General features: G+C 69.2%; 90 protein-coding genes, 5 tRNA genes, 1 other RNA gene and 7 pseudogenes. 60 read left to right on the top strand and 43 right to left on the bottom strand.

The genetic code is table 11. The features are described 5' to 3' along the window. Positions 1 to 660: 660 nt before the first annotated feature. On the top strand, positions 661 to 1,791 hold the full coding sequence (locus NON19_RS13395; RefSeq protein ID WP_255927691.1) for a helix-turn-helix domain-containing protein: 1,131 nt from the start codon (positions 661 to 663) through the stop codon (positions 1,789 to 1,791). On the opposite strand, the gene NON19_RS13400 is transcribed toward NON19_RS13395, so the two are convergent. Then, positions 1,775 to 2,563: an NUDIX domain-containing protein gene (locus NON19_RS13400; RefSeq protein WP_255927693.1), complete on the bottom strand. Its 789-nt coding sequence runs from the start codon at positions 2,561 to 2,563 to the stop codon at positions 1,775 to 1,777. The genes NON19_RS13395 and NON19_RS13400 overlap by 17 nt on opposite strands. 488 nt (positions 2,564 to 3,051) lie before the next feature. On the opposite strand from NON19_RS13400, the gene NON19_RS13405 reads away from it, so the two are divergent. The 3 genes from NON19_RS13405 (at position 3,052) to NON19_RS13415 (ending at position 5,321) form a co-directional block, all read left to right on the top strand. After that, positions 3,052 to 3,678: a hypothetical protein gene (locus NON19_RS13405; RefSeq protein WP_255927695.1), complete on the top strand. Its 627-nt coding sequence runs from the start codon at positions 3,052 to 3,054 to the stop codon at positions 3,676 to 3,678. Then, positions 3,675 to 4,718 (top strand): helix-turn-helix domain-containing protein, encoded by a 1,044-nt coding sequence (locus tag NON19_RS33410; protein WP_255927697.1) that lies wholly within the window; start codon positions 3,675 to 3,677, stop codon positions 4,716 to 4,718. Before NON19_RS13405 ends, NON19_RS33410 begins: the two co-directional genes overlap by 4 nt. Positions 4,719 to 4,880: 162 nt before the next feature. Beyond that, complete coding sequence (locus tag NON19_RS13415; RefSeq protein ID WP_255927699.1) at positions 4,881 to 5,321, top strand: hypothetical protein; 441 nt, start codon at positions 4,881 to 4,883, stop codon at positions 5,319 to 5,321. Positions 5,322 to 6,685: 1,364 nt separating this feature from the next. On the opposite strand, the gene NON19_RS13420 is transcribed toward NON19_RS13415, so the two are convergent. After that, positions 6,686 to 7,384, bottom strand: coding sequence for an HAD family hydrolase (locus NON19_RS13420; protein WP_255927701.1), 699 nt, complete (start codon positions 7,382 to 7,384; stop codon positions 6,686 to 6,688). Beyond that, complete coding sequence (locus NON19_RS13425; protein ID WP_255927703.1) at positions 7,374 to 8,240, bottom strand: GntR family transcriptional regulator; 867 nt, start codon at positions 8,238 to 8,240, stop codon at positions 7,374 to 7,376. The genes NON19_RS13420 and NON19_RS13425 overlap by 11 nt, the downstream gene beginning before the upstream one ends. A 133-nt stretch (positions 8,241 to 8,373) precedes the next feature. Between NON19_RS13425 and NON19_RS13430 the strand changes: the two genes are divergently transcribed. From NON19_RS13430 to NON19_RS13505, 15 genes are all read left to right on the top strand, one after another. Beyond that, positions 8,374 to 8,730 carry an SCO3933 family regulatory protein gene (locus NON19_RS13430; protein WP_255927705.1) on the top strand — a complete coding sequence of 119 codons (357 nt, stop codon included), beginning with the start codon at positions 8,374 to 8,376 and terminating at the stop codon, positions 8,728 to 8,730. Between the two features lie 4 nt (positions 8,731 to 8,734). Next, on the top strand, positions 8,735 to 10,090 hold the full coding sequence (locus tag NON19_RS13435) for an FtsK/SpoIIIE domain-containing protein (protein WP_255927707.1): 1,356 nt from the start codon (positions 8,735 to 8,737) through the stop codon (positions 10,088 to 10,090). A gap of 88 nt (positions 10,091 to 10,178) precedes the next feature. Further along, positions 10,179 to 10,388 (top strand): hypothetical protein, encoded by a 210-nt coding sequence (locus tag NON19_RS13440; protein WP_255927708.1) that lies wholly within the window; start codon positions 10,179 to 10,181, stop codon positions 10,386 to 10,388. Beyond that, on the top strand, positions 10,385 to 10,588 hold the full coding sequence (locus tag NON19_RS13445) for a hypothetical protein (RefSeq protein ID WP_255927710.1): 204 nt from the start codon (positions 10,385 to 10,387) through the stop codon (positions 10,586 to 10,588). The genes NON19_RS13440 and NON19_RS13445 overlap by 4 nt, the downstream gene beginning before the upstream one ends. A gap of 198 nt (positions 10,589 to 10,786) precedes the next feature. Beyond that, positions 10,787 to 10,951, top strand: coding sequence for a hypothetical protein (locus tag NON19_RS13455; RefSeq protein WP_255927713.1), 165 nt, complete (start codon positions 10,787 to 10,789; stop codon positions 10,949 to 10,951). A gap of 81 nt (positions 10,952 to 11,032) precedes the next feature. Continuing rightward, positions 11,033 to 11,689, top strand: coding sequence for a DUF2637 domain-containing protein (locus NON19_RS13460; protein ID WP_255927715.1), 657 nt, complete (start codon positions 11,033 to 11,035; stop codon positions 11,687 to 11,689). 24 nt (positions 11,690 to 11,713) lie between these two features. Further along, positions 11,714 to 11,902, top strand: a complete 189-nt coding sequence (locus NON19_RS13465) for a mobile element transfer protein (RefSeq protein ID WP_255927716.1) — start codon at positions 11,714 to 11,716, stop codon at positions 11,900 to 11,902. A 15-nt stretch (positions 11,903 to 11,917) separates the two neighbouring features. Next, positions 11,918 to 12,106, top strand: a complete 189-nt coding sequence (locus NON19_RS13470) for a hypothetical protein (RefSeq protein WP_255927718.1) — start codon at positions 11,918 to 11,920, stop codon at positions 12,104 to 12,106. Positions 12,107 to 12,128: 22 nt separating this feature from the next. Continuing rightward, positions 12,129 to 12,416 (top strand): hypothetical protein, encoded by a 288-nt coding sequence (locus NON19_RS13475; RefSeq protein ID WP_255927720.1) that lies wholly within the window; start codon positions 12,129 to 12,131, stop codon positions 12,414 to 12,416. Between the two features lie 95 nt (positions 12,417 to 12,511). Next, complete coding sequence (locus NON19_RS13480; protein ID WP_255927722.1) at positions 12,512 to 12,700, top strand: hypothetical protein; 189 nt, start codon at positions 12,512 to 12,514, stop codon at positions 12,698 to 12,700. 5 nt (positions 12,701 to 12,705) lie between these two features. Next, the gene (locus NON19_RS13485) at positions 12,706 to 12,876 is read left to right on the top strand and encodes a hypothetical protein (protein ID WP_255927724.1); all 171 of its coding nucleotides are present in this window, start codon (positions 12,706 to 12,708) and stop codon (positions 12,874 to 12,876) included. Then, positions 12,873 to 13,949: a DNA cytosine methyltransferase gene (locus tag NON19_RS13490; protein WP_255927726.1), complete on the top strand. Its 1,077-nt coding sequence runs from the start codon at positions 12,873 to 12,875 to the stop codon at positions 13,947 to 13,949. The genes NON19_RS13485 and NON19_RS13490 overlap by 4 nt, the downstream gene beginning before the upstream one ends. Then, positions 13,946 to 15,340, top strand: coding sequence for a replication initiator protein RepSA (gene repSA, locus NON19_RS13495; RefSeq protein WP_255927728.1), 1,395 nt, complete (start codon positions 13,946 to 13,948; stop codon positions 15,338 to 15,340). The genes NON19_RS13490 and repSA overlap by 4 nt, the downstream gene beginning before the upstream one ends. A gap of 2 nt (positions 15,341 to 15,342) precedes the next feature. After that, on the top strand, positions 15,343 to 15,552 hold the full coding sequence (locus NON19_RS13500) for an excisionase family DNA-binding protein (RefSeq protein WP_255927730.1): 210 nt from the start codon (positions 15,343 to 15,345) through the stop codon (positions 15,550 to 15,552). Beyond that, positions 15,552 to 16,730 (top strand): tyrosine-type recombinase/integrase, encoded by a 1,179-nt coding sequence (locus NON19_RS13505; protein ID WP_255927732.1) that lies wholly within the window; start codon positions 15,552 to 15,554, stop codon positions 16,728 to 16,730. Before NON19_RS13500 ends, NON19_RS13505 begins: the two co-directional genes overlap by 1 nt. 448 nt (positions 16,731 to 17,178) lie before the next feature. Here the strand turns inward: NON19_RS13505 and NON19_RS13510 are convergent, their stop codons facing one another. After that, complete coding sequence (locus NON19_RS13510) at positions 17,179 to 17,694, bottom strand: SgcJ/EcaC family oxidoreductase (RefSeq protein ID WP_255927734.1); 516 nt, start codon at positions 17,692 to 17,694, stop codon at positions 17,179 to 17,181. A gap of 381 nt (positions 17,695 to 18,075) precedes the next feature. Here NON19_RS13510 and NON19_RS13515 point away from each other — a divergent pair, with 381 nt between their 5' ends. From NON19_RS13515 to NON19_RS13545, 7 genes are all read left to right on the top strand, one after another. Next, on the top strand, positions 18,076 to 18,333 hold the full coding sequence (locus tag NON19_RS13515; protein WP_255927736.1) for a hypothetical protein: 258 nt from the start codon (positions 18,076 to 18,078) through the stop codon (positions 18,331 to 18,333). A gap of 214 nt (positions 18,334 to 18,547) precedes the next feature. Beyond that, on the top strand, positions 18,548 to 19,444 hold the full coding sequence (locus tag NON19_RS13520; protein WP_255927738.1) for a bifunctional MaoC family dehydratase N-terminal/OB-fold nucleic acid binding domain-containing protein: 897 nt from the start codon (positions 18,548 to 18,550) through the stop codon (positions 19,442 to 19,444). Further along, positions 19,445 to 19,867: a MaoC family dehydratase gene (locus NON19_RS13525; protein ID WP_255927740.1), complete on the top strand. Its 423-nt coding sequence runs from the start codon at positions 19,445 to 19,447 to the stop codon at positions 19,865 to 19,867. Continuing rightward, on the top strand, positions 19,848 to 21,032 hold the full coding sequence (locus tag NON19_RS13530) for a lipid-transfer protein (RefSeq protein WP_255927742.1): 1,185 nt from the start codon (positions 19,848 to 19,850) through the stop codon (positions 21,030 to 21,032). The genes NON19_RS13525 and NON19_RS13530 overlap by 20 nt, the downstream gene beginning before the upstream one ends. A 114-nt stretch (positions 21,033 to 21,146) precedes the next feature. After that, positions 21,147 to 22,403, top strand: a complete 1,257-nt coding sequence (locus NON19_RS13535; RefSeq protein WP_255927744.1) for a DUF1906 domain-containing protein — start codon at positions 21,147 to 21,149, stop codon at positions 22,401 to 22,403. A 257-nt stretch (positions 22,404 to 22,660) separates the two neighbouring features. Further along, complete coding sequence (locus NON19_RS13540; protein ID WP_255927746.1) at positions 22,661 to 23,173, top strand: SigE family RNA polymerase sigma factor; 513 nt, start codon at positions 22,661 to 22,663, stop codon at positions 23,171 to 23,173. A gap of 123 nt (positions 23,174 to 23,296) precedes the next feature. Beyond that, positions 23,297 to 24,943, top strand: a complete 1,647-nt coding sequence (locus tag NON19_RS13545) for a long-chain fatty acid--CoA ligase (RefSeq protein WP_255927748.1) — start codon at positions 23,297 to 23,299, stop codon at positions 24,941 to 24,943. Positions 24,944 to 25,003: 60 nt separating this feature from the next. Here the strand turns inward: NON19_RS13545 and NON19_RS13550 are convergent, their stop codons facing one another. Together NON19_RS13550 and NON19_RS13555 are read right to left on the bottom strand one after the other, a co-directional pair. Then, on the bottom strand, positions 25,004 to 28,426 hold the full coding sequence (locus NON19_RS13550) for a PAS domain-containing protein (RefSeq protein WP_255927750.1): 3,423 nt from the start codon (positions 28,424 to 28,426) through the stop codon (positions 25,004 to 25,006). Positions 28,427 to 28,776: 350 nt separating this feature from the next. Next, positions 28,777 to 29,292: an SSI family serine proteinase inhibitor gene (locus NON19_RS13555; protein ID WP_255927752.1), complete on the bottom strand. Its 516-nt coding sequence runs from the start codon at positions 29,290 to 29,292 to the stop codon at positions 28,777 to 28,779. Between the two features lie 232 nt (positions 29,293 to 29,524). Here NON19_RS13555 and NON19_RS13560 point away from each other — a divergent pair. The 3 genes from NON19_RS13560 (at position 29,525) to NON19_RS13570 (ending at position 31,736) form a co-directional block, all read left to right on the top strand. After that, a tRNA-Ser gene (locus NON19_RS13560) sits at positions 29,525 to 29,614 on the top strand. 187 nt (positions 29,615 to 29,801) lie between these two features. Further along, positions 29,802 to 29,874, top strand: a tRNA-Arg gene (locus NON19_RS13565). 1,169 nt (positions 29,875 to 31,043) lie between these two features. Beyond that, positions 31,044 to 31,736, top strand: coding sequence for a helix-turn-helix domain-containing protein (locus tag NON19_RS13570; RefSeq protein WP_308213687.1), 693 nt, complete (start codon positions 31,044 to 31,046; stop codon positions 31,734 to 31,736). On the opposite strand, the gene NON19_RS13575 is transcribed toward NON19_RS13570, so the two are convergent. Further along, on the bottom strand, positions 31,724 to 32,638 hold the full coding sequence (locus NON19_RS13575; protein ID WP_255927756.1) for a hypothetical protein: 915 nt from the start codon (positions 32,636 to 32,638) through the stop codon (positions 31,724 to 31,726). The two genes, NON19_RS13570 and NON19_RS13575, sit on opposite strands and share 13 nt — an antisense overlap. Before the next feature lie 27 nt (positions 32,639 to 32,665). On the opposite strand from NON19_RS13575, the gene NON19_RS13580 reads away from it, so the two are divergent. Next, a complete protein-coding gene (locus tag NON19_RS13580) occupies positions 32,666 to 32,875 on the top strand; it encodes a hypothetical protein (RefSeq protein ID WP_255927758.1) in 210 nt (69 codons plus the stop codon). A gap of 173 nt (positions 32,876 to 33,048) precedes the next feature. Here the strand turns inward: NON19_RS13580 and NON19_RS13585 are convergent, their stop codons facing one another. Beyond that, entirely contained in the window at positions 33,049 to 33,249 is a 201-nt protein-coding gene (locus NON19_RS13585) for a hypothetical protein (protein ID WP_255927760.1), read from the bottom strand. Between the two features lie 246 nt (positions 33,250 to 33,495). Here NON19_RS13585 and NON19_RS13590 point away from each other — a divergent pair. After that, positions 33,496 to 33,572, top strand: a tRNA-Met gene (locus NON19_RS13590). A 148-nt stretch (positions 33,573 to 33,720) separates the two neighbouring features. On the opposite strand, the gene NON19_RS13595 is transcribed toward NON19_RS13590, so the two are convergent. From NON19_RS13595 to NON19_RS13610, 4 genes are read right to left on the bottom strand one after another with little or no spacing between them, the layout of a single operon-like run. Further along, a complete protein-coding gene (locus tag NON19_RS13595; RefSeq protein WP_303653679.1) occupies positions 33,721 to 34,278 on the bottom strand; it encodes an NADPH-dependent FMN reductase in 558 nt (185 codons plus the stop codon). Next, positions 34,275 to 34,688 (bottom strand): VOC family protein, encoded by a 414-nt coding sequence (locus NON19_RS13600; protein WP_255927762.1) that lies wholly within the window; start codon positions 34,686 to 34,688, stop codon positions 34,275 to 34,277. The genes NON19_RS13595 and NON19_RS13600 overlap by 4 nt, the downstream gene beginning before the upstream one ends. Before the next feature lie 38 nt (positions 34,689 to 34,726). Then, on the bottom strand, positions 34,727 to 35,626 hold the full coding sequence (locus NON19_RS13605) for an LLM class F420-dependent oxidoreductase (RefSeq protein ID WP_255927764.1): 900 nt from the start codon (positions 35,624 to 35,626) through the stop codon (positions 34,727 to 34,729). Continuing rightward, positions 35,623 to 35,796, bottom strand: a complete 174-nt coding sequence (locus tag NON19_RS13610) for a hypothetical protein (RefSeq protein ID WP_255927766.1) — start codon at positions 35,794 to 35,796, stop codon at positions 35,623 to 35,625. Before NON19_RS13610 ends, NON19_RS13605 begins: the two co-directional genes overlap by 4 nt. Before the next feature lie 40 nt (positions 35,797 to 35,836). Here NON19_RS13610 and NON19_RS13615 point away from each other — a divergent pair, with 40 nt between their 5' ends. The 3 genes from NON19_RS13615 to NON19_RS13625 all read left to right on the top strand — a co-directional run bounded on the left by NON19_RS13615 (position 35,837) and on the right by NON19_RS13625 (position 39,084). After that, the gene (locus NON19_RS13615) at positions 35,837 to 36,613 is read left to right on the top strand and encodes a response regulator transcription factor (protein ID WP_255927863.1); all 777 of its coding nucleotides are present in this window, start codon (positions 35,837 to 35,839) and stop codon (positions 36,611 to 36,613) included. A gap of 120 nt (positions 36,614 to 36,733) precedes the next feature. Then, on the top strand, positions 36,734 to 38,275 hold the full coding sequence (locus NON19_RS13620) for an MFS transporter (protein WP_372514125.1): 1,542 nt from the start codon (positions 36,734 to 36,736) through the stop codon (positions 38,273 to 38,275). 50 nt (positions 38,276 to 38,325) lie between these two features. After that, positions 38,326 to 39,084, top strand: a complete 759-nt coding sequence (locus NON19_RS13625) for a TetR/AcrR family transcriptional regulator (RefSeq protein WP_255927769.1) — start codon at positions 38,326 to 38,328, stop codon at positions 39,082 to 39,084. Positions 39,085 to 39,210: 126 nt separating this feature from the next. Here the strand turns inward: NON19_RS13625 and NON19_RS13630 are convergent, their stop codons facing one another. From NON19_RS13630 to NON19_RS13645, 4 genes are all read right to left on the bottom strand, one after another. Further along, on the bottom strand, positions 39,211 to 40,056 hold the full coding sequence (locus NON19_RS13630) for a YceI family protein (protein ID WP_255927771.1): 846 nt from the start codon (positions 40,054 to 40,056) through the stop codon (positions 39,211 to 39,213). A gap of 138 nt (positions 40,057 to 40,194) precedes the next feature. After that, positions 40,195 to 42,633, bottom strand: a complete 2,439-nt coding sequence (locus NON19_RS13635; protein WP_504979219.1) for an MFS transporter — start codon at positions 42,631 to 42,633, stop codon at positions 40,195 to 40,197. Between the two features lie 140 nt (positions 42,634 to 42,773). Continuing rightward, positions 42,774 to 43,283, bottom strand: a complete 510-nt coding sequence (locus NON19_RS13640; protein ID WP_255927775.1) for a MarR family winged helix-turn-helix transcriptional regulator — start codon at positions 43,281 to 43,283, stop codon at positions 42,774 to 42,776. A gap of 151 nt (positions 43,284 to 43,434) precedes the next feature. Beyond that, positions 43,435 to 44,376 carry an aldo/keto reductase gene (locus NON19_RS13645; protein WP_255927777.1) on the bottom strand — a complete coding sequence of 314 codons (942 nt, stop codon included), beginning with the start codon at positions 44,374 to 44,376 and terminating at the stop codon, positions 43,435 to 43,437. A gap of 65 nt (positions 44,377 to 44,441) precedes the next feature. Here NON19_RS13645 and NON19_RS13650 point away from each other — a divergent pair, with 65 nt between their 5' ends. Beyond that, on the top strand, positions 44,442 to 44,660 hold the full coding sequence (locus NON19_RS13650) for a hypothetical protein (RefSeq protein ID WP_255927779.1): 219 nt from the start codon (positions 44,442 to 44,444) through the stop codon (positions 44,658 to 44,660). An 80-nt stretch (positions 44,661 to 44,740) separates the two neighbouring features. Here the strand turns inward: NON19_RS13650 and NON19_RS13655 are convergent, their stop codons facing one another. The 9 genes from NON19_RS13655 to NON19_RS13695 all read right to left on the bottom strand — a co-directional run bounded on the left by NON19_RS13655 (position 44,741) and on the right by NON19_RS13695 (position 50,647). Continuing rightward, positions 44,741 to 45,547: a hypothetical protein gene (locus NON19_RS13655; RefSeq protein WP_255927781.1), complete on the bottom strand. Its 807-nt coding sequence runs from the start codon at positions 45,545 to 45,547 to the stop codon at positions 44,741 to 44,743. A 44-nt stretch (positions 45,548 to 45,591) separates the two neighbouring features. Continuing rightward, the gene (locus tag NON19_RS13660; protein ID WP_255927783.1) at positions 45,592 to 46,500 is read right to left on the bottom strand and encodes an RNA polymerase sigma factor SigF; all 909 of its coding nucleotides are present in this window, start codon (positions 46,498 to 46,500) and stop codon (positions 45,592 to 45,594) included. Positions 46,501 to 46,672: 172 nt separating this feature from the next. Next, positions 46,673 to 47,584 (bottom strand): RNA polymerase sigma factor SigF, encoded by a 912-nt coding sequence (locus tag NON19_RS13665; RefSeq protein ID WP_255927865.1) that lies wholly within the window; start codon positions 47,582 to 47,584, stop codon positions 46,673 to 46,675. A 411-nt stretch (positions 47,585 to 47,995) separates the two neighbouring features. After that, positions 47,996 to 48,289 carry a Dabb family protein gene (locus tag NON19_RS13670; RefSeq protein ID WP_255927785.1) on the bottom strand — a complete coding sequence of 98 codons (294 nt, stop codon included), beginning with the start codon at positions 48,287 to 48,289 and terminating at the stop codon, positions 47,996 to 47,998. A gap of 102 nt (positions 48,290 to 48,391) precedes the next feature. After that, complete coding sequence (locus NON19_RS13675; protein WP_255927787.1) at positions 48,392 to 48,556, bottom strand: hypothetical protein; 165 nt, start codon at positions 48,554 to 48,556, stop codon at positions 48,392 to 48,394. Positions 48,557 to 48,974: 418 nt separating this feature from the next. Next, positions 48,975 to 49,064 (bottom strand) — tRNA-Ser (locus NON19_RS13680). 10 nt (positions 49,065 to 49,074) lie between these two features. Next, positions 49,075 to 49,575 (bottom strand): tRNA adenosine(34) deaminase TadA, encoded by a 501-nt coding sequence (tadA, locus tag NON19_RS13685; RefSeq protein ID WP_255927789.1) that lies wholly within the window; start codon positions 49,573 to 49,575, stop codon positions 49,075 to 49,077. 65 nt (positions 49,576 to 49,640) lie between these two features. Continuing rightward, entirely contained in the window at positions 49,641 to 50,165 is a 525-nt protein-coding gene (locus NON19_RS13690) for a tRNA adenosine deaminase-associated protein (RefSeq protein ID WP_255927791.1), read from the bottom strand. Between the two features lie 224 nt (positions 50,166 to 50,389). Next, positions 50,390 to 50,647: a hypothetical protein gene (locus NON19_RS13695; protein WP_255927793.1), complete on the bottom strand. Its 258-nt coding sequence runs from the start codon at positions 50,645 to 50,647 to the stop codon at positions 50,390 to 50,392. A 138-nt stretch (positions 50,648 to 50,785) separates the two neighbouring features. Here NON19_RS13695 and upp point away from each other — a divergent pair, with 138 nt between their 5' ends. Continuing rightward, the gene (upp, locus tag NON19_RS13700) at positions 50,786 to 51,421 is read left to right on the top strand and encodes a uracil phosphoribosyltransferase (protein WP_255927795.1); all 636 of its coding nucleotides are present in this window, start codon (positions 50,786 to 50,788) and stop codon (positions 51,419 to 51,421) included. 141 nt (positions 51,422 to 51,562) lie between these two features. On the opposite strand, the gene NON19_RS13705 is transcribed toward upp, so the two are convergent. From NON19_RS13705 to ffs, 3 genes are all read right to left on the bottom strand, one after another. After that, positions 51,563 to 52,204, bottom strand: a complete 642-nt coding sequence (locus NON19_RS13705; RefSeq protein WP_255927797.1) for a LytR C-terminal domain-containing protein — start codon at positions 52,202 to 52,204, stop codon at positions 51,563 to 51,565. 102 nt (positions 52,205 to 52,306) lie between these two features. Continuing rightward, positions 52,307 to 52,603, bottom strand: coding sequence for a type II toxin-antitoxin system VapB family antitoxin (locus NON19_RS13710; protein WP_255927799.1), 297 nt, complete (start codon positions 52,601 to 52,603; stop codon positions 52,307 to 52,309). Between the two features lie 145 nt (positions 52,604 to 52,748). After that, positions 52,749 to 52,845: signal recognition particle sRNA small type (gene ffs, locus NON19_RS13715), an RNA gene on the bottom strand. A gap of 72 nt (positions 52,846 to 52,917) precedes the next feature. Here ffs and NON19_RS13720 point away from each other — a divergent pair. Then, a tRNA-Ser gene (locus tag NON19_RS13720) sits at positions 52,918 to 53,002 on the top strand. A gap of 88 nt (positions 53,003 to 53,090) precedes the next feature. Here the strand turns inward: NON19_RS13720 and NON19_RS13725 are convergent. Together NON19_RS13725 and NON19_RS13730 are read right to left on the bottom strand one after the other, a co-directional pair. Next, positions 53,091 to 54,268: pseudogene (locus NON19_RS13725) on the bottom strand (tyrosine-type recombinase/integrase). Positions 54,269 to 54,672: 404 nt separating this feature from the next. Next, positions 54,673 to 55,053: a hypothetical protein gene (locus NON19_RS13730; protein WP_255927801.1), complete on the bottom strand. Its 381-nt coding sequence runs from the start codon at positions 55,051 to 55,053 to the stop codon at positions 54,673 to 54,675. 384 nt (positions 55,054 to 55,437) lie between these two features. On the opposite strand from NON19_RS13730, the gene NON19_RS13735 reads away from it, so the two are divergent. Next, positions 55,438 to 55,668, top strand: a complete 231-nt coding sequence (locus tag NON19_RS13735) for a hypothetical protein (protein ID WP_255927803.1) — start codon at positions 55,438 to 55,440, stop codon at positions 55,666 to 55,668. A 240-nt stretch (positions 55,669 to 55,908) separates the two neighbouring features. Here NON19_RS13735 and NON19_RS13740 read toward each other — a convergent pair whose 3' ends face one another. The 3 genes and pseudogenes from NON19_RS13740 to NON19_RS13750 form a co-directional block, all read right to left on the bottom strand. Next, positions 55,909 to 56,970, bottom strand: coding sequence for a hypothetical protein (locus NON19_RS13740; protein WP_255927805.1), 1,062 nt, complete (start codon positions 56,968 to 56,970; stop codon positions 55,909 to 55,911). Then, positions 56,967 to 57,983 carry a hypothetical protein gene (locus tag NON19_RS13745; protein WP_255927807.1) on the bottom strand — a complete coding sequence of 339 codons (1,017 nt, stop codon included), beginning with the start codon at positions 57,981 to 57,983 and terminating at the stop codon, positions 56,967 to 56,969. Before NON19_RS13745 ends, NON19_RS13740 begins: the two co-directional genes overlap by 4 nt. 564 nt (positions 57,984 to 58,547) lie before the next feature. Continuing rightward, positions 58,548 to 59,029 (bottom strand): annotated as a pseudogene (locus NON19_RS13750) (ISAzo13-like element transposase-related protein); the annotation flags it as partial. A gap of 340 nt (positions 59,030 to 59,369) precedes the next feature. Between NON19_RS13750 and NON19_RS13755 the strand changes: the two are divergent. The 13 genes and pseudogenes from NON19_RS13755 (at position 59,370) to NON19_RS13815 (ending at position 73,313) form a co-directional block, all read left to right on the top strand. Beyond that, positions 59,370 to 59,954, top strand: coding sequence for a DUF3995 domain-containing protein (locus tag NON19_RS13755; RefSeq protein ID WP_255927809.1), 585 nt, complete (start codon positions 59,370 to 59,372; stop codon positions 59,952 to 59,954). Positions 59,955 to 60,816: 862 nt separating this feature from the next. Then, a complete protein-coding gene (locus tag NON19_RS13760; protein WP_255927811.1) occupies positions 60,817 to 61,359 on the top strand; it encodes a PadR family transcriptional regulator in 543 nt (180 codons plus the stop codon). After that, positions 61,356 to 62,186: an ABC transporter ATP-binding protein gene (locus NON19_RS13765; protein WP_255927813.1), complete on the top strand. Its 831-nt coding sequence runs from the start codon at positions 61,356 to 61,358 to the stop codon at positions 62,184 to 62,186. Before NON19_RS13760 ends, NON19_RS13765 begins: the two co-directional genes overlap by 4 nt. Positions 62,187 to 62,188: 2 nt before the next feature. After that, positions 62,189 to 63,967, top strand: coding sequence for an ABC transporter permease (locus NON19_RS13770; protein WP_255927815.1), 1,779 nt, complete (start codon positions 62,189 to 62,191; stop codon positions 63,965 to 63,967). 47 nt (positions 63,968 to 64,014) lie between these two features. Continuing rightward, positions 64,015 to 64,179: pseudogene (locus NON19_RS13775) on the top strand (FtsW/RodA/SpoVE family cell cycle protein); the annotation flags it as partial. Between the two features lie 643 nt (positions 64,180 to 64,822). Beyond that, a complete protein-coding gene (locus NON19_RS13780) occupies positions 64,823 to 65,131 on the top strand; it encodes a PadR family transcriptional regulator (protein WP_079102943.1) in 309 nt (102 codons plus the stop codon). Next, positions 65,128 to 65,979: a hypothetical protein gene (locus tag NON19_RS13785; protein WP_255927819.1), complete on the top strand. Its 852-nt coding sequence runs from the start codon at positions 65,128 to 65,130 to the stop codon at positions 65,977 to 65,979. The genes NON19_RS13780 and NON19_RS13785 overlap by 4 nt, the downstream gene beginning before the upstream one ends. Further along, positions 65,969 to 67,207 (top strand): alpha/beta hydrolase, encoded by a 1,239-nt coding sequence (locus NON19_RS13790; protein WP_255927821.1) that lies wholly within the window; start codon positions 65,969 to 65,971, stop codon positions 67,205 to 67,207. The genes NON19_RS13785 and NON19_RS13790 overlap by 11 nt, the downstream gene beginning before the upstream one ends. A gap of 58 nt (positions 67,208 to 67,265) precedes the next feature. Continuing rightward, positions 67,266 to 67,928: a nitroreductase gene (locus tag NON19_RS13795; protein WP_255927823.1), complete on the top strand. Its 663-nt coding sequence runs from the start codon at positions 67,266 to 67,268 to the stop codon at positions 67,926 to 67,928. 125 nt (positions 67,929 to 68,053) lie between these two features. Then, positions 68,054 to 68,269, top strand: a complete 216-nt coding sequence (locus NON19_RS13800; protein WP_255927825.1) for a MarR family transcriptional regulator — start codon at positions 68,054 to 68,056, stop codon at positions 68,267 to 68,269. A gap of 36 nt (positions 68,270 to 68,305) precedes the next feature. Then, positions 68,306 to 69,844: an MFS transporter gene (locus NON19_RS13805; protein WP_255927827.1), complete on the top strand. Its 1,539-nt coding sequence runs from the start codon at positions 68,306 to 68,308 to the stop codon at positions 69,842 to 69,844. A gap of 951 nt (positions 69,845 to 70,795) precedes the next feature. Further along, positions 70,796 to 71,222, top strand: a pseudogene (locus NON19_RS13810) (ATP-binding protein); the annotation flags it as partial. Positions 71,223 to 71,633: 411 nt separating this feature from the next. Continuing rightward, positions 71,634 to 73,313, top strand: a complete 1,680-nt coding sequence (locus NON19_RS13815; protein WP_255927867.1) for an RICIN domain-containing protein — start codon at positions 71,634 to 71,636, stop codon at positions 73,311 to 73,313. 475 nt (positions 73,314 to 73,788) lie between these two features. Here NON19_RS13815 and NON19_RS13820 read toward each other — a convergent pair whose 3' ends face one another. Further along, positions 73,789 to 76,212, bottom strand: a complete 2,424-nt coding sequence (locus NON19_RS13820) for a non-reducing end alpha-L-arabinofuranosidase family hydrolase (protein ID WP_255927829.1) — start codon at positions 76,210 to 76,212, stop codon at positions 73,789 to 73,791. An 88-nt stretch (positions 76,213 to 76,300) separates the two neighbouring features. Here NON19_RS13820 and NON19_RS13825 point away from each other — a divergent pair, with 88 nt between their 5' ends. Then, entirely contained in the window at positions 76,301 to 76,600 is a 300-nt protein-coding gene (locus tag NON19_RS13825; protein WP_372514128.1) for a hypothetical protein, read from the top strand. On the opposite strand, the gene NON19_RS13830 is transcribed toward NON19_RS13825, so the two are convergent. The 4 genes and pseudogenes from NON19_RS13830 to NON19_RS13845 all read right to left on the bottom strand — a co-directional run bounded on the left by NON19_RS13830 (position 76,491) and on the right by NON19_RS13845 (position 79,052). Further along, entirely contained in the window at positions 76,491 to 77,276 is a 786-nt protein-coding gene (locus tag NON19_RS13830) for a hypothetical protein (protein WP_255927831.1), read from the bottom strand. The genes NON19_RS13825 and NON19_RS13830 overlap by 110 nt on opposite strands. Then, positions 77,273 to 77,803 carry a SigE family RNA polymerase sigma factor gene (locus NON19_RS13835; protein ID WP_255927833.1) on the bottom strand — a complete coding sequence of 177 codons (531 nt, stop codon included), beginning with the start codon at positions 77,801 to 77,803 and terminating at the stop codon, positions 77,273 to 77,275. Before NON19_RS13835 ends, NON19_RS13830 begins: the two co-directional genes overlap by 4 nt. Positions 77,804 to 77,942: 139 nt before the next feature. Continuing rightward, positions 77,943 to 78,181: pseudogene (locus NON19_RS13840) on the bottom strand (expansin EXLX1 family cellulose-binding protein); the annotation flags it as partial. 388 nt (positions 78,182 to 78,569) lie between these two features. After that, positions 78,570 to 79,052, bottom strand: a complete 483-nt coding sequence (locus tag NON19_RS13845) for a DUF1453 domain-containing protein (protein ID WP_255927835.1) — start codon at positions 79,050 to 79,052, stop codon at positions 78,570 to 78,572. A gap of 73 nt (positions 79,053 to 79,125) precedes the next feature. Here NON19_RS13845 and NON19_RS33415 point away from each other — a divergent pair, with 73 nt between their 5' ends. Further along, positions 79,126 to 79,740, top strand: coding sequence for a TetR/AcrR family transcriptional regulator (locus NON19_RS33415; protein ID WP_255927837.1), 615 nt, complete (start codon positions 79,126 to 79,128; stop codon positions 79,738 to 79,740). Here the strand turns inward: NON19_RS33415 and NON19_RS13855 are convergent. Next, a pseudogene (locus NON19_RS13855) lies at positions 79,674 to 80,042 on the bottom strand (hypothetical protein); the annotation flags it as partial. The gene NON19_RS33415 and the pseudogene NON19_RS13855 sit on opposite strands and share 67 nt — an antisense overlap. A gap of 79 nt (positions 80,043 to 80,121) precedes the next feature. On the opposite strand from NON19_RS13855, the pseudogene NON19_RS13860 reads away from it, so the two are divergent. Then, positions 80,122 to 80,528, top strand: a pseudogene (locus NON19_RS13860) (SDR family oxidoreductase); the annotation flags it as partial. Positions 80,529 to 80,610: 82 nt separating this feature from the next. On the opposite strand, the gene NON19_RS13865 reads toward NON19_RS13860, so the two are convergent. The 3 genes from NON19_RS13865 to NON19_RS13875 all read right to left on the bottom strand — a co-directional run bounded on the left by NON19_RS13865 (position 80,611) and on the right by NON19_RS13875 (position 84,138). Continuing rightward, a complete protein-coding gene (locus tag NON19_RS13865) occupies positions 80,611 to 81,510 on the bottom strand; it encodes a hypothetical protein (protein ID WP_255927839.1) in 900 nt (299 codons plus the stop codon). Next, a complete protein-coding gene (locus tag NON19_RS13870; RefSeq protein ID WP_255927841.1) occupies positions 81,507 to 82,307 on the bottom strand; it encodes a MerR family transcriptional regulator in 801 nt (266 codons plus the stop codon). Before NON19_RS13870 ends, NON19_RS13865 begins: the two co-directional genes overlap by 4 nt. 178 nt (positions 82,308 to 82,485) lie before the next feature. Continuing rightward, positions 82,486 to 84,138 (bottom strand): alkaline phosphatase family protein, encoded by a 1,653-nt coding sequence (locus NON19_RS13875; protein ID WP_255927843.1) that lies wholly within the window; start codon positions 84,136 to 84,138, stop codon positions 82,486 to 82,488. Positions 84,139 to 84,448: 310 nt separating this feature from the next. On the opposite strand from NON19_RS13875, the gene NON19_RS13880 reads away from it, so the two are divergent. Together NON19_RS13880 and NON19_RS13885 are read left to right on the top strand one after the other, a co-directional pair. Continuing rightward, a complete protein-coding gene (locus NON19_RS13880; protein ID WP_255927845.1) occupies positions 84,449 to 85,252 on the top strand; it encodes a putative protein N(5)-glutamine methyltransferase in 804 nt (267 codons plus the stop codon). A gap of 173 nt (positions 85,253 to 85,425) precedes the next feature. Next, complete coding sequence (locus NON19_RS13885; protein WP_255927847.1) at positions 85,426 to 86,220, top strand: trypsin-like serine peptidase; 795 nt, start codon at positions 85,426 to 85,428, stop codon at positions 86,218 to 86,220. A 160-nt stretch (positions 86,221 to 86,380) separates the two neighbouring features. Here the strand turns inward: NON19_RS13885 and NON19_RS13890 are convergent, their stop codons facing one another. Next, a complete protein-coding gene (locus NON19_RS13890) occupies positions 86,381 to 87,412 on the bottom strand; it encodes a glycoside hydrolase family 3 N-terminal domain-containing protein (RefSeq protein ID WP_255927849.1) in 1,032 nt (343 codons plus the stop codon). Here NON19_RS13890 and NON19_RS13895 point away from each other — a divergent pair. The 4 genes from NON19_RS13895 to NON19_RS13910 all read left to right on the top strand — a co-directional run. Then, positions 87,411 to 87,587 (top strand): hypothetical protein, encoded by a 177-nt coding sequence (locus tag NON19_RS13895; protein ID WP_255927851.1) that lies wholly within the window; start codon positions 87,411 to 87,413, stop codon positions 87,585 to 87,587. The genes NON19_RS13890 and NON19_RS13895 overlap by 2 nt on opposite strands. Before the next feature lie 502 nt (positions 87,588 to 88,089). Then, entirely contained in the window at positions 88,090 to 89,499 is a 1,410-nt protein-coding gene (locus NON19_RS13900) for a family 2B encapsulin nanocompartment shell protein (RefSeq protein WP_255927853.1), read from the top strand. Positions 89,500 to 89,716: 217 nt separating this feature from the next. Next, complete coding sequence (locus tag NON19_RS13905; protein ID WP_255927855.1) at positions 89,717 to 90,295, top strand: HhH-GPD-type base excision DNA repair protein; 579 nt, start codon at positions 89,717 to 89,719, stop codon at positions 90,293 to 90,295. Between the two features lie 69 nt (positions 90,296 to 90,364). Then, a partial coding sequence (locus tag NON19_RS13910; protein ID WP_255927857.1) for a DNA polymerase III subunit gamma and tau occupies positions 90,365 to 91,642 on the top strand: 1,278 nt, incomplete at its 3' end.

Raw genomic sequence — 91,642 nt, forward strand, 5'->3', positions numbered from 1 at the left:
CAGCACGCGAGGCGCTGCGGAGGCTTGGGATTGGATTGCGCTGTACCTGGCGCGTTTGCCGACGCGCGGGACCGCCTACTTGGCCGAGGAGAGGCGGTGTAATCCCCATACGTTGGCCGGTTGCCGCGGGTCTTTGCGCCCGTCTGCCCTTGCGGGTACGGGTGGCGTCGCTCGCCCGGCCGGACTGCCCCGGTGTCACCCTGAGACAGCCACCAGCCACGTTCTCGGAGGTGTTCCGGCCCCTCCGACCGCCTTTCTGACCTGCTCTGCTCACCCCGACCCCGACCTAGCGGGATTGCGGGCTCAGCCGCTGTCACCTCCCGGATCACCTCCGGGGTCGTCACCAGCGAGACGCACAGATCTCCAGTTGTTGAGCGCACGGCGGCAGGCCGCAGGCCCCTTTGTGCACCGCGAGTCGGAGGCGACTCCGCCTTCTGGTGCGCACCAGAAGGATGGCAGCTGGTGCGCACCAGATTCAAGGGCTCGCGCCGATTCGAGTGGCGGTTGCCCGCCTCGGGTGCACTTCCAGGAGACAGTCCGAGACAGGGGAGCCGGTAGCCAACAGGACTTAACTCCCTTACTGTTAACCCCTGTTGACCTGCGGCGATGTAGGGCATGCTGGGAAGGTCAGTGAGTGGACCTATCGCCGGGCGGTGGTCTGTGAGCACAGGACTTCGGGGCGCGCGAACGGCTCGCGGCTGGTCTCAGGAACGACTGGTTCGCGAGATCGAGCAATACGCCCGACGGCACGTCATGGACGTTGCCTCAACCGCGAGCCTGCGGGTGTACGTGTCCGAGTGGGAGAACGGCAAGCGCGCCATCTCCGACCGCTACGCGGCCATCCTTCGGCAACTCCTCGGGGCTACGGATGCGGAGTTGCGAGAGACAGCGCCCGCCTCAGCGCCTTTGGTGGCCGATGGGTACGACGATTTGCTGAGCAGGATCGACGCTGCCAGCAGCGTCAGCGAATCGATGGTGAAGGCGTTCAACGACCAGACCGAGCTACTGCGCACCATGGACCGTGAGAGGGGTTCCTCGGGGCTGGTCGACCAGATGTCAGGGCATCTTGCAGCCTTGGAGGATGCGTTGAACTTTGCGGTGCTCCCAGGTACACGCCGCCCTGTGGCGCTCGCGCTTGCAGGGGCATCGACGCTTGCCGCATGGCAGGCGCTTGACTCCGGCGCGGTCGAAAGGGCATGGCGACACTACGAAGTTGCCAAGCACGCAGCGCGCGATGCTGAAGCGCCGATGTACCTCGCACACGCGATGGCCGAGCAGGCGCATGTTCTGCGTGAGGCTGGTCGGCCAGCAATGGGCGTCGACCTGGTGCGTGATGCGCAACGCACCCTTGGCCAGGCCGGATCCCCCCGACTCACGGCATGGCTCCACGCTCACGAGGCTGAGATGTGCGCGCACGCCGGTATGCCTGATGAGGCTCGACGCGCGCTCGATGCGGCGATAGCGAGCGTTCCCCCGGGCACGGAGGACCGCGATCCGGATATGTTGAGCATCTTCCTGAATGGTGCTCACCTTGCCCGGTGGCGCGGCAATATCCATGCGTTGCTGGGCGATGAAGACGCGGTGACGAGCCTTTACGACGCTCTAGGAGTGATGGATCCAACCTTCGTCCGGGCGCGTGCCGGACTTCACGCCGACCTCGTCCAGGCTCATCTGGCGCGAGCCGAGTACGACGATGCGAATACGCATCTGAGGCAGGCGCGGCTGTTGGCGAGCCGCACCGGTTCGGTGCGGCAGCGCCGCCGTATTGATCTCCTCAGTGCGCGGCTGTAATGCCTTGCTTGCCCCGGCCCGCCAGGATGTGGAGTAGGGCAACGAGTGTGCCGGAGCCCATCAGTTCGCCGCGAGCCATGAGCCCCGGGACGTCAGCCAACGGAACCCACTCAATGTGCCCCGCCTCTTCCAGGTCTGTCGGCGAACCTACGTTTTCAGCCCCGTGGCCTATGAAGATCTCGTGGGGTGAGTCGACCATGCCGACCATCGGCTGATAGGTGACGACGTGCTCTAGCGACTTCGGCCGCCACCCCGTCTCTTCCACGACTTCCCGAAGCGCCGTATCCGCAGGGGACTCCCCGTCATCCACGATCCCGCCGGGCAGTTCCCAACCGAACTGCTGGGGAACGAAGCGGTATCGCCACATCATGAGCACACGGTCCTGGTCGTCCAGCACTGCCGTGATGGCTACATGGTGCAGCTTCACCACGTGGTGTTCGAAGCGCTTCATGCCGGGCGGCTCCACATCCCAGAGCTGAAGCTTGACCCAACGGTTGTCGTAGAGATCGCGTTCACCGTGGATGCGCCACGGCTCCACCTCATCAGGCGTCTTCACGCTCACTGCCCCCGGCACTCTGTACGAGCTTCGGCCTCGGACTTCCAATGCGCCCTCGGCCACAAGACGGGCCAGCACTTGCCGAAGCGCCGTCCGGCCGATGCTGAGGTCCTCGACCAGGGTGCGCTCTGAGGGGAACTTGTCGCCAGGGGCGTACTTACCGGCGGCGAGCCGCGCGCGAAGCGTTTCGTAGACCTTGGTCGTCTTCGGTCCCATCCGCGGAGCACTCTCCGTTCTGCCGTGGTGCGTACCAGCGTAGCGGGCAAGCGTCACGCTTCCTCCGGTCGAGTCTCGGGCGGAATTTACAAGATCAGGACGAGGTGGGACGGGTTTCGACTACCCGGCCACAGCCTCGGGTAAAGCGGCAGGTCAGACGGGGGCAACCGGGTGATCTTGGGGGGAGCCTCTATACCTATGTGAGGCAAGTGCGGCTCGCTTCGTTGCGGCAGCGCTGTCGTGTCGACGCGTACCTCGCAGACTGGCCTGCGGCACGTGGCTTCCCCTTCCTCGGTCTCGCTGACACTTCCCGACTGCGCCTCTCCGTCTTGACCTTCCCATGTCAGGTGCCTGGGCCACGGCTCACATCTCCAGCGACCAGCTGTCGTTTGTGTTCCGCGTGTCCGGCAGAGCTTGTCGAGTCCACCTTGGCGACACGTACACAGGGACTAGACGCGTGGATCTCTGGGGGCGGTATATTTTCCGGCATGATTTCCTACCCTGATTCCTCCGAGGTCCTGTCCGACTTAGGCCCGAAAGTGACACAAGGCCTGGTTGCAGCCGTTGACCAGGCCGCAAAAGATCTGCAGGAGTACCGCGCTGTGCACCCCTCCTGGGTGTCACAGAGCAGTGAACGCGGGCTGGCTAACTGGATCCACGACCGCCTGTGGGCGCATCTCACGGCGGAACTGGATGGGCACCCCGGTGTCACGCTTACCGACGGCGAGCCCACACGTGAACTGATCGTTGGAGTCAGCTATCGTCTTCGAGTCAAGCGTCATCGCGAAGACGGCCAGGTCAGGAGCTATGCGACCCAAACCGCCCTGGAGTTCTTCGCCCAGGGCACTCAGGAGACCTTCCCGGGGCTTGAAGAGGTCCGCCTGACTGCTGGTTACGAGTGGGACCCTGACGCCAGGAAGATCGGCGAGGCAGTGCTCTCCCTGCGTGATGGGCAGGAAAACGTCGTTTGGCTGGTGCCTCTCCGGGGTGTCGGCGAAGGTGCCGTCGACGGCAACGTGCAGCCTGTGCGTCCTGCTGCGCCGCAACCTCCCATGCCGTCTATTGAGGTACCGGCCACGGGTAAGCGTCAAGTAACGGAGGGCAAGGCAAAGTGAGCAGACTCGGCGATGCGATCACCACAGCTCGCCGGGCCCTTGGCATCACCCAGGAAGAGTTGGCAGCGGCTGCTGGGGTCACCCAAGGAGCCCTGTCGCGCTACGAGCAGGGCACGCGCGAGCCGGATGGCGATGTCGTGGCCCGTCTCGCCCATGCCCTTGGAGTGACGGAGCCTTTCCTCAAGGGGGCGGGCTCCGTCCGAGGCGCGATGGCGGTAGATGCCCATATGCGCAAGAGGGCGACCGCCAAGGCAACTACATGGCGGCAGCTTGAGGCACGTCTGAACATGTACCGCATGCACGTGCGTCATCTTATGGAAGAGGTCTCTCTTCGAGCCCAACAACGGGTGCCAACCTTTGATCCGATTGAGACTGACCCGGCTGATGCAGCTCGCATGGTACGGATGCAGTGGCGCATGCCAATCGGCCCAGTCCAGGCCATCACAACATGGATGGAATCGGCGGGATGTATCGTGCTCGCTGAGGATTTTGGCACCTCGCGAGTGGATGGCTTGTCGCAGTGGGTTGACGACTACCCAGTCGTTCTGATCAATCAGGCGGTTCCCGTTGATCGCCTCAGATTGACCTTGGGGCACGAACTCGGTCACCTATGTCTGCACTCCTCAGAAGTTACTCTCACTATGGAGGAGGACGCGACTCGATTCGCTGCTGAATTCCTGATGCCAGAGGAGGTTATTCGCCCTCAGCTCAGGAACCTCACATTGGGACGCCTGCATGACCTCAAACGTGAGTGGGGCACTTCGATGCAGGCACTCATTGAGCGAGCCTATGACCTGAACGTGATTAGCGCGGCCAAACGGACGAATCTTTACAAGTCGCTCAGCAACAAGGGTTGGCGCACTCGCGAGCCATTGAGCGACGAACTTGCCCCCGAAGTGCCTGTACTGGCCCAGTCAATTGGGGAAGCCATGGCAGACAAGGGTCTTACGCCTGAGGAGATCGCCTCAATCGCCGGGTTCTCGAACCCATCCAAGAACACGATCTTTGCTGCGCCAAAGCGCCGCCTCAGGGTGATCTAAAGCTGTTTCTGGGGTTTTCCTAAAAATGGGGCTGTAACACTCTGGGTTGTTACAGCCCCATCGAGGAAGCAGGGACTGGGGGGCCTACAAGCAGCGCAACGCCGTGGAGCGGTGTACCAACCGCCTGAAGCAGTGGCGCGGCATCGCGGGGTCGCTGTGAAGATGGGCGTTCGCCTGATCAACGGTGTGAGCGCCTGCGACGATGTGAGCATGCCGACGCCTGGAACGCCTCTCCCAGCTGCACTCATCCCCGACTGCACCAAACCGGAAGCTCACCACGCGGCCTATAGGAGCGCCAAGGCCAACGACGCGATCTTTGTGTGCATCGCCCGCCAGGGCCAGCGCTGGAAGGTGGAGCTTGACGCTATGGCCAGTAGCGGGCCCACCATCCCGGACCAGGCAGTGACAGTCCTGCAGTCCGCGGTTGAAGCATTGGTGTCTGCTGGCACAGCGACGCAAGCCAACATTGGGCCTGACTACATCTCCATGTGGGCGATCGAGAACGAGGAGAGGGCACGCGAGATCGCGGCTGCGTTCCATGCCGCTCTGCTCGGTCTCCAGCAGCTGTACACCGCGGTTCCGAGCCAGCGCGGGAGGGCCTAGCCTCCGAGTCCCCAGGCGCTTCGTGGCGAGGCGGGCGGCGCGGCCAGCGGATCGCGGATTACGGACCGCACCCCGGCTCCTGCACCGCTGCCATTCGCGGCTTGAGGGTGGGGGCCTCTCTGGGCCATCCACCCCTCCGGTCGATTCGCGGACGGATTTTCCATGACCAGGACGACACGTGGACGGGATCTGACTACCTCACTTCGCCCTCCGGTAAATTGGCAGGTCAGACAGGGTGCAGAGGGGTGAAGATTCAAGCGCCGCCCCTGCGCACGCGCCAGTAAACCTTCGGCCCAGGTCTACTCTCCGCTGGAGTCGCTCAACGTCTCCCAGGTCTCGTTGTCCTCCCGAACCTGTGCAGCTGGCGCCACGCATGTGTGGTGGCCGACTAGCCTCTACGCGAGGACGAGCGCCAGCACGTGACAGGGGCGACGCGGCGGAGTCGTTCTTGCTGGTTGCACGAAGGGTCTTCCAGTGCACCGGAGCGGATCGTAATTCTGCCCATGCATGGTGGCTGGTGCTCCCTCAGATGACTGCTGTCATGCCGGTTCAGCGGACCTCATGGGCCATCTGTGGGCCAGCAGGCGAGCTGAGAGCGACTAGGACGGCGTTCGAGCAGGTCACATGGGTTGTGGGCGCGGCTAGAGCGACGCTCTTGAAAACCGTCGTGGCAGCGATGTCACCGTGGGTTCAAATCCCACACTCTCCGCAGGTAAGGCGGTAGATCCGGCCCCTGAGCAGCCAGTTTGCTCGGGGGCCGGTCCCGTGTGCGCTGTCCCTGACTGACCGTGATTCCCCGTCAGTTCCCGTCCGTTCGGGCACGGTGGGGGCACGCGCTCTGGCCTCCGGCAGGAACCACAGCGGTCCCCGCTGCCATCCCGTCTGCCGTCGACCCACACGCTAGTGGAGCGGGCTTGGCCCCTGGTGTCCAGGTGGAGCGCGCCACTGTACGAACGACCTGGACACCAGGGGCCAAGGCTGCTCGGCTCTGCCTGGGTCGATGGCAGGCGGGATGGCAGCCCCCTACGCACGCCACAGCGGACGTGCAGACGCACGTGGAGCCCCCGCCATCCCGGAGCCGGAGCGCCCCCGCCGGAGGCTTTCTTCTCATCTGCTGTCCACGTCGCTGGCCCGGCCTGGTCTTCGCCCCTTGTGGGCGCGGTCGGCGACGGCGCGCGGCCCCCGGCGGCGAAGACGAGGAGGGGAGCCGTGCGGCGGCGACGACCGGCGCCGCCGCGCTGTGCGCGGCACCTGAACCCCTGGTTCAACTGCTTGCAGTCCTCGGGAGGCCGGTCCACCGCGAGCGAAGCGAGCCTTGATGAGGTAGAGAAACCTGTAACAGGTCCGCTCCGGGCTCCGGGCTCTTACCGGCTTCGCGGAGCCTGCATCGCGTCCGCGATGGTCTGCATGTGCTCCGTGATTGCTTCGGCTCTGGCGTCGGCGAACGCACGTAGCTTGTGGGGCTTGTTGGCGTAGCCGATCGCGGTGCTTCCCGCCGCGTGGGCTGCCTCAATGTCCGTCACGGAGTCGCCGATGAGCACGCATTGGGTCGTGGCCGTGCCCAGTTGGTCAGCGGCGCGGATCAGCGAGTGCGGATCCGGCTTCATGAGGTCTGGGCGGTGTAGCGGGCGTCCCACGACTTCGTGGACGTGTTTGGTCAGCGAGTGCCGCGCTAGGAAGGCATGCACACAGTCCGAAGAGTTGTTACTGACCACGGCGACGCGTCGCCCTGCTGTTTGAGCGGCTTCGAGCGCTGCAACAGCGCCGGGTGTGGGGTCGCCCGCCACTGCGACGGCTTCGATCTCGGCCGCGGTGAGAGCTTGTTCGATCTGCAAGCCCAGGGCCGTATCGGTCGCGTGGGTGAGACGTAGGACTTCGAGAGGATCGTCCGTGTCGGCGAGCTTTGCGCTTAGCACGGAATCCGGCGGTGCCGCGAGCTGCGCCAATTGCCTGGCTACCTGCGGAGCAGGCAAGCCTGCGAACACGTCGCAGAGTGGACCGTCGAAGTCAAACAGGATGGCTGAGGCTTGGGCTAGTGTCCTGGCCACAGTGTCAGTGCCCATCAAGATCGATTTCCCTTGCGATGGTCTCCCACACGCTGTCAAACCACATGCGGGCCTGCTGAACTTGCTGGGCGCCGCCGGAGGAGTCGCCATCGTTGACCGAGTGGTGGAAGAGCACGGTGTCCCGGCCGACCAGATCGTAGATTTCGATGGTTTCGCCTTGAGCCACGACCTTGTTGGGCTTGATCGGGTAGTAGCCGAAGAACGTATCGGCCTTATTGATCACGTACAGCTTGAAGAACTGAGTACCGCTGTGAACGCGCACGTCAACTCGCGTTTCGGGCACCAAGCCGAGGTGGCCCAACTCGGCGACTGAGTCGCGGATGCTTCGCGTGTACCCAAGCATGATTTCGTGCATGCGGCTACGTAGCCGCTCGTCGTCTGCGCAGTCCTCGCGGCGCACGGGCGCCGCCTGCGGCACAGACATGTCCGGTACCAGGATGCGCACGGTGATGCTCGACGGAGTGAGCCGTCCGATCCGGATCTTGTCCAACGGCTCTTGCAGTGCCCCGTGCAGCGTCTCACTGGAGAACCCTGCGAAGTCGATGGTGACTTCCTTGCTGGAGAACGCCTGTTCAACGTAGGGACGCAGCCCTGCGGGCCGTTCGGTCCGATTGCGGACGTAGACTCCGCTGCCCTTGCGGGAGACCACCAGGCCTTCGTCTTCCAGCTCCCGCAGTGCGCGTTGGATCGTCGCTCGTGCGAAGCCGTAGAGATCCGTCAGCTCTTTGTGGGACGGGAGTTTCTGCCCCGGCGCGAGCTTCCTTGTCCGGATCGCCGCGCCCAGACTGCTCGCCACCTGCTCATAAGGCGGCCGGTCGTCGTCGGGGTCCAGTGGGTCGGGGGCGAAGGTCATGCCTCGATCGTACGCGCGGACTCGCTCATCGGGACAGCCAGGACAGTCAGGTGTTGACATGACTAGCCAGGTTGCTTACGTTGGTCATGTACGGAGATGGCTAACCAGGCCAGTCACATGACAGGAGAGAGCTATGCCGTCCTTCAAGATCGACCTTTCGACCGCTGCGGTGTTCGTGGCGACCGCGCCCGCGCCGAAGCTGGTCAACCAGAAGACCGGTGAGCGGGCCGTGGACCGGGAGACCGGTGCGGGGCTGTCGACCGTGGGCCTTCTGGTCTCCGACGAGGGGGAGGGGAACCTGTACCAGGTGACCGTCCCGGAGACCGGGATCCCCGACGGGCTGGCCCCGGGTATGCCGGTCTCGGTGATCGGGCTGAAGGCTCGGGACTGGGAGAACGAGTTCAACGGCCAGAAGCGGCACGGGATCTCGTTCCGGGCCGTGGCTGTGACCTCGCTGGTCCCGGCTGTGGCTTCGAACGGTAAGGGCTGAGCCGGTGTCCGCGCTGCTGGTGCTCGTGGCGCTGGGGTTAGGACTCGCCGGTGTGCTGGTGCTGCGGCATCAGCGTCCAGCCTGGTACTGGCTGGCCATCGGCGGCTGGTTGGCGGTGCTGCGGGTCAGCTTCGGCTACTCGTCGGTGATGGAAGCGTGCGGGTTGACGGTCCCGCCGTCGCGGATGCGGCTGATGCTGGCCCGCGCGGCGAATCGGGAAGTCCCGCCGAACCGTCCGCCGCGTCTGGTTCGGATGCGGATCACGCGTACCGGCCTGGTCATGCGGTTGAGGCTGTGCCCGGGGCAGGATGCGTTCGACGTGGCCACGTCGACGGATCGGCTTCGGCATTCGTTCCTGATGCACGCGGTCACCTCCCGCGAGGTGAAGGCGGGTGTGGTGGAAGTGCGGATGACCGGCTATGACGTGCTACGTCGGGTGCAGATACCCGCAAGGGCTGAGCGGTCGCTGTTGCGGGTGCCGGTCGCGCTGGTCGATGACGGCTCGGTCCACTATCGGGACTTCCGCGAGGTGCCGCACCGGTTGGACTTGGGTGCCACGGTGTCGGGTAAGTCGGTGTCCTTGCGGAACTTGGTCACCGAACTCGCACCGCAACCGGTCGCCCTAGTGGGGATCGACTGTAAACAGGGTGTCGAGTTGGGGCCGTTGGCCCGCCGCCTGTCGGCCTTCGCCGACAATCCCGATAGCGCTGCCGATCTGCTGGAAGCGCTCGTTGAGCGGATGGCACAGATCTACCTGGTCATCCGTCGTGAGCAGCGGATCAGCGTGGACATCCCGGATGCGGAGATCACCGCCGATATCTGGGGCCTTCCCGAAGCCATCCGCCCGACCCCCGTGGTGCTCATCGTTGATGAGGTCGCGGAACTGCTGCTGATCTCTAGCAACAGTGAGAAGAAGCGCCGCGAGCGCACCATGACCGCTCTGGTCCGGCTGGCCCAACTCGGTCGTGCAGCAGGCATCTACCTGGAGATCTGCGGGCAACGCTTCGGCGCCGAACTCGGTGAGGGCACAACGATGTTGCGTGCTCAGTTGACCGGCCGCATCTGCCATCGCGTCAACGACGAGGGCTCCGCGAAGATGGCCCTCGCCGACATCTCCCCCGAAGCGGTCCTCGCCGCGACAACGATCGCGCCGAACCAACAGGGCGTAGCGGTCCTCGGCGACTCCTCCGGCGGCTGGGTCCGTGGCCGTGGCCCCTACGTCAGCCTGCGGCGCGCGGTCAATGTCTGCAACCGCTACGCCCACTTGACCCCTGACCTACCCGAACTCGCTCCATTCCGGCCCGCGTTGCCGGTGGCTGAGCCGGTCGACCTGGCCAAGCCCGTCCCGGCCTCCGCCTAGCCCTTCCCTGCTCCATCGGTCGGCGTGACCGCCTTCACGCCAAGTCCCTACCCGATCCATGCCCGAAACCAAGAAGGAGAGAGATCACATGTCGAACCGTGACCGTCGCACCAGCGCCGCGGCGGAGGACCGGCGGCGAACCGGCACTCTGGTCATGCACGCTATGCAGTACCTCAACGACCCTTCCGGCAAGCCGGATGGGAAGTTCGCGGACGTGATCATCACCGGCTGCACCGCGTCCAAGGGCAACAAGAACTACCCGCCCAAGGGCCACGGCTACCCCCGCAAGGACCGGTGATCGCCGTGTGCCTGCGCTGCCAGGACGGCATCGTGACCGGCGAACTGATCCACGACCTCATCGCCTACGAGGAACGGCCGGACGCCGACAGCGAGTTCGTCCAGCTCCTGCGGGGCGCCTTCCGCGCGGAAGCCTTCGCCCGGATGACCGACTCCTACCCGCCGATCGGCCACACCTTCCCCCGCTACGCGGGCGAGTGACCACCATGGCCACCACTCGACAGGCCACCCGCAGCAAGCCCGCCGAACCGCCCAAGTGCCCGGTCTGTAAGGGCACCGGCGAGACCACCATCACCGTCCGCGTCGGTCGCCGTCGCCGTGACACCGGCGCACAGCAACTGGGGCTCTGTCTGACCTGCCTCGGGTCTGGCGAAGCCCCCGCAAGGGAGGAGTAGCCCAGTGTTCGAGTTCCGCGTGATCTGTGACCAGGACGACGTGCCGTTCATCGTCCGTGACCTGTGCCGGACCTTCGTGGTCCGCAGCGTGAGGCGGTTCCCGGCCCGCACCGAAGGGCGCGAACGCCTCTACGTCGAAGCCGAACGCCAAGCCGAGCCCACCTTGTAGCCCCTGCCCCCCGGGGCCGGACGGACCGACTCCCTGTCCGGCCCCGGACACCGCTTCCACTCCTGGAAGGGAGGATCCGAAATGCGTCGACTGCCCCGGCTGGATGCGGTCTTGGTGCAAGCGGTGATCGCCGCCGCGCTGTCCTTCGCCCACCTGCACGACATCGCTGAAGCAGCCGGGCAAGACGGCTGGAAGGCGTGGGCCTACCCGATCAGCGTCGACCTGCTGCTGGTCGCCGCCTGGCGCAAGCTGCGGGCCAAAACCGCGCCCCGGCTGGCCTGGTGCTGGTTCACCATCGCCCTCACCGCTTCCCTGGGCGCCAACGTCGCCACCGCCGGATTCCTCGATCTGCACCACGCCCCGGCCTGGCTGCGCATGGTCGTGGCCGGATGGCCCGCCGCCGCCTTCCTCGGCGGCACCCTCCTCGCCCACACCACCAAAACCGAACCGGTCCCCGGCCCGGTCGAACCGGCGCCCGAAGCATCCCCTGCCGAACCACCCGCGACCGAAGCAGAGTTGCCCGCGCTCGTGTCGGCCGAACCGGACCCCGCCCCGGCGCCTGCCCTCCCGGCCTCGCCGGTGGCTGCCCCGGCGATCCCCGCCGCTCTGGTCGCACACGCCCGCAAGATCGCCGACACGCACCGCGCCACCACCGGACACCCGATCGACCCCGAAACCCTGCGCGCCCGGCTCGGCGTCCCCGCCGACCTGGCCAACGCCGTTGCCGCCGCCCTGTAACCCACCCGCGAAAGGACATCTGTCATGGCTGCTGCTCGCTTTTGGGACCTGTTCCGCATCGGCCCCGTAGAGATCGCCACCCACCGCGACCGGTACGGCCGCACCGCACACGTCGCCGCCTGCACCGCGCCCGGCTGCGACTGGTCCGCCGACTACCTCAACCGCTTTGCCGCCGAACTCGCCGCCCGTACCCACCGCTGCGCCCCCCGCTGACCGAGGATCCCCGTCATGACTGTGCCGTTGTGGTTCGTCGTCCTGGTCGTCAGTTGGCTCGCCGTTCGTCTGGTCCGCCCGCCGTGGTGGGTCGTCGCTCTGCTGCTCCTTGGCGGCTTCCTCCTCGCACACAGCTTCCTCGCCCCCGCGATCGAGTCTGGCACTCACACCGGCGTCGGCATCGTCAACGGCACCACCAAATAGTCCCGTTGAAAGGAGGAACCTCATGGACGGGAACCTAATCGCCGCCACCATCCTCTTCGGCCCCGGCGCGGTCGCCCTGCCCACCATCGCGGTTCTGTGGCACCGCACCAACAAGCAGCACGAGGTCGAGCGCGCGATCTTCGCCGAACACTGCGTCCGCACCACGCCGGGTGCACCGACCCCGCCGCCCGCCCGCGAACCGGCCCCCGTGATCACCACCCCGGCACCCGTGCTGGCCTTGGTCCCCGCCCCCGTGGCGGAGCCGTCCGCGCCCGTGATCGACCTGACCACGCGCAAACGCATCGCCTAACCGGCCCCCGGGGCGGCCTCGATACCGCCAAGCATCCGCCGCCCCGGGCGCCTTCACCCCTTCCAGATCCACCGGACCCGAAAGGAACCCTCATCATGCCCGAGATCACCCCTGCCGCGATTCGCCGGTGCGGGTACTGCGACGGCTTCCCCGCCGTGGCCATCACCACCGGCCTACGCACCGCCGACGGTGACCGCGAGATCGTCACCGTGACCTGCCCCGCCTGCAAGGGCACCGGTACCGCCCCGTCCGGCCGCCCCCGCCTCGCGACGGCCGGAAGGTGATCGCAGTGAAGCTCTTGGACTGGCGCGACCGCAAGCACTTCGACCCCACCGGCGACAAGCCTTGCGTGATCTGCACCAAGCCCACCCCGCTGCGCTCGGACAACGGCAAGCCCGTGCACAAGGTGTGCGCGGAGGACTGGCTGGACACCCACCCGCGGAAGGTGGAACAGCGATGACCAACTCCCCGGCCTGCCGCGTGCTCGACCTGTTCGCTGGCCCCGGTGGATGGTCTCAAGGACTGCGCCGCCTGGGCATAGCCGAAGTAGGCATGGAACTCGATGCTGTAGCCTGCGCCACCCGCACCGCCGCCGGACACACCACCATCCGCGCTGACGTGGCCACCTACCCCACCGCTCACCTGCGCGGGAAGATCTCGGGGCTGATCGCCTCCCCACCCTGCCAGACCTTCTCCGCCGCCGGACTGCGCGCTGGCGAGGATGACACAGACCTGTGTCACCAAGCCCTCGCAGACCTGGCCGCCGGGCGCGACACCCGCGCCGCTTTGCGCACCAGGTGCGTCGATCCTCGTTCGCTCCTGGTCGTGGAGCCTTTGCGCTACGCCCTCGACCTGCGACCCGACTGGATCGCACTGGAGGAAGTCCCCTTCGTCCAACCGCTGTTCGCCCATACTGCCGTGCACTTGCGCGCTCTCGGGTACTCCACCTGGGTCGGCGTCCTGAATGCCGCCGACTACGGAGTTCCCCAAACCCGCCGCCGTTGCCTGCTCCTGGCATCCCGCACCGACCCGGTCACCCCGCCGCATGCCACCCACGCACGAACGGCCGAGCCTGAAACGCTGTTCGGCCCCGGTCGCCTGCCGTGGGTCACCATGGCCGAAGCCATCGGCTGCCCCACCGGCGAAGTCGTGACTCGTGGAGACCGCCACACCGGCGGCACCCGCTTCTCCACCACCGGCCCCACCTGGACTATCACCGGCTGCGCTCGCGGGTGGACCCTGCGGGTCGGCAACCGCCAACGGGCAACCCGCCGCGGCATCGACGCACCCGCGCCCACCCTGCTGTTTGGCCACGCCCTCAACGACGTGTCCTGGTACGACGATCAGGGCACTGCGGTACGCCGCCTCTCGGTCGCCGAAGCTTCTGTTCTCCAGGGCTTCTCCGTCAGCTACCCCTGGCGCGGGTCCCGCACCAAGCAGTTCGAACAGATCGGCAACGCCGTCCCCCCACCCCTGGCCACCGCGGCCCTGTCCGCGGTACTGCCCACCACCGCCTTGGGGGTGGCTGCGTGACCGACGCCGCCACCCTGGCGGGCCTGGACCCGACCACCCTGCAAGATCTCTTGCGGGTGGCCGGGCAACCGGGCTTCGACCGCTGGCAAGAGCAGATCCGCCGCACCGGCGGATGCGCCGACCCGATCCACCTGGTCGGCTACACCAAGACCCTGGACCCGGCCACCGGCACGGTCCTGCACACCTACTCCACCGACGCCGAGCCGGGCGGGCGTCTGCGGGTCGCCTGCGGCAACCGCCGTGCCTCGCGCTGCCCGTCGTGCGCGTGGACCTACGCCGGGGATGCCTATCACCTCATCCGCGGGGGCCTGGTCGGCGACGCTGGCATGGGCGTCCCGGATCGGGTCCGCGAGCACCCGGGCGTCTTCGCCACCCTGACCGCGCCTTCGTTCGGCCCGGTCCACAACCGTTCCGACTCGGGCCGTTGCCGCTGCGGGACCGCCCACCCGCAGGGCTCTGCCGAGTTGGGCACCGCGTTGGATCCAGAGCGGTACGACTACGCGGGCGCGGTGCTGTGGAACAACCACGCCTCCGACCTGTGGCGCTACTTCACCATCTACCTGCGTCGTGAACTGGCCGTGCGCTCGGGCCTGACACAAGCTCGGTTCCGTGAGGTGTGCCGGGTCTCCTTCGGGAAGGTGGCGGAGTTCCAAAAGCGCGGGGCGGTGCACTTCCATGCCGTCATCCGGCTCGATGGTCCCGAAGGTCCGCAGGATGCCCCGCCCCACTGGGCCAGCACCGACCTGTTGGAGGATGCGATTCGGGCTGCCGCCTATCGCGTGTCGGTGCCCGTGCCCGCTAGCGGTGACTACCCTGCCCGCGTCTTGCACTGGGGCGGTCAGGTGGACGTTCAGCCCATCGCCAGTACCGCGCTGGATGGTCGGGAGGTAACGGAACAGGCCGTGGCCTCCTACGTGGCCAAGTACGCCACCAAAGCGGCCGAGACGACCGGCACCGTAGCCCGCCGCATCGGAGAACTGGCAGAGCTGGACAAGCTCCCCGACCTGCCCGAGCACACCCGGCGTCTGATCCAAGCGTGCTGGGAGCTGGATGAGGACTACCCGGAGCGCAAGCTGTGGGCCTGGGCACACATGCTCGGCTTCCGCGGCCACTTCCTCACCAAATCCCGCCGTTACTCCTCCACCTTCGGCGAACGCCGACAGGTACGCGCTGACTACCGGGCCGCACAGGAACGTCAACGCCTCGGCCTGCCTGCTCTCGACGAAAACCCGGAAGGCACCACGCTGGTCCTTGCCCACTGGACCTACGCCGGACATGGACACACCCCGGGCGAATCCTGGCTCGCCGCCACCATCGCCCGCGACATCCAAGCCAACCGTGAGATCGCCCGCGAAGCCCTGGCGGACCTGGATGACGAGGGGGAGTGGTGACCATGGCTGACCGACTCCTGGAGGTTACGGAGGTGGCCGAACGGCTGGGCACAGGCGTGCGCTTCCCTCGGAGGCTGATCGAGGAACGCCGGATTGCCTTCGTCAAGGTGGGCCGACATGTTCGCATCCGCGAAAGCGTTGTTGAGGCGTACATCGAAGCCAACACCGTATGCCCTGTCACCACGGTCCAGCGCCTGAAGGCGGTGGCCTGATGGCTGGCAAGCGCAAGTCCCGCCGCTCGTTCGGCCGCGTCCGCAAGCTCCCGTCCGGCCGCTTCCAAGCCAGGTACCCGGGGCCTGATGGTGTGCTCCGACCAGCGGACCGAACGTTCGCAACATCAACGGACGCCGACCGGTGGCTCATGCGGAAGCGCATCGAGATCGAAGAGGGCCGCTGGCTTGATCCGGCTGAGGGGCAAACGACGGTACGGGACTGGGCCGCCCGCTGGCTCGCTGCCGTCTCGCCTCAGCTCAAGCACAAGACCCAAGCGTCGTACCGGTCCCTGATCAACTCGCTGATCAATCCGGCGATGGGAGATCGTGAGCTGTCGAGTCTCCGCCCGATCACGATCGCTGAGTGGGTCGGCGGGATGAAGACCAAGGGCCTCAGCGCTTCGCGCATCCGGCAGGCGTATCGCGTCCTGTCACAGATCATGCGGTCGGCTGTCGACAACGACATGATCTCGCAGACGCCTTGCCGGGGCGTGAAGCTGCCTCGAATGCCGCAGACCGAGCCGCACATCCTCACCCCGCTCGAAGCGTCCCGGATCGTGCGGAGCGCCGAGAGGCCGCATGACCTGTTGATCGCAGTCCTGGCGTACGCGGGCCTGCGGGTCGGCGAGGCGTTCGCCTTGCGCCGTGCGGACATCGACGTCTCCGGCGGCTTCGTCCTCGTGGACGAGAACCTTGCCGAAGCGAACGGCGCCTTGGTCTTCGACACACCCAAGTCACACCAGAAGAGGATCGTTCGCGTTGGCCCGTCTCTCGCGAAGCGGCTCGGGAAGCATCTGGAGACCCTGCCGGGTGGGGATGACGCGCTCCTGTTCACGACGCCCGGAGGGAAGCCGCTGCGCTACAACCAGTGGCGCAAGGCGTACTTCGACCCCGCCGTATCGGCGGCCGGGCTGACGGACGTGACTCCGCACGATCTCCGCGCCTCGCACGGGACATGGGTCGCTGACCGGTATGGCGTGATGACCGCTGCTCACCGGCTTGGCCATGCGAACGCGAGCGTCACGACTCGGCACTACGCCCGGCCGGTGGCTGGTCGTGATGACCAGGTGGCCGAGGCGGCTGACTCCTGGCTCAGCGGACACGACCATGAGCCTGGGGCACGTAGCGGGCATGACGACGATGACGATGGCTCCTCCGGGGTGCTTGCGCCCCTCTGACCTGCGGTGGAGCGCTCGGCCCGCGTGATCCTCAAAAGGTCTTGAAAACCGTCGTGGCAGCGATGTCACCGTGGGTTCAAATCCCACACTCTCCGCGCAGCTAGAAAAGGCGCGGGTCGGAGCGGGTTCCGGGTCATCCGGAGCCCGCTCCGACCGCGTTGCCTGTCTCACCCCGTGCCCCTGCATCCCATTGTTGACCAGCGTGTGCGGCCAACCTGCTGCCAGGGTCGTATGACTTGCCGTTGTCCATCCAACCGGTGCCCACTTTCGGGCGGCTCTTGTTCAGGATGAGTTCGCCCCAGCCGGTCGCGGGCAACTCGCAGGCCCGCTCGGTGAGTTGCGCCACTCCCCCTGCCGGGCGCCCCGCGCAGGCGAGGTGATCCGTACGTCGACGACCCGCAGCCCGGAGCCCGCGACGCCGTTCAGGCGCGTATGGCCAGCACGGTAGTCAGCTCCCGGTCGGTAGTACCGAGGAGTGGTGGTTGATGATGAGCCACCGGCCGCCACGAAGCGCGTAGACGAAGGTGTAGCGGGCGTCGACCTTGGACTTGGTGCCGTTCGCCTTGGTGAGCGTGAACTGGTAGAGGCCGGTGTCGACGGCCGCGGTGGGGCCGAGGATGTTGATAACCCGCCTCTGGATCCTGCCGACAGGCTTGCTTTCGAGGAAATGCCTGAAGTAGTCGACGATCTCGGCTCGGTTGGTGCGGATTCGGTCCGAGACTGTTGGCAGCAGCACGGCGTCGGGCGCGTAGAGGTCCGCGACGCGGCTCGGGTCACCGGTGGCGAGTGCCGCGTTCCACTGGTCGAACAACGCCGCGATCTGTCCGCGTGAGGGCAGTTGGGTTGTGGCCGTCTGTGTGGCGCGGGGCTGGGCACGGATCGCGGTCGCGCAGGTGGGTCCCGCACCGGTGAGGAGTACGGCGGTGGCGGCAGCAGCGACCCCGGTGGTGTACATGCGCCTCATGACGTACCTCCCGCGTTCTCCGGGTTTGCGCGTCTGTAACACCAGCCTCTCCCATCACGCACGATTCAGCACGCCCAGAGCTGCGAAGGCACGTATGACGGGCTCAGAGCCGGGGCCAGCCGATGGCGGCCCTTCGCTCCAGGTGGGGCTCCGCGTCTTCCCCCGGCGGTATGGAGCAGGCGGCCGTCCTCGGCGCCGGGTCGTGTGTCGAACCCGATGTTCATCGAGGTTTATCGAGAGGCCGTCACGCGTGCGAGGTAAATGGAGCGCTCGGCGCGGTAGTTGGGCGTGCCCATGGGCAAGTCTGGATTCGCGGCGCCGCAGAGCTGGCGGAGCGGTTGGCCGGCCGTCCGCCCACACCGGTTCCTGGAGGGAATTGAAATGAGCAAGATCCGTACCGCCCGTGTCCTGGCCGCGTTCGCCGCGCTGCCGCTCACCGCGGTTCTGTTCGCGGGCACCGCGTCGGCGGACAACGGTTCCTTCGCGAACGACCACTCGCAGTCGAGCGTCAACAGTACGGGGCAGGTGTCCTCGGGTGCGGGCGCCACCAACCAGAGCAACACCGCCAGTGCGAACGGCTCCGGTGACACCCGTATCGAGCAGCGGAATGTGCGGGTGGTCTTCTGCAGGGGCTGGTGAACACGGCGCGAGGGCCCGGCGCGCTGCCATAGGGGGCGTCGACGCGGGTTCCGCGCGGCAGGTGGGTGAGGTGGCTGTGCGACGGCGTGATCAATGCCGTCGCACGGCTTTTTTGGTTCTTTGGCGCTGTTCCAGACGTCCCGCGTTGTCCACAGGGTGTGGACAACGCTCCCGCGTCTTGACGCCCTGGGATTAACTGACGGACAGTCAGAAGATGTCGGATGCGGAGTTCCAAGAGCGGATCAAGGCGTACGAGGGACGGTCGGCCGTCGTCGGCGGGGTGGGCCGGGACCCCGTCAACTCCCCCATGATCCGGCACTGGTGTGAGGCGCTGGGCCACCCCGTACCCGTCGACGGCACCGCGCCCGCCACCATGTTGCAGGTGTGGACCATGGCCGGACTCTCCGGCCACGGCGACCGGTCCGGGCCGTACGACGAACTGCTGGGGATCCTCGACGCCGCCGGGTTCACCGCTGTCGTCGCCACCGACTGTGAGCAGGAGTACCTGCGCCCGCTGCGTCCCGGCGACCGGATCGCCTTCGACGCCGTCATCGAGTCGGTCTCCCCGCGCAAGACCACCAAACTCGGCACCGGCTACTTCATCACCACCAGGATGGATCTGCGCCGCGGAACCGAACCCGTCGGCAGCCACCGTTTCCGGATCCTCAAGTACGCGCCCGCGCCGCCGCAGAAGCCGCAGAAGACGGCCGCCAAACGGCCCCGCCCGGTCATCAACCGCGACAACTCCGGTTTCTGGGAGGGCGTTTCACGGCACGAACTGCTCATACAGCGCTGCACGGACTGCGCTACACCGCGCTTTCCCTGGCTGCCGGGCTGCGACCGGTGCGGTGGGCAGGGGTGGGACACCGTCAGGGCGAGCGGTTCCGGCACGGTCTACTCGTACGTCGTCATGCACCACCCCCCGTTCCCGGCCTTCGCTCCGCCGTACGCGGTGGCGCTGGTGGAACTGGCCGAAGGGGTGCGGATGGTGGCCAACGTGAGCGGTGTCCCGTACGACAAGGTGCGCATCGGCATGGCAGTGGAGCTTGAATTCACCGAGGTCGAACCAGGGTTGACGCTTCCGGTGTTCCGGGCGAAGGAGGAGGTTTAGATGCGTACCGGTGACGAACTGGCGCCGCTGCGCATACCGATCACCCGGACGTTGATCGTCGCCGGTGCCATCGCCACCCGTGACTACCAGGACGTGCACCACGACGCCGAGGCCGCCCGCGCCAAGGGCTCCCCCGACATCTTCATGAACATCCTCACCACCAACGGCCTGGTCGGCCGCTACGTCACCGAACACCTCGGACCGGCCGCCGAACTGCGCGAGGTAGCCATCCGCCTGGGCGCGCCCAACTACCCGGGCGACGAGATGGAGTTGACCGGACGCGTCACCTCCGTCGAGGCCGACGCCGACGGCGAGACCGCCGTCATCGAGGTGGTCGGCGCCAACGCGCTCGGCCAGCACGTCACCGGACGGGTCACCGTCCGACTGCCACGGGGAGGCGGCCATGAGCCTGCACGGCCCTGACGCCCTCGGCGGGCGCGCCGCGATCGTGGGGATCGGCGCCACGGCGTTCACCAAGGACTCCGGCCGCAGTGAGCTCGCCCTCGCCGCCGAGGCGGTGCGCTGCGCGCTGGACGACGCGGGACTGCGCCCCGGGGACGTCGACGGGCTGGTCACCTTCACCATGGACACCAGCCCGGAGATCACCGTCGCGCAGGCGACCGGCATGGGCGAGCTGTCCTTCTTCTCCCGTGTCCACTACGGCGGCGGCGCGGCCTGCGCCACCGTCCAGCAGGCGGCGCTCGCGGTCGCCACGGGGGTGGCCGAAGTGGTGGTCTGCTACCGGGCGTTCAACGAGCGCTCCGGCCGCCGGTTCGGCTCCGGCGTCCAGCACCGCGAACCGTCCGCCGAGGGAGTGGCACTGGGCTGGGTGCTGCCGTTCGGACTGCTGACGCCCGCCTCATGGGTGGCGATGGCCGCTCAGCGGTACCTGTTCAGGTACGGGCTGAGCCCCGACGCCTTCGGGCCGGTCGCGGTCGCCGACCGTCGGCACGCCGCCACGAATCCGGCCGCGTACTTCTACCGCAGGCCCATCACGCTCGCCGATCACGCCGCCTCGCGCTGGATCGCCGAGCCGCTGCGGCTGCTCGACTGCTGCCAGGAGACCGACGGGGGTCAGGCACTCGTCGTCACCTCGCTGGAGCGCGCCCGTGACCTGCGGCAACGACCCGCGGTCATCGCCGCGGCGGCACAGGGCGCGGGCCGTGCGCAGCAGCAGATGACCAGCTTCTACCGTGACGACCTCAGCGGGCTGCCGGAGATGGGGGTGGTCGCCCGCCAACTGTGGCGCTCCTCGGGGCTCGGGCCCGGCGATGTGGACACGGCCGTGCTGTACGACCACTTCTCGCCGTTCGTACTGATGCAACTGGAGGAGTTCGGTTTCTGCGGGCGCGGCGAGGCGGCCGACTTCGCCGCCGACGGCGGGCTGGAGATCGACGGGCGGCTGCCGGTCAACACCCACGGCGGCCAGCTCGGCGAAGCGTATCTGCACGGCATGAACGGCATCGCCGAGGCGGTACGGCAGGTGCGCGGCAGCAGCGTCAACCAGGTCCCCGGCGCGTCCTTGGCGCTGGTCACCGCGGGCACCGGTGTGCCGACATCCGGTCTGCTGCTGGGCCGCGACGGCTGACGGCCGCCGCGCGCACCACTCACGGGGGACCCGATGGGTGCAGACGGCTGAACCCGACGTTCCATGGGGCGCGCCTCCCGCGTACCGTGCCCGCCGCCCTTTTGACTCCCCGTCATGCGCGATAACAACCGGATCATCCGACTTGTGCTTGTCATGCTGGCGTCCCTCGCCTGCGGGGCGGCGGGCGTCATGCCGGTCGCGGCGAAGGGCACGGCGCGGCCCGGCCCGCACCAGAGGGTCCTCTACGCCCACGCACGCCACACCGGCCGGGCACCGTCGCGTAGGCCCGGCGGCGCCCCCCGCACGCCGTCGCACAGACCCCGCGACCCAGGTCCCGCCTCCGGACCGTCGCCGCTCGGACCCGGCCCGGTGCCAGCACCCGGCCAGCCCCGCAACCCGTTCCCGCCTCCCGGCTGGCCCGGCGACCTACGGCTGCCCGACCTCGGCGACCTGCGGGACCTGGGCAACCTGGGAGACCTCGGGGACCTGGGCGGCGTCGGCATCGTCGGCGGCCTGGACACCCCTGGCGTGCCGGCGCCCACCCAGCCGCCCACCATGCCGACGCCCACCCCGCCCAGCACGCGCAACCCGCACCAGCGCGCCGGCCAGTCGCATGTGTGGCCCACCACCGACGACCCGCGCCACCACGGCGCCCAGATCTTCCAGGGCTGGGGGTTCGACATCTGCTCGGCACCCTCGCTGGACACCATGCGGGCCTGGCGGGACTCCAAGTACGGCGCGATCGGCGTCTACATCGGCGGCAGGTCCCGCAGCTGCCCCCAGGACAACCTGACCGCCCACTGGGTGCGCAGGGTGACCAAGATGGGCTGGCGGTTGCTGCCGGTCTACGTCGGCTCCCAGTCCCCGTGCGCCACCGCCGAACGGCACCGGGTGAACGTGATCGACGAGGAGGACATCGACGGCCAGGCCGCGCACGAGGCCGACGACGCGGTCTACAACGCGGAGCGCCTCGGCATGGAGCGCAACAGCCCGATCTACCTCGACATGGAGTCCTACGACACGCAGTACCGGTTCTGCACCCGCCCGGTGCTGGAGTTCGTCCAGGCCTGGAGCAGGGAGCTGCGCGACCGCGGCTATCTGCCCGGCTTCTACAGCAACGTCAACGCCGGAATCGCGCAGATGGAGCGCGCCCGCCGACACGGCCACCCCGACCTGCCGGACCTGCTGTGGTTCGCGCATTGGGGCGTGGAGCCCGACGTGTACGACGAGCCGAAGCTGTCCAGCGGCGCCTGGCGCCCGCACCGCAGGGTCCACCAGTACGCCGGTGACAAGCGCGAGACGCACGGCGGCCGGACCATGGTCATCGACCGTGACCTGGTCGACGCACCGGTGGCGATCATCCGCAAGTAGGGCTGACGCGGCCACATCACACCCGGCGCGCGCGGCCGTCGCCCGGGGCAGCCGTCACCTGCTGTGGCGCCGCCCTGACGCGACCGGCACCGGGCGCGCGCCGTGGTCCGCGGCCGTGGCTGTGCACTCGGGTGGAACCCCGAACCGTGTCCACCCTCGGGAGGTAGGAAGGGCCCGCCCCCTACGACTTCAGGGTGACCCCGCTTCGGGACCTGCGGCCGATCCCCGGCGCCGTCCGCGCTCATAGCGTTGAGTGCATGACCACGCCTGTGTGCACCAGCGCTCAGCAGCAGTTCACCAGTTACGTCCAGGACAGGGGACCGGTGCTGCTGCGCACCGCCCGTTCCCTGACCGCCAACCCGTGTGACGCCGAGGACCTGTTGCAGACGGCGCTGGCCAAGACCTATCTGGCGTGGGACCGGATCGCCGACCACGGCGCGCTGGACGGCTATGTACGGCGCACGCTGGTCAACACGCGCACCTCGCAGTGGCGCAAGCGCCGCCTGGACGAGTTCGTCTGCGAGGAGCTGCCGGAGAGCACCGAGCCCGGGCCCGACCCGGCCGAGCGCCAGGCGCAGCGCGACGCCCTGTGGACCGCGATAGCCCGGCTCCCCGCCCGGCAGCGCGCGATGGTCGTGCTGCGCTACTACGAGGACCTCACCGAGGTGCAGACCGCCCAGTTGCTCGGCGTCTCGGTGGGCACGGTCAAGAGCTCGGTCTCCCGGGCCCTGGTGAAGTTGCGCACCGACCCCGAACTCCTCGCCTGGTAACCGCGTCCGCCCCCTGGACGGAAACCACCGACCTCGTCGAAGACCGCCACACGGTAGTGACATACCGCTGGGTATGCCGCCACAATCGCCGGAGATACTCGCCCGTAACGTGGGAGGCTCCCGGTGCTCAGCACGATGCAGGACGTACCACTGACCGTCACGCGCATCCTCGTCCACGGTGCGCTGGTCCACGGGCGGTCCCAGGTGACGACCTGGACCGGGGAGGGCGAGCCGCGGCGCCGCTCCTTCCGGGACATCGGGATCCGCGCCGTACAACTGGCCAACGCGCTCCGCGACGAACTCGGCGTCGCCCCCGACGACCGGGTGGCCACGCTGATGTGGAACAACGCCGAGCACGTCGAGGCGTACTTCGCGATCCCGGCCATGGGCGCGGTGCTGCACACCCTCAACCTGCGGTTGCCCGCCGAGCAGTTGACGTGGATCGTCAACCACGCGGCGGACCGGGTCATCCTGGTCAACGGCACGCTGCTGCCGATGCTCGCACCGCTGCTGCCCCGGCTGGAGTCCGTCGAGCACCTGGTGGTCGTCGGGCCCGGCGACACCTCCGTACTCGACGGCTGCCGCCCCACCGTCCACGAGTACGAGTCGCTGCTCGCCGACCGCCCGCGCCGCTACGACTGGCCGGAGCTGGACGAACGGCAGGCCGCGGCGATGTGCTACACCTCGGGCACCACCGGCGACCCCAAGGGCGTGGTCTACAGCCACCGTTCCATCTACCTGCACTCGATGCAGGTCAACATGGGCGAGTCGTTCTCGCTGTCCGACCGGGACACCACCTTGCCCATCGTCCCGATGTTCCACGTCAACGCCTGGGGCATTCCGCACGCCGCGTTCATGACCGGCATCAACATGCTGATGACCGACCGGTTCCTGCAGCCCGCCGCCATCGCCGAGATGATCGAGGCCGAGCGGCCCACCCACGCCGCCGCCGTTCCCACCATCTGGCAGGGGCTGCTCGACGAACTCGACGCCCGGCCCCGGGACGTCTCCTCGGTGCGCCAGGTGATAATCGGCGGCTCGGCCTGCCCGCCCTCGCTGATGCGGGACTTCCAGGAGCGGCACGGCATCGAGGTCTGCCACGCCTGGGGGATGACCGAGACCTCACCGCTGGGCACGACCTCCCACCCCCCGGCCGGTGCTGAGGGCGACGAGGCGTGGGCGTACCGGTTCACCCAGGGCCGGTTCCCGGCCTCCGTGGAGCCCAGGCTGATCGGGCCGTCCGGTGAGGTGATGCCGTGGGACGGTGAGAGCGCGGGCGAGCTGGAGGTGCGCGGGCCGTGGATCGCGGGCGCCTACTTCGGCGGCGCCGGGGCCGAACCCCTCACGCCCGAGGACAAGTTCCACGACGGCTGGCTGCGCACCGGTGACGTCGGGGTGATCTCACCGGACGGCTATCTGACGTTGACCGACCGGGCGAAGGACGTCATCAAGTCGGGCGGGGAGTGGATCTCCTCGGTGGAGTTGGAGAACCACCTGATGGCCCACCCCGATGTGGCGGAGGCGGCCGTGGTCGCGGTCCCCGACGAGAAGTGGGGCGAACGGCCCCTGGCCACCGTGGTGTTGCGGGAGGGCGCCTCGGTGGACTACGCCACGCTGCGCGTCTTCCTCAGCGAACGCGTCGCCCGCTGGCAGGTTCCGGAGCGCTGGACGATCGTGCCTGCCGTGCCCAAGACATCGGTGGGCAAGTTCGACAAGAAGGTGATCCGCCGACAGTACGCGGACGGCCAGTTGGACGTCACACTGCTCTGATCCGCCCTGCCCACCTGGCGGTTGGGATGGGTCCGGCGGTCGGCTGACCGCCGGACCGTCCTACGCCTCGGCGCCGATCTTGCTCAGCAGGTCCACGATCCGGCCCTGCACCTCGGCACTGGTGGAACGTTCCGCGAGGAACAGCACCGTCTCGCCGGAGCCCAGGCGCGGCAGTTCGGCCGGTTCGATGTCCACCGAGGTGTAGACGACGAGCGGGGTGCGGTTCAGCAGACCGTTGGCCCGCAGCCAGTCGACAATCCCCACCCGGCGCCGCCTGATCAGCATCAGATCCATCACGACCAGGTTCGGTCGCATCTGTGCGGCGAGCGTTGCGGCGTCGCCCTCCGACGCCGCGTGCGCCACCTGCATGCCGCGCCGCTCCAACGTCGCGGTGAACGCCGCCGCGATGTCCCGGTGGCTCTCCACCAGCAGCACCCGCGGCGGGTGCTGCTCACTGTCCCGCGGCGCCAGCGCCTTGAGCAGCACCGCCGGATCGGCGCCGTACGCCGCCTCCCGCGTCGCCTGCCCGAGCCCGGCCGTCACCAGCACCGGAACCTCAGCGGCCACCGCCGCCGCCCGCAACGACTGCAGCGCGGTCCGGGTGATCGGCCCGGTCAGCGGGTCCACGAACAGCGCCGCCGGATACTCGGCGACCTGCGCGTCCACCTCCTCCCGCGACCGCACCGTCACCGGACGGTAGCCGCGGTCGGTCAGCGCCTGCCGGGTCGACACATCGGGCTCCGGCCAGACCAGCAGCCGACGCGGACTGCTCAGCTCCACGCCCACGCCGTCCGCCTCCGCGGCGGGCGCCGCCGGGGCCGCGCTGACCTCCACCGCACCGTTCGGACCGTCCAGGTGCTCGGGTCCCTCGTCACCCTCGGCGGGCGCGCCTATGGCGAACGCCTGACCCTCACCCTGGCTGTCGCTGGCCTGGAACGCCGGATTCGACGCGCCCGCCCGCTCCGTCGGGTGCTGCCGGGCGGGCTCACCGGCCTGCGGCTGCGGGGGAGCCGTCAGCTTCCGCCGCCGCCCGGAACCGCCACCCACGGCGGGCTGCCCGGCCGGGGGCGTCTGCCCCGGCTGGACGTACGCCACGCCCTGCCCGAGCGTCCGCACACTGATCGCCCGGCCCTCCGACTGCGGCGACTGGGCGGCCTGCGGCGTGCCGTTGGCGTTGTGCCAACCGGACGGATTCTGCTGGCCGTTGGCCTGGTACGGGGCCGGACGTGCCGCCTGCGCCGGGCTCTGCGGCTCGCCCTGCGGCGGTCCTTGGTGCACCGGCTCGTCCACGGCGTCGGTGGCCGGGGGCAGCGAACCCGGCGACTCCGGCTCCGCGGCAGGCTTCCTGGCCCGGCGACCGGACGGTCGCGGCGCCTGCTCGGCGTCGGGCGACGGCAACGCCGGTTCGATCGCCAGCGGTTCGGGTTGCTGCGGACCCGTGCCCTCCGGCAGCGCGCGCGCCCGGCGCCCACGGGGGGTGGCCGTCGCCTGTTCAGGCAGCGCGGGCAGGGCCGGGCGGCCGGGCTCGGGCTGCGGCGCGGCGGGCAGCCCCTCGGCCAACTCGGGCTCAGCCGACTGGGCGGGCGGCAACGCGTGTGCGGCTGGCCGCGCGGGCGGCAACTCGGGTTGCTGGCCCTCGGCCAGCGCGCGCCGAGCCCGGCGGCCGGTCGGCTTGGCCTGCGGCCCGGCCGCGTTGGAGCCGTTGGTTCCGTTCACCGCGACGTCGTCCGGGCCGGGCGGCTGCTCGATGCCGCCGGGCTCCGCACGGCGCAGCGCACGGCGGCGGCCAGTGGGCTGGTCCTGCGGGGCGGCGCTCGCCGAGGGGCCGGCCGGGAGCGCGATCGAGCCGCCGTTGCTCTCGTCGACCGGCCGCCGCGGGCGCGGCGTCCGACCGGCGCTCTGCCCGGCCGCCTCCTGCGGCTTCGGCCTGGCCGCCGTGCCCTGCGTGCCGCGCGCCGGGGCGGACGGCATCGGCAGTACCGTCGTCTCGGAGTCACGCGCGACCGCCTTGCCGGGCGCCGCCTCACCGCCGCCCTCGCCGACCGGCACCTCAAGCACATAGGCGCTGCCGCCCTGCCCCGGAACCTCGTGTGTCTGCAGCACTCCGCCGTGCCGCTCCACGATGCCGCGGGTGATCGGCAGATGGACCGGGCTGCCGCCGCTGTGCGGGCCGCGCACCTCGATGCGGACCACCTCGCCGCGCTGCGCCGCCGCGACCACGATCGTGGAGTCACCGCCTCCGGCGACCACCGAGGTGCGTCCGGTGGCGTCCACCCCGGCCACGTCGGCGATCAGATGGGCGAGCGCCTGCGACAGCCGCGGCCCGTCCACCACCGCCTGGATCGGCGGCGCGTGCACCGCGTACTGCGCGCGGCCGGGACCGATCAGGTCGATCGCCCCTTCCACGCCCGCCGCGACCACATCGTCGAGGCCGACCGCCGCCTTCTCCAGCTTGTCCTTGCCCGCGTCCAGCCGCTGGAACGCCAGCACGTTGTCGATCAGCGCGGTCATCCGGGCGTATCCGGCGGCCAGATGGTGCAGCGTCTGGTTCGCCTCCGGCCACAACTGCCCGGCCGGATCCGCCGCCAGCCCCGACAGCTCGGTGCGCAGCTCGTCCAGCGGCGCGCGCAGCGAGGCGTCCAGCACCTCACGCAGTTGCGCGTGGCGGGCGGCCAGCGCGTCGAAGCGGCTGCGGTCGGTGAACGACATCACGGCGCCGACCAGTTGGTCGCCCTCGCGCACCGGCGCGGTGGTCAGGTCGACCGGCACCGGGCGCCCGTTCTTCGTCCACAGCACCTGCCCGCGCACCCGGTGCTTGCGCCCCGAGCGCAGCGTGTCGGCGAGCGGTGTCTCCTCCCACGGCAGCGCGCTGCCGTCCGCCCGCGAGTGGTGGATCAGCGGATGCAGCTCCTGACCGCCCAGATCGCTGGCCCGAAAGCCCAGGATCTGCGCGGCGGCCGGGTTGACCAGGACGACCTTGCCCTCGGTGTCCACGCCGACCACGCCCTCGCTGGCGGCGCGCAGGATCATCTCGGTCTGCCGCTGCTGGCGGGCGAGTTCGGCCTCGGTGTCCATGGTGCCGGTCAGGTCGCGCACCACCAGCATCAGCAGTTCGTCACCGGTGTACAGATGGTGCGGATCGGCGTACGGGGTGCGCCCGTCCTCCAGGTTGGCGCTGGTCACCTCGACCGGGAACTCGCTGCCGTCAGTGCGCCGGGCGACCATCCGGGTCGGCTTGGTGCGCCGGTCCTCCTCCGAGTCCGGGCGGCGCATCGAACCAGGGATGCGCCGGGAGTCGAAGGCGGGCAGCAGATCGAGCAGACCCCGACCGACCAGGGCGGTGCCGGGCGCCTCGAACGTTTCCAGGGCTATGGCGTTGGCGTTGACGACCGTACCGTTGGCGTTCACCAGCAACAGCGCGTCGGGGAGGGCGTCGAGTATTGCCGCGAGGCGAGCAGCGCCTCGGGATGGCCTGCTGCTCACGAGACGCGTCCTCCCTGATACCGCACTTGCTGATACCGCTCTTTGTTCAGCTGGCTCGGCGATCGCGGGCTGCTATCACCGATGGCCCATCTTGCCCTTCCCCCCGTGGCATGTCACCACAGGAGTGTAAGGGGCGGGCTCCTGGGCACGGTGGCGGATGACGTAGAGCAAGGAGAGGTTCCGTGACGATCTTGTCCGGGTCCGACTAACCCCGACTAATGCCGACCAAGCCGGACCGTTCCCGCCCGCGCCGGACCGTTCCTGCGCCTGGGTTGAGCGAGTGCGCCGAACGGTTGGCCGGGCGGGTGATTCCGGTACCGGTCCGGCGCGACGGGCGCGCCCAAGGCGGCTCACCGTACCGGGGCGCCGGACATCCGGCCCGGCGCCGGGAGTACGGGCTCCATCCGCTGCCACCGCGCGGCCTGGCAGCCATCGTTCCGGTTGTAGGTGTCCTCGACGTGCCGCCCGTGCCAGGTTCCGGTGATCCGCGCGCTCTGCGGCCCGCCGTACAACTCCGTGCACATCTGACCGCGCGGTACGGGGCCGAGCGGACCGCCGAGCGCGTCGAGCCGGTCGCACGCCGCCTGCGCGCCCGGCAGCGAGCCGCCGGTGGGGTGGCAGCTGAGCGTGTTGGTGACGATGACGCCGCTGCCGTCGTCGTACGTGACGGTGAGCTGGTCGCCCGCCGCCTCGGGCAACGGCAGGGGCAGCGGCAACGGCACCGGCATCCGCGTGGCGGCCGAGGCCGGGACGGGCACGGCGGCCAGCGCCAGCACCACCGTGGCGGAGAGCGAGCGGCCGAGCGCCCGGGGCGAACGGGTTTCGGTGTGGCGCTTGGTGTGAGCACGGTCACGGAGACGGAACATGGGGCGGCTCCCGGAGTCGGTGGTGCGCCGGAGTGAGGGGCGCGGACGCCCCTCCTTACCGCCCGCATCCGGCGCCGACCCGGCATTCCACTCGATCGTGGGCATGTCCCCCTTCCGGTTCGTAACGGCTTTGCCCTCCCGACCGGCGGCCTTGTACCGTAAGCTGCGATTGGTAACGCCCTCCGGGGATGTGCCATCATCTGCACACGCCTCGCGCTCGCGCGGGCGTGCTGGAGGCTTCGCCTAGTCTGGTCTATGGCGCCGCACTGCTAATGCGGTTTGGGTTAATCGCCCATCCCGGGTTCAAATCCCGGAGCCTCCGCTCTCACCGACAGCCCCGTCCGGTTCCCCCGGCCGGGGCTGTCGTGCTTCCCGACTCCGCCCGCCCAGCCACCGCGACGGCGTTTCCGCAGGTCAGCACGGGTTCGGGGAATGGATTTCGTCTGACGGCGGGGTTCATGTAATGTTGTTCCCGCAACGCCGACCGGCAAGAAAAACCGGAAAGCCAAGCACTCGTAGCTCAACGGATAGAGCATCTGACTACGGATCAGAAGGTTGCAGGTTCGAATCCTGCCGAGTGCACAACAGGTAGGAGACCCTCTCGAATGATCGAGAGGGTCTTTTGCGTTGAGCGTGACGGCAGTGGTTGACGGCAACCGTTCCTAGATCGCGAGGACCACTCGCCCGAACCGTCTTCGTCATCCGGCTCGTTGCCGTCACCGCCGTCACCCCGCGCAGGGCATCACCGACGCGATCGAAGGCCGCCCGCTGAGTGTCGAGCCGCACGAAGGTGTAGATGTCCATCGTCACGCGGATGAAACTGCGACCGAGACTCTCCGTGATCACGCGGGCGGCGGCCCCCGCTCATGGAGCAGGGACGCGCGGGAGTGAAGCAGACCGTGGAAGTGAACCTTCCGGCCGCTGGCACGCGCGCCTTCGTCGCCCTCCCCGGCCCCGGATGCCGCACCGCGCGCGAGCGCAGCAGTTACTTGAGGCTCAACAGGGATACGACTTGGCTGGGGCGGTCGGTTCCGCCCGTATGGGCATCTACGAAGCGCGATGGGCAGCCATTGGAGTCGCCCAACTCCCGTGACTGCTCGGGTAGTTGTCAGTCCGGCCGACTAATCTGACGCCATGGATGAGCGATGTATACATGGCATGATCACCCAGTGGTGCCCGGAGTGCGCTCCCGCGCCCCAAGGCATGCCCAAGTTCGTCTACACCACAGCCGGGGGTCAGGTCTTCCATCGTTCTTCGACCTGCAAGGCCCTACAGGAAGGGCAGGAGTACGCCATCCGTTTGGGTATGGAGACTCACACTCCGCGCCGTGTCTCGCTCGCCGTGGCGAGGGCGGAGGGACGTGGCGAGTGCGCCTACTGTTTCTGGGACTACCAGCCCTCGTGAGGCTGTGGTCAGCGCCCGCGCGGTGACACCACCGTCTTCTACTTCACCGCCGTACCCGGCCATGAGCGGCCGCAGCTCCTGTGAGCAGGGGCGGGAAATGACATCCACGGCTGACCCCAACGACCGGTGAACAACGGCGGATTCAGGCACACAGCCACAACCGCCTGTCCTCCGGAGACTGGAGAAGAACTGACGGCCTACAGCGACCCCGCAACGGCCCGCGAAAGTATGGAGGGTGTCCGAGGGATTCGGCTGGCGCGCGCGGCCGCGTTGCCTGCAGGGTGTGCGTATGGTCTCCCGGTACTCACAGTGGCAGCCATCGGCGGCACCGGGACGTTACGTGGCGTGTGTGTGGGTGCGAGAGAACGCCGACGGCGCCGCGCACCGCCAGGCCATCGTCCCGGGACGGCTGCGTCGATCTCATCTGGCGTGATGGCGAGGCCGAGGTCGTCGGACCGGATCGCGGTCCGCGGGCGGTGCCGGTGTGCGGCGGTGCGAGCATCGCGGGGGTGCGGTTGCGGCCCGGAGCGGCAGGGCTGCTGCTGGGGCGTGTTCCCACGTGGGAGATCTGCGACCTGCAGGTGCCGCTGCGGGACCTCTTCCCGGCCCGGGCACGGCGACTGGAGGACTGCCTCGCCCAAGCCGAGAGCCCGCGCACCGCCGCCGCAGTGCTGGACGGCTTCGCGGCCTCGCTGGTGCACGGCTACGCGCCGGACCCCGCCGTGGAGCATGCTGTGGCGGCACTCGGTCGCCCCAGGCCGGTGCGGTTGCCGATCCTGGCGGACGAAGTCGGACTATCTGAGCGGCAGCTGCGGCGACGGGTCACCGACGCGGTGGGATACGGGCCGAAGACCCTGCACGGAGTGCTGCGCTTCCAGCGGGCGCTGGCCTGGGTTCGCTCGGACGACTTCGCGCTGGCCGAGGTGGCACTGCGCGCGGGATACGCGGACCAGGCGCATCTCACCCGCGAGGTCAGCCGCCTCGCTGGCCTGCCGCCGACGCGCTTGGCGGAGCGGGGCCGGAGAACTCAGGACGCCTGATCGTAGGCGCGCAGGGTGAGCGAGGCGGCGAGCGTGACGCTTGGGCGGGCCTCGACTTCGGTGGTGGGAGACCAGCGTGCCCAGCGGATCGGCCAGCCCCCGTCCTGCTGCTGCTGAGCGGCCAGGTGGCTCAGGCCGCGGTTGATCTCCGCCTCGGTGAACCACGCCCGCGCCAGGCTGTCCGGGCGCGGGGCGAAGTCGTGCGGCAGGTGGTACTCGCCGGGCGCGTAGCCGGGCGCGAGGTGCGCCTGCTCGGGGTGGTCGGGATCGAGGAGCACAAGGCGCTGCTCGCGTACCAGTTCGCCCAGGCGTTCAGACTGCTGCCGCGCCCAGAGCGGGTCGGGCGCCGCGTCGAGGAAGGTGATGGCCGCCTCGGCCTCGTAGGGGTGGGTGTGCTGAAGGCTCTCGATGGCGCGGCGGCAGAAGTCCATCGCCGTCTTCAGCCAGGGGTGGTCGATCCCGTGACGGAGCAGCGGCCCTGCGATCTGTCCGGTGGCCAGCAGTTCACCAACTGGCTCATCGGCGATCGGCAGCCACGGCGGGCGCGGATAGGGGCGCAGGGTCGGCAGCACAGCTGGCACGTCACCATCCGGGGCGGCGACCTTCGCCAGCCAGTCGCACAAGTGCCGTCCCCGGGTGGCGTCCAGGGCCCTGGCCTCCTCCAACACCCGCAGGGCAGCGGGCAAGGAGATGGGCTGTGCCACCGGGCCTCTCACATCAGGTTCGAGACCGAAGGCGTAGCCCCCGTCCGCCCTGCGGTAGGCATCCAGAGCGGCCAGCACGCCCGCCGGATCGGTTTCGCCGCCGAGCAGGAACGCGAAGCGGCGCTGTTCCAGCACACGACCGGAAGTCCACAAGAAGCGCCCGGCTCGCTTGACCATGACGTCGTCAACCCATGCCATACAACGACGGTAGGCGGGGACGCGCGGATGGTCTTGAACGAATCGGCCGCCCATGCCGTGGACGCTGGGCTACACGTCGGTTGGTTCGCCGCAGCCGCCACAGCCGCGCGGGTCCTGGATCTGAGCGCCGACGTGGTCGGCGAGCGCACTGCGGGACGCACGCGCGTCGTCCTGGCGAGGCTGGAAGGCTTCCGGGGCGTGCCCGAGGTGAAAGAGGTGCTGCAGCGAGCTTCGTAGGGCGGAGCGGTGACAGCAAACCGTGTCAGCAACGCCCACACGCACGCACAGTGTCTGCCCACGGCCTGCCCCGGGGCCCAAGGAAACAGCGTCACGCCTCCGGTGACGCGTGCCCCGCGGGATGCGGTGGCGTGGAGGTCCTGTGGGCGTCGGCGGGGTGTGGTTCTCGGTGGTTACAGGCCCTCGTGGCGTTCCGCGCGGTCCAGGACGTCGATGAAGCGTTGCCACTGCTGGGCCGACTCCTCACCGTCGGCGACCGTGAACTCCTCGGGCGACAGGAACGGCACGCGCTCGCGCGTCTCGGGGTCCAGGGCCTCCCAGGCGGCCCTGGCCTGCTGTGACCGCTGCGCACTTGTTGCACTGCCAGTTTCCATTGTTGAGTTGCCTGCCGTCCGTCGAGCCGCACATGGGACAGGTCACGTCGCCTCCTGAGGGTGAATGATGACAGGGCCTTGCGGCTGTCGGTAGAGCACTGGGCATACCCCAACGGCCTGTTCACGCACGCCCGCGCGTTGGGGGAGGGGCGTGCGCCTCCCTTGTGCCTCGTGCGCCCCTGCGGTGCCCCGGCGGTAGTGTGGTGCTCCGGCGGGTGCCGGTACCTGTAGGATGGTGCTCAACGACGCGGGGTGGAGCAGCTCGGTAGCTCGCTGGGCTCATAACCCAGAGGTCGCAGGTTCAAATCCTGTCCCCGCTACCACTGCCAAGGTCCCGGTACTCACGAGTGCCGGGACCTTGGCGTTCGCGTCCTCACTTCGGCCAGGCACGCACGGCCGGTTCCGCCAGGGCTTCGAGCTGTCCGCGGGCCGCGCCGTCGCGCGCCTGGCCCGGCGCCGGGTCGACGGGGATCAGACCGCCGTCGTGCTCGCGGGCCGCACGGCCGCCCGCAGCGCGCCGAGCGCCCGGCGCAGCGCCTCGCGGAGGGCGTCATCGGTGATGTCACCGGTCGCCTGGTCGACCTTGGCGGCGATGCCGGGAACGGTGAGGCACGCCTCCTCCACGACCGTGGCCGTCATCATCCGCAACGTCTCTCGCAACTGCGCGTTGGCGTACTCGCCGCCGCTCGCCGAAGCGGTGATCACCGCCACCGGCTTGTCCACGAACTCCGCACTGCTCACCAGCCAGTCCAGCGCGTTCTTGAGCGCACCAGGAACACCATGCGCGTACTCCGGGCTGACGACCACCACCGCGTCGGCCTGGCCGACCGCCTGGCGCAGCGCACCCACGGGCTTGGCCGGGGTGGCACCTTCACCGTCCAGGTCCGGGTTGAACAGCGGCAGTTCCCCGATCCGGGCCACCGCCGTCTCGTCCCAGCCGCCAGCCCGAGCCAGTTCGAGTACCGCGCCCATCAGCACACCGTTGGAAGAGGCCGCCCGCAGGCTGCCGGATATCGCCAGGAGCATCATGAGGGATCCGCGTTCTCCCCGTCCCCCGCCTGCGGATACCAGCGCAGTTCCACCGTGTTGCCGTCCGGGTCGCGGACGTAGAGGGACTGGGCGGTACCGCGGGCGCCGAACCGTGGCCCGGGCCCGTCCAGGACCGTGAACTCACCGGAGTCGACCACCTGTTGCCAGTCGAGGGGCTCCACGACCAGGCAGATGTGGTCGACGTTGGAGCCCTGGGCGGTGTCGCCCGGGGGCTGGACGAGGTCGATGATGGTCGTCGGACTCACCCGTACCGAGGGGAAGGGCGCCTTGCCCGCGCGCCATTCGTCCACCCGGACCGGCGCCAGGCCGAGCTTGTCGCGGTAGAAGGCCAACGAGCGCTCGATATCGGTGACGTTGAGGACGAGATGGTCGAAGTCGATCACACGCATGGTGCCTCCAGGGGGAGTTGGGCGGCCGGACCAACCGGTCAGGTCTGAGGGTAGGTTGCCAGAGCCTGTCGGCCCTTGATCCGCAGCACCTCGGCCAGGTGGCGGTAACCCTCCCTCGGCAGGCCCTTGGCGTCGGAGGACTCGACCACCTGCAGGGCGAGGTGGTCGGCGCCCGCCGCCAGGAACTCGTCGGTCCGTGCGCGCACCCGCTCCGCGTCGCCCCAGGCGAAGACCGCGTCCACCAGGCGGTCGCTGCCGCCGCCCGCGAAGTCGTCCTCGGTGAAGCCGAGGCGGAGGAAGTTGTTGGTGTAGTTGGGCAGGGCGAGGAAACGGGCGAGGTAGTCGCGGGCGATGGTGCGGGCGCGCTGCGGGTCGGTCTCCAGGATGACCTTCAACTCCGGTGCGAGCAGGGCGGTTTCGCCGAGGGTGGCGCGGGCCTCGGCGGTGTGCTCGGCGGTGACCAGATAGGGGTGGGCGCCGACCGCCCGGTCGGCGGCGAGCTTGAGCATCTTCGGGCCGAGGGCCGCCAGTACCCGTTCGCTGGCGGGCACCGGGCGCTCGGCCGCGTCGAGCGCGTCGAGGTAGCTGACCATCGTCGAGTACGGCCGCTGGTAGGCGGCTGCCAGTTGGGCATGGCTGGCACCGAGGCCCAGGAGGAAGCGGCCGGGGTGCGCGGCGGTCAGCGCGGTGTGGCGGGCCGCGACGTCGGCGGGGTCGTGCTGCCAGATGCTGAGGATGCCGGTGGCCAGGACGATCGATGAGGTGGCCTCGACCAGCGGGGCGGCGTGGGAGACATCGCTGCTGCCGCCGATCCACAGCGCGCCGTAGCCCAGTTCCTCCAGCTCCCGCACGGCCTCGATGACCTCGCCGTTGTCGGCGTTACCCTCCGCCCGTAGGGCGCCGCTCCAGATTCCGTACCGTCCCAGTGCCGTGCTCATGTCCCCGTTCCCTCCGTTGCGGTGTGGCTGTTGGTGCCTTGGCGGCGACAACCGGCGATAACCGGAGTTGGCCTCCGGGTATTCCATGACGCGGCGGCCGGAAATTTCTCAGACAACTCACAGATTGCGGAAAGGATGCTCTCACCGGCGCGGTCGAAGGTGTTGGCCATGCCTGCCACTCCTTCTTCCACGCAGAGCGGTCGGACCGCCATGGGCGCTAGCCGGACCGCCACCAGCCAGACCGCGGCCGCACCCGTGGCCGCGGGCCGCGCCGAACTCCTGCGTCCCGACGGGTCGCCGGTCAGGGTGCTCGTCGTGGACGACGAGTCGGCGCTCGCCGACCTGCTCTCCATGGCGTTGCGCTACGAGGGCTGGGAGGTGCGCACCGAGGCCGACGGCGGCGCCGCGCTGCGGGCCGCTCGTGACTTCCTGCCGGACGCGGTGGTGCTCGACATCGCGCTGCCGGACGCCGACGGGCTGGAGGTGCTCTCCCGGCTGCGCCGTGAACTGCCCGATGTGCCGGTGCTGTTCCTGACCGCCAAGGACGCCGTGGAGGACCGGATCGCCGGACTCACCGCGGGCGGCGACGACTATGTGACCAAGCCGTTCAGCCTGGAGGAGGTCGTGGCCCGGCTGCGCGGGCTGCTGCGCCGGTCCGGCGTGGCGGCCATCCGCTCGGAGTCGCTGCTGGTGGTGGGGGACCTCACGCTGGATGAGGACAGCCATGAGGTGAGCCGTGCCGGTCGCTCCATCCATCTCACCGCCACCGAGTTCGAGTTGCTGCGGTATCTGATGCGCAACCCGCGCCGGGTGCTCAGCAAGGCCCAGATCCTGGACCGGGTGTGGAGCTATGACTTCGGCGGTCAGGCCAATGTGGTCGAGCTCTACATCTCGTACCTGCGGCGCAAGATCGATGCCGGACGGGCGCCGATGATTCACACCCGGCGTGGCGCCGGATATCTGATCAAGCCCGCCGAAGCCGGGTGATCGACGCGACGGCCAACTCTCCCGCAGCGGAGGCTGGTTCGCCCCGGGGTGGGTTACCACCCGGCCGTAAGAAAACGCCTTGTACGGTGTACGTGAGCCTTCTACGGTGTATGACGCCGCATGGTCCCGTACACCGTACAAGGAGCTGCCTTGACCACGCCTCCTCAGATCCAGCCACACCCCCGACGCTGGCTGATCCTCGGCGTCATCTGCCTCGCCCACCTCACCGTCCTGCTGGACAACACGGTGTTGAACGTCGCCGTCCCCTCCCTCACCGAGGGCATGGGCGCGAGCACCGCGGACATACAGTGGATGATCAGCGCCTACTCGCTGGCGCAGTCCGGACTGCTGCTCTCCGTCGGCAGCGCCGCCGACCGGTACGGTCGAAAGCGCGCGCTGCTGACCGGACTTGGACTCTTCGGTACCGGATCGCTGATCGCCTCGATGGCGGGTAACCCCGGTGAACTGATCGCGGCCCGGGCCGGAATGGGCGTCGGTGGCGCGATCCTGATGACCAGTACGCTCGCGGTGATCGTCCAGGTCTTCGACGCCGAGGAACGGGTGAAGGCCATCGGCCTGTGGAGCACCGTCCTCACCTTCGGCTTCGCCGCCGGGCCGCTGATCGGCGGCGTACTGCTCAACCACTTCTGGTGGGGGTCGGTCTTCCTGATCAATGTGCCGGTGGCGCTGCTCGGACTGACCGCCGTCGCCCTGTACGTACCCGAGTCCAGGGATCCGCTGGGCGACCGGCCCGACCTGCCCGGCGCGGGCCTGTCCTTCATCGGCATGCTCGGCATCGTCTACGCGATCATCTCCGGCCCGGTGCACGGCTGGACCTCCGGCGACGTGCTGCTCCCGGCCTGCATCGGCGCCGCGGGGATGACCGGCTTCGCGCTCTGGGAGCGGCACACCCCGCATCCGATGCTCGACATGCGGTTCTTCCGTGACCGGCGGTTCGTCGGCGCGGTCGCGGGCGGGATCCTGGTGGCGTTCGGCATGGGCGGGTCCCTCTTCCTGCTCACCCAGCACCTCCAATTCGTGTTCGGCTACGGGCCGTTGAAGGCCGGTTTGTGCACGGTTCCGCTCGCTTTGAGCATCGCCTTGCTCAACATCCTGGGCGTCGGCGCCCGGTTGCTGCGCAAGCTCGGTACGCCGGGCGTGGTGGTGCTCGGTATGACCCTGATCGCGCTGGGCCTCGCGCTGGTCTCCGTGCTGGGCCGCCACGGCTACGGCGGCATGCTGATCGGCCTGGTCACAATGGGCGTGGGCATCGCGATGGCGTCGCCCGCGATGGCCGCGGCGATCATGGGTGCCATTCCGCCGGAGCGGGCGGGCATCGGCGCGGGGGTCAACGGCACACTGACCGAGTTCGGCAACGGACTTGGCAACGCGGTGCTCGGCGCGGTGCTCAACTCCCGTTTCGCCGCGCTGCTTCCGGCCACGATCAGCGCCAGCTCGCTGCCCGCGGCGCTGGCCGCCGCACACGGTCAGCGGCAACGCGCCGCCGTGGCCGACGCGTTCGCCTCGGGCGTCAGCGTCAGCCAACTCGTCGGCGCGGCGGCGGTGCTCGCCGGTGGACTGCTCGCCGCGTTCCTGCTGCACCGCGCGGACCGCGAGGACTCCTCTCGCCGCAGTCCGGTCCCCGCCGAGGCGGCGGCTTAGCATCACATCACCAGCGCACCGCTGAACAGGTTCGACCGAGGAGAACGCCGATGGCCCCCGCCGCCCCCCGCGCCAGCAAGCCCACAGCGAGCGTGTGGCTGAACAGCGGCGCACAGGGCGGCAGGCGCAGGAGGTCGGCACAGCAGCCGGCCGGGCTCGACCACCGCAAGATCGTGCTGACCACGGTCCGGCTGCTGGACGAACACGGCCTGCAGGACTTCTCGATGCGCCGCCTCGCCGCCGAACTCGGGGTGACGCCGATGTCCGTCTACTGGTACGTGGACAACAAGGACGACCTGCTCGAATACGCCCTGGACGAGGTGTTCGGCGAGATTCCGCTCCAGGTCGCGGAGGAGGTGGACGACTGGCGGGACGCGGTACGGGAGTTCGCGTCCAGCTACCGCAGAACGCTGACCACGCACCCGTGGGCGCCCCGGCTGATGGGGGAGTACGCCAACATCGGCCCGAACGCGGTGGCGTTCAGCACCGCGGCGCACAAGGTCATGCGGCGCTCGGGCCTGGCGCCGGAGTGGATCACCGGCGCCCTCGCCGCCGTCTACCAGTTCGTGCACGGGTACGGCACGGTGGAGGGCCGCTGGATCGAACTGGGCCGCGCCACCGGTGCCACCGAGGACGACCTGTTCCGCGAGATGGCGCGGGCGGTACGCGATCGGCCCGAGTTCTCGGAACTCGCGCCGATCATCGATGAGCGCACCAAGGGCCCTGGGGCCCGGTTGCGTGACCGCGACTTCGCGTTCGCGCTGGAGTGCCTGATCGCCGGGATCGAAGCGATGCGGGATCGCGCTTGAGCGCTTCGCTGGGGGTTGCGGCGGTCTGCTGTCGATTGGCCGCGGCGTCGTTGTGGCTGGTCGCGCCCACGCGGCGGAGCCGCACATGAACACAGCCCCGCGCCCCTTTCGGGGCGTTGGCGTGCCTCACGCCATCGGCAGTGTCTCCCCCTGGACCGCCTGGATGTCCAGCTCCACCCGCAGCGTCGTGCCGATGGCGGCGATGCCCGCCTGGAGGACCTGGTTGTAGTTCATCGCGAAGTCCTCCCGCCGCAGTTCCGCCGTGGCGCGGAACGCGGCCCGGGTGCCGCCCCACGGGTCCGGGCCGGTGCCCAGGTAGGTCAGGTCCAGGTCGACCGGGCGGGTCAGCGCGTTCATCGTCAGCTCGCCGTGCACCGTCCAGCGGTCAGGACCGGCCGGGGTGACCCCGCCGGTGCCGCGGTAGGTGATCTCCGGGTGGACGTCCACGTTGAGGAAGTCCGGCGAGCGCAGGTGGTCGTCGCGCATCTTGTTGCCGGTGTCGATGCTCGCCGAGCTGATCGTCGCGACCACCGAGGACCGTTCGACGTTCTCCGCGATCTCTATCCGGCCGCGGAACTCGGTGAAGTGCCCGCGCACGCTGGAGATGCCGAGGTGCTGTGCGACCGCGCCCACCGAGGAGTGGGCCGGGTCGATGGTCCACGGCCCCGGCGGCGGCAGCTCCACCCCGCCCTGCCGGGCCAGCACCAGGTTGCCCAGGTCCGCCCGCCCCGCGGCGCCGACGATCGCCGTCGAGGCGGTGGGCTGGTAGCCGACGGCCGTCACGATCACCGTGTACGCCCCCGGCGGCAGCGGTTCGGTGCGCACCACACCGTCGTCATCCGCACCCGCCCGCTGGATCTGACGTCCCGTCATATCCGTTACGGTCAGCACCGCGTGCTGCACCGCCCAGCCGTCCTTGGTCCGGATCCGGGCCCTGAGTCCGGTGTTGCCCTCACCCGCATGCGTGGTCATCGCTTCTCCTGTTGGTCTGGTCACGGGTTCCGGTCGAACGGCCTCGGCCGTCCCCTGCTCCGGCCGCCGACCGGAACCCGTCTCCCCCGAACTGGCGGTACGCGTCTCCGCAGTGCGCGTCCGCCAGTCGCTTGAAGTTCACTCGGCCGGGTGGCCGAGCTCCACGTCGAAGGCGTCCTCGCCCCGACCGTCCACCATCAGCGTGCGGGCGACCGGCGGGTAGCCGCTGGCGATCAACGTGTAGTCGCCCGCGTCCAGGTCGGTGAAGGCGTACGAGCCGTCGTCACCGGTGGTCGCCGTGCCCGCGACGTTGCCCGCCGCGTCGATCAGCGTGACCCGCGCGTCGGCCAGCGGCCGCTGGTCCGCACCGACCCGTACCCTGCCCTGCAGGTGCGCGCCGGAGGCGAGTTGGACCTCGACCCGTGTGACGCCCTGGGCGCCGACCTCCACCGGCTGAGCCGCCGGGCGGTACCCGGCCGCGCTGACCGCCAGCGTGAAGACGCCCGCGGGCAGTTCCTCGAAGGTGAACGCGCCGGACTCGGCGGTCTTCGCGGTGGCCAGCACCTCACCCCGTACGTCGGTGACCACCACCATCGCGCCGTCCACCGGCGACCCCTCGGCCGCGCCGCGCACCACACCGGCCAGGCCGCTGGTACCGGCGAGCACGATGTCGTGGCTGAGCGGCGCGTCACCCACCACCACGGTGGCCGCCTGCGGCTGGTGGCCGTCGGCGGCCGCGATGAGCACATAGGAGCCCGCCCCGGGCGCGGCCAGCCAGTAGCCGCCGTCGGTACCGGCCTGGGCGCGGCCCAACTGCCGCCCCTGGAGGGATATCAGGGTCAGGTGGGCGGAACCGACGCCCACTCCCTCGGAGTTGCGGACGCAACCGTGGATGGTGATGCCGTTCATGGGAACCTCCTCGCCGGACGGGCCACTACCCGCCGAGGCGTACACGGTGACCGGCTGAGCATCGGCGGCTGCGGCCACTGCGGCCAGCTCGGACTCCGGAGCCGGCGCTGGGATGGTGACGGGGGCGTCCGCCGCCGCCCTGTCGTGCGCGGGCACTCCCGCGGTCTGCTGGAGACCGCTCGCGGTCCTCAGCGGCACCTCCTTGATGAACAGCACCAGGAGGAAGGCGACGAACGCGAACGGCGCGGCGTAGAGGAAGACATCCGCGATGCCGTGCCCGTAGGAGCTCTCGACGATCGTACGGATCACGGGCGGAAGCTTCTTGAGATCCGGAATGTTGGCCTCGCCACCTTGCGACGCGGGCATCGGCACGCCCAGCGCCGCGAAGCCCTCGGCGGCGTAGTGGGTGATGCGGTTGCTGAGCGCCGCGCCGAGCGCGGCCACACCGACCGCACCGCCGAGTGACCGGAAGAACGTCACCAGCGAGCTGGCCGAGCCGAGGTCCTCGGGCGCCACCTGGTTCTGTACGGCGAGCACCAGGTTCTGCATCATCAGACCGATGCCCAGGCCCAGCAGCGCCATGTAGACGGCGACCTGCCAGTACGGGGTGTCGTACCGCATCAGGCTGAGCAGCCCGGCGCCCGCGGTCAGGAAGACGCCGCCGGAGACCAGGAACGCCTTCCAGCGCCCGGTACGGGTGATGATCTGGCCGGAGGCCATGGAGGCCAGGAACAGCCCGAGCACCAGCGGAATGGTCAGCACACCGGACATCGCGGGCGTCCTGCCGCGGGCCAACTGGAAGTACTGGCTCAGGAACACCGTTCCGGCGAACATCGCCACGCCGACGAAGACGCTCGACAGCGAGGTGAGCGTGATCGTGCCGTTGCGGAACAGCCGCAGCGGGATGATCGGTTCGCCCGCCCTGGACTCGACGAGCAGGAAGACCAGGCCGAGCACCACCGAGCCCGGCACCATCACGTACGTCTGCCAGGACAGCCAGGGGTACTTGTCACCGGCGAGGGTGACCCAGACCATCAGCAGGCAGACCGCGGCGGTGACGAAGAACGCCCCCAGCCAGTCGACCTTGACCTGCCGCTTGACCACCGGAAGGTGGATGGTCTTCTGCAGCACCACCAGCGCGATCAGCGCGAAGGGCACCACCACGTAGAAGCACCAGCGCCAGCCGAGCCAGCTGGTGTCGGTGATGACACCGCCGATCAGCGGGCCGCCGACGGTGGCCACCGCGAAGGTGGCGCCGAGGTAGCCGCTGTAACGGCCGCGCTCCCGCGGCGAGATCATCGCCGCCATGATCACCTGGGAGAGGGCGGACAGACCGCCCGCGCCTATGCCCTGTACGACCCGGCAGGCGATCAGCGTCCCGGCGTTCTGCGAGAAACCGGCGACGACGGAGGCCACGATGTAGAGCACCAGGGCGAGTTGGACCAGGAGCTTCTTGCTCACCAGGTCCGACATCTTGCCCCACAGCGGGGTGGTGGCGGTGACCGCGAGCAGCGCCGCGGTGACGATCCAGGTGTACGCCTCCTGGCCGCCGCCGATGTCGGCGAGGATGGTGGGCAGCGCGGTGGAGACGATCGTGGACGACAGGATCGCCACGAACAGCCCGAGCATCAGCCCGGAGAGCGCCTCCATGATCTGCCGGTGGGTCATCGGGGCCGTGTGGTCCCGACCCTTGCCGTGGTTGCCGTGGTTGCCGTGGTTGCCGTGCGTGCCGTGGGACCCGTGGGCCCGATGGGCGCCGCGTTTCGGATCCGCCTCCCGCACACCGGCCGGTGTGGTTGAAGCCATCGTCATCCTTTGCTCGTCCCGGCCACCTGTGGGGCGGGGCCGGGAAAGTTCTGCGTGTGCACGGCAGTTGTGCGGTGCCCCGGTCTGCAGTCGTCGAAGCTCGCGCGCAACCGGGCCAACAGCACGGTGAGCTGCGTCACTTCGTCGTCCGTCCAGTCCCGGAGGAAGTCGCTCAGCTCCTCGGCGATGCGGTCCGACGCGTCGCGCAGGACCCGTTCGCCGAGTGGGGTGAGGCGCAGCAGCCGTGATCTCTTGTCTTGTGGGTCGGGGTGGCGGTCCAGCCACCCCCGGGCCGCCAGATGTGCGACATGGCGGCTGGTCACCGACATGTCGACGTCCAGGAGCTCGGTCAGGCGGCTGATCCGCATCTCGCCGTGGCGGCTGAGCATCCGGAGCACCGCGACCGAGGCGGCCGGGCAGTCGGGCGGCAACGCGCGGCCGAGCCCTCGGCTGACCGCGGTCAGCGCGCTGAGTTGCTGTACGAGTTCCGCGCACCGCGTCCGCGTCACCATCGAGCACCCCCAGCCAGCACTAGTTGCCTAAAGCAACCGTAACCCAGTTAGTTGCTACAGGCAAATGAATCCGGCCGTTGATACGTAAAGACGACGTAAAGATGCCGCCCGCTTCCCTCGGGGAACGGGCGGCACCGCGGTATCGCCCCGCTCAGGCCGAAGCGGCGTTCAGCTTCGCCAGCTCGTCGGCGGTCAGTGTGAGGTCCGCCATGGCCAACAGCGCGGGCAGCTGCGCGAGGGTACGGGCGCTGGCGATCGGCGCCACCACCGTCGGCTGGGCCGCCAGCCAGGCCAGCGCCACCGTCGCCACCTCGGCGCCGTGCGCCTGCGCCACCTCGTCCAGGGCCACCAGGACGCGCTGGCCGCGCTCGCTGTCCAGGTACTTGCCCGCGCTCCCGGCACGGGCGCTGTCCACCGCCGCCCCCGGCCGGTACTTACCGGTCAGGAAGCCGGACGCCAGCGCGTAGTACGGGACCGAGGACAGTCCGTGCGCGCTGACCACCTCGGCCAGCGGGCCCTCGTACCCGTCGCGCTCCACCAGGTTGTAGTGCTGCTGAAGGGCCACGTAGCTGGCCAGGCCCTCGCGCTCGGAGGCGGCCAGCGCCTCGCTGAGCCGCTCGGCGCTGATGTTGGAGGCGCCGATCTGCCGTACCTTGCCCTCCTTGACCAGCTGGTCGAGGGCGCCGAGGAACTCCTCGACCGGAGTGTCCGGATCGTCGCGGTGCGTGTAGTACAGGTCGATGTGGTCGGTCCGCAGCCGCCGCAGCGACTCCTCCACCGCGCTCTTGATGGTCCCGGCCCTCAGACCCTTGAAGTCCGGGTGCATGCCGACCTTGGTGGCCAGCACCACCTGGTCCCGCTTGCTCTTGCCGCGCGCGGCGAACCAGCGGCCGATGATGGCCTCCGACTCGCCGCCGGAATTGCCCGGTGCCCACGCGGAGTAGACGTCCGCGGTGTCGATGAAGTTGCCGCCCGCGGCCGTGTAGGCGTCCAGCAGTTCGAAGGACTCCTTCTCGTCGGCGGTCCAGCCGAAGACGTTCCCGCCGAAGGCGAGCGGGAAGACGTCGAGTTCAGAACTTCCGATGCGTGCCATGGCCAATTACAGCGCCCCGGGGGTCTCTGGTATTCCGCTTCCCGACTTCGCTAGGGTCCTGCCTCATGGCTGACTACCAGAACCCCGACCAGAACCACGACCCCGCGGGCAGCACCCAGATGTTCCGCGCCTTCGTGGACGAGGGCGCCACCGAGCGACCGGCCGCGGGCGCCACCACGACGTACGGCCGCTCGCGCGGCGGCGGCTCCCGGACCGGAGTGGTGGTGGGCGTCGTCGTGGCGGTGCTGGTCATCGCCGCGATCGCCTACTTCGCCCTCGGATGATCCGCACCGGGGCGGACCCCGGATAACTGCGGCTATTGCGGCTGTACGGCTAACTCCCCTGACGCCGCGCGGATTTCGCCTCAGGCCTGGAGCGTGACGCTCCGGGTCTCGATGTGCATGCCCAGCGGCACCCGCCAGGAGTCCAGGCAGATCTGCCAGGTTCCGCTCACCCGCTGGCCCCCGGCGATCGGCACCGGGACCTTCTCGGTGGTGTCGACCGTCGCCCAGTCGACGCCCAGCAGGCCGATGACATGGGTGGCGAACGTCACCGTTCCCGAAGTGACCGGCAGGTCACCGGAGTTGGTGAAGTCCACGGTGACGTCCTGGCACCAGCGCTGCCCGGTTGCGGCCTGGCGTACCCCGCTGATCTGCAGGTGCGCCGGACGGTGGCCGGGTGCGCTCGGAGAGCCCGGTGCACTCGGTGTACCGGGTGCGGGCGGCACCGAAGGCTCGGGGGCCTGGCCGCTGCCGCTCCGGGCGCCGCTCGGCGTGTTGCCGCCCGACGTGTTGCCGGTCGGTGCGCCGCCGGTCGGTGCGCCGACCGCCGGATGCGCGGTGCCGTCGTTCGCACTGGGCGTTGTGCGGCCGGTCGGTGCGGTGCCCGGAGGCGGTACCGGGGTGCCGTTCAGCGGGACCAGGGTGACCTTGCCGTCGGGGGGTACGGGGTGGGCGGGGTCGGCGGAGGCGCCCGCCGCGCCGACCGCCAGCCGACTGGCGCTGCCCGTACCGGCGGTGCCCCAAGTCAGGAGCAGCGCCAGCGTCGCCAGACCAAGCGCGACCGCCGAGGCTGCCAGGAGGACCCGTCCGCTGCCCCCTCCTGGCTTGCGGTGCGCGGAACCCCTTGGGCTCCGCCTTCGCTTTCCCCGGCGACCGGCTGTCCGAAGCACCGCTCCAGAATACTGACGCATCGTCAGCTATGCCTAGGTCGCGGTCACTCGGCCGTCAGCCCCTCCCGCAACTGCGCCAACGTCCGGGTCAGCAAACGTGAGACGTGCATCTGCGAGATACCGACCTCTTCGCCGATCTGCGACTGCGTCATGTTGGCGAAGAACCTCAGCATGATGATCCGCCGCTCGCGGGGCGGGAGTTGGGCCAGCAGCGGCTTCAGCGACTCACGGTACTCGACGCCTTCGAGCGCGGCGTCCTCGTAGCCGAGACGGTCCGCCAGCGAGCCCTCGCCGCCGTCCTCCTCGGGCGGCGGGGAGTCCAGCGAGGAGGCGGTGTAGGCGTTGCCGACCGCCAGCCCGTCGACCACGTCCTCCTCCGACACGCCCAGGGCGCCCGCGAGTTCGGAGACGGTGGGGGAGCGGTCGAGCCGCTGGGACAGCTCGTCGCTCGCCTTGGTCAGCGCCAGCCGCAGCTCCTGGAGCCTGCGCGGCACCCGGACCGACCACGAGGTGTCCCGGAAGAAGCGCTTGATCTCGCCCACCACGGTGGGCATCGCGAAGGTCGGGAACTCCACCCCGCGGTTGCAGTCGAAACGGTCAATCGCCTTGATCAGACCGATTGTTCCGACCTGGACGATGTCTTCCATCGGTTCGTTGCGGCTGCGGAAGCGCGCGGACGCGTACCGGACCAGGGGGAGGTTGAGTTCGATCAGCGTGTCGCGCACATAGCCGCGCTCCGGGCTGTCCGGCGGCAGTTCGGCGAGCCGCAGGAACAGGGAGCGGGACAGCGTGCGGGTGTTGATGGCCTCACCGGTGTTGATGGCCTCGCCGGTGTCGGCGCCGAGCGCGCTGTCGGTGCCGAGCGCGCTGTCGGCGCTGAGCGGCGCCGCGTTGTCGGCGTCGAACGGCGCCTCGGCTTCCAGCACCTTCGGACTGCCCACTTCTACGGACATGCCACCCCCTTGAGGTCGCGGACGGGTCGCGAGCAACGGTTCCTCCACCTGCATACCGGAGGCCGGGCCGCGACAAACGCGGTTCAAGCAGAATGTCACATGTCGGCAACACGCTGTAGCGTCATGTCGACTTATTTGTCAGGTGACAGCGTGTGGTGTTAGTCCTCGTCAGCTACGCTTCGAGCTGATTTGCGGATCGCAGCCTGGCGAAGCTACGCGAGAGTAGCCGCGACACATGCATCTGGGAGACACCGAGCTCCGCGCTGATCTGTGACTGGGTCAGATTCCCGAAATAGCGCAGCAGCAGAATGCGGCGCTCCCGTTCCGGCAACTGCACCAGCAGGTGCCGGACCAGCTCGCGGTGTTCCACCCCGGCCAGCTCGGGGTCCTCGTAGCCGAGCCGGTCCAGCAGGCCCGGGGCGCCGTCGCCCTCCTGAGCCGCCTCCAGCGACGTCGCGTGGTAGGCCCGGCCCGCCTCCAGGCAGGCCAGCACCTCCTCCTCGGACAGCCCGAGCCGCTCGGCGATCTCGGCGGTGGTTGGCGACCGCCCGTGCAGCACCGTCAGGTCCTCGATCGCGCCGCTGACCTGCACCCACAGCTCGTGCAGCCGTCTGGGCACGTGGACGGTGCGGACGTTGTCCCTGAAGTAACGTTTGATCTCCCCGACCACGGTGGGCATCGCGAAGGTCGGGAACTGCACTCCGCGCTCCGGGTCGAACCGGTCGATCGCGTTGATCAGCCCGATCGTGCCGACCTGCACCACGTCTTCCATCGGCTCGTTGCGGCTGCGGAACCGGGCCGCCGCGTAGCGCACCAGCGGCAGGTTGATCTCGATCAGCGCGGCCCGCACCCTCGCGTGCTCGGGGCTGCCCGGCTCCAGCTTCGACAGCTCGTCGAACAGCACCTGCGTCAGGGCCCGCGCGTCGGCGGCCCGACTACTGCGGGGCCGGGGGTTTGACGGGGCGTCCGGTGGGGTGGGCGCTGGGTCGGACGGTTCTGTATGGACGGGTGCTGGGTCGGGCGGTTGCGTATGGGCGGGTGCTGGGTCGGTCGGTTCTGTACGGGGGGCGGTCGATTCCGTCAGTGAATCGACCTGATGGTCGGTCGGATCAGCGTGCGGATCGGTCGGGTCAGCGTGCGGATCGGTCGAATCCGCAGGTTGGTCGGGCGGATCCACGGGAGGCGTGGGCGGCTCCGAAGTGCGGGGTGCGGCGGTACGGGGCTTGGCCGCGCGCGGGTCGGTGGATGTCGTGGACGGCGAAGGCACGGTTCGAGCGGCCAGGACTCTCACCACCCATCGACGGTCACTGATCCGGCAAAAGCGGTCATAGCATCACAAGACATGTCCACTGTGTGCAAGCACCGTAAAGTGCCGTGTTGGTGGGCAGTTGGGTGACTCTCGCCGCTGCCCAAGCGTCAGGTGCCCGCTCCAGGAAAGCGCGCGGCCCCCGCCACTGGGCGAGGGCCGCGCGTTTGGGAAGGCCGCGGCGATCCGTCAGATCTCGTAATCCGCGATCACCCAGGTGGAGATGGGCTGCCAGAGGGCGACACCCGCCTGGTGGGTGGGGTGCTCCAGATAGCGGACCAGCGCCTCGCGGTCGGCGACGGTGCAGTTGATCGCGTAGTCGTAGGCGATCGGTCGGTCCGTGATGTTCCAGGCGCACTCCCAGGAGGCCAGCTCGGGGATCTGGGAGCCGAGCTGCTCGAAGGCGCGTACACCCTCGATCACCCGGGGGTCGTCGCGCTTGACGCCCTCGTTGAGCTTGAACAGGACCAGGTGACGGATCATGGCGCTCCTTAGGGGGCCGCGCGCCGACAGCCTGCCGTCAGCCGCGGATCGGCGCGTGGAATCGGTTCTCTCCGGCGATCGTCCCTGCCGCTGGCCGCGTTGTCAGCTGACGAGCGAGGTCATGAACTTCCCGACGCCCTTGGCAGCGGTTGAAATGCCCTCGAACCCTACCTGGACCAGTTGGGCGGCGCGCACGGGGGAGGTGATGATCGTGTACATCACGAAGACGATGAGGATGCCCATCACTATCTTCTTCGCCTGTGCCATTCCCTGCCCTGCCTCCTCAGCCGTGGCGCGCCCGACCACGGTTTCGCCGCACCGTGCAGTGGCGAGAGTCTAGCCACCTGGTGATCGAGCCTGTCATTTAGCGCGCTTTCATGGTCCAAGGTCCCTTGGTTCCAGGCCAGTTGTCGAGCGGGAAAGCGATCGGAACTACTCAGAACTCTTCGCGAACCCGTCCGGTACGGCAGGGAACCGGCGGGCGTCGGGTCCTCCCAGCCGAAGGCCCCTCGGCCGGAGGGAGGGGAGAGAGCGGGCGTGTTCCCTCCAGCGCCGCCTCGCCACTGACCGCCCGACCGCGCAGCCGGGAGCCTGGCCAGTCCGCCTGCCGCTGCCGCCGAGGGCAGGGGGCCGTGCACAAGCAAAACCCCCTCCGGTACGTGCTTCCACGTCCCGGAGGGGGTGCTGGCGGTAGCGGTGGGATTTGAACCCACGGAGGAGTTGCCCCCTCACACGCTTTCGAGGCGTGCTCCTTAGGCCGCTCGGACACGCTACCGAGAGAGAGCTTAGCGGACGCCGGGCCGTGCGCTGAAATCGGTTCCTTCCCCGGTCCCCTCGGCGGGCCCCGAACGGGGGGTGGCGCCACCGCGGAAGAAGTCGGTGAGCAGTCGGCCGCACTCCTCGGGCAGCACGCCGGAGATCACCTCGGGGCGGTGGTTGAGCCGACGGTCGCGTACCACGTCCCACAGGGAGCCCACCGCACCGGCCTTGTCGTCGCGCGCGCCGTACACCACCCGGTCGAGCCGGGACAGCACGATCGCGCCGGCGCACATGGTGCACGGCTCCAGGGTGACCACGAGCGTGCAGCCGGACAGCCGCCACTCGCCGACCGCCCGGGCGGCCTCGCGGATCGCCAGCACCTCGGCGTGCGCGGTCGGGTCCCCGGTAGCCTCGCGCTCGTTGTGCCCCCGGCCGATGACACCGCCGTCCGGGTCGAGCACGACCGCGCCCACCGGCACGTCACCGGTACGGGGGGCCAGCGCGGCCTCGTCCAGGGCGAGACGCATGGGCGCGGACCACGGTCCCCGTAGCGGATCGCCGTGGGGGCCGGGCCGCGCCGGTGGTTCGGTGCTCAGCGGACGGCCTCCAGCAGTTCAGAGCACCCGAGCATGTCGGCGATCTCACTGAGCGCGTCGCCGTTGAGGGACTTCAACTCCTTCTCGTCCATGCCGAGGTCGGACAGCAACTTGGCGTCACCCAGCGGGCCGACCGGAACCGGCTCGCTCTCGGCGGAGGTCTCCTCGTCCTCCGCGTCCTCGTCCTCGCCGTCCTCGGTGCCGTCCAGATCGAGGGCGTCGAGCTCATCCACCTCGTCCGCGTCACGCCCCAGCAGCTCGTCCGTGAGCATGGCTCCGTACGAGCTGCGGGACGCGGTGGACGCGTCCGAAACGAAGATCCGTGGGTCGTCCTCGCCGTCCACCCGGACGATGCCGAACCACGCGTCTTCCTGCTCGATCAAGACGAGCACTGTGTCCTCGTCGATCGCGGCCTCGCGTGCGAGATCCACTAGATCGGTGAGGGCTTCCACATCGTCAAGCTCCGTATCGCTCGCTTCCCACCCGTCCTCGGTGCGCGCGAGCAGTGCGGCGAAGTACACCGTGACTCTCCCACTGGTCCTAGGTGTGCCGGGACGGACGAGACGTCGGCAGTTCAGTCCCGCCCACTCGGCATCGTGGCAGAAACCTAAGCGTTGGGAAGGGTCTTCCGCACTGCGTCGTGCCAGGCCGTGCACGTTTTTTCGGGCTTTTTAGGGCGCTCGGGTGGCTGGATGGCGGTGTTACCGGCGGACACTCCGGAAGATTGGACAGGATGTGACCACCGTCACCAGCGGAATGTCCGCATCCGCATCTGTTCGCGGGCCCGCGCCGCGCGGGCCCTCCTGGGCTGCACCCTGGCCCGTAGCTCCTTGGCCTCGTGCAACTCGCGCAGGAACATCGCGCGCCGCCGTCTGCGCTCCTCGGTGGTGTCCCGTGGTTCCTGGGGCGGGGCGGAGGGCGCGGCCGGATCGGCCGGGAAGCGTTCGGCGCCGATGTCCACCGGCGCCCGCTGTTCCTCGCGCCTTCCTTGCCGGTCAGTCATGGCCACCACCTCGACGTACGGTCATGTACGGCCGTACCGTCACACTTTCCCGGGGTGGCGCATTTGATGCCCGTCGGGGGATGGAGGGCCCTGCCTGAGTGGCGTCTGCGCCCCCGAACCTCGGTTAATGTCGAGGGCATGCGGATCCACGTCGTCGACCACCCGCTGGTGGCGCACAAACTCACCACGCTGCGCGACCAGCGCACCGACTCGCCCACCTTCCGTAGGCTCGCCGACGAGTTGGTCACCCTGCTCGCCTACGAGGCCACCCGTGACGTGCGCACCGATTCCGTCGACATCACCACGCCGGTCTGCCGCACCACGGGCGTCCGGCTGGCCCGTCCGCGCCCGCTGGTCGTGCCGATCCTGCGCGCCGGGCTCGGCATGCTCGACGGCATGGTCCGGCTGCTGCCGACCGCCGAGGTCGGCTTCCTCGGCATGGTCCGCGACGAGGACACGCTCAAGGCGTCCACCTACGCCACTCGGATGCCGGATGACCTGTCCGGCCGCCAGGTTTACGTGCTCGACCCGATGCTCGCCACCGGCGGCACGCTGGTCGCCGCGATCAACACGCTCATCGAGCGCGGTGCGGACGACGTGACCGCCCTGTGCCTGCTGGCCGCCCCCGAGGGCGTGGCGGTCATGGAGCGTGAGCTGGCCGGTCAGCCGGTCACCGTGGTGACCGCCTCGATCGACGAGCGGCTCAACGAGCACGGCTACATCGTCCCGGGCCTCGGCGACGCGGGCGACCGGATGTACGGCACGGCGGGGTAACGCCCGGGGGGCGGGCCCCGGGGGGCGGCTTGTTTGGGGTGACGCCCCGGGGGCGGCTTGCTCGTGTGCCCGCGTGACGGCTTGCTCGCGTGCCCGCGTGACGGCTTGTGCGACGGCCACCGGAAGGTTCCGGCGGCCGTTTCAGCACGCCTTGGCGGAGGCCGACGGCTTGGGCACCCCCTGGGAAGACAGCCGGGCCAGCGCCTGATTCGAGCTGTTTTGCGGATCGAGCGAGCCGAACCCATCACCGATGATCAGGTCCACATCGGAAGCGCCGTTCCGCGACGGATCCGTCTTCACGTCGGCCGCCGCGAGCTGGGTGCCCAGCACCTTGAGCGCGTCCTGTGCCCTGGGGCCGCCGAGCAGTATGGCGGCGCCCTTGACCTTCTTGTCGTAGGCGGACGGGGCGTTGCCGACCTTCCCGACCGTGAAGCCGCGCTTCCTCAGCTCGTCCGCGGTGCTCTTGGCGAGCCCGCCGCGCTGCGTTGCGTTGTACACGTTGACGGTGACGGCGCCGGGCTTCGGCACGCTGGCCGGTACGCCGCCTGCCCTGGCGCCGCCGGTGCAGTGCGCGGCGCTGGCGGTGCTGTGCGAGCGCCCGAACTTCCCGCCGAAGACATGGATGAGCTGCATCGTCCCCCAGCTGATCAGCCCGACCACGGCAACGGCGGCGACGGCGGACAGCACGATCCGGCGGTTGTTGCGGGGGCGCCGCATGCGCGGGTACTGGTTCCCGGTGATCCGGTACTTCCCGCCCATGCCTGGGGGTGTGAGCATGCTCATAGCCGCAGCGTAGTGCGCGATTCCACCGGGGCCTACTAAATGATCAACGATCGCCGCGTCCGTCAACCCGAAAGGATCAATTCCCCCTTGCGGGAAAGCCCGTCAGTCCATCTCCAGGACGCGCGCGTGCAGTACCTGGCGTTGCTGGAGCGCTGCCCGCACGGCCCGGTGTAGACCGTCCTCCAGATAGAGGTCGCCCTGCCACTTCACCACATGGGCGAAGAGGTCCCCGTAGAACGTGGAGTCCTCGGCCAGGAGCGTCTCCAGGTCGAGCTGGCCTTTCGTGGTGACCAACTGGTCGAGGCGTACCGGGCGCGGCGCGACGTCCGCCCACTCGCGGGTGCTCGTGCGGCCGTGGTCGGGATACGGCCGCGTGCTTCCGATGCGCTTGAAGATCACACGGAAAGCCTACCGGCCAAGCCTGTGCGGGCGCAGCCTCGCCGCGGCGGTGCGGCCATGTGCCGGGAGCGCACGGGCCGTGGACTACGGGGCTTCGGACAGCGTCCGGACGGCGTCCGAGCAGCATTCGGGCAGCATTCGGGCAGCAAAAGACCCCTCACGCACCCGCCAGAGCCCACCTACCCTTGCTGCCTTCCGGCCCTGGGGGGGTTCAGCGAGATAGCGCCACGCGAGGGGCTCCGCCCAGAGTACCCGATCGGCCCACTTGGGATCGAGTTCGCTAGCACCCCCTCCGGTCTTGTAATGTTTGCGGCGGAGGATTCGCCTAGAGGCCTAGGGCGCACGCTTGGAAAGCGTGTTGGGGGCAACCCCTCACGAGTTCGAATCTCGTATCCTCCGCCTTTGCCTAGCAAGGCAGTTGAAGGCCCCGGCCGGGTTCCCGGTCGGGGCCTTCTTCGTGTCGTGGTCTCAGTTTGGGTTCTGGGCCTCAGGCGGCGTCTTCGCCGGGCTCCTCTGGGCCAGATCCGACGTCACCCCACAGAGCCGAACCGATCTTCCTGCCGACGTCGTTCAGCATCGGCTCGGTGACGTGCTGGTAACGCTGGGCCATCGAGGTCGAGGACCAGCCCGTGATCGCCATCACGATCCGCTCCGGCACTCCGAGCAGGAGCAGGACGGTCGAGGCGGTGTGACGGGCGTCGTGGAGGCGACCATCACGGATGCCGGCCTCGCGCAGGAGCCGCTTCCAGTGGTGGTAGTCAGTGCTGGGGTTGAGCGGCTCGCCGGTCTCCGAGGTGAAGACGTAGCCCTTGTCCGACCAGAGATCCCGGGCGAGGGCCCGCTCGCGGTCCTGCTCGTCCTTGTGCTGCCGGAGGATCACGACGAGCTGCTCGGGCAGCGGCACCGCGCGTCGCCCGGCCCGGGACTTGGTGTCCTTGGTCTCGCGTCGGATCGGCTCCTTCTGCGGGCAGAAGCCGGGCTTGCGCCCGCAGCGGTCGCCACAGCCGTGCCGGTACTTGGGCCGTAGCCGACCGCGCTTGACCCAGGCGACATCGCGCTTGAAGTCGACGTCCTTCCACCGGAGCCCGAGCACCTCGCCCTGGCGCAGGCCGAGGGCGAGTGCGAAGATCCATCGGGCGGAGTTGCGGCGCTTGCGCGCCGTCTCCATGAGCGCCTGGACCTCCTCGATCTCGAACGGCTCGACCTCCTCCTCTTCGAGCTTCGGGGCCTTGGCGATCGTGGCCACATTGCGGGTGAGGTGGTCGCGCCGCAGGGCCTCGCCGAGGGCGACACGGATGGTGCGGTGGGCCTGGTGAGCGGTTCCGGCGGCGCTGCCAGCGGCCTGCATCTTCTTGTAGAAGCGCTCCAGGTGCTCGGGCTCCAGCTTCTCCAGGCGGTGCGCGCCAAGGCCCGGGACGAGGTGCACGCGGACGGCGACCTCGTATCCGGCGTACGTGTTCTCGCCGGCCTTGGGCACGGTGCCGTTGTCGCGCAGCTTCTCCAGCTTGCGGACCTTGGCCGTGACCTCGGGACGGGTCTTGGCGCTGACGTGGCGGCGGTCGGGAGTGCCGTCGTCCTTAACCCCGACCATGACCGGCCGTGCCAGCGGCCGTCGCTGCCCTCGTAGATCGAGGAGTCGCCGTTGGGCTTGCGGGTGTTCGCCATTCGGTTCCCCCTCTCAGGCCGCGAGCGCGACGGTCGAAGGGGCAGCCTGCGTACGGGCGGCCACGTACTCCTTGAGCGCCTCGGCGGGCACCCGGCGGCACGGGCTTCGCCCAGGCCCTCACCGAACTCTCGGCGCAGGTCGAGATCGCAACCGGGATCAAGCTTCGGCCCGAGCCGACGTTGGTCGGCGCTTGGCTATGAGGCCCGGGACTGGTTGCAGTTTTGGTTGCATTCACCCCCCGTCCGGGGGCGTTCAGCGCCCGATCAGAGAGGCGATCCAATAGAGGATGACCCGGCCGAGCAGGCTCCCGCAGAACCCGTCGACTTGAAGAGTGAAGCGGGTTTCTCTGAGGGAAACCCGCTGATCGCGCTGGTCCTCGGTTACGGGAATACGGGCAAGAGCCTCAGACCTTCTTGCTCCGCCGCTTGCGGGTCCTGCTAATCACCGCGAGCCGGTTGACAGCCGGCAGCGCAAGGATGGCCAGCGCGAGGCTGAACGTGGACCACCACGGCATCACGTTGTGACCTTCGTTGACCATGAGCAACGCACCTCCGGTGGGGACGACCACGTAGCCAATCATCTCGATCAGCCGACGGGTGCTACGGGCAGGAACCTGCATCCGTCCGTGGATGTCCGGTGAAACCCTGATCTCGACCGATGCTCCGCCCGTCGGCGCGTCGGTAAGACTGGGGGCTACCTGGGTAGCCCAGATCTTCACCGTCGCATCCGCGGAAGGGGCGTCGAGGGTGGAACCGCCGACCATCTCGGGATGGGGATTCGTCACTTGGAGTCCTTCTCGGATGCATCAGCTGGAGATCGGCGATCTCCGACAGGCTGGCGCATCCCGTTGAGCTCCAGACGTCGTGCAGACCGGGTTATGAGACCCCGGTCTCCACGACGCCTAGGACCCGTACTTCGCGGGTCCCGCGAAGTACGGTCCTCGGAGCTGTCCGGCCGGGAGCGGCCATCGCGTCCTCCTCTGGTGGTTGGTGGTGACCGCCTCGGGCGCGTTGCCCTACGCCCACTGAAGCGGTGGTGGCACTGTAGCGGACAGCACCAGAGTTGCACCAATTTGGTGCACGTCTGGTGCTGTATGGGTGAGGCGTGGGATGCTGGGCTCCTTCGGCGAGCACAAGAGCACGCCAGCGTTGAGTGAAAGGTGGTCTCAGTGGGCGACCCAACAGCCTCGGGAGCGGCTAGCGAGCGCTTCAGCATCACGTTGATCGGTGCTGCGGTCCGCGCACTGGCCGCACTCACAGCCGCTACTGGACTTTCGAAGACCGATGCGATCAACCGGTCGGTCCAGGTATATGGGTTCCTTGCGCAGCAAATGGCCGACGGCAAGGAACTGCTGCTGCGCGACAAGGACGGCACGACCGAGCGAGTCCACATCGTGTAGCAGTAGCCGTGGAACACCGACATGAAGAAGGCCCAAGATCTCCGGGGTGATCTTGGGCCTCAAGGGCAATCGAGCGATCGGCGATCTCCGTCAATGCGGATCAAGCCCAAAGGCGCATCCTGGGCGGTCAGCTCAGCGGGCCCCGGACTGCCAGTTGGACCGGGAGTTGGAACGTAGCTCGCTCGTTCGCGGTAGGTGGGCCAGCAGTGGACGTTGGCTCGGGTGTAAGACGCTAATCCGTTAGCCGAGCCAGTCCATGGCCCTCATCGCAGCGACAACCAGCAGTCTCGCGTCAACGTGCGTCGGTGTCTTCAGCCCATGAGCCATCTTGTTTCGAGCGCTGAAGAGCGATCCGAGGTCCGCCCAGAGCGCGGGATCGTCGTCTTCAAGAGATCGGCCGATCACCACTTTGGCGACCGGGCCATAGAGCTCAACGGCCTTGCCGTGTTTGTCCTGGAGTGACCGCAGACTCGGCGCAGAGCCCACAGGCCAGCGAGACTTGAGTGACTCCTTGGCATAGGTCTCGGCCGCCACTGCTCCCATCAGGATCGCCATTCCCGGCTGCGGGCTGTTTGTCGACTGCGTCAGGTATCGCGCCTGCGAGAGTAGCGCTCGCGCTGGCGGGAGACCATTGTGCAGCGCGCTCGTGGCCACATCGACGGTCAGCGCCGGCAAGCCCACAACGATGGGGTATCCGGGAGTGAGCGGTTCTGGCACTGTCAGCTTCAGCCCTTGGGTTATGTCCATTGCCGTGAGCGACTGCATCTTCGGGATATCTCCCACCATGCCCACGCTCGGCTGCTCGACCCGCAGGGCGTCAGACAGGCGTGCGGCAGCAAATCTGATGGCCGCAACAGCAGCCTTGAGTTCTGTGTTGACGGACTGTTCATCAAGATCGGGGGCAACGGCGAACACAGTGTGCGTAGTGAAATATGCTGGGCTCAGTGCCACTGGTGCGCTGACGTCAGTACCCGACCAGCCGACGTACCCCTCGGCAAGGAACTGGCCTTCGAACTTCGGGAACTCAAGTACCACATCGAAGGCACCCACCGTGGTCTGCAGAGGCTTAGCTGCGAGGGCAGGATCGATGACGCCCATGCGGCCCCGGGTCGGCTCGCTGGACGCCAGGAACACTGCTTCGACTCGGATTTCATTCATTGGGAACCGATCTTCCTTAGCGTGACCGATGTTACGCAGCGGGATTTCAGGGCTATCGACGCCTTCCGAAATTCCCGCAGTGAATCCGCTGGCGGCACCGAGCCAGAAGCCAAACCTGCTGCCAAGTGACCCGGTCGGTGTCACAACGAAGTGATCCAGTCGACCGCGCGGCCGGCGGCCCCAAGGAACGCGTAGACCGTCCGCTGCCGCTCGCGGGAGTCCAGGTCTGCCAGACGAGCGGTTGTCCGGCCGGTATGCACCAGCTTGTTTCGCTCCCGGTACATCTCCTCGATCAGAGAGAACGCGGATGGGTCGTCGCTGCGAAGTGACCGGCCCGACAGGCCGCTCGGAGCCTGCTCGTAGTACTTGGCGGCAAAGCTTCCGCTCAGGCTTCCCATGTAGCTCTCGGCGCCACCCCCGACCCGGGTGGCGATGTAGGTATGCGCCGCGACCTCGCAAGCGGAAGCCATGGCGAGGATGGCCTCACGCAGGGCGAGGGACTGGACAGCAGTCTCGGCGTCGACGAGCAGAACGTTGTGAAGCGGGGGCTCGGCCCCGGCTTGCAGGGAAGCCGTCAGTTCGCTGACTGGGACCGCTCCGGTCCCCGGGCTGCGCACGGCCCCAGTCGAAAACTGAGCGTTGACGCCGGCGAAGATCGGTAGCCCGGCTTCCGTGTCGGCATCGAGGAAAGTCGCCGTCCACGGCGACAGCAGGTAGAAGCGGCCGTCATCGGGCCGCCAGGCCCTTCTCACCCGGGGCATCCAAGCGACCCGGCCTGCACTCCGTAGGTGTTCGACCAGGACGTTGGCTGCGTCGACGCCCCGGTCTTGGGCCAGGTCGAAGTCGATGTGCGGCGCGTCGCCGGGGGCGAGATCCTGTTCCCATCGCAGGACTACCTGGATTCGGTCGACCACCGTGTCGGCGACCGTTCTGGTGATCGCGCCACCGCGCATCCCGAGCGGAACGATGGACAGTGACGTACCGGCGAGTGAGTTGTCGATCTCATTGGGGAAGAGCGGCTGCGTGGACGGTTCCCACGCACGGACCTCCGCACTGAATGCCGGAGCCTGCAGGTTGAGCCCTCCCCACGACGCCCAGCTCGGATCCCGCGGGAGCTGGGCGTCGAAGTAGTACTGCATCACTGCGGCGATGCGCATGGAGCCCCCTGAAGTGGTTGCTGGTTCTCAAACTCGGCACAGCCTGGTGCCGTACGTGCGACCGACTGCCACACATTTTCTGCCTGCTGGTGAGGCAGGGGCACCCAGTAAGGCTGCACGGGCGGGGCTTGGTGTCGCCGAGGGCCTTTCGGGGTCGCGGTTGGTCTCAGTTTTGGTCTCGTTCGCCCTCGACCGGCCGGGTTCAGCCGCCGCCCAGCGGTTCGCTCCGCCGCAGGTCAGGACAGGTGCGAACCTCGGCGGACACCGTTCGGGAGAATTGGAAAGCGTGTTGGGGGCAACCCCTCACGAGTTCGAATCTCGTATCCTCCGCAGTCGCCCACCAGGGCAAACGATGGACCCGACCGCTCAGCGGCCGGGTCCTTCGTCGTTCGAGGGTTGCAGTTGCCGCGATCGGGGTGGACTGTTCGCTGTCGTTCGAGACAGCGCGAAGGAGCTCTTGGCTGGCCCGTCGAGCGAAGCTGCGCCCCTCGCGCCCTCCACCGGACTGAGCCCCTCTGGCGGAGTGCCGTCCATGGCTGTCTCCGAGAAGACGCGCAAGATCGACTGCTCGTTGATGTAGCGGAACTGGGCGTCACGGTACGGGTGCTGCTTGCCCTCGATGGTGTTGGCACCGGCCTGCAGGCTGAAGTCCTCCTCACGGAGCAAGTCCCCGACGGTGTCCGCGCTCACCTTGTGCCCCTGACGGGTGAGCTCGGCCGCTAGGGTCCTGGTCGATTTCACCGTCCAACGCAGTGGCGACATGGGATCGCCGCGCTCGTCAGGTTCCACCAGTGCCAGCAGCGCGCGCCGCAGTCCCGGATCAAGGTCCGCGACCTTCTTGCGGCCACCACCGGGCCTGCGTACCCGGCCCAGAGGCTCCTCGCCAGCCTCCAGCTCGTCCATGCCTTTGCGGACTGTCGTCTCGCTGACCTGGGCCGCCGTGCGACCGCCCGGATACCGCCGTGCCCCAGGATGCGGGCCTCGGCTCCCAACAGCAGACGCCGCTGCCGCTCATCCAGGTGTGGAAACAACACTCCGAACTTCACAGCGAGTTGTCCACGGACCTCATCGGAGACGCTCCTATCACAACAACGAGCCGTATTACGCGAAGCAACACCTTGATTCTCTGCAAGCCCTAACGACTGGGTACGCGATTGACGTCGGGACGTGCTGGCCTGGCGGTCCGGCTGGCGGGTGATCAGCAGGTGGCCGTCCAGACGGGCACGAGCTCGGCGCCCGTGCGCTGCCGGTGGGCCGGCGGGCGGCGCGGTCGGAGTTCAGTCCGGCGATTGCGTCACAACATCACCAACCCGTGCGGCCGCCATATCACGGTCAAGCTGCCACCACGGCGTACGAGTCGTTGGCGGACCGGGCACAATTGCGATCATGAGCCTGCGTCGTGAAACGGCGAGCTCCCCGGCCCGATGGCCTGGGTATGCCGCCGCCGTGTGGGGGTTCGCGTTCGCCGTTCCCAGCTTCTACTGGGCGATGGGCGGTCTGGCCGGGGCCGCGTCCACGATCTCGCCGTCACTGGTCGAGCTGGCACGAGAGCGAAATCCCGGCTTCATCACAGTGCTTTGGGTGACCGGAGTGTTCAAAGTCGTCGGCGGAATGCTTGGCCTGGCTCTGGTGCGCCGCCGCACGTGGGGACGCGGTATGAACCGCCTCCTGCAGTTGACCGCGGGGGGCGCGGGGGTGCTGCTCGTCTGGCACGGAGCATTGTTCGTTGGGCAGGGACTGCTCGTACAGGCACATGTCATCGACCTCGCCCCGGAGCTGCTGCCGGTCAGCCGTTGGTACACCTACCTATGGGGACCCTGGTTCGTGGCCGGGGGGCTCACCTTCATATTCGCCGCACGGATGCACCTGAGCAGAGCGGCTGACCGCCGGGATGCCATGATCGCGGGCATCGTCGGCGGCCTTGGCGCGCTGCTGCTGTCCGTCACAGCCCTGATAGCAGGAATCGGATAGCCGCCCCGGAACCGCAACTCGGCCGCCTACGGCCGATCTCCGCTATCGCGTACCTCGTTGTAACGGGTGCCACATGGTGACCGCGGGCGGCACGCCCCCGGACCGGCCGCGACCGGCGGGCCGCCTCCTTTCCCTCCCGCGCCGCAGTGGAAAAGATCGGCTCCGGCCGGGCGACCCGCCGCACCACCGTTCCCCGCGAGGGAACCCGCAGGCCCGCGTCCGGCACTGACGCGCGATCTCCCGGTGGACGGCCGCAACGGTCCGGCGCTCCCGCGTCAGGTACCGCCTGCGCAGCACCTGCGCAGGCGGTCGTCTCGGCCTCATCCGGCAGCGGCCCGCCCCCGCGGCTGCCGCTGGAGCGGCCCGGCAGTAGATCCGACACCATCCCCTCACCCGCGCGCCACAGAGCGAGCAGCACGTACACCTGGCGCCGGGATATCCCCAGCGTCGCGGCGGCCTCGTCCGCGTCCGCCGGCCCCACCCTGGCCTTCTCGGCAAGAGGCCCGATCACCTCGGCCTGCCGCACCGCGGTATCCCAGACCTCGTCGTGCGCGGTCAGGACCCCGCGCTCGGCCACCGGTCCCTTCGCCGCCCGGGCCCCCTCCGCAACGCGCACACGAGTACGGACCAACTCGACGGTAGTGCAGGCGACTTCGTGACATGGGAGAGTTCGCAGTTCCCTGCGCTCCGCGATGAAACCACCGTTCTTGAAGGCCGGAGCCCGGTCAGCGGCGGCCGGCACGCGTGTGCCTCTGCGGCGCGGATTCGGTGCGCCTCCCCGACCGCGGATGGGGTTCAGGGCGGTTTGACGCCCATTTAGTTAACCGCTATCTATTGAGGGCTCGCAGAGGAGGGTGGGTCCGTGCAGGACGTGGCGCTGGCATTGCTGGCCAAGGAGCCGTCGCACGGGTACGACCTGCGCAGGCGGTTGGTAGCAGCCCTCGGGCCGTTGGGGGAGACGCTGAACGCGGGGCAGGTCTATGTGACGCTCACCCGGCTCGAAAAGGCGGGCCTGGTCGTCCAGGAGCGTGAGGACGCGCCGGTGCGGGGCCCACGGCGCAAGGTGTACGCGCTGACCGCGGCCGGGCAGGAAAGGGTAGCCGCGTGGATGGCCGAGGGCGCCGGGGCAAGAGCGGACGTGACGGAGTTCCACCTGAAGCTGGTGGCCGCCGCCGAGTCGGGCCTGGCCGATCCGCTCGCGCTCGTGGACGCGCGGCGGCGGGAGCTGATACGCAGCCTCGCCGAGGCCCAGCACGCCGCCCTTGCTCACGACACGAACTCGGAGGCCGGACTGCTCCTGGAGGGCATCGCCCTCCGGTTGCAGGCCGATCTGCGCTGGCTGGAGGCGTGCGAGCGGACCTGGTCCGCCCGCGCCCCGCGTGGGAAAGGCGGAGGAAAAGGATGAGCAGAGACAGCCGGCGGATCAGGGGGCGGTCGCAGAGGAGGGGTACGGACGACAGCCCCCTCGCGGGACCGTCCAGCCGCCAACCCGGTGAGGCGTCCGGGCCGGTACTGCGGGCGGTCGGCCTGTCGCGGGCGTACGGGCAGGACGAGAGCCTAGTGCGGGCTGTCGACGGGGTCGATCTCGACGTTCCGGCCGGGCAGGCGCTCGCCGTGACCGGGCCCAGCGGCTGCGGCAAGTCGACGCTGCTGCAACTCCTCGGCGGTCTCGACCGGCCCACCGACGGCGAGGTGTGGCTCGGCGGGCGGCGCATGGACCACCTCGGCGAACGGGCGCTGGCCAGGTTGCGGCGCCGCGCCATCGGCTTCGTCTTTCAGTCCTTCCACCTGATGGACGAGCTGACCGCGGCGGAGAATGTCGAGCTGCCCGCGCTGCTCGCCGGCGCCTCACCGCGCACCGCCCGCAACCGTGCCGCCGGACTCCTCGACCGGGTCGGGCTCGCCGACCGGGCCCGGCACCTGCCCTCGGAGCTGTCCGGCGGGCAGCGGCAGCGGGTCGCCATCGCCCGCGCCCTGGTCAACGAGCCGCTGGTGGTCCTCGCGGACGAGCCCACCGGAAACCTCGACAGTGCCGCGACCCACGACATTCTCCGCCTCTTCGACGAGCTGCGCGCCGCCGGCCAGACCCTGGTCATGGTCACCCATGACGAGCGCGTCGCCGCCACCGCGGACCGCGTCGTCTCCCTGCGTGACGGAACGCTGGCCGATGACACCCGCCTTGACGGCGGCGGCACCACACGGCTCGGTTCGCTGCTGAACTGGGAAGGCTGACCGTGGGACACCTGCTGCTGATGTGGCGCCTGGTCCTGCGCGACATGCGCCGGCACCCCGGCGAGGCCGTCATGTTCCTGCTCGCCGTCACCGCCGCCACCGCCACCCTGACCCTCGGACTCGCGACCACCGACGCCGTGTCCACCGCGTACGCGAAGACCCGTGCGGCCACCGGCGGCCCCGACGTCACCGCCACGACGACAGACCCGGACCCATCCGGCCTGGCCGCGCGCCTCGCGCACGCGCCCGGTGTGGCTGCGCACGCCGGCCCATACGTCGCGTTCAATACCACCATCCGGGCGCACGGCCGTACCGCGTACTCCGCGGTCGAGGGGCGCGACAGCTCACCGGCCGCCGTGGACCGGCCGCTGGTGACCTCCGGTACCTGGGTTCGTCCCGGCGGTGCGGTGGTCGAGCGCGGCTTCGCGCAAGCACTCGGCGTGCGCGTCGGCGACAGCATCACCGTCAACGGGCGCAGCATTCCGGTTGCCGGGACCGCAATCAGCGCGGCCACCTCGGTGTATCCGTGGGGCGACCCGGCGCAGGGGCCCGGGCCGTCCGACTTGGGCGGCATGGTCTGGCTCACCACAGCCGACGCCCGCGCAGCGGCAGGTGACGCGCCCGGCGTTCACGTGATCCACCTGAAGCTGTCCGACCCCGCTGCCACTGGCCGGTTCACCGCCTCCGTATCCACCCCGGCCATCACCGGCGACAGCTGGGTCAACTACCGCACCTGGCAGGACACTGTCCGCACGGACGCGAACATGATCAAGTTCACCCGGCCCACGCTGGTCATCGGCGGCTGGCTGCTCGCCATCGCCGCGATCGTCACCCTCGCCGCACTCGCCGCCGTACGTTCCACCCGTGACAACCGGCGTGCCGGACTGCTCAAGGCCGTCGGCGCCGGCCCCGGCACCGTCGCCGCCGTACTGCTGGCGCAGCAGCTGCTGCTGACCGTCCTGGCCACCGCACTCGGACTGGGCGCCGGGACTCTGGTCGCACCCGAACTGGTCGATCCCAGTGCCGGGCTGCTCAACACCGTCAGCCCTCCGGTCTCCGACACCGTCACCGCCGCCGTCTTCCTCGCCATCGTGGTCGCCCTGGCCGGCACGCTCGGCCCCGCCCTGCGCGCCGCCCGCACCAGCACCGTCCAGACCCTGGCTGACCCGGCGCACATGCTCACGTATCACCCGCGGCTGACCGCCCTGACGGCGTATCTGCCCACGTCGCTGCTCGTCGGCGTCCGGCTGCTCGCCCGCCGACCCGGCCGCGCCGCCCTGACTTCCGTCGGCACGGCGGCCACCAGCCTCATGGTCACCGCGGTGCTCACCTTCCGTGCCGCACCCGGCACGGGCCCCGCCTCCGGTGCGTCCACCCCCCTTGAGGTGCGCAACATCCAAACCGGCCAGGTGCTGCTCGCCGTCACCCTCGCGCTGGTGGCACTGTCCGCGCTCAACACCGTGTTCCTCGGCTGGAGCGCCGCGGTGCAGGCCCGGCGCGCCCTGACCATCGTCCGTACCCTCGGCGCCACACCCGGCCAGGTCGTCACAGCGCTCTGCGTCGCGCAACTCCTACCCGCTGTGCCCGGGTTGGTGACGGGTATTCCGGCCGGACTGGGCCTGTACTGGGCGTTCAGCATCACGATGGTCACGCCCCCGGGATCGCGGCTGCTCACCGCCGCACTCGTCATCCTGCTGGCAGTCGGAGCGCTGACCGCCCTGCCCGCGTGGGTTCACACCCGCAGCCCCGCCGGGCGCGCTCTCAACGCCGAACCTGCCTGAGGGACCCATTACCGGGGCCGCCGGTCGGGTACGCCAGGGCGTCAGTCCTGCCGCCCGGCCAGCGTCCCGCGGGCCTCACCTCCGACCAGGCCGCACAGGCACTCTTCAGTTTCGGCAGCGGAGGCGTTCTCGGCACCGGGCTCGGCCAGGGGCACCCCTGGCTGATCGGCTTCGCCGGGCGGACCGACTTCATCCTCACCACTGTCGGCGAAGGGAGAAGGCCGTTGAACGCTGTGCCGGGCTGGATATCCATCGCGACACCGTGGTGGCCAATGTCCGTGCCCCGGAGGAACCGGCCGAGGGGGTCACCCAGACCTTCGGCACCACTTGGCCTGACCTGCTCGCGTTGCGGGACTGGCTGACGGCCTTTCAGGTCAACTTGACAGGGACGGTATCGACCGCGGCATGTCCGGCCCGCTCGGCCATCGTCCTGCCGTTCTTCCGGCCCAGGTCCGACAGCAGGCCCTCGATCAGGTCAGCGAACACCTCGCGCGGCTCCGCCCGCGCGACAAGTGCCCCAACCCCGCAGTGAGCGAGGCCAGTTCCTCCGCCCGCCTGTCCAAGTGCTCCGGTGCCACATCGACCAGCATGGCCAGACAACGACGTCACCGATCAGCAGTCACAAGATCTGAGGCTGTAGTGCTGGTCCTGGGTGGTGAGAGGCGAAGGCTGTGAACGCGACAGCCACCATGACCGAGGCGGTCAGCGCCGAGGCGACAGCTCGTCGGGCTGGATGGCCGACGGCGAGAGTTCAATCGATCACGTTGTCGCTGCATCCCAAATAGATCGGTTGACGTTATATCGCAGCACGATATAACGTCGGGCGACCATCCGTCCGTAGGAAAGGGAGCCGCTGTGGCCGCTGAGGCAGATCCGGCTGTGTTGGTGCTGACCAGCCTGGCCGAGGGGGACAAGCACGGGTACGCGATCACGCGCGACATCGCCGAGCAGGTTGGCGTCCAACTCGGGCCCGGCACCTTGTACGGCGTACTCGCTCGGCTGGAGGACGACGGGTTGATCGAGGCTTTGCCGGCGGAGGGCCGGCGCCGACCGTACCGGATCACCGCAACCGGACAGCGGGCGCTGGCCGACCAGGTCCAGCAGATGCGTCGGGTCGCCGAACTGGGGCTGCGGCGTCTTGGGCTGGCCGGGGGCCGGGCGTGAGCGCCACGGACGGCTGGCGGATTCGCATGCTGGTCGCGCTGTACCCGCCGGCCTGGCGGGCTCGATACGCCGACGAGTTCAGCGCGCTGCTTGCCGATACCGGGGTGCGCCTGGCCACCGAGCTTGACGTCGTGGCCGCCGCGGTGCGCGTCTGGCTGCATCCGCCGGTCCGGCTGCATGACCATGCCGGTCGGATGCGCACTACCGTTGGGGTGACCTTGTGCGCATGGGCCGCGCTGGCCGCCGGCACGATCGTGTTCGCCAAGCTGACCACCGACGGTGCCGTGTTCGCACACGGTCGGGGCGCCGACTGGTACGACGTGTTCACGTTCGCCGCGTTCGGGTCGGTGCTGGCGATGGCGGCCGCCTGGCTGCCCCTGTCGGTCGCGATGGTGCGCCGGTCCCGGTACCGTGCGCGCGTTGTCGCGCCGCTAGGTGCGCCGACCGTACTGGTGCTGGGATTCCTGGCCGCCGCCGCGGCGCTGGCGGGGCTGCTGCGGCCCCACACGCGAACCGGTGCGGGGATCGGGATGGCCGGATTCCTGCTGCTGGCCGTTCTCGGGGTGGTGACCGCGGCCGGCTGCGCCGCCTGCCCGGCGCTCGCGCTGATGCGGTCGCGGCCCGACGGTCCCGCATTGACCGTGGCCGTGGTGGCCGGGTTGGTCGCGACCGCCGCAATGGTGATCGCGACCATCGCCGCCGTCGGCTACACGATGGCCCGGGCCCGATCCGCCGGAGTCGCAGTGTTCGCGCTTGTCATGGCCGCCGCGCTGACGGTCGCTGCGGTTTCGGGAGTTCGCGGACTGCGGGCCGTCACGGCAGCGGGGAGCAACAACCATGCGGGCTGACCGCGCCAGGCGCAGGTGGCTGCGCCGGACGCTGAGGGCAATCCTGGCGCTGGTACTGGCGATCCTCGTCGCCGTCGGCGGGTACGTCGGCTACGTGACGATCCGCCACACCCGCCCGGTGACGTTGCCTGCCACGACCGGGCCGTACCGCGTCGGGCGGACCATGTTCGACTGGATCGACCACAGCCGGACTGATCCGCTCGCCCCGCGCGCTGGCAGCCTTCGCGAGCTGTCAGTCTGGCTGTGGTACCCGGCGCCGCCAAACACCACCGGCCGCCCCGCGCCCTACGCGCCGGGCGCCTGGGGCGAGTTACACCTGGCCAGCCTGCCGGCACTGGGCGAAACCGAATTCGGCGCTGTGCGCAACCACGCCCTCGACGGCGTACCGGCGGCCACCGGCCAGTTCCCGATCGTCGTACTGGAGCCGGGCATGGGCTTCGCAGCGCCGCAATACACCACAATCGCCGAAAACTTGGCCAGTCATGGCTACCTCGTCGCCGGTGTCACCCCCACCTACAGCGCCAACCTCACGGTGCTGCACGGTCACGCCGTGCACGCCAGCCCAGCCGGCGACCCCGCCGACTTCGACGGCACCGACCTGCACGCCGGCGCCGCACAGGAGGCCGGCGACCGCCTCGTACCGGTATGGGCCGCCGACGCGCGGTTCACCGCGGCCCAGGTGGCCGACCTCGATCGGGTTGGACCACTCGCCGGGCACATCGACGCCACCCACACCGTCTACATCGGACACTCGTTCGGCGGAGCTGCGGCACTGCAAGCCTGCCACGCCGACCCGCACTGCGCCGCCGCCGCCAACCTCGACGGCACCCAGTACGGCCCGGTGGTCCACACCGGTCTCAACCGGCCTAGCCTCACTATCGAAAGCGACTCATGCGTCACCGGCATCTGCCGGCCCACCAGCCCCGCCGACCGGTCCGACCAGGCCACCGCCCGCGCCCTGCTGGCCGCCAGCACCGGACCAGCCTTCTGCTACCAGATCATCGGCATGCGCCACTTTAACTTCACCGACTACGCCACGTACTACCTCGCTGCGCCGTTGCGATCCCAGCTCGCGCTGGGCAGCATCGACGGCCGCCGCGGACTGACCCTCGCCAACAGCTACCTGACCGCCTTCGTCGACCACATCGTCAAACACCGACCCGAGCCGCAGCTCATCAACCCAGACCCCCAGGATCGAGAGGTACGTGCGCAACATGTCCCACGCTGATACCGCGACGGCGGCTACGACGACGTGTTCGGCTCGGGCAACTCCCTACGCTGGCACGGTGGACGTCTACGATGCGGTACGGACACGACAGTCCATCCGCAGGTTCACCGATCGGCCCGTGCCCCGCGAAGTACTCGAACGGGTGCTGGCGGCAGCCGCTGGCGCGCCGTCGGGGAGCAACCTGCAGCCATGGCACATCTACGTCCTGTCCGGTGCCCGGTTGGCAGAGCTGAAGAAACGAGTGGCCGAGCTGGTGGCCGCGGGTCACCGCGGCGACGACCCCGAGTTCGCGATATACCCGCCCGAGATCCGCTCACCCTACCGAGAACGAATGGCGGTCTTGGGGGAACGCCGGTACAGCGCGCTCGGTATCGCCCGCGACGACGAGCCGGCCCGAGCCCGGGCCCGATCCGAGAACTGGAACTGCTTCGGCGCCCACACGGCGTTGTTCTGCTACCTCGATCGGGACATGCCAGCACCGCAATGGGCCGATGCGGGCATCTACCTGCAGACCGTGATGTTGCTGCTGCGCGCCGAGGGACTGCACAGCTGCGCACAACTGGCGTGGGCGGAGTACCACCGTAGTGTCGCCGAGGTGATCTCGCCGCCGCCGGAACGAGTCCTGTTCTGTGGCATGTCCATCGGCTTCGCCGACCCGGATGCGGTGCATCCCCGCATCCCCCGCGCTGCGCTGTCCGAGACCGTGACGTTCCTGGATTGAGCGGCCGAGCCCTCGACCGCGGGACGCGGTCGAGACCACCGTCCCGTGGTGGCGGTGCCGGATTGTCAACGGCAAGTTCGTTCGGTTCTGATCCACTTGATGTGGTCCCATCGCAGAGGGGCAGGATGCTCAGTCTGCGAGGAGGATTTGTTGGCGGAGGAGGTCGAATCCGGCCCGACCATGCCCATCCCTTCGGCCCCATCAGCACCAGCGAGCTGGCAGCCAGTGAGTACATGCGGACGCAGTCGATGGCCCAGACCTTCCCCGAGTTGGAGAAGGGCGGCCTGGTGCAACGCACCCCCGACCCCAGGGACGGCCGAAGGATGCTGATCTCGGCTTAGTTGGTCGGCGGCCTACTGGCCTTGCGCGGACGCTGGTTGCGCCAGGCGATCAGCGAGGAACTGGACTACCAAGAGCAGCACACCCTGGACGCAGCGGTGAAGCTGATCAACCGCCTTGCTGACAGTGCGGTCGCCCATCTGGCTGCCCCCGCGTGGCCAGCGCATGCGAGAGGGATCCAACAAGTGAAGAGCGACACGGTGGTCGCCACAGCAACCGCTACACGCACACCAGGATGGCGCCTGGTCACTCCCCTACTGGTGGGGGCGGCGCTCAATCCGGTCAACAGCTCCATACTGGCCACCGCCCTGGACGGAATCGCCAAGTCGTTCCACATAGGCGTAACGGACACCGCCGCTCTGGTGTCCTATCTCTACTTGGCCAGCGCCATCGCTCAGCCGACAATGGGCAGACTGGCCGAACACCTAGGCCCGCGGCGCGTCTTTTTAGCAGGGATGGCACTGGTAGCGGCGGCAGGGGCGTTAGGGACCCTAGCTACCAATCTTCCGACTCTGACGGCCTCACGAGTACTGCTCGGTATAGGGACGGCCGGTGGCTATCCCACGGCCATGATGATTGTGCGTCAGCTCAGTGAACGCGATCCGGAACTCAAGACCGGGGGCACGCTCGGCGCCCTTTCGGCGGCCGGACTGGTGACCGCTGCTGTCGGCTTGCCCATCGGCGGCGCCTTGGTGGCCGCCTCGGGCTGGCGCACCACATTCCTGATCAACGTTCCTCTGGCGCTGTTCGGCATGGTGCTCACCCTGCTGTGGATCCCGCGGGACAGCCGCACCGGAAGACGCGAGCCGGTCACCGTCATGCTGCGCAAACTCGACCCCGCCGGAATGGTGTTGTTTGCGTGCACCATCACCAGCGCGTTGGTGTTCGCGGGCGACCTGAGCCACCCCAACGGGCTACTGCTCGCCCTGACCGTAGCGCTGGCGATCTGCCTGATCGTCCGGGAGAGGGCGGCCCGTCATCCCTTCATCGACGTACGCATGCTCGCCCACAACAGGGCACTGAGCGCAACGTACCTGCGCACCGCAGTGACGATGTTGGTTCCGTACGCCATCCTGTACGGCCTGCCCCAGTGGCTGCAGGAAAGCCGCGGGCTCTCGGCCATCATGATCGGCCTGCTGCTTCTCCCCATGTCGCTGCTGGCCTCGTTGGTGGCGATCCCGTTCTCCCGGCGGCAGTTGGTACGGATGCCATTGCTCGCTGCGGCGGGATCCGCGCTGGGCGGAGCACTGGTGATGGTGTTCTTCGGTCACGGCACACCGGTCATCGTGATCGCCACAGTCACCCTGCTGTTCGGCGTGACCACGGGCCTGGGGTCCGTCGGCAACCAGACTGCGCTGTACGCACAGGTAAGCCCTGACCAGATCGGTACGGCCTCCGGCCTGCTGCGGACCTTCACCTACCTTGGCGCGATCCTCTCCTCCAGCCTTGTCGGACTCGCCTTCGGCAGGACCGCCAACGACGCCGGCCTGCACATCCTGGCCATCGCCCTAGCCGCACTCGCCAGCCTGCTGCTGTTGACCACGATCGCCAGCCGCGTGCCTGCCAACACCCTGTGACCTCCCAGGCGTTCCGTATGGCCAGCACCGGTCGGTCACTGGACAGCTCCTGTACTGGCTTGGGTTCCCGCACCCACGCCACGCGGACCTTGAGCACCGACATCTGCAGCCTCTCTGGGAAAGCACGGTGCGTGGCCACAGCCTGAACCTGCTCGACGCCCCCCTGTCAGAAGGGCTTCCTACGCGACGTCATCACCGACCGGTGACACCCTCAAAATCTCGTACTTGGCCATCTCGAAGACACACGAGTACAGGCAGTCTTGCGGTCACTCACCCCAGCGGAGAGAACCGCAGCAGGGGTCTACAGCTCGAGCCGCATGACCTGGACCCAGACCGCTGAGGTCGCGGGAGCACACGACCCAGCAGCATTCGGTGAGCGCGTGCGGAGAAAACTCAAGCGGCTCGGGGAACGCCAACAAGCACGCGCGGCCGCCGCTGCCGCCGCGCGGCCGGCAACGGCACCCCAGTGGTGAGCGTCTTGGACAGCGCACTGCCCAACTTTCTCGGTAGTCTTGCGGCACCACTCGCACTCGGAGCCGGACAGTAGACCAGCCGTTCGGGGAAACGCTGGCGCGAACGTTTCCGGACCGGACCGAGAGCACAAGCGCCCCTGCTCCCACCGCCTCACCTCACGCCCCCAGCACGCGGGCCGCCACCCGCAGACACACCAAGATGAGCGCAGGAGTGATACCCGACACAGCGAACTGAGTGGTGGGCGCGAGGGGCCGTCGCTCGGGAGCTTCTGTGCTCAGAGCGACGGCGTCCTCCGTTGACCGCGATCAGGCAGCGGGCAACTCTGGCGGACAACCCTGGCCGATGTGGACCTGGCCCCCCGACGAACTGCTCACCCACCTCGACGACTTCGTGCTGCGCACCGCGAGAAGGCCACAGGCCGCGACGGCCACCGTGACCACCTATCGGGGGAAGTCGGGGCCACCTGCCTGTACAACGGACGACGTCGCTCTCCTGCTGCCCCGGACCCGGACCCTTGGCACCATTCAGGTCGCCACCTAGGAACTGCCGCAGAGCCCCTCTGCCGTGGCCCTGGCCCGTGAACTCGCCGGTGAGCGTCTGGCCGCCTGGCACCAGCAGGAAGCTGCCTTCATCGCGGACCTCGTCGTGAGCGAACTGGTCACCAACGCCATCCGCTACGGCTCCCCACCGATCCGCCTGCGGCTCAATCCGTGACAGGGCGTTGATCTGCGAGGTCAGCGACGCCAGCGGCACAGCCCCGCATCTGCGACGCGCCCGCCTCTCCGACGGAGGCGGTCGGGGCCTCCTCATCGTCGCTCAGCTCCCCCAGCGGTGGGGTAGCCGTCATACCCGCACCGGTAAGACGATCTGGGCCGAACCACCCCTAACCACTGCGCAGCATTGATCTTCATCCGCGGGGAAGTCCGGTGGCGGGCGTGGTACGCGGTGCTCGACGTGAGCGGCAGGGACCGGGTGCAGCCATCATCCGTTCGCCACCGTCGGCGTTCGCCGTGCGGCGCTCCGCGGCGGACAGGAAGCGGTCAGGCGGAAAGGTCTGTGGATCTCCGCGGCAACCTTTTCGGCTTCTGGGACCACTCAGGGTTGTCCGGCCAGGTGGTCCGGTCAGATGCGACGGCTGAAGGAGAGCACAGACGTGTCCTTTGAACGAGAGCACAGACATGTCCCCGGCCCACCCACGTCATCGGTGGTGTCCCGCGCCGACGGTGGCCGTGCCGACGGCCACGCCCGCGGTGGTCGCCCGAAGCATCGTGGCCGCCGGTTGCTCGCGCGTCGGGGTTTCTGGGCGGCCCTCGCCATGGTTGTCGTGGCCGGCTCCGCTGTCGTGGTCAGCAACGCCTCGGCGGAAACCCTGGACCTGAAGAAGTGGTACGTGCTGGTCAACCGCAACAGCGGCAAGGTGCTGGATGACCGCGCGTACGCCACGAACGACGGCGCGGCGGTGGTGCAGTGGGCGCGTCACGGCGGGGCCAACCAGCAGTGGCGGTTCATCGACGCGGGTGACGGCTACTACCGGTTGCAGAACCGGAACTCCGGCAAGGTGCTGGACGACCTCGGCTGGTCGAAGACCGCGGGCTCCGCCCTCGTGCAGTGGCGAGACCTGAACGGCACCAACCAGCAGTTCAAACTGGCCAAGTCGCCGGACGGCTACGTGCGTTTGATCAATCGCTTCAGTGGCATGGCCGTCGAGGTCCACAACGCCGCCAAGACTGACGGGGGCGACGTCGTCCAAGACCGCGACCGGGGCGGCGCCGATCAACAGTGGCAACTCGTCCCGGCCGGGAGTGTCGGCAGCGCCGGTACGCCCACCGCCCCGGGCGGCAGCGTTACCACCAGCCAGGCTCCGAGCGGCACGCACCCGTCGTCGCCGTCGTCTCCCGCGGCCGGTGGCGGCAGCTCGACGACACGTTTCATGGGCAGCAGCACGGTGCTCATCGGCGGCTCGATGTCCGACACCTCGGCGACCGCCGCGCCGTTCGACGTGCGCTACGCCTATGTGCACAGCCAGCCCGCACCCTCGTCGGCTGCCTATTCGGCAGCGCGCTGCCAGGACGCGTGGTCGGGCTGGTGGGGCTGCTGGGGCGGCCCCACCACCGCGCCCGGCAACTACGTGACCTGGTCGGACGCCCATGCGGCCCAGGCGACTTACCAGGGCAGGCCACGCCCGCAGAAGTATGTGTGGACTTGGTACTCGCTGCGCGATCTCGGGGATCTGGCAGGCGAGGGCGACGGCCCGGGCGAAGTCAAGGCCATCAACAGGCTCGACCTGCTCACCCGGTACATGAACGACTACCGTTTCTTCCTCCAGAAGATCGGCACGTCGCACGACGCGATCGACCTTGAGCCCGACTTCTGGGGGTACGTCCGGTCGCTCGGCGATCCGCACCAGGTTGCCGCGCAGGTCTCGGCCGCAAACCCGACCGATTGCGGATCGCAGGAGAACAGCGCCGCCGGACTCAGCCGCTGCCTGATGTCGATGGCGCGCAAGTACGCGCCGAACACCGCTGTGGGGCTCCACCTCACCTGCTGGGACTGGCAGACCAACACACAGGCATGCGTCAAGGACTACGCAAAGCTCGGGGCACAGAACGCCGACTTCCTGGTCACCGATGTGTCGGACCGCGACGCAGGCTGGTACGCACAGCCGGCCCACGGCGGCCGTGACACCTTCTGGACCGACCAGAAGGCCGCCGCCGCGCTGAAGTTCTACAAGACGATGGCCGAGTCCGTGGGCAAGCCGGTGGTCCTGTGGCAGATCCCCGTGGGCAACATGGCGCAGAACAACACTCTCAACCATTACAAGGACGACAAGGTGGACTGGTTCTTCGCGCACATGGACCAGGTGGCGAACGCCCATGTCGCCGGCCTGCTCTTCGGTCCAGGACAGCAGGAACAGACAACGGTCGAGTCCGACGGCGGAAACCTGATCCGCAAGACGACCGCCTATCACAACTCGGGCGGTACAGCGCTCAAGTAGGCGAAGGTGCGAATGCGACCCCATCTCTTCGATGGGGTCGCATTCGTCCTCTTCGTCGTGCTGCGGACTTCTCGGCTGGCGTCGGCCACGCCGCCGTCGGTGCGGGCGCCGATCGAGGGGGACTTGGCGAAGGGGGTGATCGTGTTGACAGGTGACAACGGGGAAGCCGAGCCAGAGCGCGAGGTCGAGAACAGGGTCGGCCGTGCCGGTCGATGAATGCGTCGATGTGGCGCAAGGTGAATGCGGCCCGGGACACCAGCGCACGCCGCGCAGGACCAGGAGCACACCCATCAGCCGGACAAGCCTCGCCGGGCCTCCGCCTGGTCCCCAGACGATTGGAACCCCAGCCGACGCACGGCTGGGGTTCCTCGAGGCGGTGAGTATCGGTCAGCGGGTGGAGGTGCACACGCCGTGGACGGCTCGTCTACGCGTCGGCGCACTGCACCCGGTCGCGATCACCGTGGGTGAGGCAAGGTCAGCGCTGCAGGGTAAGGAGGCCCGGCCACCACGGCAGTTGGTCGTAGGGGCCGTTCGCGGTGGGGGACTTGCCCTGGTAGAGGAACTGCAGGTGGCAGGGGTCGATGGTCATGGTCTGGTCGGGGTTGTCGCGTACCAGGTCACCATGGCTGATGTCGTTGGTCCAGGTGGCGCCGCTGTTGGCCTTGCCCGCGAAGGGGTTGTCCTCGCTGGCGGCCTGCGGGGTCCACGCACCGTTCAGGCTGGGGGCCGTGAACGAGCGGAAGTAGCGCTGCTCATGCGCACCACGAGCCTCAACGATCATGAGGTACTGGTTCTGGCCCTGGACCTTGTAGACCTGCGGTGCCTCGAACAGGTTTTTCGTCGAGTCGCTCATGACCGTCGTGTAGGACGAGCCGAAGTTGCCCGGGAAGTTCCCGATCGGCATGCTCGCCCGGTAGATGTTGCCGTTGTCACCGGCGAAGAAGAGGTACATGTTCTGGCCGTCGGCGATCAGGGTCTGGTCGATCGGGCCGGTGCCGGAGTTGGGGATGCTGCCGGTGAACAGCGGCTGCGGCGCGGACCAGCCATTGAGGTTGGTGGGGTCGCTCGACGTGCGGTAGACGAACGGCCACCCACCCCACTGGTACGCCAGCACCCAGATCTTCTTGGGCGCGAAGTAGAACAGCGTGGGCGCCACCGCGGCCTGGCTCATCCCGGTCTGGCCGGCCGACGCCATGTCCGACCAGTTCGTGAAGGGACTGAACACCATCGAGCCGTACGACGATCCCGACACGTTCGACGCGTAGACCAGGTGCTTGCCGTTGTAGACCACGTCGGTGAAGTCCTTCACCGCGGCCCACCCGTTCGCCGGCCGCGCCAACGCACCCGTCGACGTCCACCGGTATGTCGACGGAAGAGCACACGTGCCGCCCGTCGGTGCGAGCGGCCTGAGGTTCCAGTGCTGGTTGGCGCCGCCGCCCGAGTCCCGGATCTGTACGGGGGTGCCGTTGGCGGTCTGACCGCCGGGGATCTCCAGCGCGCGGCCGCTGGCGACGTTGGTCAGAGTGTAGGAGCCGTCGCTGTTGCGGTCGGCCCGCCAGTGCTGGTTGGCACCACCGCTGGAGTCCCAGACCTCCGTCCTCGTCCCGTTGCCCGTCTGGTTGCCCGGCTCGTCCAGTACCCGGCCGCTGGCGACGTTGGTCAGAGTGTAGGAGCCGTCGCTGTTCCGGCCGGCCCGCCACTGCTGGTTGGAGGCACCGCTGGCGTCCCACACCTGGAGCGGGGTGCCGTTGCCGTTCCATCCTGCGGGCTCGTCGAGAACGCGTCCGGCGGCCACGTCGGAGAGCGTGTAGACGGTGCCGGAGGTGATGCCCCCGCCCGGCTTGCCGCCGCTGCTGCCGCCCAGGGCGGTGAGTACCGCGTTGTAGGCGGGCTTGTTGTTGCCGCCCGCGTCGAACAGCAGTGGGTTCTCACCGGTGCGCCAGGAGTCGCTGTCGCGGATGCCCCACACCGTGACGCCCGTGCACCGAGCGACGTTCACGCACGCCTGGACGGCGTTGGCGTACGCCGTCGGCGACGCCTGGGCGATGTCCAGCTCGGTGATCTGGACGTCCACGCCGAGCGCGGCGAACTTGGACAGGGTGGTCTGGAAACTGGTCGGCGGGCCGTCGGCGCCGAAGTGGCTCTGGAAGCCGACGCAGTCGATCGGTACGCCGCGGGACTTGAAGTCCTTGACCATGCTGTAGACGCCCTGCGTCTTGGCGTCGGACCAGTTCTCGATGTTGTAGTCGTTGTAGCAGAGCTTGGCCGAGGGGTCAGCGGCCCGTGCGGCGCGGAACGCCTCCTCGATGAAGCCGTTGCCCAGCACATCCTGGAACACGGAGCTGCGGTGCTGACCGCTGCCGCCGTCGGCGAAGGCTTCGTTGACCACGTCCCAGGCGTAGATCCTGCCCTTGTAGTGGTTCATCTCGGCGGTGATGTGGTTGTCCATCGCACTACGCAGGGTGTTGGCGTCGGTGATGGACTTCACCCAGCCGGGCAGCTGGGAATGCCAGACCAGGGTGTGGCCGCGCATTCGCTGCCCGTGCGCGGTGGCGTGGCTGACGATTGAGTCGGCGGGGGCGAAGTTGAACGATCCGCGGGAGGGTTCGGTGGTGTCCCACTTCATCTCGTTCTCCGGGGTGATCATGTTGAATTCCCGGTCGAGAATCGTGGAGTACGTCGAGTCGCCGAGCCTGCCCGAGGACACCGCCGTGCCGAAGTAGCGGCCGCTGCTGGCCGCTGCGCCGGCCAAGGTCAGCGGACGGGCCTTCGGCGTGTGCGCGGCTTGGGCGACCAGCGGTACAGCAGCACCTGCGGCGGCGAGAACGACGGCGGCGGCGAGCACACGGCGGGTTGCCGGACGGCGGCGATGAGAGCGGTTCTGATCTGACAACGGCATGTCCTTCTGGCACAGCGGGCCTTGATCCGGCCCCGGTTACCCGCCAGTTGCCACCACGCACACAAAGGTTGCCGCGATCGAGGGAAGAATTTCACGGCCGCCAACACCATCCCCAACTCAGTTCCACGGCGACCAGCTGGCCACCATGGAGGCCACCTACGCCGACGGGACCAACGCTGGCCTGGCCGACTGGACCCTCCCGTACCAGCAGTTCGGGTACTTGTTCTCCCATCGAGCTGTGCGGCAAAAGGGACTCATCCCGTGCCGCACAGCGGCGTTCACCGGGTCGGGACGAACCCTCCCCGGACCGACGCGGGGCCGCCCGAACCCTGCGCGTCGACGCGGTAGTCGTCGCCCGCGGCGCTGCGCACGCCGGCGCCGTTGTTGAACTGGGCGGCAAACTCATAGCTCCCGGCCGGCACGGTCAGGCCCGGCTTGAGGACCCAGCGGTAGACCAGCGTGCCACCGGCCTCCTGGGCGGTGACGGTGAAGTCACCACTCGGCAGGGTCTGCCAGGTGCCGGTGTTCTTCACCCCGCCGGTCTGCACGATCCGCATCTCGATCGTGAGCGAGGTGAGCGGCTGGGTCGTCTTGAGGACGAGGTTGCTCTGCGTCCAGTAGACGGTGCTGTGCGGGTCCACCGAGCCGGCCGACCACAGCGCCCCGTTCCGGCTCTCGCCGGCGGCCGACGAAGGACTGGTGGCCGGCGGAGTCGGGCGCGAGCTGCCCGGGGTGGTGACCGGGCCCGGCCCGACAGGGGTGGGCCGGGCCGATGTCGGTTGCGGGGAGCTGACGGTCGGGGACGGGGTGGCAGGCACGGTCACAGTGGCCGACGGCTTCGAGGTCGCGACGATGGCGGCGACGGCGAGGCCGCCGGTCGCCAGGATGCCAGCGGCGGCGAGCGCGGCGAGCGCGACCCTGGTCCCAGACCTCGCGAACGGCCGCGCGCGGTGACGGACGGCGGGGCCAGCCACGCCGCCTTGCACCCGGGCCAGCATCCTGGCGCGGTCGGGCCGGTGGGCCTCGGCGGCCTCGCGCAGCCGACGGGCGATCTCCTCGTTCACCGGTTCCTCCTCCCTGCCACCAGGTCCCCGACCGCTCGTGCGCCAAGTATCCTTTCCAGCTCGGCCATTCCCTTCGAAGTCTGGCTCTTCACCGTGCCGACCGAGATGCCCAGTGCCACCGCCGTGTCCTTCTCCGACAGGTCGAAGGCGTGCCGCAGCACCACGCAGGCGCGCTTGCGGAACGGCAGCCGGGCGAGCGCCGCGCGGACGTCCAGCACGGCCGCCGTGTCCGGCCCCTCCACCTTCTCGGGGCTGCGGGACCAGAACAGCGTGATCCGGCGTCGCTCGCGCACCGCGCTGCGGATGCGTCCCCGCGCCAGGTTGGCCACCACGCCACGGGCGTAGGCGAGCGGGTGGTCGGCCTGCCGCAACCGGTCCCAGCGCTGCCACAGGGCGACCAGGGCATCCGCCGCGAGGTCGTCCGCCGCGTCGGTCTCCCCGGTCAGGAGGTGTGCCAGACGGGCGAGTTCGGCATAGTGGCGTTCGAAGAATTCATGGAACTCCGCGGACGCGTCATCGAGGACCATCCCCCGGTCGCCCTCTCCTGGCAATGACGTGCGCGTTGGTTGCGCATTCAACAACAACGGGGGTGCAGCCTAACAGTGCCCAGTATTCGAACGGCGCTCGTGCTCTTTGCGGGCCGTTGAAGGCTGACCGGCGGGCTGGTCAATGCCGGGCGAACTGGACGCCGATCGGCTGCGCGGCGTCCGGCTGCACGGCGATGCCGTCGACGGTCAGCTGCTCCCCGTAGACGTCGGTGATCCAGAGCGCCCCGCCGCAGCCGGTGCCATTCGGCGGACAGGAAGTAGTTGTAGTCGGTGCGGGGCAGCCGTCGCCAGCCGCCAGCGGTCCGCACCTCCAGCGCGGCCACCGGGTTCCGGCGAGCCGATCGCCTGGATCTTGCACCGATGCCGGGTCTGCGGCGGGCGCGTCGGCTGCCCGGCCGGCACCGGTTCCGCCCCCGGTGAGGACGGCCAGGGCCAGCCGTACCAGCACACCGACGCCCAGCAGCCCCGAGGGAATTTATCCGCCGCAGCCGCCTGCACAGGCAAGGCGAGGCCCTGGACCGGTGATCGGTCCGGGGCCTCGTTGGCGTTTGGTTGCAGTTACCTCACCGTGGAGACCCACGGCAGCGCCAAGGTCCGTTCGCGAGTCAGCCGCTGGCGCCTGGCCGCGCAAGCTCTGGAGTGGACTTCCGGGCCGTAGCAACCAGAGCGAAGAAGGGTGGACGCGCTCCGAGGCGCCGTCACCGTCGCAGCGGTACGTCTGCGGCTCCAGATCTGAGTCCGGCGCTCACCAACGGCGCCTCGTCTCCGGGGCGAAGGGGATCCCGGTCGCCAGTGCGCGGCGTCCGACGACCAGTGCCTCGCCGAGGAACCCCACTCCGATGGACAGTTGCACTGGCCGCGCCCCCTCGTGCATGCCCATAGCCGTCGCGAACAGTCCGAACCCGGCAGAGGCCGCCAGGGAGGCGACGACGACCAGGAAGGTGCGGCCGGTGTAGCGCTGCCACAGCACGCCGCCTTTGTCGAAGACCCGGATGGTCATCCCGCGCACGGCGCCCAGTGCGAGCCCCAGGGCAGCGCCTGCGGTCGCCCATGCGATATCGGCACGGGTCAGCCCGTCGGTCTCACACAGTAGCCAGACGCCCACGCCGATCAGCGCGATCGGCGGCACGAACAGATCGCGCACGTTGAGAGGCTCACCGATCAATCGCTTGACCACCACAATGACGGCGACGACCGCGATCAACGTCACGACCAGCCATGTGCTCATCCCCAACCCCACATCTTTGTAGCTCGTCCGTGCTAAAAAAAGAATTTAGCGCGGTCGTGCTATAAAAGGCAACGTGCCGAAGATCGTGGACCCCGAAGCCCGCCGCCGAGCCGTGGCCGAAGCCGTCTTCCGGGTCAGCGCTCGCGACGGCCTGGAACACGCGTCCCTGCGGAGCATCGCCAGGGAAGCGGGCCTGGCCATCGGCTCGGTCCGCCACTACTTCCGCGACCACGCCGAGCTGATGATCTTCGCTATGGACGAGCTGGCCCGCCGTGTCGGCGAACGCATCCGCATGCACGCCGAGCGTCTGCTGTCTCCTGATCCCGGCATCGACCGCCGCGCCGCCGCACAGGAACTGCTGGAGGAGTTCCTCCCCCTTGACGCGGCGCGCCACGAACAGGCCACCCTGGTCCTGGCGTTCACCACGGCGGCCCGCACCCGCCCGGAACTGCGCTCACGAGTAGCCGAGTGGGACGAGAACTCGCGCGCGGTGATCACCCGTGTCCTGCGCGAAGCGCACCGCATGGGCAGTCTCCCGAACGACACCGATATCCCACTGGAGAGCCTGCGTCTTACCGCCCTGATCGACGGCCTCACCTTGCAGGCGGTCCTGCGGCCGGATCACATGTCCCCAGCCACCATGCGGCGGGTACTGCGGCGGCATCTCGACACACTCAAGAACGCATAAACCGTCTCATCGAAGCCCCGTGTCGGCGGCCCACGCCGTCTCGGTGGCGCCGGACAGTCATCAGGGCAGTGCGCAAAGGCTATGGGCGGGAACTTTATGCGTCGGTCCGGCTTGGCTCCCCACAACAACCCACCGACCTTGTCAGCGGTATCGCGAAGGACACGGCCAGTCAGGTGCTGGTACCGGCGCCGCATGCGAGCCGACTTCCCGGGCTCCCAGCCCATGATCGCGTCGACGACCATGTTGGGGACGCCCAGGTTCAGAAGAACCGTTCCTGCGGTGTGGTGTGCGTCGCCGAGGCGGCGCGTCGGTTCGAGGCAGACCTTCGCTTCGTTCGCGCGGTCGCCTCCCTCCCCCGGCTGCGGGCGGTATTGCCCAAGCGGTGTCTGGGCCTGCATGAAGCACGAGCTGCGCCACATGCGTGCCCAGGGAAGCGGCGCCATCGTCAACTGCTCCTCGCTCGGCGGTCTCGTCGGCCTTCCCGGCCGCGCCTCCTACCACGCCTCCAAGCACGGCGTGATCGGCCTGACCACCAGCCCTGCTCTCGAATACGCTGCGCGAGGCATCCGCATCAACGCCATCTGCCCCGGCACCATCGACACTCCGATGGTCAGCGCCATGATCGCGAAAGAGAGCTCGACCGGGCGGAGGCGGAGGTCAATCAACCCATCAACCGGCTCGGGGCCGCCGAGGAAGTCGCTCAAGCCGTCCTGTGGCTGTGCGGCCCCGGAGCCAGCTTCGTCATCGGGGTCGCGCTTCCGCTCGACGGCGGCTACGTCGCCCGTTAAGCCGCCTCGGCCGTCACGCCGTGGTGCATGGCGTGACCAAGGCCCGGCCGACCGCGTGCCGGGGCCTCGTTGGCGGTTGGCTTCAGTTTTGGTCGCGGTTGGGCTTGCCGAGCTGCTCGGGCGGAGCCGGTGTGCCGTCGGTGCGCTGCGTGCTCGCGGTGAGCGCGGTCACGGTCGGCGCCGGGTCGTCGGCGTAGAAGCGCAGCACCCGCGCCTCGGCCTCCTTGCCCAGCGGGCGTACGAAGCGCACCGGCTCGGAGAGCTGCACGGTGACGGTCGTCTGTCCGCCGACCGACAGGTCCAGCGCGCCGTCGTCGTGCAGCTGCGCCAGGCGTCCACCGGTGGGGTAGCGGCGCTCCAAGCGGGCGCGGGCGATGAGCTCCGCGGGCACCCGGATCTCCAGCAGCACGCCGTAGCGAAGGCGCAGCGAGCCGTCCGCCGCCACCACGTGCGGGTGTACGGCGCAGGAGGCGTGCAGGGCGATGACGAAGTAGCAGCCCCAGATGTCGACCACCAGGAAGACGGCGTGTACGACCGGCCAGGGGATGAGCAGCGCCAGTGCCACGGTCTCGACCACCGAGACGAAGAGGAAGCCGTAGAACACGAAGGACTGGCCCGTGGCGTACCGCACGGCGAGATCTCCGGGGCCGACGCCGTGCGGCGGACGGCGGGTGAGCCAGCGGCAGAAACTGGTGAGGAGTCTGACCTCGTGGACGGTCAGGCGGCGGAGGCTGACCGGGACCGCGTCCCGTACGGCTTCGCGAGCCGCCGCCCGGGGAGTCATGCCATCACGCCGGTGTCGGCGGTAGTCCGCGCTCAGCGGTACGGCCAGCGCCGCAGCTGGCGCGAGCAAGCTGGCCTCGACCGCGTGCATCACCGGCACGGGTATCGCCGCCCCGTAAGCCAGGCACAGCACGAGCGCGACTCTGCCGAGGAGCAGGGCGAGCAGGGTCCAGCGGATGGTCCCGCGCAGCGTGTTCACCGTGCTCCCCGCTCCTGGAGCAGGAGCATCGCACGGCGCAGGACTTGAGCCTGTGCGGGCGGGAAGTCCGCGAAGAACGCCTCCGCGAACCCCCCACCGTCCTCGTTCCCGGCGCGGGTGGCACCCTCGGCCGCGGACCGGGCGACCTCCTCCGGCATGCTGTCCGCGATGGCTCGGGCCAGCTTCGGGATGCGAGGGTCGTCGGTCGCGGCGTCGGCGAGCTCGTCCAGCCGCGCGTAGATCTCGTACGCCCGCGCGATCGCGTCCTCGTTGGAGCTGAGCGTCCGCATCATCGTCATGAGCCACACGCGGTGGCCCGCGTCCGCTGCCGCGTCCAGCAGCGCGAGAAGCTCGCGCTCCTTCGCCGCCATGGCGGGTTCGGGGCCGGGGCGTACGGCCGTAACGCGGGCCATGTCGTCGAAGAACACGGCGAGTTCCGGTGAGACCGGGCCCTCGGGTGGCAGGCCGCCGGTGTCCGCGCGCCGCAGGAGCTCGGCGAGGCGGGCGCGGCGCTGCCTGATCGCCTCTTCCTGGCGGGCGAGGTCGGCGTCGAGCTCGGTGAGGATCTCGTGCAGGTTCTTGCCAGCGTCGTCGGCGAGGGCGTCGCGAACCTCGTCGAGGCTCAGCCCGAGCTCGGTGAGTCGGCGTACGCGGGCCAACTCGACGGCGTCGCGCAGGCCGTACTCGCGGTAGCCGTTGGGCTGCCGTGCGGGTTCGGGCAGCAGGCCGATGCGGTGGTAGTGCCGCACGGTGCGGGTGGTGACGCCGGCGATCGCGGCGAGCTCTCCGATGCGCATGCCCTTCAGTAGAAACGTTGCCGCTGCGACAAGGTCAAACTGATCAGAGCCAGTCCTCTTCAAGGCTGTGGGGTAGGAGCTTCCGCCCTGGGCCAGGGCCGCAGCACGCGGTTGAGCGCGACGAGGGCCCCGGCCGGTGACCGGTCGAGGCCCTCGTGGTCTTCCGTCAAGCTGTGGCTCAGTGGAGCGGCAGGACCCGGGTGTGCTCCTTCTGGACCGCCTCAAGGCCGTGCGGGTCCAAGCCCAGCAGGGACAGGATCGTCGGCGCGATCTGGGCGGTCCTGACCTGGCCGGGCTCGGTGACGCCCGCCGGGGTGCCCGCGCCGGAGACGACGAGCGGGACGTTCAGGTCGTCGGCGTGGGCGCCGCCGTGTTCCGCGATCTTTTTCTTGCCGCCGGTGTAGACCACGCCGTACTTGGCGATGCCGAACAGGTCCGGCACGCGCGGGTCACCAGGCTTGACGCCGAAGTACTCGGCGGCTTCCCGGCCCGCGTAGACCTTGGCCAGGCCGCCGGTGGTGAACGCCTTGGCGTTGCCGTTGATGTCGTTGCCCTGGCCGCTCTGGGCGAGCAGGTACCGCTTGGCGAACGATGTGGCCTCAGCGGAGCGGTCGTTGAGCCACAGCAGCATGCCGTCGTCGTCAACGGAGTGCGCGACGAGGTCACCGGCGCCGGGGTGCTGCTTCTTCCACGCGGCGTTGAGCCCGTCGAGCAGCGGGCCGTCGTCGACGCGGGTGAGGGCGTTGGGGTCGGTCGGCGACTGGCCGTGCTTGGCGGACAGGATGATGTCCGTGCTGGAGGCCAGCCCCTTCGCCTGGATCTCCTTGACCAGCGCACCGACCTCGCTGTTGACGAAGTCGAGGTTCTTGCGCAGCAGCGGCCCGGGCACGCCCTTCGCGGCGTAGCCGCCCTTGAGGCCGTCGGAGGCGGGGAGCTTCTGGGCGGTGGAGACCGACTGGAAGTTCATGCCGAAGATCGCCGGGGTGCCGACCTTGTGGCCACGGGAGTGGTCGTAGCCGTCGATCTCGTTGAGGACGGCCCGGACCTTGTAGCCGTCGTACTGCTCGGTGGCCTTGTTGTCGGTGGTCCAGTCGCCGCCGCCCGGGGCGTCGCTGTTGATCTCCGGGGAGAACAGGTCCTGGATGCCCGTACCGGAGGGGCCGTTCAGTATGTCGTAGGCGATGTGCTTGTCCGACCAGGCGGTGCGCAGCCCGGCGTCGCGGGCCACGTTGAAGACGGTGTTCACCCGCAGGTACGAGTGCGGGTACACCGGCTTGCAGGTCGTGGGGTCGACCGGCAGCTTGCTCGGGTCGAGCAGGCCGCGCGGCTGGCCGGTCATCCGCAGGATGTCGCCGGGCAGGTGCTTCAGGCCCTGACCGGCGTCGAGGGCGGCCTTGTTCTTGTCCATGTCCTCGGTCATGTCCACCTCGGCACCGGGCTTGACGCCCTTGCAGTCGGTGGTTCCGGCCGGAAGCAGGGCGTGGTCGTACACGTCGTCGTAGTAGACGCCGGTGGTGCCCGGGCCGCCGCCGGTGACCTGGGCGGTCATCCCGGGGAAGGAGTCCGAGGGCGTGGTGGTGTGCGCGTTGGTGTACTGCACGCCGCCGCGCACCAGCCTGGCCAGCGCCGAGGTGGGGTGCTTGGCGACGTACCAGGCCAGGTCCGACTGGTGCAGGCCGTCTACGGACAGCAGCAGCACGTGCTTGGCGGCGGCGGCCTTGTGCGGCGCGGCCGGGGAGCCGGACGGCTGCGACGCCGCGGCGAGCGAACCCCCGGCGAGAGTGGTGGCGACGCCGAGGGCGGCGGCCAGGCGAATGGAACGGCGGGTCACGAGGTACTCCAGTCGACGCTGAGGACTTGGGCGGCGTGCTCGCGTCATGACTAGCGACCGGTTGTGTACTGGCCACGGACGGAAGTTGAACGGCCGACAAACCGACTGCCCGGCTTTCTCGCGCCAGGCCGGAAAACCGGGCGGGTGGCTGGCGGTGGTCGGGTATCGTTGCCGTTCCCAGCAGGCACGCGACCGAGGAGGTGGGACCCATTACCGCTGTAGCAGGCCGGGTGCCCTCGTCCCACGGCTGTACGGCCCACCTGGTGTAGGTGGGACCGCCAGGGCGCCCTTCGTCATTCGAAAGGCTCCCATGTCGCGTTCCGCGTCAGCGTCATCTCTTACTGAACCCGTCATCGTCAGCAGGCTTCGGGCCGCCGGTTGCGTATTCGCCGAGGACGAGGCGCGGTTGATCGTCTCCACGGCACGTACCCCGGCCGAACTCGCCGCCATGGTGGACAGACGGGTCGTCGGTCTACCGCTTGAACATGTGCTGGGCTGGGCGGAGTTCTGCGGGATGCGGGTAGAGGTCGATTCCGGGGTGTTCGTACCGCGCCGTCGTACCGAGTTCCTCGCTCGGGAGGCGGTACGGCTCGCTGCCGGGCGGCGCGTGGTCGTTGACCTGTGCTGCGGCTCCGGCGCGGTGGGCGCGGCGGTGGCCGCCGCGGTGGACGGGGTCGAGTTGCATGCCGCCGACATCGATCCGGCGGCGGTGCGGTGCGCGCGGCGCAATGTGGCCGCCGTGGGCGGGCGGGTGTACGAGGGGGACCTGTACGAGCCGCTGCCCGCCGTGCTGCGGGGGCGTGTTGACGTTCTGGTGGCCAACGCGCCGTACGTGCCCAGTGCGGCCATCGGGCTGTTGCCGCCGGAGGCACGGGAGCATGAGCCGCGGCTGGCGCTGGACGGAGGTGCGGACGGGCTGGCGGTCCAGCGCCGGGTGGCCGCGCAGGCGCCGGGGTGGCTGGCGCCGGGGGGCCACCTGCTGATCGAGACGGGTGAGCGTCAAGCTCCGTATACCGCTGAGGTGTTCAGTGCGGCCGGGCTCACCGCCCGGGTGACGAGGTGTGAGGAAATGGGCGCCACGGTCGTTATAGGGAGGAGTCCAACGGCGGCCTGACGGTGGCCCCGCAGGTGCGGGCTGGTGGCCGGTGGTGCCCACCTCCCGCCCTGCGGAACGACCGCATGCAACCGGCCGAAATCAGATGACTCTCAGACGGCTCACATCCCCGTCTCAGCGCGGGACGTGATCGTTCCGTTACGCACGAAGAACAGGGACGTGAGGGGTCGGGTATGCGGAACTTCAGGCGGGCGCGCCATGGCGGGACCAGCCGGATCAGGCTCCGGTCATGGGCCATCGCGGCGCTGGTGGCCTGCACCTTCGTCACTGGCGGTGGTGTGGCCACCGCCAGTCGGCTGGCGGACGCCGTGCCCGCCGCCGATGTCCTCGCGGACCCCGGTGTCTCCCACGCCGTGCCGGTGTCCCAACTGGCCCCGCAGATCGGGGCGGTGTTCAACGGCGGCCTGAACGGCGCGCACCACTGCACGGCGAGCGTGGTGAACAGCCCGGGCGGCGATCTGATCGTGACCGCGGCCCACTGCCTGGGGTCCACGTCGGACGTGTTCGTCCCGGGCTACCACGACGGCAACGCCCCTTACGGCGTCTGGCGGTTGCGGCGCATCGTGGTCGACGCGCAGTGGTCGGCCGGTTCCGACCAGGACCATGATGTGGCGTTCGCGGTGGTGGAGCCGCTGAACGGCCGCACCGTCCAGTCGGTGGTGGGCGGTTACGCGCTGGGGATCGACCAGGGCACCGACAGCCCGGTCACGATCACCGGTTACCCGCAGGCCACGCAGACCCCGATCACCTGCACCAACCGCATCTCCGCCTACAGCGGCACCCAGTTGCGGATCTACTGCACCGGCTTCACCGGCGGCACGAGCGGCAGCCCCTGGGTCGTCGGCTCCGGCATGGTGATCGGCGTCATCGGCGGCTACCAGCAGGGCGGCTACACCGCCGACATCTCCTACAGCGTGGCTTTCGGCGCGAGCGTCAAGTCCCTTTATGAGCGGGCGGTTTCGGTATAGCGCCCCTTCCACCGGGTTGGGCCTCGCGTCCGCTGTGGTTCGGTAGCGCCCTGGAGGGGCGCGGGGCTGTGTTCATGTGCGGCTCCGCCGCGGGGGCGCGACCAGCCACAACGGTGCTGCAGACGGTCGACGGCACATCGTCACACCCCCAGCGCAGCGCTCAGCCGCAACGCAGCAGGCCGGAGGCCATCTTCGCGGTGAGGATCCGCCGCACGCTGTCGTCGACGTGGGCGCGCAGCGCCGCGTCGCTGCCCAGGCGGCTGAGGATGGCGCCGGTCATGGGGGCGACGGTGGCCGGGTCCACGGTGAGGATCATGTTGCCGCCCGCCGCCAGGAACCGCAGCGCGCGGTCGCCCGCCGGTACCGCGCGCACCGCCACCGCGTGCCCCAGGTCGTCGGAGATGATCACGCCGTTGAAGCCCAGGTCACCGCGGAGCACGTCCCGTAGCAGCACGGAGGAGAACGCGGCCAGGTTGTGCGGGTCGATGCGTGAGTAGGTGGCGCTTGAGACCATCGTGAACCGCGCTCCGGCCCTGATCCCGTTGCGGAACGTCTCCAGGTTGGGGCTGTTGCGCGTGGTGACGCTGTCGGTCACGTTCGCCGTGAAGTCGGTGTTGCCGCGCACCAGTCCGAGTCCGGGGAAGTGCTTGATGGTCGCGTCCACCCCGGCCCGCGTCAGCCCGTGGATGAACGCGCCGCTGGCCCGGGCGACCGTCGTCGGGTTGTCGCCGTACTCCCGCCGCAGCGCGCCGATGGGCTGGTTCTGGGTGCCGATGCTGGCGGGGACCACGTCGACGATCGGCGCGAGGTCCAGGTTGACCCCGGCGGCGTGCAACTGCCGTCCCCATTCGGCCGCTTGGGCCTGGAGCCGGGACGGTGGCCACTGCCCCTGCACCACGGCGCTCGGCATGGTGGAGAAGCCCGGTCCGTTCAGGATCTGGACCTTGCCGCCCTCCTGGTCGGCCGCGGTGAACAGTCGCACCTTCGTGCCGTCGATCGTCGGTGCCATGGACTGGAGTTGGTCGGTGATGTTCCGGATCGACCGCACTCCGGCGTTGCTGCGTCCCATCAGGATGACCGAACCGACGTCGTGCCCGCTCAGTGCGGCGGACTCCGCCGAGGTGACCCCGGAGGTGCTGACCGCGCTCATGAACAGCTGCCCGACGCGCTGGGCGGCGGACATCCGCGACATGACCCGGTCGACACATCCCGCGCTCTGCGCGGTGTGGACGGACGGCGCGGCGGCGAGCGGTGGACTGCTGGCGTGCGGCAACTGGGTCACCCCCGGTGTGTTGGCCGGACTCGAACCCCGTGCGCCCGTGGTCGTCGGCGACCCCGGGGTGCTCGGTGCCTGGGGGACGTGGTGAGTGGCCCCGCCACCGCATGCGGTGAGCGGCAGGACCACCCCGAGCAGCAGGACTACGGCGGCCCGCGGCCGACGCGGGCGACGGAGCGAGGGAGAACACGGCACTGACACGAGGAGGCCCCCTTGCCTTGTCGAAGGTCGGGTCGGATACCTCTCGGCGCCCCACGCCGTACGACACGGCCGAAACCTCACCGGACCGCGTTCGTCCGCCCGCTGGGGCGCGTTCATCAGTAGGTCCGTCCAGCGGAACACAGAATTCCGCAATCCGCATGGCAAGCCCGACAGCACTGGCCCGCGGCGGCCGCCGCCAAACGTGATCGAGGGGGGCGTAACGGAGGAGGCGGGTGATGTCCGAGCGCCCGCGCGCGCGTTGGCGCGCGACAGTACGCCATTGAACGGTGATCGAACCATCCGCTTTTCTCGGAACGTGGACGGTGTTCACGGCGGGCTGCCCGGCCCGGTGTGAGGCCTTCCCAGGCCGTCATCCAACGGAAGGGCTTCAGATGTCGATCGCAGCCGAGCCGGGACAAGCGGAAGACCAGACGCGGCTCAGCCTGAGCACCGCCGCGGCGCGGAACCTGGCGACCACCACCAAGTCCAAGCCGCAGATGCAGGGCATCTCCTCGCGCTGGCTGATCCGGATGCTGCCCTGGGTACAGGTGCACGGCGGCACCTACCGGGTCAACCGCCGCCTGACCTATGCCATCGGCCGCGGCCGGGTCAGCTTCGTCAAGACCGGCGCCGAGGTGCGTGTGGTGCCGCCCTCGCTGCGCGAGGTCCCGGTGCTGCGCGGCTTCGAGGACGACGCGCTGCTGGAGGAGTTGGCGTCCCGCTTCACCCAACGGGACTTCGAGCAGGGCGAAGTGATCGTCGAGGCGGGCCAGCCGATCGACGAGGTCTTCCTGATCGCCCACGGCAAGATCAACAAGATCGGTCGCGGCAAGTACGGCGAGAGCAGCGTCCTGGGCGTGCTGGCGGACGGCGACCACCTCGGCGACGAGGCGCTGATGCAGGCCGACGCCACCTGGCTGACCACCGCCAAGGCCGTCACCTCCGGCACCCTGCTGGTGCTGCCGTGGCCCGCGTTCCAGGAACTGGCGGACCGCTCCGAGGAACTGCGCGCCGCGGTCCTGCAGTTCATCGCCGACGCCCAGCAGCCGATGAACAAGCGCGGCGAGGCCGAGATCGAGCTGGCCTCGGGCCACGAGGGCGAGCACGAGCTGCCCGGCACGTTCGTGGACTACGAACTCGCCCCCCGCGAATACGAACTGAGCGTCGCGCAGACGGTGTTGCGGGTGCACAGCAGGGTCGCCGACCTCTACAACGAGCCGATGGACCAGATCGAGCAGCAACTGCGGCTCACCATCGAGGCGTTGCGCGAACGCCAGGAGTACGAGCTGGTCAACAACCGCGACTTCGGCCTGCTGCACAACGCCGACCACGACCAGCGCATCCAGACCCACTCGGGACCGCCCACCCCCGACGACCTGGACGAGCTGCTGGCCATGCGGCGCAGCACCAAGCTGCTGCTGGCCCATCCCAGGGCGATCGCCGCGTTCGGCCGGGAGTGCAGCAACCGCGGGATCTACCCGGAGAGCGTGGATGTCAACGGGCACAGGGTGCCGTCCTGGCGGGGCGTGCCGATCTTCCCGTGCGGCAAGATCCCGATCGCCGACGGGCACACCACCTCCATCCTCGCCATGCGCACCGGCGAGGACGACCAGGGCGTGATCGGCCTGCACCAGACCGGCATCCCGGACGAGTACGAGCCCAGCCTGAACGTGCGGTTCATGGGCATCAGCGACAAGGCCGTCATCTCCTACCTGGTCAGCGCCTACTACTCGGCCGCGGTACTGGTTCCGGACGCCCTGGGTGTGCTGGAGAACGTCGAGGTCGCCCGTTCCCGGGTGTGACGTCCGGTGGAGATCCGCCGCCGACGTAGCGCCGCCTCCCCGGCGGGGGCGGCCGCATGGTTGGCGGCGGCGGTTGGTCCGGGCGCCGGGTCGAGCCGCCGTGGTCGCCCGCGGCTGCGGCGGTGCTTCGTCGGCGGTGCTTCCTCGGCGGTGTCGGACCACGGCGCGGGCCGCGTGCCGTCCGGCACCAGCCGCACCGCCCTGCCAGCATGGAGGCGTGACCGTCACCCTTTGCCTGGCCCAGCGGCCGGAGGCCGACGAACTGCTCAGCCGCAGCCCGCTCGCCCTGCTCATCGGGATGCTCCTCGACCAGCAGGTCCCGATGGAGTGGGCCTTCTCCGGCCCGTACACCATCGCCAAGCGGATGGGCGCGGATGACCTGGACGCCCGGGAGATCGCCGCCCAGGACCCGGAGGCGTTCGCCGCGCTGCTCTCCGAGAAGCCCGCCGTCCACCGCTACCCGGGATCCATGGCCAAGCGCGTGCAGCAGCTGTGCCAGTACCTCGTGGCGCACTACGACGGTGACCCCACCGGGATCTGGCGCGACGCCGGTACCGGCCGGGAACTGCTCAAGCGGCTGGGCGAACTGCCGGGCTTCGGTAAGCAGAAGGCACAGATCTTCCTGGCCCTGCTGGGCAAGCGGCTCGGCGTATGCCCCGAGGGCTGGCGGGAGGCCGCCGGAGGCTACGGCGAGCAGGGCTCGTACCGCTCGGTGGCCGACATCACCGGCCCCGAGTCACTGGACAAGGTCCGCGCCTACAAGCAGGAGGCCAAGCGCGCCGCCAAGAAGCCGTGAGCTCCGTCGGGGGGCCGAGATCCTCCGGTGCGGCGCCGGTTGTCAGTGCGCCCCGATATCGTCGTAGGCGTGTCGCTCGCTCTGTACCGCCGCTACCGTCCCGAGACCTTCGCCGAGGTCATCGGGCAGGAACACGTCACTGACCCGTTGCAGCAGGCGCTGCGGAACAACCGGGTCAACCACGCGTACCTGTTCAGCGGCCCACGCGGCTGCGGCAAGACGACCAGCGCCCGGATCCTGGCCCGCTGCCTGAACTGCGAGCAGGGGCCGACGCCTACGCCGTGCGGCGAGTGCCAGTCCTGCCGTGACCTGGCCCGCGGCGGCCCGGGCTCCATCGACGTGATCGAGATCGACGCCGCCTCGCACGGTGGTGTGGACGACGCACGTGACCTGCGGGAGAAGGCGTTCTTCGGACCCGCCTCCAGCCGCTACAAGATCTACATCATCGACGAGGCGCACATGGTCACCTCAGCGGGCTTCAACGCCTTGCTGAAGGTGGTCGAGGAGCCGCCGGAGCACCTGAAGTTCATCTTCGCGACCACCGAGCCGGAGAAGGTCATCGGCACCATCCGGTCGCGCACCCACCACTACCCGTTCCGGCTGGTGCCGCCCGGCACGCTGCGGGACTACCTGGCGCAGGTGTGCGAGCGCGAGTCGATCCCGGTGGAGGACGGGGTGTTCCCGCTGGTGGTGCGGGCCGGTGCGGGCTCGGTGCGGGACTCGATGTCGGTGATGGACCAGCTGCTCGCGGGCGCCGGTGAGGGCGGGGTGACCTATGCGATGGCCACCGCGCTGCTCGGCTACACCGACGGCGCGCTGCTGGACGACATCGTGGACGCCTTCGCCTCGGGCGACGGTGCGGCGGCGTTCGAGGTGGTGGACCGGGTCATCGAGGGCGGCCATGATCCCCGGCGGTTCGTCGCCGACCTGCTGGAGCGGCTGCGTGACCTGGTGATCCTGGCGGCGGTGCCGGACGCGGGCGAGAAGGGCCTGATCGACGCACCGGCCGACGTGGTGGAGCGGATGGCGGCGCAGGCCTCGGTCTTCGGCGCCGCCGAGCTGAGCCGCGCGGCCGACGTGGTCAACGCGGGGCTGACCGAGATGCGGGGTGCCACCTCGCCCCGGCTGCAGCTTGAGCTGATCTGCGCCCGGGTGCTGCTGCCCGCCGCGTACGGGGACGAGCGCTCGGTCCAGTCCCGGCTGGACCGGCTCGAACGGCAGGCGCTGGCGGGTGGGTTGGCGGCGCCCGCGGTCGGTTACGCACCGGCCGCCGACGCGCACGGTGCCCCCTCCGGCCCGGCCGCGGCACGGGCCGCGGTCCGGCCCGCGGGGGGCGGCGCGCCGGAG

Origin of the sequence: Streptantibioticus rubrisoli, assembly GCF_024436055.1 — a bacterium.
Lineage (GTDB): Bacteria > Actinomycetota > Actinomycetes > Streptomycetales > Streptomycetaceae > Streptantibioticus_A > Streptantibioticus_A rubrisoli.

Excerpts from the sequence above, each read along its gene's own strand:
- NON19_RS13480 (WP_255927722.1), top strand. The coding sequence starts at position 12,512 with ATGCCCGAGATCACCCCTGCCGCGATTCGCCGGTGCGGGTACTGCGAC.
- upp (WP_255927795.1), top strand. The coding sequence starts at position 50,786 with ATGCGGATCCACGTCGTCGACCACCCGCTGGTGGCGCACAAACTCACC.
- NON19_RS13420 (WP_255927701.1), bottom strand. The coding sequence starts at position 7,384 with ATGGGCACTGACACTGTGGCCAGGACACTAGCCCAAGCCTCAGCCATC.
- tadA (WP_255927789.1), bottom strand. The coding sequence starts at position 49,575 with ATGCGTCTCGCCCTGGACGAGGCCGCGCTGGCCCCCCGTACCGGTGAC.
- NON19_RS13765 (WP_255927813.1), top strand. The coding sequence starts at position 61,356 with ATGAGCAGAGACAGCCGGCGGATCAGGGGGCGGTCGCAGAGGAGGGGT.
- NON19_RS13630 (WP_255927771.1), bottom strand. The coding sequence starts at position 40,056 with ATGACCACGCATGCGGGTGAGGGCAACACCGGACTCAGGGCCCGGATC.
- NON19_RS13585 (WP_255927760.1), bottom strand. The coding sequence starts at position 33,249 with ATGGAAACTGGCAGTGCAACAAGTGCGCAGCGGTCACAGCAGGCCAGG.
- NON19_RS13885 (WP_255927847.1), top strand. The coding sequence starts at position 85,426 with ATGCGGAACTTCAGGCGGGCGCGCCATGGCGGGACCAGCCGGATCAGG.
- NON19_RS13650 (WP_255927779.1), top strand. The coding sequence starts at position 44,442 with ATGGCTGACTACCAGAACCCCGACCAGAACCACGACCCCGCGGGCAGC.
- NON19_RS13820 (WP_255927829.1), bottom strand. The coding sequence starts at position 76,212 with ATGCCGTTGTCAGATCAGAACCGCTCTCATCGCCGCCGTCCGGCAACC.
- NON19_RS13660 (WP_255927783.1), bottom strand. The coding sequence starts at position 46,500 with ATGTCCGTAGAAGTGGGCAGTCCGAAGGTGCTGGAAGCCGAGGCGCCG.
- NON19_RS13895 (WP_255927851.1), top strand. The coding sequence starts at position 87,411 with ATGACCCGGTCGACACATCCCGCGCTCTGCGCGGTGTGGACGGACGGC.
- NON19_RS13405 (WP_255927695.1), top strand. The coding sequence starts at position 3,052 with ATGATTTCCTACCCTGATTCCTCCGAGGTCCTGTCCGACTTAGGCCCG.
- NON19_RS13465 (WP_255927716.1), top strand. The coding sequence starts at position 11,714 with ATGGCTGCTGCTCGCTTTTGGGACCTGTTCCGCATCGGCCCCGTAGAG.
- NON19_RS13675 (WP_255927787.1), bottom strand. The coding sequence starts at position 48,556 with ATGGCACAGGCGAAGAAGATAGTGATGGGCATCCTCATCGTCTTCGTG.
- NON19_RS13880 (WP_255927845.1), top strand. The coding sequence starts at position 84,449 with ATGTCGCGTTCCGCGTCAGCGTCATCTCTTACTGAACCCGTCATCGTC.
- NON19_RS13600 (WP_255927762.1), bottom strand. The coding sequence starts at position 34,688 with ATGCGTGTGATCGACTTCGACCATCTCGTCCTCAACGTCACCGATATC.
- NON19_RS13635 (WP_504979219.1), bottom strand. The coding sequence starts at position 42,633 with ATGACCCACCGGCAGATCATGGAGGCGCTCTCCGGGCTGATGCTCGGG.
- NON19_RS13470 (WP_255927718.1), top strand. The coding sequence starts at position 11,918 with ATGACTGTGCCGTTGTGGTTCGTCGTCCTGGTCGTCAGTTGGCTCGCC.
- NON19_RS13625 (WP_255927769.1), top strand. The coding sequence starts at position 38,326 with ATGGCCCCCGCCGCCCCCCGCGCCAGCAAGCCCACAGCGAGCGTGTGG.
- NON19_RS13695 (WP_255927793.1), bottom strand. The coding sequence starts at position 50,647 with ATGACTGACCGGCAAGGAAGGCGCGAGGAACAGCGGGCGCCGGTGGAC.
- NON19_RS13530 (WP_255927742.1), top strand. The coding sequence starts at position 19,848 with ATGAGCCTGCACGGCCCTGACGCCCTCGGCGGGCGCGCCGCGATCGTG.
- NON19_RS13610 (WP_255927766.1), bottom strand. The coding sequence starts at position 35,796 with ATGGCCAACACCTTCGACCGCGCCGGTGAGAGCATCCTTTCCGCAATC.
- NON19_RS13490 (WP_255927726.1), top strand. The coding sequence starts at position 12,873 with ATGACCAACTCCCCGGCCTGCCGCGTGCTCGACCTGTTCGCTGGCCCC.
- NON19_RS13790 (WP_255927821.1), top strand. The coding sequence starts at position 65,969 with ATGCGGGCTGACCGCGCCAGGCGCAGGTGGCTGCGCCGGACGCTGAGG.
- NON19_RS13475 (WP_255927720.1), top strand. The coding sequence starts at position 12,129 with ATGGACGGGAACCTAATCGCCGCCACCATCCTCTTCGGCCCCGGCGCG.
- NON19_RS13890 (WP_255927849.1), bottom strand. The coding sequence starts at position 87,412 with ATGTCGCGGATGTCCGCCGCCCAGCGCGTCGGGCAGCTGTTCATGAGC.
- NON19_RS13615 (WP_255927863.1), top strand. The coding sequence starts at position 35,837 with ATGGGCGCTAGCCGGACCGCCACCAGCCAGACCGCGGCCGCACCCGTG.
- NON19_RS13425 (WP_255927703.1), bottom strand. The coding sequence starts at position 8,240 with ATGACCTTCGCCCCCGACCCACTGGACCCCGACGACGACCGGCCGCCT.
- NON19_RS13620 (WP_372514125.1), top strand. The coding sequence starts at position 36,734 with ATGGTCCCGTACACCGTACAAGGAGCTGCCTTGACCACGCCTCCTCAG.
- NON19_RS13645 (WP_255927777.1), bottom strand. The coding sequence starts at position 44,376 with ATGGCACGCATCGGAAGTTCTGAACTCGACGTCTTCCCGCTCGCCTTC.
- NON19_RS13640 (WP_255927775.1), bottom strand. The coding sequence starts at position 43,283 with ATGGTGACGCGGACGCGGTGCGCGGAACTCGTACAGCAACTCAGCGCG.
- NON19_RS13575 (WP_255927756.1), bottom strand. The coding sequence starts at position 32,638 with ATGGCATGGGTTGACGACGTCATGGTCAAGCGAGCCGGGCGCTTCTTG.
- NON19_RS13415 (WP_255927699.1), top strand. The coding sequence starts at position 4,881 with ATGGGCGTTCGCCTGATCAACGGTGTGAGCGCCTGCGACGATGTGAGC.
- NON19_RS13535 (WP_255927744.1), top strand. The coding sequence starts at position 21,147 with ATGCGCGATAACAACCGGATCATCCGACTTGTGCTTGTCATGCTGGCG.
- NON19_RS13800 (WP_255927825.1), top strand. The coding sequence starts at position 68,054 with ATGCTCAGTCTGCGAGGAGGATTTGTTGGCGGAGGAGGTCGAATCCGG.
- NON19_RS13540 (WP_255927746.1), top strand. The coding sequence starts at position 22,661 with ATGACCACGCCTGTGTGCACCAGCGCTCAGCAGCAGTTCACCAGTTAC.
- NON19_RS13505 (WP_255927732.1), top strand. The coding sequence starts at position 15,552 with ATGGCTGGCAAGCGCAAGTCCCGCCGCTCGTTCGGCCGCGTCCGCAAG.
- NON19_RS13835 (WP_255927833.1), bottom strand. The coding sequence starts at position 77,803 with ATGGTCCTCGATGACGCGTCCGCGGAGTTCCATGAATTCTTCGAACGC.
- NON19_RS13400 (WP_255927693.1), bottom strand. The coding sequence starts at position 2,563 with ATGGGACCGAAGACGACCAAGGTCTACGAAACGCTTCGCGCGCGGCTC.
- NON19_RS13670 (WP_255927785.1), bottom strand. The coding sequence starts at position 48,289 with ATGATCCGTCACCTGGTCCTGTTCAAGCTCAACGAGGGCGTCAAGCGC.
- NON19_RS13460 (WP_255927715.1), top strand. The coding sequence starts at position 11,033 with ATGCGTCGACTGCCCCGGCTGGATGCGGTCTTGGTGCAAGCGGTGATC.
- NON19_RS13845 (WP_255927835.1), bottom strand. The coding sequence starts at position 79,052 with ATGAGCACATGGCTGGTCGTGACGTTGATCGCGGTCGTCGCCGTCATT.
- NON19_RS13555 (WP_255927752.1), bottom strand. The coding sequence starts at position 29,292 with ATGTTCCGTCTCCGTGACCGTGCTCACACCAAGCGCCACACCGAAACC.
- NON19_RS13605 (WP_255927764.1), bottom strand. The coding sequence starts at position 35,626 with ATGAGCACGGCACTGGGACGGTACGGAATCTGGAGCGGCGCCCTACGG.
- NON19_RS13515 (WP_255927736.1), top strand. The coding sequence starts at position 18,076 with ATGAGCAAGATCCGTACCGCCCGTGTCCTGGCCGCGTTCGCCGCGCTG.
- NON19_RS13440 (WP_255927708.1), top strand. The coding sequence starts at position 10,179 with ATGTCGAACCGTGACCGTCGCACCAGCGCCGCGGCGGAGGACCGGCGG.
- NON19_RS13705 (WP_255927797.1), bottom strand. The coding sequence starts at position 52,204 with ATGAGCATGCTCACACCCCCAGGCATGGGCGGGAAGTACCGGATCACC.
- NON19_RS13430 (WP_255927705.1), top strand. The coding sequence starts at position 8,374 with ATGCCGTCCTTCAAGATCGACCTTTCGACCGCTGCGGTGTTCGTGGCG.
- NON19_RS13580 (WP_255927758.1), top strand. The coding sequence starts at position 32,666 with ATGGTCTTGAACGAATCGGCCGCCCATGCCGTGGACGCTGGGCTACAC.
- NON19_RS13870 (WP_255927841.1), bottom strand. The coding sequence starts at position 82,307 with ATGCGCATCGGAGAGCTCGCCGCGATCGCCGGCGTCACCACCCGCACC.
- NON19_RS13745 (WP_255927807.1), bottom strand. The coding sequence starts at position 57,983 with ATGCGCATCGCCGCAGTGATGCAGTACTACTTCGACGCCCAGCTCCCG.
- NON19_RS13525 (WP_255927740.1), top strand. The coding sequence starts at position 19,445 with ATGCGTACCGGTGACGAACTGGCGCCGCTGCGCATACCGATCACCCGG.
- NON19_RS13510 (WP_255927734.1), bottom strand. The coding sequence starts at position 17,694 with ATGAGGCGCATGTACACCACCGGGGTCGCTGCTGCCGCCACCGCCGTA.
- NON19_RS13520 (WP_255927738.1), top strand. The coding sequence starts at position 18,548 with ATGTCGGATGCGGAGTTCCAAGAGCGGATCAAGGCGTACGAGGGACGG.
- NON19_RS13900 (WP_255927853.1), top strand. The coding sequence starts at position 88,090 with ATGTCGATCGCAGCCGAGCCGGGACAAGCGGAAGACCAGACGCGGCTC.
- NON19_RS13500 (WP_255927730.1), top strand. The coding sequence starts at position 15,343 with ATGGCTGACCGACTCCTGGAGGTTACGGAGGTGGCCGAACGGCTGGGC.
- NON19_RS13755 (WP_255927809.1), top strand. The coding sequence starts at position 59,370 with ATGAGCCTGCGTCGTGAAACGGCGAGCTCCCCGGCCCGATGGCCTGGG.
- NON19_RS13815 (WP_255927867.1), top strand. The coding sequence starts at position 71,634 with ATGGTTGTCGTGGCCGGCTCCGCTGTCGTGGTCAGCAACGCCTCGGCG.
- NON19_RS13595 (WP_303653679.1), bottom strand. The coding sequence starts at position 34,278 with ATGATGCTCCTGGCGATATCCGGCAGCCTGCGGGCGGCCTCTTCCAAC.